Source organism: Arthrobacter sp. AFG20 (assembly GCF_002892795.1).
Taxonomy (GTDB): Bacteria; Actinomycetota; Actinomycetes; order Actinomycetales; family Micrococcaceae; genus Arthrobacter.
This window is the reverse complement of record NZ_PJMC01000001.1, coordinates 1-113,384: the sequence shown is the minus strand read 5'-3', so window position 1 is coordinate 113,384 and position 113,384 is coordinate 1. Positions and strand designations below refer to the sequence as shown.

At 66.6% G+C, this 113,384-nt stretch carries 107 protein-coding genes, 1 tRNA gene and 2 pseudogenes (1 of these 110 running past the window's edge); 53 read left to right on the top strand and 57 right to left on the bottom strand.

The genetic code is table 11. The annotated features are described in order from the left end of the window. From purE to CXZ05_RS00525, 5 genes are all read left to right on the top strand, one after another. A protein-coding gene (gene purE / locus CXZ05_RS00545) for a 5-(carboxyamino)imidazole ribonucleotide mutase (RefSeq protein ID WP_102970679.1) crosses the window boundary here: on the top strand, positions 1-268 show its final stretch. Its footprint begins 320 nt before the window's first position; the window shows 268 of its 588 coding nt (coding positions 321-588); its start codon lies beyond the left edge, outside the window; it ends in the stop codon at positions 266-268. Between the two features lie 9 nt (positions 269-277). After that, positions 278-1,936: an LCP family protein gene (locus CXZ05_RS00540; protein WP_102970678.1), complete on the top strand. Its 1,659-nt coding sequence runs from the start codon at positions 278-280 to the stop codon at positions 1,934-1,936. Between the two features lie 42 nt (positions 1,937-1,978). Continuing rightward, a complete protein-coding gene (gene manA / locus CXZ05_RS00535; RefSeq protein ID WP_102970677.1) occupies positions 1,979-3,229 on the top strand; it encodes a mannose-6-phosphate isomerase, class I in 1,251 nt (416 codons plus the stop codon). Positions 3,230-3,234: 5 nt separating this feature from the next. Further along, positions 3,235-4,194 (top strand): peptidoglycan bridge formation glycyltransferase FemA/FemB family protein, encoded by a 960-nt coding sequence (locus CXZ05_RS00530; protein WP_102970676.1) that lies wholly within the window; start codon positions 3,235-3,237, stop codon positions 4,192-4,194. A gap of 128 nt (positions 4,195-4,322) precedes the next feature. Beyond that, positions 4,323-5,351: a hypothetical protein gene (locus CXZ05_RS00525; protein WP_180987207.1), complete on the top strand. Its 1,029-nt coding sequence runs from the start codon at positions 4,323-4,325 to the stop codon at positions 5,349-5,351. A gap of 25 nt (positions 5,352-5,376) precedes the next feature. Here the strand turns inward: CXZ05_RS00525 and glpX are convergent, their stop codons facing one another. Beyond that, on the bottom strand, positions 5,377-6,414 hold the full coding sequence (gene glpX / locus CXZ05_RS00520; protein ID WP_102970675.1) for a class II fructose-bisphosphatase: 1,038 nt from the start codon (positions 6,412-6,414) through the stop codon (positions 5,377-5,379). A 205-nt stretch (positions 6,415-6,619) separates the two neighbouring features. Here glpX and CXZ05_RS00515 point away from each other — a divergent pair, with 205 nt between their 5' ends. The 5 genes from CXZ05_RS00515 (at position 6,620) to CXZ05_RS00495 (ending at position 11,919) form a co-directional block, all read left to right on the top strand. Continuing rightward, positions 6,620-7,288: a DUF4245 domain-containing protein gene (locus tag CXZ05_RS00515; protein ID WP_258006400.1), complete on the top strand. Its 669-nt coding sequence runs from the start codon at positions 6,620-6,622 to the stop codon at positions 7,286-7,288. 9 nt (positions 7,289-7,297) lie between these two features. After that, complete coding sequence (locus tag CXZ05_RS00510; RefSeq protein ID WP_102970673.1) at positions 7,298-7,912, top strand: carbonic anhydrase; 615 nt, start codon at positions 7,298-7,300, stop codon at positions 7,910-7,912. Between the two features lie 87 nt (positions 7,913-7,999). Next, positions 8,000-9,427: a class II fumarate hydratase gene (locus CXZ05_RS00505; protein WP_102970672.1), complete on the top strand. Its 1,428-nt coding sequence runs from the start codon at positions 8,000-8,002 to the stop codon at positions 9,425-9,427. A 207-nt stretch (positions 9,428-9,634) separates the two neighbouring features. Next, positions 9,635-10,306: a TetR/AcrR family transcriptional regulator gene (locus tag CXZ05_RS00500; protein ID WP_102970671.1), complete on the top strand. Its 672-nt coding sequence runs from the start codon at positions 9,635-9,637 to the stop codon at positions 10,304-10,306. Continuing rightward, positions 10,303-11,919 (top strand): MDR family MFS transporter, encoded by a 1,617-nt coding sequence (locus CXZ05_RS00495; RefSeq protein WP_102970670.1) that lies wholly within the window; start codon positions 10,303-10,305, stop codon positions 11,917-11,919. Before CXZ05_RS00500 ends, CXZ05_RS00495 begins: the two co-directional genes overlap by 4 nt. Before the next feature lie 16 nt (positions 11,920-11,935). Here CXZ05_RS00495 and CXZ05_RS00490 read toward each other — a convergent pair whose 3' ends face one another. Both CXZ05_RS00490 and CXZ05_RS00485 read right to left on the bottom strand, forming a co-directional pair. Further along, a complete protein-coding gene (locus tag CXZ05_RS00490; RefSeq protein WP_102970669.1) occupies positions 11,936-12,406 on the bottom strand; it encodes an NUDIX domain-containing protein in 471 nt (156 codons plus the stop codon). A gap of 60 nt (positions 12,407-12,466) precedes the next feature. Continuing rightward, positions 12,467-13,021 (bottom strand): A24 family peptidase, encoded by a 555-nt coding sequence (locus CXZ05_RS00485; RefSeq protein WP_102970668.1) that lies wholly within the window; start codon positions 13,019-13,021, stop codon positions 12,467-12,469. A gap of 58 nt (positions 13,022-13,079) precedes the next feature. On the opposite strand from CXZ05_RS00485, the gene CXZ05_RS00480 reads away from it, so the two are divergent. After that, the gene (locus CXZ05_RS00480; protein ID WP_102970667.1) at positions 13,080-13,862 is read left to right on the top strand and encodes a hypothetical protein; all 783 of its coding nucleotides are present in this window, start codon (positions 13,080-13,082) and stop codon (positions 13,860-13,862) included. A 117-nt stretch (positions 13,863-13,979) separates the two neighbouring features. Beyond that, on the top strand, positions 13,980-14,534 hold the full coding sequence (locus tag CXZ05_RS00475) for a hypothetical protein (protein ID WP_258006388.1): 555 nt from the start codon (positions 13,980-13,982) through the stop codon (positions 14,532-14,534). A 278-nt stretch (positions 14,535-14,812) separates the two neighbouring features. On the opposite strand, the gene CXZ05_RS00470 is transcribed toward CXZ05_RS00475, so the two are convergent. Beyond that, positions 14,813-16,249, bottom strand: a complete 1,437-nt coding sequence (locus CXZ05_RS00470; protein ID WP_102970666.1) for a PhoH family protein — start codon at positions 16,247-16,249, stop codon at positions 14,813-14,815. 304 nt (positions 16,250-16,553) lie between these two features. Continuing rightward, entirely contained in the window at positions 16,554-17,315 is a 762-nt protein-coding gene (locus tag CXZ05_RS00465) for an isoprenyl transferase (RefSeq protein ID WP_102970665.1), read from the bottom strand. 253 nt (positions 17,316-17,568) lie between these two features. On the opposite strand from CXZ05_RS00465, the gene CXZ05_RS00460 reads away from it, so the two are divergent. Then, positions 17,569-18,210 carry a hemolysin III family protein gene (locus tag CXZ05_RS00460; protein WP_102970932.1) on the top strand — a complete coding sequence of 214 codons (642 nt, stop codon included), beginning with the start codon at positions 17,569-17,571 and terminating at the stop codon, positions 18,208-18,210. Here the strand turns inward: CXZ05_RS00460 and CXZ05_RS00455 are convergent. From CXZ05_RS00455 to mca, 3 genes are all read right to left on the bottom strand, one after another. Continuing rightward, on the bottom strand, positions 18,191-20,374 hold the full coding sequence (locus CXZ05_RS00455) for a thioredoxin domain-containing protein (RefSeq protein WP_102970664.1): 2,184 nt from the start codon (positions 20,372-20,374) through the stop codon (positions 18,191-18,193). The genes CXZ05_RS00460 and CXZ05_RS00455 overlap by 20 nt on opposite strands. Continuing rightward, positions 20,352-20,630, bottom strand: coding sequence for a hypothetical protein (locus CXZ05_RS00450; RefSeq protein WP_102970663.1), 279 nt, complete (start codon positions 20,628-20,630; stop codon positions 20,352-20,354). Before CXZ05_RS00450 ends, CXZ05_RS00455 begins: the two co-directional genes overlap by 23 nt. A gap of 147 nt (positions 20,631-20,777) precedes the next feature. Next, complete coding sequence (mca, locus tag CXZ05_RS00445; RefSeq protein ID WP_102970662.1) at positions 20,778-21,683, bottom strand: mycothiol conjugate amidase Mca; 906 nt, start codon at positions 21,681-21,683, stop codon at positions 20,778-20,780. 84 nt (positions 21,684-21,767) lie between these two features. On the opposite strand from mca, the gene CXZ05_RS00440 reads away from it, so the two are divergent. Together CXZ05_RS00440 and greA are read left to right on the top strand one after the other, a co-directional pair. Then, positions 21,768-22,235, top strand: a complete 468-nt coding sequence (locus tag CXZ05_RS00440) for a DUF4307 domain-containing protein (protein ID WP_102970661.1) — start codon at positions 21,768-21,770, stop codon at positions 22,233-22,235. Between the two features lie 203 nt (positions 22,236-22,438). Further along, positions 22,439-22,933, top strand: coding sequence for a transcription elongation factor GreA (greA, locus tag CXZ05_RS00435; RefSeq protein WP_102970660.1), 495 nt, complete (start codon positions 22,439-22,441; stop codon positions 22,931-22,933). 95 nt (positions 22,934-23,028) lie between these two features. Here greA and CXZ05_RS00430 read toward each other — a convergent pair whose 3' ends face one another. The 4 genes from CXZ05_RS00430 to CXZ05_RS00415 form a co-directional block, all read right to left on the bottom strand. Next, the gene (locus CXZ05_RS00430; protein ID WP_102970659.1) at positions 23,029-23,631 is read right to left on the bottom strand and encodes a rhomboid family intramembrane serine protease; all 603 of its coding nucleotides are present in this window, start codon (positions 23,629-23,631) and stop codon (positions 23,029-23,031) included. Positions 23,632-23,639: 8 nt separating this feature from the next. Further along, entirely contained in the window at positions 23,640-24,878 is a 1,239-nt protein-coding gene (ilvA, locus tag CXZ05_RS00425; protein WP_102970658.1) for a threonine ammonia-lyase, read from the bottom strand. Positions 24,879-24,881: 3 nt separating this feature from the next. After that, the gene (locus CXZ05_RS00420; RefSeq protein WP_258006386.1) at positions 24,882-26,264 is read right to left on the bottom strand and encodes an AI-2E family transporter; all 1,383 of its coding nucleotides are present in this window, start codon (positions 26,262-26,264) and stop codon (positions 24,882-24,884) included. Positions 26,265-26,379: 115 nt separating this feature from the next. Beyond that, on the bottom strand, positions 26,380-27,357 hold the full coding sequence (locus CXZ05_RS00415; protein WP_102970657.1) for an aldose 1-epimerase family protein: 978 nt from the start codon (positions 27,355-27,357) through the stop codon (positions 26,380-26,382). 172 nt (positions 27,358-27,529) lie between these two features. Between CXZ05_RS00415 and CXZ05_RS00410 the strand changes: the two genes are divergently transcribed. Genes CXZ05_RS00410 through CXZ05_RS00395 form a run of 4 tightly spaced genes read left to right on the top strand, consistent with a single transcriptional unit; the run spans position 27,530 to position 32,065 of the window. Beyond that, positions 27,530-28,444: a DeoR/GlpR family DNA-binding transcription regulator gene (locus CXZ05_RS00410; protein WP_102970656.1), complete on the top strand. Its 915-nt coding sequence runs from the start codon at positions 27,530-27,532 to the stop codon at positions 28,442-28,444. Beyond that, positions 28,441-29,634, top strand: a complete 1,194-nt coding sequence (gene galT / locus CXZ05_RS00405) for a galactose-1-phosphate uridylyltransferase (protein WP_102970655.1) — start codon at positions 28,441-28,443, stop codon at positions 29,632-29,634. Before CXZ05_RS00410 ends, galT begins: the two co-directional genes overlap by 4 nt. Then, positions 29,631-30,791 carry a galactokinase gene (gene galK / locus CXZ05_RS00400; protein ID WP_102970654.1) on the top strand — a complete coding sequence of 387 codons (1,161 nt, stop codon included), beginning with the start codon at positions 29,631-29,633 and terminating at the stop codon, positions 30,789-30,791. Before galT ends, galK begins: the two co-directional genes overlap by 4 nt. Before the next feature lie 35 nt (positions 30,792-30,826). Then, positions 30,827-32,065, top strand: a complete 1,239-nt coding sequence (locus CXZ05_RS00395; protein ID WP_102970653.1) for an acetyl-CoA C-acetyltransferase — start codon at positions 30,827-30,829, stop codon at positions 32,063-32,065. 132 nt (positions 32,066-32,197) lie between these two features. Here the strand turns inward: CXZ05_RS00395 and CXZ05_RS00390 are convergent, their stop codons facing one another. Continuing rightward, entirely contained in the window at positions 32,198-33,076 is an 879-nt protein-coding gene (locus tag CXZ05_RS00390; protein ID WP_102970652.1) for a Bax inhibitor-1/YccA family protein, read from the bottom strand. A gap of 347 nt (positions 33,077-33,423) precedes the next feature. On the opposite strand from CXZ05_RS00390, the gene CXZ05_RS00385 reads away from it, so the two are divergent. Genes CXZ05_RS00385 through CXZ05_RS00370 form a run of 4 tightly spaced genes read left to right on the top strand, consistent with a single transcriptional unit; the run spans position 33,424 to position 37,522 of the window. Continuing rightward, positions 33,424-34,719, top strand: a complete 1,296-nt coding sequence (locus tag CXZ05_RS00385; RefSeq protein ID WP_180987220.1) for a branched-chain amino acid ABC transporter permease — start codon at positions 33,424-33,426, stop codon at positions 34,717-34,719. A gap of 9 nt (positions 34,720-34,728) precedes the next feature. Further along, the gene (locus tag CXZ05_RS00380) at positions 34,729-35,697 is read left to right on the top strand and encodes a branched-chain amino acid ABC transporter permease (protein WP_102970650.1); all 969 of its coding nucleotides are present in this window, start codon (positions 34,729-34,731) and stop codon (positions 35,695-35,697) included. Further along, positions 35,694-36,755 carry an ABC transporter ATP-binding protein gene (locus CXZ05_RS00375; protein WP_102970649.1) on the top strand — a complete coding sequence of 354 codons (1,062 nt, stop codon included), beginning with the start codon at positions 35,694-35,696 and terminating at the stop codon, positions 36,753-36,755. Before CXZ05_RS00380 ends, CXZ05_RS00375 begins: the two co-directional genes overlap by 4 nt. Further along, complete coding sequence (locus tag CXZ05_RS00370; protein WP_102970648.1) at positions 36,752-37,522, top strand: ABC transporter ATP-binding protein; 771 nt, start codon at positions 36,752-36,754, stop codon at positions 37,520-37,522. Before CXZ05_RS00375 ends, CXZ05_RS00370 begins: the two co-directional genes overlap by 4 nt. Before the next feature lie 71 nt (positions 37,523-37,593). Here CXZ05_RS00370 and CXZ05_RS00365 read toward each other — a convergent pair whose 3' ends face one another. The 20 genes from CXZ05_RS00365 to CXZ05_RS00270 all read right to left on the bottom strand — a co-directional run bounded on the left by CXZ05_RS00365 (position 37,594) and on the right by CXZ05_RS00270 (position 57,039). Next, positions 37,594-38,940 carry an ABC transporter substrate-binding protein gene (locus tag CXZ05_RS00365; protein ID WP_102970647.1) on the bottom strand — a complete coding sequence of 449 codons (1,347 nt, stop codon included), beginning with the start codon at positions 38,938-38,940 and terminating at the stop codon, positions 37,594-37,596. Positions 38,941-39,112: 172 nt separating this feature from the next. Then, a tRNA-Leu gene (locus tag CXZ05_RS00360) sits at positions 39,113-39,186 on the bottom strand. A 20-nt stretch (positions 39,187-39,206) separates the two neighbouring features. After that, positions 39,207-40,157, bottom strand: coding sequence for an N-acetyltransferase (locus CXZ05_RS00355; RefSeq protein WP_102970646.1), 951 nt, complete (start codon positions 40,155-40,157; stop codon positions 39,207-39,209). A 127-nt stretch (positions 40,158-40,284) separates the two neighbouring features. Then, on the bottom strand, positions 40,285-41,751 hold the full coding sequence (locus CXZ05_RS00350) for an NAD(P)/FAD-dependent oxidoreductase (protein WP_102970645.1): 1,467 nt from the start codon (positions 41,749-41,751) through the stop codon (positions 40,285-40,287). Positions 41,752-41,785: 34 nt separating this feature from the next. After that, complete coding sequence (locus tag CXZ05_RS00345; protein ID WP_102970644.1) at positions 41,786-43,183, bottom strand: S8 family serine peptidase; 1,398 nt, start codon at positions 43,181-43,183, stop codon at positions 41,786-41,788. A gap of 18 nt (positions 43,184-43,201) precedes the next feature. Further along, entirely contained in the window at positions 43,202-44,158 is a 957-nt protein-coding gene (locus CXZ05_RS00340) for a Ppx/GppA phosphatase family protein (protein ID WP_102970643.1), read from the bottom strand. Continuing rightward, entirely contained in the window at positions 44,155-44,856 is a 702-nt protein-coding gene (locus CXZ05_RS00335) for a DUF501 domain-containing protein (RefSeq protein ID WP_180987206.1), read from the bottom strand. The genes CXZ05_RS00340 and CXZ05_RS00335 overlap by 4 nt, the downstream gene beginning before the upstream one ends. Before the next feature lie 75 nt (positions 44,857-44,931). Further along, the gene (locus CXZ05_RS00330; RefSeq protein ID WP_102970641.1) at positions 44,932-45,759 is read right to left on the bottom strand and encodes a septum formation initiator family protein; all 828 of its coding nucleotides are present in this window, start codon (positions 45,757-45,759) and stop codon (positions 44,932-44,934) included. A gap of 88 nt (positions 45,760-45,847) precedes the next feature. Next, complete coding sequence (eno, locus tag CXZ05_RS00325) at positions 45,848-47,128, bottom strand: phosphopyruvate hydratase (RefSeq protein ID WP_102970640.1); 1,281 nt, start codon at positions 47,126-47,128, stop codon at positions 45,848-45,850. 120 nt (positions 47,129-47,248) lie between these two features. Further along, complete coding sequence (locus CXZ05_RS00320) at positions 47,249-47,860, bottom strand: MazG nucleotide pyrophosphohydrolase domain-containing protein (RefSeq protein WP_102970930.1); 612 nt, start codon at positions 47,858-47,860, stop codon at positions 47,249-47,251. A gap of 82 nt (positions 47,861-47,942) precedes the next feature. Beyond that, entirely contained in the window at positions 47,943-49,088 is a 1,146-nt protein-coding gene (locus CXZ05_RS00315) for an adenosine deaminase (RefSeq protein ID WP_102970639.1), read from the bottom strand. 89 nt (positions 49,089-49,177) lie between these two features. Next, positions 49,178-49,864 carry a DedA family protein gene (locus CXZ05_RS00310; protein ID WP_102970638.1) on the bottom strand — a complete coding sequence of 229 codons (687 nt, stop codon included), beginning with the start codon at positions 49,862-49,864 and terminating at the stop codon, positions 49,178-49,180. A gap of 102 nt (positions 49,865-49,966) precedes the next feature. Next, complete coding sequence (locus tag CXZ05_RS00305) at positions 49,967-50,584, bottom strand: DedA family protein (protein WP_102970637.1); 618 nt, start codon at positions 50,582-50,584, stop codon at positions 49,967-49,969. 2 nt (positions 50,585-50,586) lie between these two features. Beyond that, a complete protein-coding gene (locus CXZ05_RS00300; RefSeq protein WP_102970636.1) occupies positions 50,587-51,900 on the bottom strand; it encodes a thymidine phosphorylase in 1,314 nt (437 codons plus the stop codon). Further along, positions 51,897-52,328, bottom strand: a complete 432-nt coding sequence (locus CXZ05_RS00295; protein WP_102970635.1) for a cytidine deaminase — start codon at positions 52,326-52,328, stop codon at positions 51,897-51,899. Before CXZ05_RS00295 ends, CXZ05_RS00300 begins: the two co-directional genes overlap by 4 nt. Positions 52,329-52,505: 177 nt before the next feature. Next, the gene (locus CXZ05_RS00290) at positions 52,506-53,534 is read right to left on the bottom strand and encodes an NADP-dependent oxidoreductase (RefSeq protein ID WP_102970634.1); all 1,029 of its coding nucleotides are present in this window, start codon (positions 53,532-53,534) and stop codon (positions 52,506-52,508) included. After that, on the bottom strand, positions 53,531-53,962 hold the full coding sequence (locus tag CXZ05_RS00285; protein ID WP_102970633.1) for an organic hydroperoxide resistance protein: 432 nt from the start codon (positions 53,960-53,962) through the stop codon (positions 53,531-53,533). Before CXZ05_RS00285 ends, CXZ05_RS00290 begins: the two co-directional genes overlap by 4 nt. A 48-nt stretch (positions 53,963-54,010) precedes the next feature. Next, positions 54,011-54,445, bottom strand: a complete 435-nt coding sequence (locus CXZ05_RS00280; protein ID WP_102970632.1) for a MarR family winged helix-turn-helix transcriptional regulator — start codon at positions 54,443-54,445, stop codon at positions 54,011-54,013. Between the two features lie 125 nt (positions 54,446-54,570). After that, the gene (locus CXZ05_RS00275; RefSeq protein ID WP_102970631.1) at positions 54,571-55,770 is read right to left on the bottom strand and encodes an amidohydrolase; all 1,200 of its coding nucleotides are present in this window, start codon (positions 55,768-55,770) and stop codon (positions 54,571-54,573) included. 135 nt (positions 55,771-55,905) lie between these two features. Continuing rightward, a complete protein-coding gene (locus CXZ05_RS00270) occupies positions 55,906-57,039 on the bottom strand; it encodes a mannose-1-phosphate guanylyltransferase (protein ID WP_102970630.1) in 1,134 nt (377 codons plus the stop codon). A gap of 257 nt (positions 57,040-57,296) precedes the next feature. On the opposite strand from CXZ05_RS00270, the gene sdhC reads away from it, so the two are divergent. The 5 genes from sdhC (at position 57,297) to CXZ05_RS00245 (ending at position 61,767) form a co-directional block, all read left to right on the top strand. After that, positions 57,297-57,677: a succinate dehydrogenase, cytochrome b556 subunit gene (gene sdhC, locus CXZ05_RS00265; protein ID WP_076798412.1), complete on the top strand. Its 381-nt coding sequence runs from the start codon at positions 57,297-57,299 to the stop codon at positions 57,675-57,677. 3 nt (positions 57,678-57,680) lie between these two features. Beyond that, the gene (locus CXZ05_RS00260) at positions 57,681-58,172 is read left to right on the top strand and encodes a succinate dehydrogenase hydrophobic membrane anchor subunit (protein ID WP_102970629.1); all 492 of its coding nucleotides are present in this window, start codon (positions 57,681-57,683) and stop codon (positions 58,170-58,172) included. Between the two features lie 105 nt (positions 58,173-58,277). Beyond that, positions 58,278-60,080: a succinate dehydrogenase flavoprotein subunit gene (gene sdhA, locus CXZ05_RS00255; RefSeq protein ID WP_102970628.1), complete on the top strand. Its 1,803-nt coding sequence runs from the start codon at positions 58,278-58,280 to the stop codon at positions 60,078-60,080. A gap of 1 nt (position 60,081) precedes the next feature. Beyond that, on the top strand, positions 60,082-60,864 hold the full coding sequence (locus tag CXZ05_RS00250; protein ID WP_102970627.1) for a succinate dehydrogenase iron-sulfur subunit: 783 nt from the start codon (positions 60,082-60,084) through the stop codon (positions 60,862-60,864). A gap of 132 nt (positions 60,865-60,996) precedes the next feature. Then, positions 60,997-61,767, top strand: coding sequence for a S9 family peptidase (locus CXZ05_RS00245; protein WP_102970626.1), 771 nt, complete (start codon positions 60,997-60,999; stop codon positions 61,765-61,767). On the opposite strand, the gene CXZ05_RS00240 is transcribed toward CXZ05_RS00245, so the two are convergent. The 13 genes from CXZ05_RS00240 to glyA all read right to left on the bottom strand — a co-directional run bounded on the left by CXZ05_RS00240 (position 61,724) and on the right by glyA (position 73,475). Beyond that, entirely contained in the window at positions 61,724-62,788 is a 1,065-nt protein-coding gene (locus CXZ05_RS00240) for a YihY/virulence factor BrkB family protein (RefSeq protein ID WP_180987219.1), read from the bottom strand. The genes CXZ05_RS00245 and CXZ05_RS00240 overlap by 44 nt on opposite strands. A gap of 37 nt (positions 62,789-62,825) precedes the next feature. After that, the gene (locus tag CXZ05_RS00235) at positions 62,826-63,422 is read right to left on the bottom strand and encodes a 2'-5' RNA ligase family protein (RefSeq protein WP_258006385.1); all 597 of its coding nucleotides are present in this window, start codon (positions 63,420-63,422) and stop codon (positions 62,826-62,828) included. Between the two features lie 16 nt (positions 63,423-63,438). After that, a complete protein-coding gene (trpS, locus tag CXZ05_RS00230) occupies positions 63,439-64,527 on the bottom strand; it encodes a tryptophan--tRNA ligase (RefSeq protein WP_102970623.1) in 1,089 nt (362 codons plus the stop codon). An 18-nt stretch (positions 64,528-64,545) separates the two neighbouring features. Continuing rightward, a complete protein-coding gene (locus tag CXZ05_RS00225; RefSeq protein ID WP_102970929.1) occupies positions 64,546-65,379 on the bottom strand; it encodes an exodeoxyribonuclease III in 834 nt (277 codons plus the stop codon). A gap of 10 nt (positions 65,380-65,389) precedes the next feature. Next, positions 65,390-65,953, bottom strand: a complete 564-nt coding sequence (locus CXZ05_RS00220) for a hypothetical protein (RefSeq protein ID WP_102970622.1) — start codon at positions 65,951-65,953, stop codon at positions 65,390-65,392. Between the two features lie 62 nt (positions 65,954-66,015). Continuing rightward, positions 66,016-66,849, bottom strand: coding sequence for an ABC transporter permease (locus CXZ05_RS00215; RefSeq protein WP_102970621.1), 834 nt, complete (start codon positions 66,847-66,849; stop codon positions 66,016-66,018). Next, the gene (locus CXZ05_RS00210; protein ID WP_102970620.1) at positions 66,846-67,712 is read right to left on the bottom strand and encodes an ABC transporter permease; all 867 of its coding nucleotides are present in this window, start codon (positions 67,710-67,712) and stop codon (positions 66,846-66,848) included. The genes CXZ05_RS00215 and CXZ05_RS00210 overlap by 4 nt, the downstream gene beginning before the upstream one ends. 13 nt (positions 67,713-67,725) lie before the next feature. Beyond that, positions 67,726-68,679: an ABC transporter ATP-binding protein gene (locus CXZ05_RS00205; protein WP_102970619.1), complete on the bottom strand. Its 954-nt coding sequence runs from the start codon at positions 68,677-68,679 to the stop codon at positions 67,726-67,728. A gap of 176 nt (positions 68,680-68,855) precedes the next feature. Next, on the bottom strand, positions 68,856-69,164 hold the full coding sequence (locus CXZ05_RS00200; protein WP_180987205.1) for an SHOCT domain-containing protein: 309 nt from the start codon (positions 69,162-69,164) through the stop codon (positions 68,856-68,858). 139 nt (positions 69,165-69,303) lie between these two features. Continuing rightward, positions 69,304-69,969 carry a response regulator transcription factor gene (locus tag CXZ05_RS00195; protein WP_102970618.1) on the bottom strand — a complete coding sequence of 222 codons (666 nt, stop codon included), beginning with the start codon at positions 69,967-69,969 and terminating at the stop codon, positions 69,304-69,306. Beyond that, positions 69,966-71,162, bottom strand: a complete 1,197-nt coding sequence (locus tag CXZ05_RS00190) for a sensor histidine kinase (protein WP_102970617.1) — start codon at positions 71,160-71,162, stop codon at positions 69,966-69,968. The genes CXZ05_RS00195 and CXZ05_RS00190 overlap by 4 nt, the downstream gene beginning before the upstream one ends. A gap of 105 nt (positions 71,163-71,267) precedes the next feature. Next, positions 71,268-72,167 carry a bifunctional methylenetetrahydrofolate dehydrogenase/methenyltetrahydrofolate cyclohydrolase gene (locus CXZ05_RS00185; RefSeq protein WP_102970616.1) on the bottom strand — a complete coding sequence of 300 codons (900 nt, stop codon included), beginning with the start codon at positions 72,165-72,167 and terminating at the stop codon, positions 71,268-71,270. Positions 72,168-72,170: 3 nt separating this feature from the next. Then, a complete protein-coding gene (gene glyA, locus CXZ05_RS00180; RefSeq protein ID WP_102970615.1) occupies positions 72,171-73,475 on the bottom strand; it encodes a serine hydroxymethyltransferase in 1,305 nt (434 codons plus the stop codon). Between the two features lie 303 nt (positions 73,476-73,778). On the opposite strand from glyA, the gene purU reads away from it, so the two are divergent. The 4 genes from purU (at position 73,779) to CXZ05_RS00160 (ending at position 76,321) form a co-directional block, all read left to right on the top strand. Continuing rightward, the gene (purU, locus tag CXZ05_RS00175; protein ID WP_102970614.1) at positions 73,779-74,639 is read left to right on the top strand and encodes a formyltetrahydrofolate deformylase; all 861 of its coding nucleotides are present in this window, start codon (positions 73,779-73,781) and stop codon (positions 74,637-74,639) included. A 111-nt stretch (positions 74,640-74,750) separates the two neighbouring features. Then, complete coding sequence (locus CXZ05_RS00170) at positions 74,751-75,110, top strand: class I SAM-dependent methyltransferase (RefSeq protein WP_102970613.1); 360 nt, start codon at positions 74,751-74,753, stop codon at positions 75,108-75,110. 184 nt (positions 75,111-75,294) lie between these two features. Next, the gene (locus CXZ05_RS00165) at positions 75,295-75,615 is read left to right on the top strand and encodes a multidrug efflux SMR transporter (protein WP_102970612.1); all 321 of its coding nucleotides are present in this window, start codon (positions 75,295-75,297) and stop codon (positions 75,613-75,615) included. 181 nt (positions 75,616-75,796) lie between these two features. Then, a complete protein-coding gene (locus CXZ05_RS00160; RefSeq protein WP_102970611.1) occupies positions 75,797-76,321 on the top strand; it encodes a gamma carbonic anhydrase family protein in 525 nt (174 codons plus the stop codon). Positions 76,322-76,388: 67 nt separating this feature from the next. Here the strand turns inward: CXZ05_RS00160 and CXZ05_RS00155 are convergent, their stop codons facing one another. Then, positions 76,389-78,122, bottom strand: a complete 1,734-nt coding sequence (locus tag CXZ05_RS00155; protein ID WP_180987204.1) for an NAD(P)/FAD-dependent oxidoreductase — start codon at positions 78,120-78,122, stop codon at positions 76,389-76,391. Positions 78,123-78,155: 33 nt separating this feature from the next. Continuing rightward, positions 78,156-79,694 carry an APC family permease gene (locus CXZ05_RS00150; protein WP_102970926.1) on the bottom strand — a complete coding sequence of 513 codons (1,539 nt, stop codon included), beginning with the start codon at positions 79,692-79,694 and terminating at the stop codon, positions 78,156-78,158. Between the two features lie 100 nt (positions 79,695-79,794). On the opposite strand from CXZ05_RS00150, the gene CXZ05_RS00145 reads away from it, so the two are divergent. Next, complete coding sequence (locus CXZ05_RS00145; protein WP_258006384.1) at positions 79,795-81,483, top strand: PucR family transcriptional regulator; 1,689 nt, start codon at positions 79,795-79,797, stop codon at positions 81,481-81,483. Positions 81,484-81,492: 9 nt separating this feature from the next. Here the strand turns inward: CXZ05_RS00145 and CXZ05_RS00140 are convergent, their stop codons facing one another. Beyond that, positions 81,493-82,308, bottom strand: coding sequence for a nitrilase-related carbon-nitrogen hydrolase (locus CXZ05_RS00140; protein WP_180987217.1), 816 nt, complete (start codon positions 82,306-82,308; stop codon positions 81,493-81,495). 219 nt (positions 82,309-82,527) lie between these two features. Between CXZ05_RS00140 and CXZ05_RS00135 the strand changes: the two genes are divergently transcribed. The 10 genes and pseudogenes from CXZ05_RS00135 to CXZ05_RS00090 all read left to right on the top strand — a co-directional run bounded on the left by CXZ05_RS00135 (position 82,528) and on the right by CXZ05_RS00090 (position 94,312). Further along, positions 82,528-83,718 carry an ROK family transcriptional regulator gene (locus tag CXZ05_RS00135; protein WP_102970608.1) on the top strand — a complete coding sequence of 397 codons (1,191 nt, stop codon included), beginning with the start codon at positions 82,528-82,530 and terminating at the stop codon, positions 83,716-83,718. Positions 83,719-83,846: 128 nt separating this feature from the next. Continuing rightward, positions 83,847-85,403: a multiple monosaccharide ABC transporter ATP-binding protein gene (mmsA, locus tag CXZ05_RS00130; RefSeq protein WP_102970607.1), complete on the top strand. Its 1,557-nt coding sequence runs from the start codon at positions 83,847-83,849 to the stop codon at positions 85,401-85,403. 44 nt (positions 85,404-85,447) lie between these two features. Continuing rightward, positions 85,448-86,725, top strand: a complete 1,278-nt coding sequence (gene mmsB, locus CXZ05_RS00125; RefSeq protein WP_102970606.1) for a multiple monosaccharide ABC transporter permease — start codon at positions 85,448-85,450, stop codon at positions 86,723-86,725. 54 nt (positions 86,726-86,779) lie between these two features. Continuing rightward, positions 86,780-87,880, top strand: coding sequence for a sugar-binding protein (locus CXZ05_RS00120; protein WP_102970605.1), 1,101 nt, complete (start codon positions 86,780-86,782; stop codon positions 87,878-87,880). A gap of 67 nt (positions 87,881-87,947) precedes the next feature. Next, positions 87,948-88,103, top strand: a pseudogene (locus CXZ05_RS00115) (ABC transporter ATP-binding protein); the annotation flags it as partial. A 193-nt stretch (positions 88,104-88,296) separates the two neighbouring features. Then, complete coding sequence (locus CXZ05_RS00110; protein WP_102970604.1) at positions 88,297-89,367, top strand: Gfo/Idh/MocA family protein; 1,071 nt, start codon at positions 88,297-88,299, stop codon at positions 89,365-89,367. 118 nt (positions 89,368-89,485) lie between these two features. Beyond that, positions 89,486-90,688 carry a hypothetical protein gene (locus CXZ05_RS00105; protein ID WP_146033022.1) on the top strand — a complete coding sequence of 401 codons (1,203 nt, stop codon included), beginning with the start codon at positions 89,486-89,488 and terminating at the stop codon, positions 90,686-90,688. An 87-nt stretch (positions 90,689-90,775) separates the two neighbouring features. Further along, the gene (locus CXZ05_RS22700; RefSeq protein ID WP_146033021.1) at positions 90,776-92,329 is read left to right on the top strand and encodes a hypothetical protein; all 1,554 of its coding nucleotides are present in this window, start codon (positions 90,776-90,778) and stop codon (positions 92,327-92,329) included. 229 nt (positions 92,330-92,558) lie between these two features. Further along, complete coding sequence (locus CXZ05_RS00095; protein ID WP_102970601.1) at positions 92,559-93,785, top strand: serine/threonine-protein kinase; 1,227 nt, start codon at positions 92,559-92,561, stop codon at positions 93,783-93,785. Beyond that, positions 93,782-94,312 carry a mucin-associated surface protein gene (locus CXZ05_RS00090; RefSeq protein ID WP_258006382.1) on the top strand — a complete coding sequence of 177 codons (531 nt, stop codon included), beginning with the start codon at positions 93,782-93,784 and terminating at the stop codon, positions 94,310-94,312. Before CXZ05_RS00095 ends, CXZ05_RS00090 begins: the two co-directional genes overlap by 4 nt. A gap of 74 nt (positions 94,313-94,386) precedes the next feature. On the opposite strand, the gene CXZ05_RS00085 is transcribed toward CXZ05_RS00090, so the two are convergent. Further along, positions 94,387-96,603: a catalase gene (locus CXZ05_RS00085; protein WP_102970600.1), complete on the bottom strand. Its 2,217-nt coding sequence runs from the start codon at positions 96,601-96,603 to the stop codon at positions 94,387-94,389. 276 nt (positions 96,604-96,879) lie between these two features. Between CXZ05_RS00085 and CXZ05_RS00080 the strand changes: the two genes are divergently transcribed. Next, entirely contained in the window at positions 96,880-97,740 is an 861-nt protein-coding gene (locus CXZ05_RS00080; protein WP_102970599.1) for an SRPBCC family protein, read from the top strand. A 110-nt stretch (positions 97,741-97,850) separates the two neighbouring features. On the opposite strand, the gene CXZ05_RS00075 is transcribed toward CXZ05_RS00080, so the two are convergent. Next, positions 97,851-100,070: an NADP-dependent isocitrate dehydrogenase gene (locus CXZ05_RS00075; RefSeq protein WP_102970598.1), complete on the bottom strand. Its 2,220-nt coding sequence runs from the start codon at positions 100,068-100,070 to the stop codon at positions 97,851-97,853. A 367-nt stretch (positions 100,071-100,437) separates the two neighbouring features. Here CXZ05_RS00075 and CXZ05_RS00070 point away from each other — a divergent pair, with 367 nt between their 5' ends. Both CXZ05_RS00070 and CXZ05_RS22920 read left to right on the top strand, forming a co-directional pair. After that, positions 100,438-101,439, top strand: a complete 1,002-nt coding sequence (locus CXZ05_RS00070) for a serine protease (protein WP_102970597.1) — start codon at positions 100,438-100,440, stop codon at positions 101,437-101,439. Further along, the gene (locus CXZ05_RS22920) at positions 101,423-101,593 is read left to right on the top strand and encodes a hypothetical protein (protein ID WP_180987203.1); all 171 of its coding nucleotides are present in this window, start codon (positions 101,423-101,425) and stop codon (positions 101,591-101,593) included. The genes CXZ05_RS00070 and CXZ05_RS22920 overlap by 17 nt, the downstream gene beginning before the upstream one ends. Before the next feature lie 65 nt (positions 101,594-101,658). Here CXZ05_RS22920 and purH read toward each other — a convergent pair whose 3' ends face one another. After that, on the bottom strand, positions 101,659-103,329 hold the full coding sequence (purH, locus tag CXZ05_RS00065) for a bifunctional phosphoribosylaminoimidazolecarboxamide formyltransferase/IMP cyclohydrolase (RefSeq protein ID WP_102970596.1): 1,671 nt from the start codon (positions 103,327-103,329) through the stop codon (positions 101,659-101,661). A gap of 203 nt (positions 103,330-103,532) precedes the next feature. Here purH and CXZ05_RS00060 point away from each other — a divergent pair, with 203 nt between their 5' ends. Then, positions 103,533-104,885, top strand: coding sequence for an MFS transporter (locus CXZ05_RS00060; RefSeq protein WP_102970595.1), 1,353 nt, complete (start codon positions 103,533-103,535; stop codon positions 104,883-104,885). 79 nt (positions 104,886-104,964) lie between these two features. Here the strand turns inward: CXZ05_RS00060 and purN are convergent, their stop codons facing one another. Then, positions 104,965-105,552 carry a phosphoribosylglycinamide formyltransferase gene (purN, locus tag CXZ05_RS00055; RefSeq protein WP_102970594.1) on the bottom strand — a complete coding sequence of 196 codons (588 nt, stop codon included), beginning with the start codon at positions 105,550-105,552 and terminating at the stop codon, positions 104,965-104,967. Positions 105,553-105,591: 39 nt separating this feature from the next. On the opposite strand from purN, the gene CXZ05_RS00050 reads away from it, so the two are divergent. Beyond that, a complete protein-coding gene (locus CXZ05_RS00050; protein WP_102970593.1) occupies positions 105,592-106,035 on the top strand; it encodes a hypothetical protein in 444 nt (147 codons plus the stop codon). Between the two features lie 56 nt (positions 106,036-106,091). Here the strand turns inward: CXZ05_RS00050 and CXZ05_RS00045 are convergent, their stop codons facing one another. Then, on the bottom strand, positions 106,092-107,411 hold the full coding sequence (locus CXZ05_RS00045; protein WP_102970592.1) for a DUF6350 family protein: 1,320 nt from the start codon (positions 107,409-107,411) through the stop codon (positions 106,092-106,094). Between the two features lie 174 nt (positions 107,412-107,585). On the opposite strand from CXZ05_RS00045, the gene CXZ05_RS00040 reads away from it, so the two are divergent. Then, positions 107,586-108,050: a DUF4383 domain-containing protein gene (locus tag CXZ05_RS00040; RefSeq protein ID WP_102970591.1), complete on the top strand. Its 465-nt coding sequence runs from the start codon at positions 107,586-107,588 to the stop codon at positions 108,048-108,050. Positions 108,051-108,205: 155 nt separating this feature from the next. Here CXZ05_RS00040 and CXZ05_RS00035 read toward each other — a convergent pair whose 3' ends face one another. Further along, a complete protein-coding gene (locus CXZ05_RS00035) occupies positions 108,206-108,388 on the bottom strand; it encodes a hypothetical protein (RefSeq protein WP_102970590.1) in 183 nt (60 codons plus the stop codon). Positions 108,389-109,362: 974 nt separating this feature from the next. On the opposite strand from CXZ05_RS00035, the gene CXZ05_RS00025 reads away from it, so the two are divergent. Next, positions 109,363-109,704, top strand: coding sequence for a hypothetical protein (locus CXZ05_RS00025; protein ID WP_180987202.1), 342 nt, complete (start codon positions 109,363-109,365; stop codon positions 109,702-109,704). Positions 109,705-109,792: 88 nt separating this feature from the next. Further along, entirely contained in the window at positions 109,793-110,002 is a 210-nt protein-coding gene (locus CXZ05_RS00020) for a hypothetical protein (protein WP_102970587.1), read from the top strand. A gap of 110 nt (positions 110,003-110,112) precedes the next feature. Here the strand turns inward: CXZ05_RS00020 and CXZ05_RS00015 are convergent, their stop codons facing one another. Continuing rightward, a complete protein-coding gene (locus CXZ05_RS00015; protein WP_102970586.1) occupies positions 110,113-110,868 on the bottom strand; it encodes a MarR family winged helix-turn-helix transcriptional regulator in 756 nt (251 codons plus the stop codon). Positions 110,869-110,969: 101 nt separating this feature from the next. Beyond that, positions 110,970-111,842 carry a PRC and DUF2382 domain-containing protein gene (locus tag CXZ05_RS00010; RefSeq protein ID WP_102970585.1) on the bottom strand — a complete coding sequence of 291 codons (873 nt, stop codon included), beginning with the start codon at positions 111,840-111,842 and terminating at the stop codon, positions 110,970-110,972. Between the two features lie 1,214 nt (positions 111,843-113,056). On the opposite strand from CXZ05_RS00010, the pseudogene CXZ05_RS23625 reads away from it, so the two are divergent. Beyond that, positions 113,057-113,173 (top strand): annotated as a pseudogene (locus tag CXZ05_RS23625) (hypothetical protein); the annotation flags it as partial. Between the two features lie 78 nt (positions 113,174-113,251). Next, on the top strand, positions 113,252-113,384 hold a 133-nt coding region (locus CXZ05_RS23305), incomplete at its 3' end, for a phage holin family protein (protein WP_146033020.1).

Genomic DNA, 113,384 nt, shown 5'->3' with positions numbered 1-113,384 from the left:
CGGCATGGATTCCCTGCTCTCCATCGTGCAGATGCCCGCCGGGGTTCCGGTGGCCACGGTCTCCATTGCCGGAGCTCGGAACGCGGGCCTGCTCGCCGTCCGTATGCTGGCTTCCGGCACCGACGACCTTTCCGCCCGCCTCCGCAAGGAGCTCCTGGACTTCGCCCAGGAACTCAACGACGTTGCCAGCCGAAAAGGCGCCAACCTCCGCCAGAAAGTCAACGAAGTCTTCTCCGAAGCAAATGTGGCTCTCCGGAGCAGCCGATAGGGATCTGCCATGTCCAATAACGAACTGCCGTCCCAGGGCCTCCTGACGGATCCCGTCCGAAACCCGTCGAGTGCCGCCGAACCTGTGCGGACCAAGCGCGCGTTCCTGCTGATCCTGCTCACGCTGCTGGTGCCCGGCAGCGCGCAGATCGTGGCCGGGGACCGCAAGATCGGCCGGATCGCCCTGCGCGTGACGCTGGGCGCCTGGCTGCTCGCGATCATTGCCCTGGTACTGCTGTTCACCAACCGGACCCTGCTGATCAACATCATCACGAATCCGGTGGCCTCGCTGCTCATCGTCCTGGTCCTTGCCGCGCTGGCGGTGGGCTGGCTGGTGCTGTTCGTGAACACCCTGCGGCTCATCCGGCCGGTGCTGCTGCCCGCCCGGATGAGGCCCGCCGTCGTGATTGCGCTTGTCCTCGCCATGGTGGTGAGCAGCGGATCGCTGGGCTACGCCGCCTACCTGCTCAATGTCAGCCGGAATGCGATCGGCAGCATCTTCAACGCCGGACCGGCCATTGACCCCGTCGACGGCCGCTACAACTTCCTCATGATGGGCGGCGACGCGGGTGCCGACCGCACCGGACGCCGCCCGGACAGCCTGTCCGTGCTCAGCGTCGATGCCAAGTCCGGCCAGACCGCCATCATCTCGGTGCCGCGTAACCTGCAGAACGCCCAGTTCAGCGAGGGTTCGCCCATGCGGCAGATCTATCCCGAGGGCTACAACTGCGGCGACGAATGCCTGATCAACGCCATCAACACCGAGGTCACGAACGAGCACAAGGACCTCTACCCCGGCGTCGCCGACCCGGGAGCGCAGGCAACCCTGGAAGCGGTGTCCGGCACTCTCGGGATCACGGTGCAGGCCTACGTGCTGGTGGACATGGACGGCTTCGCGAAGCTGATTGACGCGATGGGCGGCATCCGGATCAAGGCCGGCGGCTGGGTCCCCATCAGCGGTGACATGGTCGACGAGGCGAACGGCATCCACGGCATGCCGCTGGGCTGGATTCCGGCCGGGGACCAGAAGCTGGACGGATATCACGCCCTCTGGTACGGCCGCTCCCGCGAATTCGTGGACGATTACGCCCGGATCGCGCGGCAGCAGTGCGTCCAGCAGGCCATGCTGAAACAGCTGGACCCCGCAACCCTGCTGGCAAAGTTCGAGGACATCGCCAACGCCGGCACCAAGGTGGTTGATTCCAACATCTCCTCCAGCCAGCTCGGCAGCTTCGTGGACCTGGCCATGAAGGCCAAGGGCACGGACGTCAAGAGGCTCACCATCGGGCCGCCGGACTTCGACGCGTCCTTCTCCACGGTGCCCGACTTCAACCAGATCCATGACCGCGTCAAGAAGCTGCTCGCTTCCGCCAGCTCCGAATCGTCGCCGGCTGCTGCGGCGGACTCCGGGCTCCAGGACGCTGTGCTGCAGCCCAGTGCCGTGCCGGGCACCGGGCTCTCCGCGGCCGGTCGGTCAGCAGGTCCCCTGGCGGGCCTTCCGGCCACCGCCCCCTCGCCGTCCCCGTCGTCGTCGGACTTCACCCCAGTGACCACCACCCCCGGGGGGGAACCGATCACAGAAGCGATGCTGAACCAGTTCAAGCGCGAGGGCAACGAGCAGGCCATCCGCGACCTCGTGGCCACCAACGGCCAGTGCGCTGCCCTCTAAACCTTTAGCCACACCTGTTGCAAGAGAGAAGGACACCTGGCTTTGTACGAAATCGACAACGTCCTCCGGCCGTACGCCTGGGGGTCGACGACGGCGATCGCCGGCCTGCTCGGCCGGCCGGCGTCGGGCGGACCGGAAGCTGAGCTGTGGATCGGCGCGCACCCTGACTCGCCGTCGGTGGCCAGCCGGCCGGACGGCACGACAGCACCGCTGAATGAGCTCATCGGCGAGGACCCGGAACATTTTCTGGGATCTGAGTCGGTGGCCGAATTCGGACCGCGCCTGCCGTTCCTGGCCAAGATCCTCGCCGCGGCCAAGCCGCTGTCGCTTCAGGTGCACCCGAGCCTTGACCAGGCCAAAGCCGGCTTCGCGCGTGAGAATGCCGACGGCGTGCCGACCGGAGCTGCCCACCGCAATTACCGGGACGACAACCACAAACCGGAGATGATCTTCGCGCTGACCCCGTTCGATGCGCTGTGCGGTTTCCGTGCACCGGAGAAGTCCCGCGACATCTTCCTCCACCTGGCCGGCTGCCTGGAGCTCCCGGGCAACGGTGTGCCGCAGCTCTTGAAGGACGTCATCGAAGACCTCTCGCAACCCGAGGAGGCCACGGCGCTAAGATCTGCGTTCGAACGGCTGATCGCCGGGGGCAAGGAAATCCAGGAAGCTACGTCCCGGGTGGTTGACGTGCTGGCCTCGGGTGCGCCCATGGCGCCCTACCAGCAGGAGCTTTCCACGGTGCTCAGCCTTCACGGCGAGTACCCCGGCGACCCCGGCGTCCTGATCTCCCTGCTGCTGAACCGGCTGTCGCTGGAGCCGGGCCAGGCGGTGTACCTGCCCGCCGGAAACGTGCACGCCTACCTGCACGGACTCGGCGTCGAGGTGATGGCCTCCTCGGACAACGTGCTCCGCGGCGGACTGACGCCCAAGTTCATCGACATTCCCGAGCTGCTGAGCACCATCGCCTTCGAGTCGGTGGGCGTCCCCATGCTGCGGCCGGAGACCTCCGAGCTCGGTCAGGAACTGTACTGCCCGCCGTTCCGTGAGTTCCAGCTCCAGCGGATCGAACTGCTGCCGGACGGCGAGCCCGTTCCGCTGGCACAGTCGGGCGCCGCTGTGGTTATTGTCGTGGCCGGGTCCGTGATCCTTGACTCGCCGAAGGGTGACCTTCAGCTGGGCCATGGCGCAAGTGCCTTCCTGCCGGCCGCCGACGCCCCCGTCAACGTCCATCCCGTGTCCGGGGCAGCGGAGAACGCCGTGGCCTTCGCCGTGACCACCTCGATGAAGGCCTGACCGCGGTGGAGTACTTTCTGCAAACGAAGGCCTGGGAGGATTTCCAGAAGTCGCTGGGCCGCCGCGTGCACCGGCAATCCGGTCCCGGCTGGAGCTTCCTGGCCATCGAGGAAAAGAATCCCGCGGGCAAGGTCCTGTATGCGCCCTACGGCCCGGTGGCCGGGTCAGTCGAGGCGTTCGACGCCGCGCTGGCGGCGCTACGGGGGCTGGCGACGTCCTGCGGCGCCGTCTTTATCCGGGTCGAGCCGGTAGCTGCCGGACTGGACCCTGATTCGGCGCCCGAGGCACTGCGGAGCCGGGGCCTGCAGCCTGCCCCGGTCAACCAGCAGCCCGAACTCAGCTGGATCGTGGACCTGGACCGGGACTTCAAGGAGGTCCTGGCGGAGATGAAGCCGGTCAACCGGAACCTGTACCGGAACATCCACAAGAAGGGCGTGACCTTCCGCTCCACCCAGGACCCCGAAGACATCCGCGTGCTCCTGAACTTCCTCCACATGACCGCTCGGCGGAACGGCTTCAAACCGCAAAGCGACGAGTACCTGACGCAGGTGGCCGAGTCCCTCATGCCCGCGGGCGCGGCGACGCTGTTCATCGCCGACCTGCACGGCGGTCCGGTGGCGGCAGCGCTGGCCTACGACTCGGCAGACACCCGGACGTACGCCCACGCGGCCATGGATGACACCCACCGCAAGCTCAGCGCGGGCATCCCCCTCCTCGTGACGCTCATGGCCGATGCCCAGGAGAAGGGGCTGAAGCACGTGGACCTGTGGGGCGTGGCCCCGGCCGGGGAGCCCGACCACAAGTGGGCGGGGTTCACAGCGTTCAAGAAGTCGTTCGGCGGCCGCGAGATCGCCTACCCCGGCACCTGGGACCTGCCCGTCAACCGGCCCCGCTACGCGGCCTACCAGGTGGCACGCAAACTCCGCGACGGCATCAAAACCCTCATCAAGCGCCCCACCCGCTGAGCGCGAACGTACACTTGTGGCCCTAAAACCGAGCGGTTTTGGGGCCACAAGTGTACGTTCGCGCTCTCCCCGAGGTTTGCGCTTGTGGATAACCTCCCGAGGGCCCTTTGCCCGGTACAGACTGGAGCATGCGTCTCTCGCCACTGCCCCAGGAACTACTTACGGGATCATTCACCTCGAGCGACGCTGCCGCGTGCGGCGTGTCCCGAAAGCGCCAGCGGCAACCGGATCTCGCCATTCCCTCGCGCGGTATTCGCGTTCCGCTGGGAGGAGATGCCACCACGGGCACGTACCTTCGTGCGTACACCGCGCTGGATGACGCTTCAACCCTTACTCATCATTCCGGGGCACGGCTCTGGGGTTACGGCCTTCCCCGGTGGATGCAGGAGGACTGGAAAATCCACGTCGCGCGCGAGAGAGACGGCAGCAAGCCGCGCCGGGGAAACGTCGTTGGTCACCGCCTGACGTTCAAACCCGGCGAGGTGGTGATCCACGACGGCGTCCGGGTCACCTCGCCTGCAAGGACCTGGCTCGATCTTGCCAGCCTTCTCAGCGTGGACGAACTGATCGCCGCAGGAGATTCCGCGGTGGTTGCGCATGGACCCGATTTTCCGGTGCCGCGGGCTCCACTGGCAACGATTGACGACCTGCGGCGCATAGTTGCGTCACACCCTGGCATGCGGGGCGTGAAGACGGCGCGGCTCGCACTCCCCGAGGTCCGCGTCGGGGCTGATTCCCCGCAAGAGACCAGAATGCGGCTGGTGCTTGCCCGCACCAAGCTCGGCGAACCAGTTCTGAATCATGTCCTCCGCAATAGCTGGGGCCAACCGGCGGTGTGGCCGGACGCCGCCTATCCGGAACACCGCCTCGCGCTGCAATATGACGGCGGGCACCATTCGGATCCGGTCCAGGCCACGAGTGACAGGAAGCGCAGGGAAATGACGGAGCGCCTCGGTTGGACGGAGCTCAGAATATTCAAGGACGATCTTGAGGGCGAGAAGCCCTTCGTTCTCGAGAAGGTCAGGGCTACGTTGGAGGGGCGGCTGCGACGCCAGGCATCGGGAGACCGGACCCAACCCGTTGAAAAAGTGCGCGAACGTACAGTTGTGGCCCCGGATCCGGTCGGATTCGGGGCCACAACTGTACGTTCGCGCTAAGAACGCGCTGGGAAAGCCGGGGGGGCTAGCTCTTGCGGGCGTAGCCTTCCCACTTGCTGGCCTGGTGCTCGCCGTCCACAAAGCGGATGGTGCCGGACTTGGAGCGCATGACGATCGACTGCGTCAGGACCTTGTCCTTGGAGTAGCGCACGCCCTTGAGGAGGTCGCCGTCGGTGATGCCGGTGGCGGCGAAGTAGCAGTTGTCGCTGGTGACGAGATCATTCGTGGACAGGACCCGCTCGAGGTCGTGGCCGGCGTCGATCGCCTTCTGCTTCTCGTCGTCGCTGGTCGGCCACAGCCGGCCCTGGATCACGCCGCCCAGGGACTTGATGGCGCAGGCCGCCACGATGCCTTCCGGGGTTCCACCGATGCCCATGAGGGCGTCGACGCCGGTGCCGGAGCGGGCAGCCGCGATGGCGCCTGCAACGTCGCCGTCCATGATGAACTTGGTGCGCGCGCCGGCATCGCGGATCTCCTCAACCAGCGGGCGGTGGCGGTCACGGTCCAGGATCATGACGTTGAGCTGGTTGACCTTCACGCCCTTGGCCTTGGCGATCAGGTGCAGGTTCTGCTTGACGGGCAAACGCAGGTCGACCATGTCGGCGGCTTCAGGACCGGTGACCAGCTTCTCCATGTAGAACACGGCGGAGGGGTCGAACATGGAGCCGCGCTCGGCGACGGCCAGGACGGCCAGGGCGTTGTTGATGCCCAGGGCGGTCAGCCGGGTTCCGTCGATGGGGTCGACGGCGACGTCGCACTCGGGGCCGGTGCCGTCACCAACCTGTTCGCCGTTGAACAGCATCGGGGCTTCGTCTTTTTCGCCTTCACCGATGACCACGACGCCGTTGAAGTGGACGGTCTGAAGGAAGGAACGCATCGCGTCGACGGCGGCGCCGTCCGCCTTGTTCTTGTCGCCGAATCCCACCCAGTGGCCGCCGGCGATCGCCGCGGCTTCAGTGACGCGGACAAGTTCAAGGGCGAGGTTGCGGTCCGGCTCGTCGATTCCGACGGCGAGCGACGGGGAAAGCGTTGAGTACTTCTGGGTAATGGACGCTGGTGACACGTGAACCTCTTCTTCGAGTGGCGATCATTGGGCCCGCTAGGCCTGGGTCGACCATCGCGGTGATTCCTCTGTAACTGATCATAGTCGCCGCCGCAGGCCCTGCGCGGGTGATGACCACACCTCGTAACGGACGGCGGGCCTCACCGCCGTCGGCTTCGAATGTGAGTTCGGAGCCCGCATGGGCGACTATAGAAGGGTGAGTGATATGCAGGACCAGTCCGCCCCCTCGAGCCGCGTGCAGGCTCCCGCCCCCTCCTCCTCGTCGGCCGGCCAGCCCGTCAAGCCCGTAATTCCCGCGGCCGCCGCGAAACGGGCCAATGCCTCGGTGATCGGAATGATCATCGCCCTGCTGGTGAGCGTCGCCGCGTTCCTGCCGATCGTCCTGATGAATCCGTCCCCGAAGTCGGATGGCTTCCGCCCCAACATCAACGTCAGCGCCGTAGCCGGGAACGCCGCGGGTGTGGCGGGATTCACACCGGTGGCCCCCGCGGCGGGCGACACATTCCACCCGAATTACGCCCGCTGGGCGGCGGCCAGCGGCACCGGCGTCGCGGCCTGGGAGGTCGGATACGTGACTCCGAAGGAAAAATTCATCGGCCTGACGCAGACCAGCAAGGCCAACCCCAGCTGGCTCGTGCAGCAGACCAAGAGCGCCCCGGTCACCGGCACCCGCAACGCCGGCGGCAAGGAGTGGGAACTCCATGACACGGGCAAGGGCGAGAAAAGCATGGTGCTCGCCTACCGCGGCTCCACCGTGGTCCTGGCGGGAGACGCCAACCTGGAGGAGTTTGCGGTCCTGGCTACCGCCGTCGTCAAGTCCTTGGAAAGTAACCCCGCTGTCACCGTTTCCCCCTCGGCGAGCCCCGCACCGTAAGGTGGGGCTGTGACCACTTACCTGACTCCTGCCCTGGCCTGGCGCCGTCTGCGCGAAGGCAATGAACGCTTCGTTAAGAGTGAATCCTCGCACCCGAACCAGGACGCCTCCCGGCGCTCATCCCTGGTGGAAACCCAGCATCCCTTCGCGGTGATCTTCGGCTGCTCCGACTCGCGGCTCGCGGCCGAGATCATTTTCGACGTCGGACTCGGCGACGTCTTCGTCGTCCGGACCGCGGGCCAGGTCATTGACGACGCCGTCCTCGGCTCCCTTGAATACAGCATCGGCGTGCTGGGCGTGCCGCTGATCGTGGTGCTCGGGCACGACAGCTGCGGAGCGGTCACCGCCACGAAGTCCGCCGTCGAAACCGGACAGATGCCGGCCGGCTTCATCCGGGACCTCGTCGAGCGCATCACGCCGTCGGTCCTGACCTCGCTCCGCAACGACCAGACGGAGGTCAACGACATGGTGGTGGAGCACGTCAAGCAGACCTCACACCGCCTCGTGGACAGCTCGCGTGTGATTTCGGACGCAATCGAGACGGGCCGGGCCGCCGTGATCGGGCTCTCCTACAGCCTCGCAGACGGCCACGCGGAGCTTGTTTCCGGAATCGGCGAGCTCTAGAAGCAGCCTGGAGACGCCCGGGCGGGCCGCCTGTAGCAAGCCGTTCACGGTTTTCGATGCGGCGCCCGGGCGTCCTAAGCTAGCCCCATGACTTCCACTGAAGAGTTCCGCATTGAACATGACACGATGGGCGAAGTCCGCGTCCCCGTGAACGCCCTGTACCGCGCGCAGACGCAACGTGCAGTCGAGAACTTCCCGATCTCCGGAAAAACCCTGGAACGCGCCCACATTGAGGCGCTGGCCCGGGTCAAGAAGGCCGCTGCCCAGGCCAACGCTGAACTGGGTGTGCTCGACGGCGAGCTGGCCAAGGCGATCGCGGAAGCTGCCGACGAGGTGGCTACGGGCAAGTACGACGGCGACTTCCCCATCGACGTTTTCCAGACCGGCTCCGGCACGTCCTCGAACATGAACACCAACGAGGTCCTCGCTGAACTGGCAACGCGCGCCCTGAAGGCTGCCGGCAGTGACAAGGTGGTCCACCCCAACGACCACGTCAACGCCTCGCAGTCCTCCAACGACGTGTTCCCCACCTCCGTCCACGTTGCAGCCACTTCGGCCCTGATCAACGACCTCATTCCGGCCCTCGGCTACCTGGCCGAATCGCTGGAGCGCAAGGCCGTTGAGTTCAAGGACGTCGTCAAGTCCGGCCGCACCCACCTCATGGACGCCACCCCGGTCACCCTGGGCCAGGAATTCGGCGGCTACGCCGCGCAGGTGCGCTACGGCATCGAGCGCATCAACGCCGCACTCCCCCGCGTGGCCGAAGTTCCCCTCGGCGGCACCGCCGTGGGCACCGGCATCAACACCCCGGCCGGGTTCCCGGAGCGCGTCATCGAGCTGCTCGCCACCGACACCGGCCTGCCGCTGACCGAGGCCCGCGACCACTTCGAGGCCCAGGCCAACCGCGACGGCCTCATCGAAGCCTCCAGCCAGCTGCGCAACATTGCCATCTCCTTCATGAAGATCAACAATGACCTGCGCTGGATGGGCTCCGGCCCCAACACCGGCCTCGGCGAAATCGCCATCCCGGACCTGCAGCCGGGCTCCTCGATCATGCCGGGCAAGGTCAACCCCGTCATCTGCGAAGCCTCCATCATGGTCTGCGCCCAGGTCATCGGCAACGACACCGCCATCGCCTGGTCCGGCACCAACGGCGCCTTCGAACTGAACGTCGGCATCCCGGTCATGGCCGCGAACCTGCTCGAGTCCGTCCGCCTGCTGGCCAACACCAGCCGCGTCATGGCCGACAAGATGATCGACGGCATCACCGCCAACGTCGAGCGTGCCCGCTTCCTCGCCGAGGCGTCGCCGTCCATCGTTACCCCGCTGAACAAGTTCATCGGCTACGAAAACGCCGCGAAAATCGCCAAGACCGCCGTCAAGGAGGGCCTGACCGTCCGCCAGGCCACCGAGAAACTCGGCTTCGTCGGTGAAGGCGAAGGCAAGGTTTCCGAAGCCGACCTGGACAAGGCACTGGACGTCACCACCATGACGGCTCCGGCCCACAAGGCTTAGTTTTTCAAGAAGTACGACGGCGGCCGCCCACCTTCCCAGCGAAGGCGGGCGGCCGCTGGCGTTCTCTTGGAGTTTTTGTCCACATATCGCGACTTCGACGGCTTTGAAGTCGCGGTATATGGACAAAAACTCAATGGGCTATGACCGGCACTTTGGCCACGCCCTGATAAGTTGCACTATATTTGTCTTAGTGCAAAACTTTACTTTGTGACTGAAAGTGCAGCTATTGGCGGTGGACTCCGCGAGCGTAAGCGGGCAGCAACGCGGGCGGCGATTACCGCCGTCGCGCGTTCCCTGACGTCCGAGCGCGGATTGAACGGCTACACCGTGGAGGACGTCTGCGACCAGGCCGGCATTTCCCGCCGGACGTTCTTCAACTACTTCCCCACCAAGGAAGACGCCATTCTGGGGCACGTGGACGACGAACTGCCCGCCGAGGTCTTCGCCGGGTTCATCCGCGGCGGCGTCGGTTCCCCGTCCGGCGAGATCTCCCCCAGCCTCCTCCAAGACCTGGTGGAACTTGCCCTGAAGATGTCGGAACGCATGAGTTCCTCTGAAGAGGAAACCCGCCAACTGATCGGCGTCATCAAAAAAGAGCCCCAGCTGATGCTCAAGATCATCGGTGCCACGGAGGAACGGGAAGCCCACTTTGCCCGTGTCCTCGCCGCCCGTGAAGGTGTGGCCCCGGACCATCCCGTGGTCCGGATGGCGGTGGTTGCCATGGGCAGCATTGCCCGGCACGCCAGCATGGCCTATTTCTCCGAAGGCAACACCCGGTCCTACCAGGACCTGCTGATTGAAAACATCTCCTCCGCGCGACTGCTTTTCTCACAGCCCCTCAATCTCCCCGAACACCACCCCGCAGAAGGACAGCCATGAGCACCGCCGTCAGTTCCAAAGCCGCAGCCGGACCGCTGCTGCTGACCCAGAAACGCATCTGGATCATCTTCTCCGCGCTGATCGCCGGCATGCTGCTCTCCAGCCTGGACCAGACCATCGTCTCCACGGCCATGCCCACCATCGTCGGCAAGCTCGGCGGCGTGGAGCACCAAGCGTGGATCACCACCGCATACCTGCTCGCCACTACCATCGTCATGCCGGTCTACGGCAAGTTCGGCGACATCCTCGGCCGCAGGAACCTCTTCCTCGTCGCCATCGCGCTGTTCACGCTTGCGTCCGTAGGCTGTGCCTTCGCCACGGATTTCTGGGGCTTCGTGATCTTCCGGGCCATCCAGGGCCTGGGCGGCGGCGGCCTGATGATCCTCTCGCAGGCCATCATCGCGGACATCGTCCCCGCCAAGGAGCGCGGCAAGTACATGGGACCGCTGGGCGCCATCTTTGGTCTCTCGGCCGTGGCCGGACCGCTGCTGGGCGGCTTCTTCGTTGACCACCTCACCTGGGAGTGGGCCTTCTACATCAACATTCCCATCGGCATCGCCGCCTTCACCATCGCCTGGTTCACCCTGACGCTTCCCAACAAGAAAGCCGAAAAGCGGATCGACTTCCTGGGCGTCCTGTTCCTCTCCGTTGCCACCACCTGCCTGATCTTCTTCACGGACTTCGGGGGCAAGAAGGACGAGGGCTGGGACTCGCCCCTGACTTGGGCCTTCGGCGCCGGCCTGGTCCTCGCCGCAGCTGCCTTCGTCGCCGTCGAACGCCGCGCGGAAGATCCGATCATCCCGCTGAGCCTGTTTCGGAACCGGATCTTCGTGAACTCCACGGCCATCGGCTTCACCCTGGGCCTGGGCATGTTCGCCGCCATTGCCTTCGTGCCCACGTTCCTGCAGATGTCGTCTGGCACCTCCGCCGCCGAGTCCGGGCTCCTCATGCTCCCCATGATGGCCGGCCTGATGGGAACGTCCATCTACTCCGGTATCCGCATTTCCAAGACCGGCAAGTACAAGATGTTCCCGATTCTCGGCGCCAGCCTGACCATCGCCGCCATGCTGTGGTTCACCACGCTGTCTGCCGAGACGCCCATCTGGATCATCTGCGTCCAGCTGTTCCTGTTCGGGTCCGGCCTCGGCCTGATCATGCAGGTCATCGTCCTCGTGGTGCAGAACTCCGTTCCGGCGGACCAGATCGGCACGGCCACCAGCACCAACAACTACTTCCGCGAAGTGGGCGCTGCCCTGGGCGTGGCCGTGTTCGGCTCGATCTTCACCAACCGGCTGGCGGAGTCCCTGACGAACGCCTTCACCGGTGCCGGAGCGTCGGCCGACCAGGCCTCCCAGTCAACCAGGACCCTGGATCCGCAGACCCTGGGCCAGCTTCCCGGGCAGCTCCGCGACGCCATCGTCAACGCTTACGCCGATTCCCTGGCACCGGTGTTCTGGTACCTCGTCCCATTCATCGCCGTTGCACTGCTCCTGGCCATCACGCTGAAGCAGATCCCGCTCTCAGACACGGCCGGCATGGTGGCCCGCGGCGAGGCGGTGGGCGGTGAGGAGGCCGAGCTTCTCGAGGCAGAGCGGCAATCCGCCACGGTCTAAGGAGCTGCCGGGGAACTCAGGGCTCGTAATGGACTGAGTCCCCCGGCAGCAGTGCACGGCGGATGCATTCCCGGTCTCCGGGCTGCAGATCCGGTAACCCGTCCAACGCAAACCAGCCCACGGCCACGGACTCGTCGTCATTCACCCGTGCCTCACCGGAAACGTGGCGGCAGCGGAACACGATGTCCAGGAAATCGCATACGTCGCCGTTGGGGAACGTCACCGGCCCTACTACGCCGACCGACACCATCCGCTCCGTTTCGGCGACGACGGCGGTCTCTTCGAAGATCTCCCGCAGCAGTCCGGGCGCGGGATGCTCACCGGGCTCCAGCATCCCCGTTATCAATGTCCATCTGCCATTGTCGGACCGCTGGCCCAGCAGGACGTGGCCGTCTTCGTTGAACACCACACCCCGCACAGCAGGAACCCACAGCGGGTCGTGGCCGATTTTTTCGCGGAGCTTCAGGACAAATTCAGGTGCCGGCATGGGTTCAGCCTAGCCGGACCCGTGCGCGGGCCGCACCGGGACAACGCCCCTGTCCGAAGACTAACCCGCGGGCAGCAGGACCATCGCCACGGCGGCCCCCGCCAGCATGAACGGCCCGAACGGAATGGCCGATTTGAGCGTCCCGCGCCGCAGTGCCAGCAGGCCGATGCTCCAGAAGCCGCCGAGCAGGAACGCTGCAAACGTCCCGGCGAATACATGCGGCCAGCCGAGGTAGCCCAGGTACAGCCCCAGAACGCCGGCGAGTTTCACGTCCCCAAAGCCCATGCCGGGCGGATACACCAGCCGCAGCACAAAGTAGAAGAGCCACAGCACCGCTCCCCCGGCCGCAATCCTCAGCGCGGGCACCCCGAAAAGGCGTGCATCGCCGTCGGGCAGTCCGGACGGGTCCACCGCCGCGAGGGGGAGCACCGCCCCCAGCAGCAGCACACCGGCAATGCCATAGGAGGGAAAGACAATCCGGTTCGGCAGGAGGTGGTGCCGGACGTCGATGACCGTGAGCCGCACCGCCATCACGGCGAAGTAGGCGCACGCGGCCAGCAGCAGCCAGAACGCGAGCGGTGCCGCTTCCCACAGTCCGCCAAGTCGTTGGATCACTCTCGGATGCTACTGGATTGGCCCGCCTGCCGCTCGGGGCCGCGCGTAAACTGTGGATATGGGGACCTGGGACGCCAAACACCGGCAGGAACACGGCGGCGGTGCCACGCCCACGTCGGCCGTTTCCTTTCGCAACCTTTGCCGCTCGTCTCCGTGGAAATGGCAGTCCCTGCGCTTCGAGTACGCCGAAACCCCCGGCACCGGCACCGTCCACGCTTGGCTGCGCCGCCCCGGCGCGCTGCGCCTGGAGTCCGACGACGGCACGCTGCTGGGCAGCACCACCGGCATCAATGATTCGCGCGACGGACTATACATCAGCGCCACGCGGAAGTCGTGGCTTCTTCCCGCGCATCTGGTGACGCCGGTGTACGACGACGGCGGGCTGGTGCGGCGCCGCCCGGAGGCCGCGTATGGCGAACCCTCGTTCGGAAACGGCCGGTTCGCTGCTGCACTGGATCCGGTGGAGCTGGCGGGAAATGCCCCGGTGCCGCTGGAGTTCCCCAACGCCAACGCCGTCGAACTGGTGGAGCCGGTTCGACAGTTGACGCACGAAGGCCGCGCGGCGCTGGAAACCGTGGCCTCACCGAATGCCGGGTACCGTCCGCTGGATCCGGATGCACCCCTGTGCGGACCGGGCCGGACCAGAATCCGCATCGATGCCGGGACCGGAGTGTGTGTCGCCGCCGAACCGCTCGACGACGGGGGGCAGCTTCCCGGGCACCGCATCCGGATCCTGGCCGTGGATGAGTACATGCTGGACGATCTTTTCGTGGCGGAACCAATGAACCTCACTGATGTGCGCGAGCACATCCCGTGGCCGCTGCGTCCCAACCCGGCCTGACGAGCCCGGCCTGACGGCCCCCCGAGGAACCCGGCCTGAGGAACCCAACCCGCGGGCCACCCGGAATGCGGGGTGCCGCGCAGGTTTTTTCCAACCTGCCGGCCGCAAACTGCTGCCATGTCAACCATGGCTCCAGACGTCTCGAAACCTGCCACGGCCGCCACTAGCAGGACCGGTACGCGGCGCCGTCGGAAGCTGCTGCTGATCCCGCTTTCCCTGCTTTGCGCCTTGGCGCTCGTACTGGGATATCTCTTCCTTACGGCCAAGCCGGAGGCCAGCACCGCGCTGGGCGCCAGCGCGGTGATCCCCGGCGGAACGGCGCGGATCAACGGCGTCATCCCGCTGGAAAAGGACGGCTGGCTTCCGCCGGAACGCGTCCAGGTTTTGGACGAGGGCCCGTCCGCGGGGACCCACCGGGTCAGGATTCTGGTGCAGTTCACCGCTCTCGAAGGTGAGGGCACGACGCTGGACACATCGCAGTTCTCTGTGACGGGACTTGGCGCCAACAGCATCCATCCGCTGTGGACGGCACCGGCGAAAGCGGAGCTCCAGCAGGGAGATACAGCGGACGCCACCATGGTCTTCGAGCTTCCCAACCAGGCGATCGCCCTCGTGCTGGAGGGGCCCGGCAACACCCGGCTGTCCCTCGGACTATCGCACCACACCAGCTGACGGCGGCGCCCGCAGCAGCATAGGGCGGGGCCCCTCCTGGAGATTCCCGCCGGTTGAGCTTGGCTTGGCACCCACCCACGCGTTACCAAAAAGGGCCGCGGAATCCCGCACTAAGCGGCCACATTGGGCAAAACGACGTCGCCCGGCGGTCTCACTCGTTTCGGCAGGCTCAACCAACGGCAAGCGCGCCCTTCGGGTTTGGTTTCGACAAGCTCAACCAACGACGGCGGGGCGCCGTTGCCGCGGAACTCAGCCGCGGCAACGGCGCCCCGATGGAGTTACGCCCCCTCGAGGAGGTCCGTAACGAGCGCAGCGATGGGCGAGCGTTCGGAACGGGTAAGGGTGATGTGGCCGAAGAGCGGGTGGCCCTTCAGGGTTTCGACGACGGCTGCGATGCCGTCGTGCCGGCCGACCCGGAGGTTGTCGCGCTGGGCAACGTCATGGGTGAGGACGATCTTCGAGTTCTGCCCGATCCGGCTCATGACGGTCAGCAGGACGTTCTTTTCGAGCGACTGGGCCTCGTCCACGATCACGAAGGCGTCGTGCAGGGAGCGTCCGCGGATGTGGGTCAGCGGCATGACCTCCAGCATGCCGCGGTCCATGACCTCCTCCACTACCTCCTGGCTCACGAGCGCGCCCAGGGTGTCGAAAACCGCCTGCGCCCAGGGGTTCATCTTTTCCTGCTCCGAGCCCGGCAGGTAGCCGAGCTCTTGGCCGCCTACCGCGAAGAGCGGACGGAAGACGATCACCTTGCGGTGCTCGCGGCGTTCCAGCACCGCCTCCAGGCCGGCACACAGGGCAAGGGCCGACTTACCGGTGCCCGCGCGCCCGCCCAGGGACACGATGCCCACCGCGGGGTCCATCAGCAGGTCGATGGCGAGCCGCTGCTCCGCGGAGCGCCCGTGGAGGCCGAAAATGTCGCGGTCCCCCTTGACCAGGCGGACCTGCTTGTCGGCTCCGACACGGCCGAGCGCCGAGCCGCGGCTGGAGAGCACCACAAGGCCGGTGTTGACCGGCATCTCTGCAGCCGCCGGGATGAAGACCGGTTCGTGCCCGTAGAGCGTGGAGATCTCCTCGTCGCTGGCATCGATCTCGGCGACGCCGGTCCAGCCGGAGTCCTTGACGAGCTCGTTGCGGTATTCGTCGGCCAGCAGACCCATGGCCGAGGCCTTGACCCGCATGGGGAGATCCTTGGACACCACGGTGACGTTGCGCCCCTCGTTGGAGAGGTTCTTTGCGACGGCGAGGATGCGGCTGTCGTTGTCCCCGCCGCGGAACCCGGCCGGCAGGACGTCGGCCGAGATGTGGTTCATCTCGATCATGAGCGTACCGCCGGCGTCGCCCAGCGGGATGGGCCGGTTCAGCCCGCCGTGCTGGATGCGGAGGTCATCAAGGAGCCGGAGCGCCTTCCGTGCGAAGTAGCCGAGTTCGGGGTCATGCCGCTTCCCTTCAAGTTCGGTGATCACCACGATCGGCACAATGACTTCGTGCTCTGCGAATCGCAGCAGGGCGCGGGGGTCGGAGAGCAGCACCGAGGTGTCGATGACGAAAGTGGAGACTGCTGGCTGGGATTCAGTCTGTGGGCCGGAAACAGCAAGACCGGCTGCGGCGTCTTGCGTGTCCGCACCGGTCTTTGAATTGGCTCGCTTGGCGCGAGAGGTAGCCTTCTCACCCTTGTCCGTGATGACGTCGGGCAGTTGTTCAGAAATAGCCACATCGACTCCAGCCCCGGGGCGCTGCCCGGAATTGTTAGTGGTGAGGCGGCTCGGCCACGAGGCCGGATCCGGCCTCCCATACAACCGGTGCGAAGAATCGCTCCATGTACTGGCCTCCCCGATCAGCCGGCGGTTTGCCTGCTGATGGATTCAACGTAATTCGCCCCGAACTAATTTCCAACGTCTTCTTCCGGCGATTCCTGTTGCCGGCATGTGAATTTGGCGTGAACGGCGGCGGCCAAAGCGTGCACGACGGCGGCCCAAAGGTGCGGCCCGTAGGGCCGCCAACGCACGCCGACAACGGTTAGGAACCGAAGCGCCGTTGCCTGCCGGCGTAGTCGCGCAGGGCGCGAAGGAAATCCACCTTCCGGAAGGCCGGCCACAGGGCCTCGCAGAAGTAGAATTCGCTGTAGGCGCTCTGCCACATCAGAAAACCTGAGAGCCGCTGCTCGCCGGAAGTCCGGATGACCAGGTCCGGATCAGGCTGGCCGCGGGTATAGAGGAAGCGCGAGATGTCCTCCACGCTCAGGGAGTCGGCCAGTTCACTGATGTCCGCCTTGTGCGCCACGGCATCGTGCAGCAGCTCGCGCACCGCGTCCACGATCTCGCGCCGGCCGCCGTAGCCGACCGCCACATTCACGTGCAGCTTCTCCCGCACCGGCGTCCGGGCCGTGAGCGTGGTCAGGCGCTCCGCCAGGTAGTCGGGGAGCAGCTCCGGGGCACCCATGGCGTGGACCGAAATGTCGGCGTCTTCGTCGAGGCGGTCCAAGGTGTTGGCGATGATGCCCATGAGCAGGTCAAGCTCTTCGCCGGATCGGTTCATGTTGTCGGTGGAGAGCATATACAGGGTGACCACCCTGACGCCCAGCTCCTGGCACCAGCCAAGGAACTCATGGATCTTGTCCGCGCCGGCCTGGTGGCCCTGGCTCGTGGGGGCATTGAACTGCCGGGCCCAGCGCCGGTTGCCGTCCACCATCACGCCGATGTGCCGGGGGATCCGCTCCGGCTCCAGGGAGCGGAGAAGCTTGCGCTCGTAGAAGCCATAGAGGAACCCGGGCCATTCCATCCGGACACTCACCTGACTTCCTCTGTACGACTTTTGTGCAAGTCCTAGGCTACCGCCCGGAGGCTGCGGCCGCGTGCAGGTGGCGGTCCGACGCCCCACCGAAGGAGCGGCAGGTACCCAGCAGGAAGACGTTACCGAAGAGTAACTTACTGTACCGTAGGTTATTCTGGATGACATGAAAAGCAACGCCCAGGACGGCGGACCGGAGCCGTCGAAGGCAGAGCCCACCGCCGTGGATGACGTCGCGGCACACATCGCGGAACTGCTGACGATCAAGCCCAAGTGGCGGGGATGGATCCACACGATCACCGCGCCGTTCGCCCTGGCTGCCGGGATCGTCCTGGTTGCGGTGGCGCCAACCGCGGACCGCAAGATCACGTCCGCCATCTACGCCCTCACGGGTGTCCTGCTGTTCGGCATCAGCGCTGTGTATCACCGCGGCAACTGGTCCCCGGGGGTCAAACGCGTCCTCAAACGGCTGGATCACACCAACATCATGCTGGTGATCGCCGGCAGCTACACGCCGCTTGCGTGGAGCCTTCTGGCCAGGCCGACAGCGGAGTTCCTGCTCTGGCTGATCTGGTCCGCCGCCATCCTGGGCGTGCTGTTCCGGCTGCTGTGGACGGACGCACCCAGGTGGCTGTACGTGCCCATCTACATCGGCCTCGGCTGCGGGTCCCTCTTCTACCTGCCCGCCTTTTTCGCGGCGAGCGTCCCGGCGGCGCTGCTCATCTGCGTCGGCGGAGCCCTCTACATCGCCGGGGCCGTGTTCTACGCGCTCAAAAAGCCCAACTTCAGCTACCGGCACTTCGGCTTCCACGAACTGTTCCACGCCTTCACGGTGCTGGCATTTGCCGCGCACTTCGCGGCCATCCTCATCGCCGTGCTGAGCTAACGCGTTCCAACGCCGCCGCAACGGTCGCCACGGGCCGGTCGCAGACCATCCCGCGGCAGACGTAGACGAGCGGCGCACCGCCGGGCCCGGCCGGCCTCTGCCGCAGCAGCGGCACCTCGGCCGGCTTCCCGCCGTCGGCCGCCTCAGCCTCCCCTGCCGCCACCACCAGCCCCGGACTCGGGGACAGCAGCAGCGCGCGGTGAAGGGCGTCCCGTTCGGGACCAACAGGTCCGACGACGGCGGCCTCAAGCGGCCCTGACAGCGCGGCCTGCGCTGTGGCCAGGAGCCAGCCCGCCACCCGCGGCGCCCGCGTGGCGAGCGGGGGCAGGAGCAAGAGGATATTCCCGGCCATGGTCCGGTGTTCCCCGGAACCGGACAGGGCAGCGTAGCTAAGCAGGGCCCCGGAAAAGGCCGCGGCCCCGCTGGGTGTGGCGTCGTCAAAGAAGTCCAGGCCGGGCTTCCCGCCCTGGGCGTTGACCACCTGCGCCGATTCCCCGGCCGAGTCGGCGAGGTGCCCGCCGTCCACGAACCGGGTGCACGCCGCCTGGATCACCGCCTCGGCCAGCATGTACCAGCGCGGCGAGCCCGTGGCCGAGTACAAGGCAAGGAAGCCCTCCGCGCAGAACGCGTAGTCCTCGAGCAGGCCGCCGATGCCACGGGCCGCGCCGGCATGCGAGACACGGACCAGCTCCCCCGACGCCGGCTTCACTGCGTCCGGCCGCCAGTGGACCCGTTCCAGATATCCGGCGATCCCGCCGGCTGCCGCCATGAGGTCGGGCCGGTCCAGGACTGCCCCGGCCTCCGCGAGCGCAGCCACCGCCAGGCCGTTCCAGCCGGCCACCACTTTCTCGTCCCGCGCGGGCTGGGGCCGGCGCGACCGGGCCTCCCGGAGCCTGGGCATCACGTCCAGCCAGAGCCGTGCCTCGTCACCGTCCAGCGCCCGGCCCGGGTGCAGCGGCGAGCCGAGCTCCGATACGGTACCGCGGGCGCCGACGTTCATCATCCACGCGACGGCCGCGGCATCGTCCGCACCAAGCACCCGCTCCAGCTCACCTGGGGTCCAGAGGTAGCTGGCCCCTTCGTGGTGCTCGCCGTCCACCACAGTGTCGGCATCCAGCGAGGACGCGAGTCCGCCATCGGGCAGCCCCAGGGCCCTGAGCATCCAGTCGGCGGTGCGCGCCGCGACGTCGGCGGCCTCGGTGGCCGGGAACCCGGCCGTTCCGCCGAGCCTGATCCAGTGCACGTAGACGCGCAGCAGCTGGGCGTTGTCGTACAGCATCTTCTCGAAGTGCGGAACGGACCAGTCCCGTGTCACCGAATAGCGCGCGAAGCCGCCGTCGAGCTGGTCGAAGAGCGCCGAGCGGGCCATGGCCGCGAGGGTGCGCCCGGCCATCTCCCTGGCCTCTTCGGCGGTGTCCGAGGGCACCGCCGCGTGCCGGACCAGGAACTCCAGAACGGCCGACGGCGGGAACTTGGGGGCGGTGCCGAACCCGCCGCCGTCGGGGTCTTCGGACCTGGCCAGGGAGCGCACGGCGGCGGGCAGCAGTCCGGCGTCGAGCGGTTCCGGTGGCCGGGAGACGTCCACGACCGCCGCGAGCTGCACTTGGCCCATGTTCTGTGCGAGTGAGCGGGCGTTCTCCTCCACGGCGCCGCGGCGCTCCGCCCACGCCTCGTGCACCGCCTCGAGGACCTGGCGGAAGGAGGGCCGGCCGGGCATGGGCCGCGGCGGGAAATAGGTGCCGGCATGGAAGGCCCGGCCCTCCGGGGTCAGGAAGACGGACATCGGCCAGCCGCCCTCGCCGCTGATGGCCTGCGTGGCGGCCATATAGACGGCGTCGACGTCCGGACGCTCCTCACGGTCCACCTTCACCGCCACGAAATGGCCATTCAGATAGTCAGCGGTGGCCTGGTCCTCGAAGGATTCCCGGGCCATGACGTGGCACCAGTGGCAGGCGGCGTAGCCGATGGACAGGAACACGGGGACGTCCCGGGACGCTGCACTCGCAAAGGCGGCGTCCCCGAAGGGCTGCCAGTGCACCGGGTTGCCGGCGTGCTGGCGCAGGTAGGCAGAGGGTTCCGCGCCGAGGGCGTTGCGCTCCCCCGGCTTGGGCTCCCGTGATCCGGGCTGCCCTGATCGTGGATCAGGTGTCCGCGCGGCCTGCATTGCCGTTGGCGGCATCGTCGCGGGAGATGTCCGCGGCCTCGGCGGCAGCCATCCGTTCCTCCTCCACCTGGGCGCGGTACCGCACCCGGCGGATGCGGCGCACCATGTCCACGATCAGCAGCGCGGAGAGCACCACAATGAAGGCGGTCAGCAGGAATCCCAGCAGGCCGGGCGTGACCTGGTCCTGGGACAGGCCGGGGCGCAGCGACGGCGAGGGTGCCGGGGACGATGACAGGACGATGAGCAAATGGTGCACTGTTCAAACCTTCTCAAGGCTGGGGCCGCCGTCCGCCGCGTAGGCTAACGCCTGGCCCGTTGGTACGCGCGCAGCCGTGGCCGGTTTAGCCGCCACACGGTGCTCTACGCGGTTTCTTCTACGCGGGATAGAAAATGTCTCTTGTCTCTATCTTAGCCCCGCGAAGAGATCCTTCTCCGGCAGCTCCGGGGCCACCTTCGATTGGATCAGCGTGTAGTCCTCCCAGGGCCAGGCGCGCGCCTGCATCTCCGCTGACACGGCGAAGAAGAAGCCCAGCGGGTCCACTTGCGTCCGGTGGGCCCGGAGGGCGTCGTCGCGGGTTGCAAAGAAGTCGCCGCAGTCCACCTGGGTGGTGGTTTCGTGAGCGGGCGGAGGCGGAGTGTGCCCTTCAGCGTCGGCCTCAAGCCAGGCGGCAAGGCGCTGGGCGTAGGGCGACTGGAGCCCGGCCTCCTCCAGGGCAAAGTGCAGGGCACGGAAGCGTTCCGGGCTGAAGGCGCGGTCGTAGTAGAGCTTGCTCGGCTCCCATGCATCACCGGTGCCGGGATACCTGGCGGGGTCCCCTGCGGCCTCGAAGGCCTCCACCGCAACCCGGTGCGCCATGATGTGGTCCGGATGCGGGTAACCGCCGTTTTCGTCATAGCTGACAATGACGTGCGGCTTGAAGTCCCGGACCAGCCTGACGAGGGGGCCCGCGGCCCGTTCCAGGGGCTGCAGCGCGAAGCAACCGGCCGGCAGGGGCGGGAGCGGATCGCCTTCAGGCAGCCCCGAGTCCACGAAGCCCAGCCAGCGCTGCCGGACGCCCAGGATCCTTGCGGCCTCATTCATTTCGAGGCGGCGGGCGCCGGCCATGTCGCGCTTCGGATGGGGCGCGCCCTCCATGGCCGGGTTCTGGATGTCACCGCGTGAGCCGTCCGTGCAGGTGGCGACCATGACATCCACACCAGCCGCGGCGTACATGGCCATGGTGGCTGCGCCCTTGCTGGATTCATCATCCGGGTGGGCGTGGACTGCCAGCAGGCGAAGCTCGGACGACTGGCTGGTGGACGCTGTCATCTGGGACTGCTCCTCTTTCTCCTGGGACTGACTACAATGCTGACGCCGGATTTTTCCCCGGGTGATCGCCACTAAACTGGAAGGGTGACTACCGAGGACAAGTCGGGCACTGCCCAGCCTGCAGACATTAGCCTAGCCAATCGCTATGGCCGTCCCAAGCGCAGGATGTCCGCAACGGGCAAGCGCTGGGCAGGTATTGCGGCGCTGGCAGTCGGGATGGGCTTTCTGGCCTGGGTGTCCACGTCCAATGCCACGGCGTCGGTAACGTTCAAGGACATCGGCTACCGGACCACGGATGCCACCCAGGCCGAGGTGGACTTCCAGGTGACGAGGGAACCCGGCACGGCAGTCAAGTGCGCCATTAAGGCGCTCGATTCTAAGTTCGCCGTGGTCGGCTGGAAAGTGGTCGACATTCCGCGGGTGGAGCAGGACGCGCAGGGCCAGAGCGCTGACGGCGGGCGCACCCTCGCCCAGCGGGTTGTCCTGCGCACCGAATCGCAGGCCGTCTCGGGCGTCGTGGACAGCTGCTGGATCCCGAAGCCCGCGGCCTAGGAACCAGCCGGGGCCCACGGCAAACCGGCAGCAGAAGAAGGCATGTGACCCACACCGCTTGGTTATTGGGTTTACTCCACGGGATTGACTACAATGGATCAATACCTTTACCCCGCTGAGATGGTTACTGAGTTCCACAGGTGGCCACCGTGGCGGGGTGTTTGTTTGTATGACCGCTTGTACACCCACTAGAGGAGAAGTCCGTGTCTACCACTAACAGCGCGCCTGCAGCTTGGCTTACCCAGGAAGCTTTTGACCGCCTGAAGGCAGAGCTGGACCACCTTTCCGGCCCCGGCCGTGCGGAAATCGTCCAGAAGATCGACGCGGCGCGTCAGGAAGGCGACCTCAAGGAGAACGGCGGCTACCACGCTGCGAAGGAAGAGCAGGGCAAGATCGAGGCCCGCATCCGCCAGCTGACCGTCCTGCTCCGCGACGCCCACGTCGGCGAGTCACCGGCCGACGACGGAATCGTTGAGCCCGGCATGATCGTCGTCGCCCGCATCGCCGGCGACGAGGAGACTTTCCTGCTCGGTTCCCGCGAGATCGCCGGCGACTCCGACCTGGACGTCTTCAGCGACAAGTCCCCGCTCGGTGCCGCGATCATGGGTCACAAGGAGGGCGACAAGCTTAGCTACACCGCCCCCAGCGGCAAGGACATCTCGGTGGAGATCATTTCCGCCAAGCCCTACTCGGGCTAACACCGCGTCCGCCCGCGGTCGCAGCAAACGCACGACGCCGGCCTCCCCACTATCGGGGACGGCCGGCGTCGTGCTTTAAGACGCGTTGGCGGATGTCAGCGCCGGGATGCCCGCGCCCGGAGAACGACGGCGGCCAGGACGCCGCCCGCGGCCCCGCCAAGGTGGGCCTGCCAGGAAACGTAACCGGCGATGTTCGGAATGATCCCGAAAAGGATGCTGCCGTAGGCCAGGAACAGCACCACCGAGAGAAGGATCTGCCACCAGCTGCGGTTGAAGAATCCCCGCACCAGGAGAAAGGCGAACAGGCCGAAGACCAGGCCGGACGAGCCCACGGTGACCCCGCCGGCGCCGATCAGCCAGACGGCCAGCCCGGAGCCCAGCCAGCTGCAGGCAACGGCCGTGAGGAAGACCCGGAGCCCGGACAGAAACACCAGGAACCCGAAGATGACCAGCGGCAGCGCATTGGACAGCACGTGGTTGAGGTTGGCGTGCAGCAGCGGGAAGGTGAACACGTCAAGGATTCCGTCGGCGCTTCTGGGCCTGAGCCCGAAGACGCCGTTCAGCGAGTGCAGCAGCACCGTGTTGAGCAGCTCGATAGCGAACAGGAGCGCCACGAACGATCCCACCACCAGCAGCCCGCCCTTGGCGCGGGCGGCAGCCGTTTGCCTGGTGGGTGCCTCTCCCGGGCTGTCCAGCATGGCGTCTCCTAGTGCACGACGATCGGCTGGAAGCCCTCGGCGCGGAGAGCGCCGAGGACCTGTTCGCCGTGCTCGTGGCCCTTGGTCTCGAGGTTCACGGTGATGGAGACGTCGCCCATGCTGATGGAGCCGCCCACGCGGGTGTGGTCGAGGCCCGTCACGTTGGCGTCGTTCTCGGCGATGATGCGGGCGATGGTGGCGAGCGAGCCCGGGCGGTCATCGAGCATCATCCGCACGGTCATGTACCGGCCGGCGGCGGAGAGGCCGCGCTGGATCACCTTGAGCATCAGCATGGGGTCGATGTTGCCGCCGGACAGGACGACGGCGGTTGTTCCGGGGTTCTCGATCTTGCCGTCCATGAGGGCCGCCACGCCCACCGCGCCGGCAGGCTCGACGACCATTTTGGCGCGTTCCAGCAGGAAGATCAGGGCCCGGGCCAGGGAGTCTTCGCTGACGGTGACCACATCGTCCACCAGTTCGCGGATGATGCTGAACGGCAGCTGCCCGGGCCGGCCCACGGCGATGCCGTCGGCCATGGTGGAAACCTTCTTGAGCGGCACCAGGGCGTCCGCTGCCAGCGACGGCGGGTATGCGGCCGCGTTCTCTGCCTGCACGCCGATGATGCGGATCTCGCGGCCGAGCTCCTTGGCGCGGGCCTTGACGGCCACCGCGACGCCGGCCAGCAGGCCACCGCCGCCGACGCCCATCAGGATGGTGTCGACGTTGGGCACCTGCTCCAGGATCTCCAGCCCCAGGGTGCCCTGGCCGGCCACGACGTCCACGTTGTCGAAGGGGTGGACGAAGACCGCGCCGGTGTCGTCGGCATAACGCTGGGCCTCTGCAAGGGCTTCATCCACGTTGTGTCCGTGCAGGACAACTTCGGCGCCGTGGCTGCGTGTCGCGGCGAGTTTGGGCAGTGCCACGCCGAGCGGCATGTAGATGCGGGCCTTGATGCCCAGGCTCTTGGCGGCGACGGCCACGCCCTGCGCGTGGTTGCCGGCGGAAGCCGCCACCACGCCGCGCTTCTTGTCCGATTCGGAAAGGCGCGCCATCCGCACGTAGGCGCCGCGCACTTTGAAGGAGCCGGCGCGCTGCAGGTTCTCGCACTTGAAGTAGACTTCGCCGCCCACCATGCGCCCCAAGGCCCGGGAGGACTCCACCGGGGTCCGCGCAATAATCCCGTCCAGCAGCTTCTGCGCCTCAAGGACATCGTCCAGCGTGACGGGAAGGCTTTCGGGGGTGTTCACGAACTATTCTCCTTTGGGTGAATCGACGTCGGCACCGGGAGCGGCCTTGCCGCCCGGGGTGCCGTGTGCAGTGCCGGCCGCGTTGCCGTGGCCGGAATGCGAGCCCGGCAGCCGGGCTTCTTTGAAGGTGTTGTCCTCTTCGGCTGAGGCCAGGTCTGCGGTACCCGCGGCAGCCGGCACAAGTTCATGTTCCCACGTTCTGGCAGCAATATACCGAATCGCCGAATTTGCTACGGCCAGGATAGGTACCGAGAACAGCGCCCCGGGGATGCCGGCGAGGTAGGAACCGGCGGCAACGGACAGGATCACGGCCACCGGATGCAGGGCGACGGCTTTGCCCATGACCAGTGGCTGCAGGATGTGGCTTTCCAGCTGCTGCACCAGCAGCACGATGCCCAGCATGATCAGTGCGTTGACCGGGCCGTTGGCCACCAGGGCCAGCAGCACCGCGATGGCGCCCGTCACGAGCGCACCGACCACGGGGATGAACGAGCCGATGAAGACCAGCACGCCCAGCGGCAGGGCCAGCGGGACACTGATGATCGCAGCGCCGACGCCGATGCCCACGGCATCCACGAAGGCCACGAACATCTGGATCCGCGCATAGCTGACCATTGACGCCCAGCCGCGCCGGCCGGCGCCGTCGGCGGGGATCCGCGCCTGCCGAGGGAGGAGCCGGACCAGGAACGCCCAGATGCGGCCGCCTTCGAGGAGGAAGAAGATGAGGATGAACAGGGCCAGGACCATTCCGGCCGCAAAATGCCCGGCCGTGCTGCCGAAGGAGAGCGCGCCGCTGAGGATGCTGCTGCTGTTGTTCTGCAGGGCGGCCGTGGCCTCCTGGATGTACTGGTCGATCTGCGCCGCACTCAGGTGCAGCGGCCCCTGCGACAGCCAGTCCTGAATCTGCTGGACCCCGGTCAGCGCCTGGCTCCACAGCTCCTGGAAACCGAGGGCCAGCTGCCGGCCCACCAGGGCAAGGGAACCGGCGATGAGCCCGATGAAGCCCAGGATCGTAATGGCGACGGCGGCCCCGTTGGGGACGCGCGATTCGCGCAGCCTCCGCACCACGGGGTTCAACAGGCCGGCAAGCAGAGCGGCAACCATGACGGGAATAATGAGGAAGCTGACCTTGGCCAGCAGCCAGACCAGGGCACCGGTGATCAGCAGGATCAGCCCCAGCCGCCAGGCCCATGCCGCCGCAATGCGCACGCCGTAGGGAATGTCCTGCTCAAGGTCACGGTCGGTCCTGATGCGCCGCGGTTCCAGGCGCCCGAAGGGCCGGGCAGACACCGGTCTGCTCGCCCCGCCCGTGGCACTGCCACTGCCCGTCGTGCCGGCACTCGTGTTGGCTGCGTCGTCTGGTGTGGCGTCCTGTGCTGGCGTCATAGCCCAATACTTCCCTAGCCGCCCGGCTATGGGAAACGCGCCACGGCCCGACTGGCACTGCTCCAACTGTCCGCTGCGCGGGTCGATCCACTGGGCAGGTCAGCCACTCCTCGGCTTAGGCACCAGCCAGGTCAGCGCGGATACCCCAGGTGATGGTGAACGAGTCACCGGGCGTCAGCCAGCGGAGGCTGTCACCGGAGTTGAAGGCGTTGGCCGGACCCGTCATCGGTTCCACCGCCACGGCCGCGGGCCGGCCCGGGTAGATACGGCTGACAAACACGTGGACGAACGGGCAGGTCTCGTCCTGCCACAGGCTGACGCTGCGGCCGTCCGGTGCGGTCAGCGTGTGGCGGGCGATCCCGCCGTCGAACGCCAGGCCCGTCAGTGCGGCGTCGAGATCCAGGTCCCCCACCGTTCTCCCCTGGCGCAGGTCGCTGTCCGCGGACACGGGTTCGGAGCTGCGCGGGATGAGCCGCTCATCCGCCACCAGCCGCGTCGCGGCATCCACCGTCAGAGTGAGGGTCTCGGAGGGGACGTCGCCGATCCGGAGATACGGGTGGGCGCCCAGCACGAACGGCGCCTCGGCCTCGGAATCGTTGACCAGCGTTTGCCGCACCTCCAGGCCCAGGTCCTCGGCCAGGGAGTACTCCACGCGGTGCCGCAGCAGGAAGGGGTAGCCGTGCTGGGGGAAGACGGTGGCCTCGAGGGTCACGGCAAACTCCGATTCGGCGACCAGGGCGTACGACGCGTTGCGCAGGAGCCCGTGGCTGGCGTTGTTTTTGGAAACCTCGGTGATGTCCAGTTGCTGCTTCTTGCCGTTCAGGTGCCAGACGCCGTCCTCTACCCGGTTGGCCCACGGCGCCAGGGTGATGCCCGTGGCGCCGGGCGGAATGTCGGCGTCCCCGTAGGACTCCGTCAGCTGGACATCCCCGCGGCTGTACCACCGCAGCCCGGCGGCCAGCTCGGTGACCACGGCGAGCGCATCGCCCCGCCTGAGCTCGTACTGCCTGCCCGTGGCGTAGCGCTGCTGGGCAGTGTGGGTATCGCTGGCCGTGGGAAAATCGCTGGTTTCGGAAGTCGCACCGGAAGTCATGGACCTACCGTACAACGCACGCCCCGCAACGCATGTACCGCCCGCCGGGAGCACTTCCTGTTATTTTTTGTTAGAAAGTATTTGTTTTTGATCGCTTTGTGCCACAATGGGAACAGCCACCAGCAGTGACCGCGCACACAGGCTTCCGAGCCCACGAGGAAGGAGGAGCACCATGCTCGCGACGCAGCGGCAACACCGCATCCTCCAGGAGCTCGACGCCGAAGGCACTGTTCGCGTGGCGGCACTGGCCGACCTGCTCCGCGTGTCCGAAATGACCGTCCGGCGCGACATCGACGCGCTCGATGCCGAAGGCCAGTTGCTGCGGGTTCATGGGGGTGCCACACGTGCTGCGGCGTTCGGTGCGCTCGAACCGGGGTTCGGCGCCAAGTCGGCCCGGGAAACGGAGGCGAAGCGGGCCATCGCCGCGGAGGCCCTCACGCTGCTCCGCCCCGGCATGACCCTGCTGGTTTCCGGCGGCACCACCACCCATGAGCTCGCGCGGCTGCTCCCCCGGGACCTCGGGCTCACGGTGGCCACCAACTCCCTCATGGTGGCTAGCGCCCTGGAGCCGGCAGGCGACGGCGGCATCCGGACCGTGGTCCTGGGCGGCCAGCGCACTCCCTCCGAGGCCCTGGTAGGCCCGGTGGCGGTACACGCCCTGGACACCCTGCATGCCGACCTGTGCTTCATGGGCGTGCACGGCTTCGACCCGAAGGCCGGCATCACCTCACCGAACCTCCTCGAGTCCGAGGTCAACGCCGCCATGATCGCGGCGTCGGACAGGTTGGCAGTGCTCGCAGACGCCACGAAGTACGGGATGGTGGGGCTCGCCGGGATCGCCCCGCTGTCAACCGTCGGCACCCTCATCACCGACGACCGGATCAGCACAGGCTCCGCCGGCCCTGGCGCCGAGGGCTTGCTTCGGCAGTCCGTCGGGGAGCTGCGGCTGGCGCCCATGAAACCGGTACCCGCCCCGGGGATCCCCGCTCCCGCAACACCAGACCCCTTAACACCAGCCCCCTCCATTCCCCGCCTCGCGGACGGCCAGACGCCGTCGGCTACCGCGTTCAAAGGACACGACGCATGACCCACATCACCAGCACCCAGCTCGCCGACGGCCGCGAATTGCTTTATTTCGACGACGCCGGCTCAACCCGCCGGCGCTCCGTCGAGGCGAGCCAGGACCGAAGGGACCTCCCGCCCCGCGGGGAGCCCGGCGAAGTCCGGTACGACGCACTGACCGGCGAATGGGTGGCCGTGGCCGCGCACCGGCAGACGCGCACGCACCTGCCGCCCGCTGACCAGTGCCCGATCTGCCCCACCACGGACGCCAACCCGTCGGAGATCCCTGCCCTGGACTACGACGTCGTGGTGTTCGAGAACCGCTTCCCCTCCCTCGGCCCGGCCCTGGGCCCGGTTCCCGCCAACCCTGGCTGGGGTACCACGGGTCCCGCTTTCGGACGGTGCGAGGTTGTCACCTTCACGCCGGAACACACCGGGTCCTTCAGCGGCCTGAGCGAAACCCGGGCCCGCACCGTGGTGGAGGCGTGGGCGCACCGGACGGCAGCCCTCAGCGCACTGCCCGGGATCAAGCAGGTTTTTCCGTTCGAGAACCGTGGCGCCGACATCGGCGTCACCCTGCACCACCCGCATGGCCAGATCTACGCCTACCCCTATGTCACGCCGCGCGCCGCCGTCATGGGCGCCGCCGCGCGCAGGTTTTATGACGACGCCGGCGGGCGGCAGACGCTGACGGGCTCGCTGCTGCGCTCCGAACGGGAGGACGGCAGCCGGATGGTGCTGGAAAGCGACAGCTTCAGCGCGTACGTTCCGTTCGCGGCCCGGTGGCCGCTGGAGGTCCATCTCGTTCCGCACCGCCAAGTCCCCGACCTGGCCGGGCTGACCGGGGAGGAGAAGGACGAGCTGGCCCACGTCTACCTGGACCTGCTCAAGCGCCTCGACGCCCTCTACCCCACCCCGACGCCCTACATTTCGGCCTGGCACCAGGCCCCTGTGGATGACCTGCTGCGCCCCGCCAGCTACCTGCACCTGCAGCTGACCTCACCGCGCCGCGCGGCAGACAAGCTCAAGTTCCTGGCCGGCTCCGAGGCGGCCATGGGTGCCTTCATCAACGACACCACCCCCGAACAGGTGGCCGAGCGGCTCCGCTCGGTGACCGTTCCGGCATCCCCGGCCGAGGCGCTCGCTCCGGCCGCACCGGGCCTCGTCGAAGCCGGCCTCACTGAACCAGACCTCATCGAAGGAGCCCACGCATGACCGCCCCCGCCGCCGCCACCGACCTTGAGGCCCGGTTCTCCGCCGCGTTCGGCCGCCAGCCCGACGGCGTGTGGCGGGCCCCCGGCAGGGTCAACCTGATCGGCGAACACACGGACTACAACGAGGGCTTCGTGCTGCCGTTCGCCATCGACAGGACCGCCCGCGTCGCGGTGGGGGTCCGCCCGGACTCCACCCTCCGGCTGCTCTCGACCTACGGCGACCAGGGAATCACGACGGCGGACACGGCTTCGCTGGCAGGCCCGGCGGCCAAGGGCTGGACCAAGTACCCGCTGGGCGTCATCTGGTCCCTGCAGCAGCGCGGCATCGACGTGCCGGGCCTGGACCTGCTGCTGGACTCCGACGTACCCCTCGGCGCCGGGCTGTCCTCCTCGCACGCCATCGAATGCGCGGTGATTTCGGCACTCAATGACCTCACCGGCGCAGGCCTGGGACCGGAGGACATGGTGCTGGCCACCCAGCGCGCGGAGAACGACTTCGTCGGTGCGCCCACGGGCATCATGGACCAGTCCGCCTCGCTGCGCGGCTCGAAGGGCCACGCTGTGTTCCTGGACTGCCGCGACCAGAGCGTCCAGCTGGTCCCCTTCGAGGCCGAGGCTGCCGGCCTCGTCCTGCTGGTCATCGACACCAAGGTTTCGCATTCCCACGCCGACGGCGGCTACGCGTCCCGCCGTGCCTCGTGCGAACTGGGCGCCGAGGTGCTGGGCGTCAAGGCTCTGCGCGATGTCACACCGGGTGACCTGGAGGAAGCCAGCGGGCTGCTGGACGAGGTCACTTTCCGCCGTGTCCGGCACGTCGTCACCGAGAACGACCGCGTGCTGCAGACCGTGGAACTCCTAGGACAGCAGGGCCCGTCGGCAATCGGTGCCCTGCTCGACGCCAGCCATGCATCCATGCGCGACGACTTCGAAATCTCCTGCGCCGAACTCGATCTCGCCGTCGAGGCCTCCCGGGCAAACGGCGCCATCGGCGCCCGGATGACCGGCGGAGGTTTCGGCGGCGCCGCCATCGCCCTGACTCCGGTAAGTGAGGAGCAGCAGGTGCGCACCGCCGTCGTACGGGCCTTTGCGGATGCGGGGTACACCGCTCCGGACATCTTCACGGTCACCCCGTCGGCCGGGGCCATGCGGCTGGCGTAGCTGATCATGCGGGGGTACGGGCGTAGGCTGGTCGCATGCCCGAAGCAGTCATTGTTTCAACCGCCAGGAGCCCGATCGGCCGTGCCTTCAAGGGCTCACTGAAGGACGAGCGGCCGGACGATCTGGCCGCGGCCATGGTCCGGGCGGCGCTGGCCAAGCTGCCGGCATTCGACCCCACCGGGGACAGCGGGCCCGGCCTGGACGACCTGTACCTCGGCTGCGCCGAACCGAGTGGTGAGGCGGGTTCCAACATGGCCCGCGTCGTCACCATCCTCGCCGGCCTGGACAACGTCCCCGCCGCCACGGTCAACAGGTTCTGCGCCTCCAGCCTGCAGACGCTCCGGATGGCTTTCCACGCCATCCGGGCGGGCGAGGGCCAGGCGTTCGTGGCGGCCGGCGTCGAGGCCGTGTCGCGCTACCAGGAATGGGCCGGGGCGGGCGAAACCGGCGCCGGGAACCACAACCCGCTGTTCGAACCGGCCCGCCAGCGGACGGCCGCACGTGCCGAGTCGAACACGCCCTGGACGGATCCCCGGCTGGGCGGCCGCATGCCGGACATCTATATCGCCATGGGCCAGACGGCCGAGAACGTGGCCACCTCCTACGGGATCAGCCGCGCGGACCAGGACGAGTGGGCCGTGCTGAGCCAGAACCGGGCCGAAGCCGCGATCGCCGCCGGATTCTACGCCCGCGAAATCACACCGTATGAGCGGCGGGACGGAGCGGTGGTGGACCGGGACGATTCGCCGCGGCCCGGCGTGAGCCTGGAAGCCGTCAGTGCCCTGCAGCCGGTGTTCCGGCGGGAGGGCACGGTCACGGCAGGCAATGCGTGCCCGCTCAATGACGGCGCCGCCGCCCTGGTCATCATGAGCTACGACCTGGCCAGGGACCTGGGGCTGGAGCCGCTGGCCAAGATCGTCTCCACCGGAGCCACCGCGCTGTCCCCCGAACTGATGGGGATGGGGCCGGTGGAAGCCTCCCGGCAGGCGCTCGCCCGCGCCCGCCTGGACATGAACGACATCGACCTCGTGGAGCTCAATGAGGCCTTCGCCGTCCAGGTGGTGGCCAGCGCCCGCGAACTCAAGATCGACCCGGCCAAACTCAACGTGCACGGCGGCGCCATCGCGCTGGGGCATCCGTTCGGCATGACCGGTGCCCGGATGACCACCACGCTGCTCAACGGCCTGCGCGAGACGGACGGAACGCTAGGCCTGGCCACGCTCTGCGTCGGCGGCGGGCAGGGCATGGCCGTGGTGCTGGAGCGCCTCACCTAGCCTGGAGTTTTTGTCCACTTGTCGCGACTTTAGGGCCCCGAAGTCCTAATAAGTGGACAAAAACTCCAGCCTTAACCCGAGAGTGGGCCCCGCCGGTTGGCTGGGCCCACTCCCTGTTGGTGCTTTGAACTCTTAATCGTCGCCGCGGAGGATGGCCAGCAGGCGGATGATTTCCACGTACAGCCACACGAGCGTGACGGTCAGGCCGAAGGCGGCGGTCCAGGAGAAGCGCTCCGGGGCGCCGTTGCGGACGCCTTCTTCGATGTTGGTGAAGTCCATGACCAGTGAGAACGCGGCCAGCCCGATGGCCAGAATGCCGATAACGACGCCGATGATTCCGCTGCGCAGGCCGAACGGTTCATTTGTCAGCCCTGTCATCATCATGACCATGTTCACCAAGGAGAACAGCGCGTACCCGACGATGGCGATCATAAAGAACTTCATGGCCTTGGGCGTGGCCCGGACCTTGCCGCTCTTGAACAGCAGCAGCGTCACGGCAAACACGGACAGCGTGCCGACCACGGCCTGCAGGCCGACTCCGGGGTACATGGTGTCGAGGACACGGGTCAGGCCGCCGAGGAACAGGCCCTCCAACGCGGCGTAGGCCAGGATGAGGGCCGGCGACGGCTGCTTCTTGAACGTGTTGACAAGGGCAAGGACAAATCCGCCGAGTGCGCCGACGATCATGAGCATGGATGCCAGGCCCAGGGCCACCGACAGGGTGACCGCGGCACCGACGACCACGGCGCCCAGGCAGACCGCCGTCTTGACGATGACGTCGTCAAAGGTCATCCGCCCGGTTTCAGCCGGGCCGGCAGCAGGCCGGTTGTACATCTGCTGCAGCTGGTCGTCGGACATGCTCTGCTGGCCGTAGCCGGGCTGGCCATAGCCCTGCTGGCCGAACTGGTTCTGGCCGTAGTTGTTGTGGCCGTACGCCTGCGGGACAGGCGGTGCCTGGGTGGCTCCACGGAAATTTTTTCCGTTGAAGATCGGGTTTCCGCCAAGTGCCATTGCGGGTGTCCTCCATGTATGGGGTTGAGTGATGAATCTACTGCTCACGCTATCAATTCCCACGGATCAGCGGCACGGAAAGTTCCGGTTCGGGACGAGCATTTGAGTTGTTACCGGATCGCTATCTGATGGTCAGCTCCGCCCACGCGGTTTGTACTGCTTGCGCTGTACGATAAGCGGGTCAGGGTGACGGATATCACAGCTAGTCAAGACCCGCTCCACCAGCACGGATATCCGCCGCCCTCCGTTCGCAGCGGCTGCAATGACGCGGCCGCAACCACCCCCACGTGGAGGTTTTCAATTTGAGACGCACACCGAGAGGCCTGCCTATCCGGCGGCCGGCCGGGCTGCTGAAGGTATGGGGGGCCATTGCCTCCGCCGTCGTGGCACTTCTGCTGGTCGCAGCGCCGGCATCGCAGGCCGGCACTCCAGCTCCGACGCCACCCCCGTCGAACCAGCAGTTCCAGAACAGCATCAGCGGCTTCCTCCGCGACGATTCACGGCGCCCCCTCGAGGGCGTCAAGATCACCGCGAAGAGCGGTGACTTCACCGGCGAGGCAACCTCGGGCGCCAACGGTTCCTGGCGGATAGGCGTTCCCACCCAGGGCGCCTGGGAAATCGAACTGGACGAATCGACGCTCCCGGAAGGCATCAAGCTCGCCGACGGCCAGGCCAATCCCCGCAATGTCACGTTCGGCCAGACGTCAAACCTCTCGGTTATCTTCGCCTTCGGCAAGGGCATCGTGGTGCAGCAGCAGGACTTTGGCCAAAACCTGCTCAACAGGCTCGTGGCCGGCCTCAGTTTCGGGCTTCTGCTGGCCCTCGCCTCGGTGGGGCTGTCCCTGATCTTCGGCACCACAGGGCTCACCAACTTCGCACACGGCGAGATGGTGACCCTCGGCGCCGTCCTGGTCTTCGGATTCAGTGCCATGAACCTGCCATTCTGGCTGGCCGTCATCCTGGCGCTCGTCGGGGGCGGACTCCTGGGCTACGTGCAGGACGCGGGGCTGTGGCGTCCCCTGCGCCGCCGCAGCACCGGTCTGGTGCCCATGATGATCGTCAGCATCGGACTGGCCCTGGCGGTCCGCTACATCATCCAGTTCTTCTTTGGCGGAGCCACCCAGCAGCTGCCGTTCGCGCAGAGTGCGGAAATCCAGATCGGCCCGGTCTCCATCTCCCCCAACAACCTGTGGTCACTGATCATCAGCGCCGTCGTGATTGCCCTCATCGGCGTTGTGCTGCTGAAGACGAGGCTGGGCAAGGCAACCCGGGCGGTGGCCGACAACCCCGCCCTTGCCGCCGCCTCGGGCATCGACGTCGACTCCGTGATCCGGATCGTCTGGATCACGGGCGGCGTACTGGCCTCGCTCGGAGGCATCCTCTGGGCCTATTACCGCCCCGGGGTGACCTTCGACATGGGCTCGCAGATCCTCCTGCTCATCTTTGCCGGTGTAACCCTCGGCGGTCTCGGTACCGTATTTGGCGCCCTCATCGGATCCGTAATCGTCGGTATCTTCGTCGAACTGACCACCGTCTTCGGCCTGGCAGCCGACCTCAAATACGTGGGAGCACTCTTCATCATGATTGTTGTCCTCTTGTTCAGGCCCCAGGGCATTCTGGGCCGTCGCGAGCGCGTGGGTTAGGAGACAGCCATGGACTTCGGATTCATCCTTTCCAGCGCCGCGGCGGAACTGTTCAGCCCAACGACGGCGGCCTACGCCCTCGCGGCGCTCGGCCTCGCCGTGCACTTCGGCTACTCGGGCCTGCTGAATTTCGGCCAGGCCGGCTTCATGGCCGTGGGGGCCTACGGCTTCGCCATCTCCACACTCAGCTTCCGCGTGCCCTTCTTTGTGGGCCTCCTTATCGCCGTCGTCTGCTCCGTACTCTTTGCGCTGGTGCTGGGCATTCCCACCCTCCGCCTGCGGGCGGACTATCTGGCCATCGTCACCATCGCGGCGGCGGAAATTGTCCGCTACGTCGTGACCACCAACCAGCTCACCTCCGTGACCGGTTCCGCCAACGGGCTCGCCGCTTTCGAGGGCGGGTTCTATACGATGAACCCCTTCCCTGAGGGCACCTACTTCGGCATGAATAACAGGGACTTCTTCATCCGGATCGTTGGCTGGGGCCTCGTGGCGGTCGGCTGCGTCCTTGTCTGGCTCCTGATGCGCAGCCCCTGGGGACGCGTGCTGAAGGGCATCCGCGAGGACGAGAACGCGGTGCGCTCACTCGGCAAGAACGTTTACGCCCACAAGATGCAGTCGCTGGTGATCGGCGGCATCTTCGGCGCCCTGGCCGGAATGATCTTCACGCTCCCACGCGGTGCCGTGCAGCCTGCCAACTATGGCACCGAGCTGACGTTCTTCCTGTGGACCTGCCTGCTGCTGGGCGGCATGGCCACGGTCCTGGGGCCGGTGATCGGCGCCATGATCTTCTGGGTGGTCCTGTCCCTCACACAGGGCGTCCTGTACGGTCTCATCGAATCCGGCGCGGTGACCTGGCTGACCACGGTCCAGGCCGGCCAGCTGCGCTACATCCTGGTGGGCGTCGCCCTGATGCTGCTGATGATCTTCCGGCCGCAGGGTGTCTTTGGCAACAAGAAGGAGCTCGCGTTCGCATGAGCAAGCACAGCGAAGAATCCATGGAAGAGGGCGTCGACTACATGACGGACACCCGGCCGATCGCCGTTGGGGACAACGCCCCCGGCTGCAAGAAGCGGGACCCGATCGTCGTCGCCGAAAACGTGACCCGCAGCTTCGGCGGCATCAACGCCGTCGATGTCGAATACCTCGAGATCCCGCGGCACAAGATCACAGCGCTGATCGGCCCCAACGGGGCCGGCAAGACCACCCTGTTCAACTTGCTCACCGGCTTTGACACACCGAACTCCGGCAAGTGGCAGTTTGAGGGCCACAGCATCGCCGGTGTTTCCTCTTACAAGGTGGCCCGGATGGGCATGGTGCGCACGTTCCAGCTCACCAAGGTGATGGGCAAGCTGACGGTCATGGAAAATATGCGCCTCGGCGCCGCGAACCAGCCGGGCGAGCGGCTGTCCAAGGCCCTGTTCAAGAACATCTGGGGTGGCCGCGAGAAGGAAATCACGGAGCACGCAAACGTCCTGCTGGAGAAGTTCAAGCTCGACACAAAGAAGGATGACTACGCGGCGTCGCTGTCCGGCGGCCAGCGCAAACTCCTGGAAATGGCCCGTTCCCTGATGGTCCGCCCCAAGCTGGTGATGCTGGATGAACCCATGGCCGGCGTCAACCCGGCGCTGACGCAATCACTCCTGGACCACGTCAAGAACCTCAAGTCCGAGGGCATGACCGTCCTCTTCGTGGAGCATGACATGCACATGGTCCGCCACATCGCGGACTGGGTGGTGGTCATGGCGGAAGGAAAGATCGTGGCTGAGGGACCACCGGGCGAGGTCATGAAGGACCCCGCCGTCATCGACGCCTACCTTGGCGCGCACCACGACGTCGACCTCGGCGGCACCGAGGGGATCAAGGCTCTGGAGCGGGAACTCGCGGCGGACGAGGAATCCATCGTCGGCACGGAAAACGCGGGCATCATCGCCGTGGACGCCGTCCTGCCAGAGTTGAGCGGCCCGGGTCCCGATGACGGACGAACAGGTGCCGGTTCCACAGTTGTCGGCCAGCCAGAAAAGGACAAGGAATGAGTGCCACGAGCGCGGCCCCGGCCGCAAGCAGCGCTGCCGAGGACGGCGTCGTCGTCAAAGTCACCGATCTGGTGGCCGGCTACCTCCCCGGCGTCAACATCCTCAACGGGTGCAGCATCGAGGCACGGAAGGGCGAACTGATCGGGATCATCGGCCCGAACGGGGCCGGCAAGTCAACACTGCTGAAGGCCATGTTCGGCCTGGTGAAGGTTCACTCGGGTTCTGTGATGGTCAGGGGGCATGACCTCACAGGGCTGAAGGCCAACAAGCTCGTGACCCAGGGCGTCGGTTTCGTGCCGCAGACCAACAACGTCTTCGCCACCCTCACCATCGAGGAAAACATGCAGATGGGCATGTTCCAGCGGCCGAAGGACTTCGCCGAGCGCTTCGACTTCGTCACGAGCCTTTTCCCGGAGCTGGGAAAGCGCCGCGCACAGCGTGCAGGCTCCCTTTCTGGCGGTGAGCGGCAGATGGTGGCGATGGGACGGGCCCTCATGATGGAGCCTGCCGTGCTGCTGCTGGATGAGCCTTCTGCGGGCCTCTCCCCCGTCAAGCAGGATGAGACCTTCCTTCGGGTGCACGAGATCAACCGGGCCGGCGTGTCCGTGATCATGGTGGAGCAGAACGCGCGCCGCTGCCTTCAAATCTGCGATCGGGGCTACGTCCTGGACCAGGGCAGGGATGCGTACACCGGCACGGGCCGCGAGCTGATGAAGGACCCCAAGGTCATCCAGCTGTATCTGGGAACGCTCGCCGACGAGGACTGAAATCCTCGATCACACAGAAGCCCCCCGTCCGGCTGGACGGGGGGCTTCTGTGTGAAGTTTGGGAAGCAGGCTTACAGCTTGCCGAATTCCTCCTTCGCGGGCTGGGGCTTGTTGCTGTCGTCATACTGGTAGATGCCGATGTAGGCTTCCGTGGGGTCACCGGCATCAGAGAACGTGACCGGACCGGACTGGCCGTCGTAATCGATGTCCTTGCCATTGCGGAGCAGCGTGATGCAGGACGGGAAGGTGTTGCACTTCTCGCCGCCTTCGGAGACTGCCTTGAGCTGCTTGGCGATGTCCGTTCCCTTTGTGCTCTTTGCCGCCTCCGCTGCAAGGGCGGTCATGTTGACGGCGTCGTACGCCTCGCCTGCATAGTTGAACGTTCGGAGAGCGGGGTCAATTGCAAGGAGTGACTTCTTGAAATCTTCCTTGGCAAAGGTCCCGGGCTGCGTACCGCGGGCACCCTTGAGCGTGCCGGCCTTAAAGTCCTTGCTGTAGTCGAAAAGGTTGCCGTCTACGAGGAACAGCTGTTCCGCCTTAATGCCCTTGCCCGTGAGCAGCGGAATGATGCTCTTGGCTTCGTCGAAGGTGATGAGTGCGATGGCGTCCGGCTTAGCCGCAACTAGCGCATCAACCTGGCTGCTGAACTGCGAATCGCCGGTGTTGTAGAGCTGCTCAGCCACGACCTGGCCGCCGGCAGCGGTGAAGGCCGCCTTCACGTTCTTCTGGAGGCCGGTGCCGTAGGCGTCGTTCAGGACCATCATGCCCAGCGTCTGGGCGCCGCAGGTAGCCATGTAGTTACCCAGGACTTGACCCTGCAGGACGTCAGAAGGAGCCGTACGCCAGTACAAGCCCTTATCATCCCAAGTGGTGAAGTCCGGAGAAGTGTTGGCCGGCGAAAACTGCAGAACACCGGCTCCGGTGATCTGGTTGATGACCGTCTTTGACACGCCCGAGGAGGCCGCCCCGATGACGGCGCTGACGCCCTGGCCCAGCAGAGCCGTGGTCGACTGGGTGGCGATGTCGGTCTTGGTGTCGCCCGAATCGCGGTGGACCACCTGGACGGGCTTGCCGAGCACACCACCGACGGCGTTGATTTCCTTGATGCCGAGGTTAACGCCTGCGATCTCGGGCGGGCCAAGGAACGCCAGCGACCCCGTCGTCGGCAGAAGCGATCCGATTTTCAGCGGAGTGGGGGTGGTTGTTGTTGCTGCCGGCACGGCGCCGGTCTCGGTGGCGGTGCTGGACGCCCCGGCCGTGTCACTGGGTGCAGGGCACGCGATGCCGCCGGCCGCTGCGGAGGATTCTGTCGCGCTCGGGGTGGAACCGCCACCACAAGCCGTGGCCAGAAGGGCGACGCCGATGCTAAGCACTGTGAGCTTAGCGACCCGTGGCGCCGTCTGGGGGAGTGAAATCATTTAGAGTCTCCTCGATCGAAAGGTGCGAACGGCCTTTGATGCGATTTTGGTCAGGGGTTCCTGAGTTAAGTTCAAGCTAATGCAATTTGGGCGTGAAAATAAGTGACTAAGGTCACATCCTCATAACACTCGTTGCATATTGGAACACCGGCGGCGCGGAGGAGAAAAGTTGTACCCCAGGTGGGACTCGAACCCACAACACGCGGATTTTAAGTCCGCTGCCTCTGCCAATTGGGCTACTGGGGCGCCCGGTCAATCGTATCGCCTCAGAGGGAGGCCAAAGGCCCCGCGTAACGGAATGTGCCGTGGACCCCGCCGGGCCACACGGCGAGGGGCAGCAGCTGGAAATGGTCGCGCCAGTTCCTGTCCGGTGCCTCGACGCCCAGGGACGACGCCGGAACGAAGCCGAACCGCGGGTAGTACTCGGGGCTTCCGAGCAGCGCGATGCCCTTCTCCCCCGCGGCGTTCGCACGGACGACGGTTTCGCGCATCAGCGCCGAACCGATGCCGTGGCGCTGCAGCCGGGGCGTCACGCCGATGGGCCCGAGGCCCAGCAGCTCAAGGTCCTCCACCCAGGCACGGGTGCTGATCACGTGGCCGACGATTTCGCCGTCGAGTTCTGCGACGATGCTGAACTCCGGCAGGTACTCCTCGGCGACGAACAGCTCGCGGAGCACCCTGACCTCAACGGGCTCCCCCGCCACCGGCAGCCCGGTGACCGGGGAAACGGCGAACGCGTCGGCGGTCAGGGCAAGGATGGCGTCGCGGTCCCCGGGCCGCTCGCTGCGCAGCAGCACTTCGCGCACCGGCTCGGGCTCTGGGGCGTTGGCGGCCGAGAGCTCGGCCAGGACCTCCAGCGCCCGCGCCGAGTCAGCCATCGGCACCAGCAGATGATCGTGGTGGAAGCCGGCCAGCACGTTGCAGCTGATCCGGGCCTGGGACAGCGCCCTGCTGACCGACGCCGTCAGGCCCACCGCTTCCAGCGCCGAGTGGACCTCCAAACTGATCCAGGCAGCCACGAAATCGTAAGGCAGCTCCAGCCCATCCGCTTCGGCCCGGGGCAGGACCACCGTGAGCCCCTCGGCCTCCCGGACGGCAGCCTCAATGTGCCCCGCCAGCGGCTTGCCGTGCGGCCAGAGAACGTAGACGTACTCCCCTTCCCGGAGCACCGGACGCATCGAGGCAAGGAGAGTTTGAAGGTTCTTTTCACCCGTCATGGAGCCAGTCTATGTGTGCACCGTGTCGTGCCCGGGAGGGTGCACCGGGGAAGACCACGCGGGAAAAGCGAAAGCGGCCGCTCCCCGGAAGGGAACGGCCGCCGTCGTTATTCTTGCCTAAACGCTGCTACTTGGCTTCAGCCTTGACAGGATCCTTGACGCCGCCCTGGGCAGGGGCCGGAGCCGGCGCGGCAGGTGCGGCGGGAGCCGCAGCAGCGGGCTTCGGAGCCGGGGTGGCGGCGGCCACGAAGGCGCCGCGCGGGTTGTCCAGGTCCGGCAGCTGCGTGGTGTCGCGGCCCGCGAAGAAGCTCAGGATCCAGTTGACGATCACGCGGAACTTGCGCTCGAACGTCGGCATGGCCATGCCGTGGTAGCCGCGGTGCGCCAGCCAGGCGAGGGGGCCCTTGAGCCCGATGCGGCCGAGCAGATTGATGTTGGCGACACCCTTCCACTCGCCGAAGCCGGCCACAGCGCCGAGGTTCTTGTGCTTGTAGTCCACCAGCGGCTTGTCCCAGCGGGAAGCCCACAGGTTCTTGGCGAGGCGCTTGGCCTGGCGCAGCGCGTGCTGGGCGTTGGGAACGCAGGTGCCGTCCGGCAGGCCGCCGCCCGTCAGGTCGGGAACCGCGGCGATGTCACCGGCGGCCCAGGCGTTGTCGATGATGCCTTCGTCGCCCGAGATGCGCAGGTCCGGCAGAACGCGGACGCGGCCGCGGGGCTCCAGCGGGAAGTCGGTGGAGCGGACCATCGGGTTGGCCTGGACACCGGCAGTCCACACGAGGGTGTCGGTTTCGAATTCCTGGGCGGGCGTCTTGTCCGGCAGGTTGATGAGCTTGAGGGAACCCTCGGCGTTGTCCAGCGAGGTGTTCAGCAGGACCTCGATGCCGCGGCTGCGCAGGTGCTCTACAACCCACTCGGCCTGCTTCGCGGTGACCTCGGGCATGATGCGGCCCATGGCCTCGACCAGGACGAAGCGGACTTCCTCCTGCTTGACGCGCGGGTTGTTCTTGACCGCCGCGCGGGCAAGGTCTTCCATTTCGGTGATGCACTCGATGCCGGCGAAGCCGCCACCCACCACCACGAAGGTCAGGGCGCGGGCGCGTTCGGCGGGGTCGGTCATGGTGGAGCCGACCTCGATGCGGTCAAGGACCTTGTTGCGCAGTGCAACGGCTTCCTCGATGGTCTTCAGGCCGATGCCTTTGTCCGCCAGGCCCTTGATGGGGAACGTGCGGGTGATGGCGCCGGCGGAAAGCACGACGTCGAAGTACGGCACCTCGAAGTTGTCGCCACCGTCAGCCGGGGCAACCACGGCCGTGCGGTTGGCGTGGTCGATGGATACGACGCGGCCCTGAATGAGCTCGGTCTGCTTGAGGTGCTGGCGGTGGGAGACCACTGCGTGGCGGGCCTCGATGTTTCCGCCGGCAACTTCCGGCAGGAAGGGCTGGTAGGTCATGTAGGGCAGCGGATCGACGACGGTGACGATGCCGCCTGCGTTCGCGATCTTCTTCTGCAGTTTGAGGGCTACGTAGAGGCCGACGTACCCGCCGCCGACGACGAGCACACGCGGACGATCCTGGAGCTGTGGGGTGGTTGCCATAACTCCAGAATACAGTACTTTGTGAAAATCTTCACTAACTCGGGCGGTCTGCCGGATCCACCCTCGTCACCGCACCGGTTTCCGGCTCCTCCGCTCCCCCGCCCGAGGCCCGGTAGGCCCGCCGCAGCTGGACGGCGCCAGCCGCAATAATGGCTATGAAGAGCGCGCCGAATCCGATGACCACTGCCGCCGGCAGCGCACTGTCCAGCTGTGACGGCGGCACGGCGACCGGCACCGTCGCCTTGGGCAGCGTGGCCTGCGGGGCGGGGGCTGCGGTCGTCGGCTCGGGAGCGGGAGTAGCAAAGTTCCCGCGCCGGTGGACGCGGATCCACTCGGCGATGGAACCCAGCGGGTTGGCCTTCGTTTCGGCCACATCGCCCTTGAGCGCCGCCTCCGCATTGAGGACCCCGAAGCCGTACAGCGGGTCCTTGCCCGGTGTCCCCTCGTCCTTGGCGGTGGAGACGATCCTGTTGATGACCTGCTTGGCGCTCATCTCCGGCCACTTGGAGCGGATCAGGGCCGCAACGCCGGAGACGATGGGAGTGGCACCGGACGTGCCGGCCCATTCCGCGTAGCTGCCGCCGGGCAGTCCGCCGGCAAGCTTCTCCGCCGGTGCGGCCACGCCGATGCTGATGCCCTGGGAGGAGGAATCGGTGCTCGCCTGTCCGGTCCGGTCCAGGCCCGCGACGGTCAGTACGCCGGGGATGGTAGCAGGAGCCCCCACCTGAACGTTGCCGCCGACGCGGTTACCGGCCGCGGCGACAATGACCACGTCCTTCTGCTCGGCGTACAGAAAGGCGGCGTCCCAGCTTTGCGGCCACTCCGGCGACGTGCTGCCCAGCGATATGTTAATGACCTTTGCGCCATTGTCCACAGCCCAGCGCACAGCCTCCGGGATCTGGTCCTGGTCGCTCTTGCCGCCGGGATTCTCCGATCCCAGCCAGGTGGATACGGAGAGGATCTGGGCCTCGGGCGCCACACCCATGATGCCGTCGGGCAAGGGTTTGGATGCCGTTGCAGTGGCGTTCTGGGAGGGCTTGGCGCTGGCCGATGTCTTCTTCGGCGCCTGGTGCCCACGGCCCGCAAGCATGGTGGCCACGAGGGTGCCGTGCTCGGGCTTGGCACCGATGCTCTTCTCGCCGTCGGGGGCGCCGGCACCGGAGACGTCATGGCCGCCGGCCAGCACGCCCTTGAGGTCAGGATGGCTTCCGTCCACGCCGCTATCGATCACAGCGACCTTCACGTTGGCGCCTTTGGAGACTTCCCATGCCTTGGTGATGCCGGCTTCCTTGAGCCAGTACTCCTTGTCCCGCCAGGAATCGGCCTGCGCGGCGGGTGCGGTGGCGACGGCGGACGCGGCGATGCCACCGGCAAGCACCCCGGACAGAAGGGCCGAGACCGTCCGGCGGAGCCGGGCTCTTGCTCTGGTCATTCAGGATCCAATACTCGGTTAACTCGGTGCCTCGGCACTCAGGGCAATTCCGTCAAGAATATCGTGCTCACTGGCGGTGGCCGTAATTATGCGGCCGCCGCTCAGCTCACCCATGCGGGTGAGGATGCGCCGCCAGACCAGCGCGCCGGCGCCGATGACGTCCACCCGGCCGGGGTGCATGTACGGCAGAGCCGCCCGCTGAGCCCGGGTCATCTGCAGCAGATCGGTGGCCGCGGCTTGGACCGCGGAGATGGACAGTTCTGCGCCGTGGATGGCCCCCGGCAGGTATTCCGGAAGCCTGAGCGCGTGCGCCGTGATGGTGGTGATGGAGCCGGCAACCCCGACGACGGCGGTGCTGCGTTCCAGCGGAACGGCCAGTCGCGCTTCGGCGATGGCGGCGTCGACGTCGGCCTCCGCGGCGGCGATCTGCTCAGCCGTGGGCGGGTCCGATGTGAGGTGGCGTTCGGTGAGCCTGACGCAGCCGATGTCCACGGACCTAGCGGCGATCACGCCGCTGGCGTCGCCGAGCACAAACTCCGTGCTGCCGCCGCCCAGGTCCACCACCAGCACCTTGTCCTCTGCCGCAATGGGCAGCACGCTGCTGGCACCGGCGAAGGAAAGCGCGGCTTCCTCGCGGCCGGTGATCACCTCGGGCTCCACCCCGATGAGGTTCTGGATGCCGTCCACGAAGACCTGGCGGTTCCGGGCGTCCCGGCTGGCCGAAGTGGCCACAAACCGGACTTTCTGGGCCTGGTACTCCCGGATGAGCGCCGCATAGTCGGCCGTCGCCGCAAAGGTGCGCTCCAGCGCTTCGGGCGCCAGCTCGCCGGTGGCGTCAACGCCCTGGCCGAGCCGCACCACACGCATTTCACGCACGACGTCGGTGAGCTTCGTCGTTCCGTTGCTGCGGTCAATATCGGCGATGAGCAGGCGGATGGAGTTGGTTCCGCAGTCGATGGCGGCCACGCGGGTCATGCGCCGGCCTCCGTTGTTGCGTCCGTCTTGGAATCAGCTGCTTTGTCAGTCGTGGATTTGCGGACGGGCGCCGGCCGGCCGACGATGTCCGGCAGGCCCTGTGGGCCGTGGCGGCTGAGATCCCTGGACGGCGCTTCGCCGGCTGTATCCCATGCCCCCTCGCAGTAGCAGCGCTCGGCGGTCCACCATTCGCTGATGGCTGCGATGGCTTCGTCGCCCAGCGGATTCACCCCCGGCCCGGCGGCCAGCGAATGTCCTACCAGGACGTGCAGGCACTTGACGCGGGTGGGCATGCCGCCGGCCGAGACGCCGTCGATCTCCGGGACGGCGCCGATCCCCGACCGTGCCCCGATTTCCGCGCGGGCGGCCAGGTAGGCCTCGTGGGCGGCCCGGTAGAAGGCTGCCAGGGACTCGTCGGCGGCAAGCCTGTCGTTCATGTCGTTCATGAGACCGGCCGCCTCAAGGCGGGAGACCGCCGATGTGATGACGGGGTGGGTCAGGTAGAAGGTGGTGGGGAAGGGAGTTCCGTTGCTGAGCCGCGGGGATGTAGCGGCCACAAGCGGGTTCCCGCAGACGCAGCGCGCCGGGATTTCCACAACGTCACGCACCGGCCTCCCCAGCTGGCGGCTGAGCACATCGAGGTCCTGTGCCGATGGCTGCCTGGAGTCACCGGGGGCGGTTGCCGTGTTGTCGTCCACTGGCGTGGCCGTCCTTCCTGCCCGGATCTGGCTGCACCGAAATTCCGGTAGGCAGTCCCGCGGCGGGCGCCGCTCCTAGTCTGTTGCCGAGCGCCTGATGGACTCCCAGAGGGAATCCACCCAGGGCACGTCGGCTGGGTCTTGTGTTTCTGATGCACTGGGCTGGCTGCCTGATGCGCCGGCCGGCAGGTCGCTGCCGAAAACCCAGTAGCCGGTCTCACCCGGCATAACCATGTTAATGCGGTCCCGTGCCTGCTGCTTGACGTAGTTGGGATCCTGCCAGCGCGAGACCTGCCGTTTGAGGTTGTCCTGGTTCGCCTTGCTGTCCGAGATGTCCGACTCCAGGGCCGCGATTTCCGCCCGCTTTTCGATAAAGATCTTCACGGTGGGGGCCAGCATGATGGTGATGGCAACCATCACCACGGCCAGCGCCAGCATGCGGCCAGAGAACGCTTTGGCAGGAACGGGGTCGAGGTTGTCTTCCCCGGCGGTGAGGGCAGACGATCCGGACTTCCCGCGGCTGCTGCCTGTCTTCCCGGCGCTGGCTTTGGTGCCCGCGCCAGCTTTAGGGGCAGCGCCAGCTGCTGCACCGGGGCCCTTCGTACCTGGGCCCTTCACACCGGCGCCCGTGGCACCCGTGCCTGTGGTCCTCGAACCCGTGGAACCGGTGGAACCGGTGGAGCCCGTGACAGTCCTGCTACCAGCGCCGGGTTTGGCACCTGCACCGTTGGCCCTGCCCGCCGCTTTGGCCTCGTGTCCCGTTCCCGTCCCGGACTCGTGGGTGGCGTGCGCCGAGCGCGGGCCACCAAAGTCCGCCTGGATGACGTCTCCCCCGGCCGATCCGGCGGAGGACTGCTGTGCTGGTGGGGTCACCCTGGGAACTTTGGGACGGCGGGTAGCCATGACACTCCTGTAACGTGTGGGCGCCTAAAACAAAACCGGTGGCTATGGTCTTTCCACCATAGCCACCGGTCAGCTGTTTCTTTGGCTACTAGGCCTTGAAACGCGGGAACGCGCTGCGGCCGGCGTAGCGTGCGGCGTCGTCAAGTTCCTCTTCGATGCGCAGCAGCTGGTTGTACTTGGCAACGCGCTCGGAGCGGGCCGGGGCACCGGTCTTGATCTGCCCGGCGTTGGTGGCAACGGCGATGTCGGCGATCGTGGTGTCCTCGGTTTCACCGGAGCGGTGCGAGGTGATGGTGGTGTAACCGGAGCGCTGGGCCAGGGAAACGGCGTCCAGGGTTTCGGTCAGCGAGCCGATCTGGTTGACCTTGACCAGCAGGGAGTTGGCCGTGGCGGCGTCGATGCCCTGCTGCAGGCGCTCGGGGTTGGTGACGAACAGGTCGTCGCCCACCAGCTGGACCTTGTCACCGATGGCGTCGGTGAGGATCTTCCAGCCTTCCCAGTCATTCTCGTCCAGCGGGTCCTCGATGGACACCAGCGGGTAGTCGGCAACGAGTTCGGCGTAGTAAGCGCTCATCTCGGCGGCGCTCAGGGCCTTGCCTTCGAACTGGTAGGCACCGTCCTTGAAGAACTCGGAGGAGGCGACGTCCAGGGCCAGGGCGATGTCGGTGCCCGGGGTGTAGCCGGCGTTCTGGATGGCTTCCTGGATCAGGTCCAGGGCAGCGCGGTTGGACGGCAGGTTCGGGGCGAAGCCGCCCTCGTCGCCGAGGCCGGTGGAGAGGCCCTTCTGCTGCAGCACGGACTTGAGGTTGTGGTAAACCTCGACGCCCCAGCGCAGGCCCTCGGAGAAGGTCTCGGCGCCGATCGGGGCGATCATGAATTCCTGGATGTCGACGTCGGAATCCGCGTGCGAGCCGCCGTTGAGGATGTTCATCAGCGGAACGGGCAGGACGTGGGCGTTCGGGCCACCCAGGTACTTGTACAGCGGCAGGTCGGCGGAGGCTGCTGCGGCGTTGGCAACTGCCAGGGAGACACCGAGGATGGCGTTGGCGCCCAGCTTGCCCTTGTTGGCCGTGCCGTCCAGGTCGATCATGGCCTGGTCGATGCTGCGCTGGTCGGTGGCGTCAAAGCCGGTCAGGGCCGGTGCGATCTGGTCGATGACGGCGTCAACGGCCTTCTGGACGCCCTTGCCGAGGTAGCGGCCCTTGTCGCCGTCGCGCAGTTCAACGGCTTCGTGCTCGCCGGTGGACGCACCGGACGGAACGGCAGCGCGGCCGATCTGGCCGTCGGAGAGGAGAACTTCAACTTCGACGGTGGGGTTGCCACGGGAATCGAGGATCTCGCGGGCGTGGATGGCATCGATAAGCGCCATGGATGTGCTCCTTGTGGGCGATTTACTGGGGACTTTAGGGGAAAAATCTCGACGTCCTCGTCAGTGACTAGCGTAGTCGAGAGTGGTGCACGTTACGGAAACCTATCCAGAACCCGGACGTCATGATCCGGGCGCGGACGTCTCCGGGTGGCGGTTCTGGTACCGCCGGACGGCCCCGCGGAGGGCGCGTTCGGCGTCGAACCCCCTGTTCCGGGCAGAACGGACGACGGCGAGCAGCAGCTCGCCGAGTTCGGCTTCGGTGTCTATCGATTCGGTCAGCTCAACCAATGGGGTTCGTTCAATCACTGGGGCTTGCAGCCCGGCCCGCTGGGCCCGGTCAAGGGTTTTCTGGGCCTGGGCCAACGCGGGCAGGGCCACCGGGATGCCTTCGAAGGGCGTGCTGCGCTGCGGGCTTTCCGCCTTTTTCACGGCGTCCCATTTGAGCACGATTTCCTCCACCGTGGCAGGAAAGGTGTCCTGCAGGGATCCGTCCGGTCGGAACACGTGGGGGTTGCGGCGGATCATCTTCTCGGTGAGGCCGCGCGCCACGTCGCCGAAGCCGAACAGGCCTCGTTCCTCGGCGAGCCGGGCGTGCAGCACCACCTGGAGCAGCACATCGCCCAGCTCGCCTTTCAGTTCAGCCTCGTCCGCACCGGTCTCGATGGTCTCGGCAACTTCGAAGGCCTCCTCCAGCAGGTATTCCACGAGCGACTCGTGGGTGAGGGCGCCCATCCAGGGGCAGTGCTCACGGAGGGCAGCGATCACCGCCAGCAGTTCCTCCGTTTCACTGGCGGGTTCGGGCTGTCGGACGGCTTCAGCCAAGGTCGCCGTACGCCTCGTTGATGTACTCCACGAGGGCTTCCTTTTCCTCCAGTGGCAGGAAGGATGCCTCGGCCGCGTTGAGCGTGAGTTCCAGCAGGTCATCGAGGTCGTAGTCGAAAGTCTCCACCAGGAGCTCGAACTCATCGGTAAGCGTCACGCCGCTCATGAGGCGGTTGTCCGTGTTGATGGTGACGTTGAATCCCAGCTGGTACAGCATGTCCAGCGGGTGGCTTTCGATGCCCTCACCGAAGGCTGCAATGGCACCGGTCTGCAGGTTGGAGGACGGGCAGATTTCCAGGGCGATGCCGCGGTCGCGGATCCAGCTGGACAGGTTGCCGAGGGTGACCAGGCCGATGTTGTCGCTGTCCTCGTCGTCGGCGTCGTCCTCGTCGAACTCCACCATGATGTCCTCGGCGATGCGTACGCCGTGGCCCAGGCGCAGCGCGCGGCCGTCAACGAGGGCGGACTGGATGCTGTCCAGTCCGGCGGCTTCACCGGCGTGCACTGTGGCCGGGAAGTTGTTCTCGGCCAGGTAGGTGAAGGCGTCGCGGAAGCGCGAGGGCAGGAAGCCGTCCTCGGCGCCGGCGATGTCGAACCCGACGGCGCCCTTGTCGCGGTGCCGAACGGCGAGTTCAGCGATTTCCTGGCCGCGGTCAGCATGCCGCATGGCCGTGATGAGCTGGCCCACCTGGATCTCGCGGCCGGTCTCGGCCACGGCCGCCACGCCGGCTTCGAGTCCTTCCTGGACCGCCTCGACAACCTCGTCCAGAGTCAGTCCATTCTGGAGGTGCTGCTCAGGTGCCCAGCGCACTTCGCCGTACACCACGCCGTCGTCCGCCAGATCCTCCACGAACTCCTTGGCGACGCGGAACAGACCTTCCTTGGTCTGCATGACGGCGACCGTGTGGTCGAACGTCTCAAGGTAGCGGACCAGCGAGCCGGAGTCGGCGGATTCGCGGAACCATTCACCCAGCGCCGTCGGGTCTGTGGACGGGAGGGCGTGCCCCACGGCCTCCGCCAGCTCGATGATGGTGGCAGGGCGCAGGCCGCCGTCCAGGTGGTCGTGAAGGGATACCTTGGGGAGGCTCTTCAGGTCGAAGTCAAGGGCAGGGGCGGCGTCAACGATTGGCTCAGTCACGTACCAACTCTAGGGTTGCACCGGCGGCAAAGCCAACGGGCGCGCGGCATGGCGACGGGCGGCCTGAAAGGCGGCCCATCCGCGCGCTGCTAAGCCACGCGGCTGCTCTGTTCCGGGACGTTGCCCTGTTCCGGTGCCGGGCTCTCGTCCGGGGCAGCGTGGGCATCGTTGCGGCCGAGCCGCTTGTGCCACCAGCGGAGGGCGTGGTCGATGATGATGCCCAGAATGATGGCGAACACGACGGCGATGCCGGCGCCCAGCAGGGGGTTGCTGTGCAGCCACGGGAAGGAACTTGCGACGAGGCCGATGCCTATCGAGTAACCCACCCATGTGAAGCACGCAAGGGCATCCAGCAGGAAGAACCTGCGGTGCGGGAACCCGGTGGTGCCGGCCACGTAGTTCACCGCCACGCGCCCCCACGGGATGTACCGCGCCGTGAAGATCAGCACGGCGCCGCGCTTCTCCAGTTCGTAGCGCGCCCACCCGAAAACTTTCTGCACTCTGGGCCGGCGCATCCATTTCCAGCGCTCCAGGCCGATCTTCCGGCCCAGCATGTACGCCATGTTGTCACCGGCCATGGCGCCGGTCAGGGCAGTCAGGCCGAGGATCCACAGGTTGGGCTCCCCGCTGTGCCGGGAAAAGGCCGCCAGCGCCACGATCAGCGTCTCGCTGGGGACCACCATCGCGAACCCGTCAACGAAGAAGAACATCAGCAGAACGGGATAAATCCACCACTGACCCGCTGCATGGAGCACGGCCTCATTAATAAACTCCACGCGGGTGTTGCTCCTCGGCAATATGACAAGACAGGAAGTGACGCAAATCGCTCTTTAGTGTCGCACGGCCGGAGGATAGTCCGCTACGCCCTGATTGGAAAGTCAACTTTCCTGGAGCGGATCCTGAATGCGGCCCCGCAGCCGGTTGATGACGAGGTCCACCAGGATGCCCAGCACAATGGCGCAAACAATGGCGATTACGGCTCCCAGCAGGTGGTTTTCCTCGAACCACTGGCCGAAGAACAGCCCGATGGCCACGGAATACGAGGCCCAGAGGGTGGCGGAAACCACAGTCAGACCGATAAAGCGCGGATGCGAATAGTGGGTGGCACCTGCGGTCAGGTTGACTGCCACCCGGCCGATGGGAACGAACCGCGCCACGAGGATCAGCGACGCCGGTCGCTTGCGCAGCTCCCGCCCGGCCCACCGGAACGCGCGCTGCATCCGCGGGCCGCGCATCCACCGCCAGCGCTGCGTGCCCACGCCGCGGCCGATGAGGTAGGCGGCGTTGTCGCCCGTGAAGGCGCCGAGTCCCGCCACGGCAGCGAGCAGCCATGGGTTGGGAACGTCCGCCGTCGCGGCGACGGCGGCCAGCCCCACCACCACGGATTCGCTGGGAATGGGCGGGAAGAAGCCGTCGATGACACAACAGGCGAGGACTACGAACAGGACCCAGGGCTGGCCGGCAGCGGCGAGGATGAAGTCATTGATGGCCTGCACGGTCAGGCGATGCGGTCGATGATGAGCTGCTGGGCAGGCCTGGAGCCAATGGGGGCGATGGTGACGGCATGGTCGAGCGCCTCCTTGGCCCGGGCAAACTTCTCCGGTGTGTCCGTCAGCAGGGTCATCAGCGGTTCGCCGGCACGCACAGTTGCGCCTGGCTTGGCGTGCATGCGGACGCCCGCACCCGCCTGCACTGCGTCTTCTTTCCGGGCCCTCCCGGCGCCGAGCCGCCAGGCCGCCACACCCACGGCAAACGCGTCGAGCTCCACGAGGACTCCGTCGGCGGGCGCGTGGATGGTTTCAGATTCCCGGGCCACCGGCAGCTTCGCCCGCGGGTCCCCGCCCTGGGCCTCGATCATCCGGTTCCAGACGTCCATGGCCCTGCCGTCCTTGAGCGCGGCGGCGGGATCGGCGTCGGAAACACCGGCGCAGCGCAGCATCTCCTCCGCGAGTCTCACTGTCAGTTCGACCACGTCGGCCGGGCCGCCGCCGGCGAGGACCTCAACGGATTCCTCCACCTCGATGGCGTTGCCCGCGGTGAGCCCGAGCGGGGTGCCCATGTTGGTCAGCAGTGCCACGGTTTCCACGCCGGCGTCCTTGCCGAGGGCCACCATGGTCTCGGCCAGTTCGCGTGCCCCGGCCTCGTCCTTCATGAACGCCCCGCTGCCCACCTTGACGTCCAGCACCAGCGAGCCCGTGCCCTCGGCGATCTTCTTACTCATGATGGAGGACGCAAGCAGCGGGATGGACTCGACGGTGCCCGTGACGTCACGGAGCGCGTAGAGCTTCTTGTCCGCGGGGGCGAGCCCTGGTCCGGCGGCACAGATCACCGCGCCCACCTCCTGGAGCTGGGCAAGCATTTCGTCGTTGCTCAGGGCCGCGCGCCAGCCAGGAATGGACTCGAGTTTGTCCAGCGTGCCGCCGGTGTGGCCCAGCCCGCGGCCGGACAGCTGCGGCACCGCCACCCCAAAGACGGCGACGAGGGGCGCCAGCGGCAGGGTGATCTTGTCCCCCACTCCGCCCGTGGAGTGTTTGTCGGTGGTTACCTTCACGCCGCCATCGGGCCGCCGGAGGCCGGAGAAGCCCATCCGTTCCCCCGAGGCGATCATGGCCGCGGTCCACTGCGAGATCTCGGCGCGGTCCATGCCGTTGAGCAGGATGGCCATGTTCAGGGCGGCCATCTGCTCCTCGGCGATGACACCGCGGGTGTAAGCGTCGATGGTCCACTCGATCTGCTCGGGGCTGAGTGCGCCCTTGTCCCGTTTGGTCCGGATGATGTCGACGGCGTCGAACGCCTCGTTCTTCTGGGTCACCGGGTTCCCTCCAGGTGTTCGGGGCCAAAGGCGTCGGGCAGCACCTGGTCCATGGTCTTGATCCCGTGGGTGGTCATCAACTCCATACCGGGTGCCCGGAACTCATACAGCAGCTGCCGGCAGCGTCCGCAGGGCATCAGCACGTTGCCGCCGCCGTCGACGCAGCAGAAGGCGCGGAGCAGGCCGCCGCCGGTCATCTGCAGGTTTCCCACGAGGACGCACTCGGCGCACAGCGTCAGGCCGTAGCTGGCATTTTCCACGTTGCAGCCGCTCACGATCCGGCCATCCGTCGTGAAGGCCGCGGCCCCCACCGGAAAGTTCGAGTAGGGCGAGTAGGCGGCCTTCATGGCGTCGAGCGCGGCGGCCTTCAGGGCCGTCCAGTCAATACTGGCGCCCTCGTCGTTGGCGTCGTTCTGCACGGCCGTCACCCCTTGGCGTACGGGATGCCGCTGGCCGGCACCCGGGTGCGCCGCAGCGCACTCATGAGCCCACTTTAGTGTCCTGCCCCGTGTCCCGGTAACACGCCGAGCGCGAACGGACACTTGCGGCCCCTCGGGCAGGGGCTTAGGGATCCCTGCGCTCGGGGATGACGGCAGCTGCACGGGCTAAAGCCGGACGAGCATCTTCCCCGTGTTTCCGCCGTCGAGCATGTCCATGAAGGCCTGTGGCGCGTTCTCCAGGCCGTCAACCACGGTCTCGTCGTAGCGGACGGTGCCGTCGGCCAGCCAGCCGGCCATCCGCCCGGCGAACTCGGCGGCGTGCTGCCGCTGGCCGCCCACCAGGAACCCGCGTAGCGTGAGCTGTTTCCCGATCGCCACGGCGAGGTTGCGCGGCGCGGCCGGCGGCTCCGTCGAGTTGTACTGGGCGATGGCGCCGCACATGGCCACGCGGCCGCCCACGTTCAGGACGGACAGTGCGGCTTCGAGGTGGTCGCCGCCGACGTTGTCGAAGTACACGTCTATGCCACCACTGCCGGCGGCGGCCTTCAGCTGGTCCAGGACCGGGGCATCGCGGTAATTGAACGCCGCGTCGAAGCCCAGGTCCAGCAGCCGCGCAACTTTCTCCGGCGTGCCCGCGCTGCCGATCACCTTCGAGGCCCCCATCGCCTTGGCGATCTGCCCCACGAGCGAGCCCACCGCACCAGCGGCGCCCGAGACGAACACGGCATCTCCGGGCTTGAACTCCGCAACCTTCAGGAGGCCTGCGTACGCCGTGAGTCCGGTCATGCCCAACGCGCCCAGGAAGGCTGAGGCCGGGGCGAGGTTCGTGTCCGCGGGAGTTATCCGTTCCGCGTCCACCACCGCATGCTCCCGCCAGCCGAGCTGATGGACGACGACGTCCCCCACCTTGCGCGCATCGGACCGGGACGCGATCACCTCACCCACCGCACCGCCGTCGAGCGCTTTGTCCAGCGCAAACGGCGCTGAATAGGATTTGGCGTCGTTCATGCGGCCGCGCATGTAGGGGTCCACCGAGATGAATAGGTTCCGGACCAGGACCTCGCCTTCCTTGAGGGCCGGAACTGCCGTCTCGGCGAGCCTGAAGTTCTCCGGAACCGGCCGCCCTTCCGGCCGGGAGGCCAGCTGGATCTCCCGAGTGGTCACCGGCAGTTCCGTTGCTGCGCCGGCGCTCACGCTGCGAACTCCACGAGCGTGAGTGCGACGTCCATGTTGCCGCGCGTCACGTTGGAGTACGGGCAAATGCTGTGCGCCTTGGTCATGAGGCTCTCGGCAGTGCCTCGGTCCAGTGCGGGGAGGGCAATTTCCAGTTCGGCGGCCAGCCCGTAGCCGTCGCGGTCCTCAAGGGCGCCGAAGTGGATCTTGGCGGCGACGGCGGAGTCCGTGAGGTCTGCCCGGGCCTGCCGGCCGACCACGCGGAGGGCGGAGTGGAAGCATGCCGCATAGCCGGCGGCGAACAGCTGCTCCGGGTTGGTGCCCTGGCCGCTGCCGCCCAGCTCCACCGGGCTGGCGAGGGTGACGTCGAGTTTGCCGTCCTTGGTACGCGCGGAACCGTCGCGGCCTTCGCCGGACGCCAGCGCCTCTGCTGTGTAGAGAGTCTTCAAGATGATTCCTTCTGGTGGGGAGGTCTGTTTTGGTGTCTTGGGGGTTGCCTAGAGCGAATTGTGCAGGGCGGCTGTGAGCTTGCCGAGGGTTTCGCGCAGCTGGTCAAGCTCGCCGGGGCTCAGGCCAGCCGCGGCAGCGAGGTGCTGGGGCACTCCGGAGGCCTTGCTGCTCAGGGCCTTGCCGGCGTCGGTCAGGTGCACGGCGACGCGGCGTTCATCCTCGGCCGAGCGCCGCCGCTCCACAAGGGCCAGCGCTTCGAGCCGCTTGAGGAGGGGCGAGAGGGTTCCGGAGTCGAGCCCAAGCTCCTCCCCCAGTTCCCGCACGCCGCGCGGCTCGTTTTCCCAGAGCACCAGCATGACGAGGTACTGCGGGTACGTCAGGCCGAGCTCGTCCAGGAGCGGGCGGTAGACGGCCGTAGCAGCCCTCGAGGCGGAGTAGAGGGCAAAGCACACTTGGCGGTCGAGACGGGGAGCATCGGGCATGCCTACAACGGTAGCGGACAATTCAATTGTGCACAACTTACCTGAGCAAAGGAAGCGCGAACGGACACTTGCGGCCCTCGGATCGGGGCTTAAATGTCCGTTCGCGCTGGAAGGTGCTGCGGGGTCTAGAGGTCGCGGATGGTGCGGAGCGCTGCGGCGGTGAGGACCTGGATACCGAAGCCGAGGGCACGCTCGTCCAGGATGTAGTCGCCGCGGTGCAGGTCGTACTCCTCGCCGCCGGGAGTCTTGGTGCCGAGGCGCATCATGGCCCCCGGCAGCTCGGCGAGGAACCAGGCGAAGTCCTCCCCGCCCATGGACTGCGGCGTCAGCACCACTGCGCCCTCGCCGATCTCGGCGCGCGCGGAGGCCTCGATCAGAGCAGTCTCGTGCTCTGAATTGACCACCGGCGGAACGCCCCGGGTGTGCTCCAGCCGCACGTCGACGCCGTAGGGCGCGGCCACCTGGTGCACCACTTCATCCAGCAGTTCACCGGCACTGTGCCAGGCGTCCCGGTCCAGGCACCGCATAGTCCCTGCCATGTATCCGGTGCCGGGGATCGCGTTGGGTGCCGAGCCCGCGGAGATGTGTCCCCACACCACCGAGACGCCGCTGCGGACATCCACCCGGCGGGACAGGACGGCCGGCACGTTCACGGCAATCTGCGCCAGCGCGAAAACAAGGTCCTCGGTCAGGTGCGGGCGGGAGGTGTGCCCGCCGCGGCCCGACAGTTCAATCCTGATGGTGTCCGACGCCGAGGTGATGGCGCCGATGCGCGTGCCGATCTTGCCGACTTCGATGCGCGGGTCGCAGTGCAGTGCCAGGATGCGGGGCACGCCTTCCAGGACGCCCTGCTCGATGCAGGAGTGCGCCCCGCCCGGCATGGTTTCCTCGGCCGGCTGGAAGATGATGCGCACCGTGCCGCCCAGCGGGGACTCCTGGTGCATGCGGTGCAGCACCAGCGCGATGCCCAGCATGGTGGTGGTGTGCACGTCGTGGCCGCAGGCGTGCGTGACGCCGTGGTTCTTCGAGGCGAACGGGAGTCCTGTTTCCTCGATGATTGGGAGCGCGTCGATGTCGCCGCGCAGCGCCGTGGCGATCGGACCTTCACCGATGTCCACGGTCAGGCCGGTGCCCTCCAGCCGGCGGGGCTGGAGGCCGGCAGCCTCCAGCCGCTCGGCCAGCTTGTCGGTGGTCCGAAATTCCCTGAAGGACAGTTCGGGGTGCGCATGCAGGTCACGGCGAAAATCGATCAGTTCCGGCAGCAGGGGCTCGAGCCACGGCCCCACCAGGGCGGTGGGCTCAGCTTCAGTAGTGTAATTGCGCACACCTCAACTGTAGCGAGGCCGGAATAATTAGCGGCATCGCCTTCTCCGCGTTACGTGTCCGTCATCCCCGCTTAACGCAATATTGGAGGGCGCCGCCGGACTATCGGCGGCGCCCTCCAATAAGAGGTCGGTTTGCTAGAGAACGTCGGTGTCGCCGCTGGCCTTCAGCGCGTCCACCGCCTGCTTCACCCGCTGGGAGTGCTGCTTGGTGGTGACCAGCAGCGCATCCGGGGTGTCCACAATGACGACGTCCTTGATGCCGATCAGCGCGATGACACGCTTGGTGTCCGAGACCACCACGCCGCTGGCGTTTTCGGTGAAGACGCGGGCGCCCTCGCCGAGGACCGTCACCTCGTCCACTTCTTTGGCGCTGTTGAGCCGGCCCACGGAGGCGAAGTCACCGACGTCGTCCCAGCGGAAGGAGCCGGGTACGACGGCGACGTCCCCGGCGGCCGCTGCGGGCTCGGCCACGGCATAGTCAATGGCGATCTTGGGCAGCGTTGGCCAGATCCGGGCGGTGACCTCGTCCCGCTGGGGGGTATCCCAGGCCTGGGCGATTTCCTGGAGGCCAGTGAACAACTCGGGCTGGTTCGCTTCCAGGTGCTTGAGCATGAGGGAAACGGGCGCCACGAACATGCCGGCGTTCCAGACGTACTCGCCGCTGTCCACGTACTGCTCGGCGACGTCCTCGTCCGGCTTCTCCACGAACTCCACTACCGCCTGGGCGCTGGGCGCGCCGGGGATGTGCAGCGAGCTTCCGGACCGGATGTAGCCGAAGCCCGTGGACGGGTGCGTCGGCTTGATGCCGATGGTCACGATCTTGCCGGCTGCTGCGGTGTGGATGGCTTCGCGGACGGCGTCCTGGAAGAGACTGTCGGGGCTGATCACGTGGTCCGCGGCAAAGGAACCCATGATGACGTCCGGATCCCGCTGGTGCAGGATGGCTGCGGCCAGGCCGATGGCGGCCCCGGAGTCCTTGGGTTCGCTCTCGAGCACGAGGTCGCCGTCCTGAACCTCGGGCAGCTGGCTGCACACGGCGGTCCGGTGCGCCACGCCGGTGACCACGAGGACGCGGTTGCCTGCCAGCGGTTCAAGGCGGTCGTAGGTGGCACGCAGGAGCGTGCTGCCGGAACCGGTGAGGTCATGAAGGAACTTGGGAGCTGCTGCACGTGACAGAGGCCAGAGGCGGGTCCCCACACCGCCTGCAGGAATCACAGCGATAAAACGGCTGAGAGGTGAATCCTGGCTTGTCACTTTGTCGTTACTCATCAAGGCCTACTTTAGCCGACGCACCTCATGACGGTCTTTCGCGGCCGGCCAGCATGTGGATACAGTGGCAACAGATGTGGTCTTCGTCTCAAAATAGCCGAAAATCCGTACAGTACGTGGCGGGCAAGGAACGCCTGAATTGAATAAGCTGTGAGCGAAGCCTAGATTTAGGCCTGAGCTACGAGTGCTCTCGCAGTAGGCGTTCCCCCCGCGTGGATCCCACGCCAGCGCCACTGTTTTGCAGGGAGGTTTATTCAGTGCCGACGAAACCAGCTGGCACCTTGTACCGCGGCCGTGAAGGCATGTGGTCTTGGGTTGGACACCGCATTACTGGTGTAGTGATCTTTTTCTTCTTGTTGGTCCATGTGCTGGACACCTCCCTGGTGAGGGTGTCGCCTGAGGCTTACACCGCCGTAATCGGCGCCTACAAGAACCCGCTGATGGCCCTGGGTGAAACGGGCCTCGTCGCAGCGATCGTGTTCCACGCCTTCAACGGCCTGCGGATCATCGCCGTCGACTTCTGGAAGAAGGGCGCCAAGTACCAGCGCCAGATGCTTTGGGTGGTGCTGGGCCTGTGGGTCGTCACCATGGTCGCCTTCGCCATCCGCCACCTGTCCCTCGCGCTCGGAGGTCACTAAGCCATGTCTGCAACTGAGATCCAGTCCCCGCGCAGCGGACAGATCGCCGGCAAGCCCGAGTCCGGCAAGATCGCCCCGAAGTACCGCCGCAACGGCAACTCGCGCGGCAACTTCGAAATGCTGGCCTGGCTGTTCATGCGCCTCTCCGGAGTGGTCCTGGTGGTGCTGATCTTCGGCCACCTGATCGTGAACCTCCTGGTGGGCGAAGGCATCCACGCCATCGACTTCGGCTTCGTCGCCGGCAAGTGGGCAGATCCGTTCTGGCAGTTCTGGGACCTGGCCATGCTGTGGCTCGCCATGCTGCACGGCACCAACGGCGTGCGCACCATCATCAACGACTACGCCGAGAAGGACTCCACCCGCTTCTGGCTCAAGATGGTCCTCTACGCAGCGTCCGCCGTCATCATCATCCTCGGCACCCTGGTGATCTTCACCTTCAACCCGTGCCCGGTAGTGGACGGCGTCCAGCTGCCCGGCGGCTTCTGCCCCGCGTAGCATCCCGTGGCGGCCCGCCATCCGTTGGCGGGCCGCAATTTTGTGCGGAGACGGCTCAGACCGCCCGCTGTTTTATTGCGAATTTTGAGAGAAAGAGCGTCTGGTATGCAGGTCCATAAGTACGACGTCGTCATCGTCGGTGCCGGTGGCGCCGGGATGCGCGCCGCGATCGAATCCGGTCAGCGTGCGCGAACAGCAGTACTGACCAAGCTGTACCCCACCCGCTCCCACACGGGTGCGGCGCAGGGCGGCATGTGTGCAGCCCTGGCCAATGTCGAGGAAGACAACTGGGAATGGCACACCTTCGACACCATCAAGGGCGGCGACTACCTGGTTGACCAGGACGCCGCCGAGGTCATGGCCAAAGAGGCCATCGACGCAGTGCTGGACCTCGAGAAGATGGGCCTGCCGTTCAACCGCACGCCCGAGGGCCGCATCGACCAGCGCCGCTTCGGCGGCCACACCCGTGACCACGGCAAGGCTCCGGTGCGCCGCGCGTGCTACGCCGCCGACCGCACGGGCCACATGATCCTCCAGACCCTGTACCAAAACTGCGTCAAGCACAACGTTGAGTTCTACAACGAGTACTACGTCCTGGACCTCCTGACCGTCGAGGAAGACGCCGTACGCGAGGACGGCACGCCGTTCAAGCAGAAGCGCGTGGCCGGCGTCGTGTCCTACGACCTCGCCTCCGGCGAGCTGCACGTGTTCCAGGCCAAGTCCGTGGTGTTCGCCTCCGGCGGCGCCGGCAAGGTCTTCAAGACCACCTCCAACGCCCACACCCTGACCGGTGATGGCATGGGCATCGCGTTCCGCCGCGGCATCCCCCTGGAGGACATGGAGTTCTTCCAGTTCCACCCGACCGGCCTCGCAGGCCTGGGCATCCTCCTGTCCGAAGCCGCCCGCGGTGAAGGTGCCATCCTGCGCAACTCCGAGGGTGAACGCTTCATGGAGCGCTACGCCCCCACCATCAAGGACCTCGCCCCGCGTGACATCGTGGCACGCTCCATGGCCAACGAGGTCCGCGAAGGCCGCGGCTGCGGTCCGAACAAGGACTACGTGCTCCTTGACCTGACGCACCTTGAGCCCGCCCACATCGACGCGAAGCTGCCGGACATCACCGAGTTCGCCCGCACCTACCTCGGCGTGGAGCCCTACACGGAGCCGGTTCCCGTGTTCCCGACGGCCCACTACGCCATGGGCGGCATCCCGACGAACATCACCACCGAGGTCCTGCAGGACAACGACACCGTGGTTCCGGGCCTCTACGCCGCCGGCGAGGTGGCCTGCGTTTCCGTGCACGGCTCTAACCGCCTCGGCACCAACTCCCTGCTGGACATCAACGTGTTCGGCAAGCGCGCCGGCATTGCCGCCGCCGAATACGCCAAGACGGCCGACTTCGTGGAGCTGCCGGAGAACCCGGAGGCCTACACGATTGAGCTGCTCAACATCGCCCGCAACGGCACCGGCGACGAGAAGGTGGCCCAGATCCGCAAGGAACTGCAGGACACCATGGACGCCAACATGCAGGTGTTCCGCACGGCTGACACGCTCAACCAGGTCCTCCGGGACATCGAGTCCTTCGAGGAGCGATACACCCGCATCAACGTCCAGGACAAGGGCAAGCGCTTCAACCTTGACCTGCTGGAGGCCGTTGAGCTCGGGTTCCTGCTGGAACTGGCCAGGGTCATGACGGTTGCTGCCCTGCACCGTGAGGAATCCCGCGGCGGCCACTTCCGCGAGGACTTCCCGGACCGCGACGACGAAAAATTCATGAAGCACTCCATGGCGTACAAAGAAGACCACGCACCGGCCGACGGTTCCGCGGAGGAGGCAATCGCCGGTGTCCGGCTTGCCACCAAGCCGGTTGTCTTTACGCGCTACGAGCCGATGGTGAGGAAGTACTAATATGTCCGCTGAACTTGCTGAGCCAGCCTCCAAGATCGAACTTCCCGCCGGTGTTGGCGGCGGCGGGGAAATCCCGACGTTCGACATCACCCTGCGCGTCCGGCGCTACGACCCCGAGGTTTCCGCGGAAGCCCGCTGGGACGACTACAAGCTGACCATGTACGGCACGGACCGCGTGCTGGACGCCCTGCACAAGATCAAGTGGGAAATTGACGGTAGCGTCTCCTTCCGCCGTTCCTGCGCCCACGGCGTCTGCGGTTCCGATGCCATGCGCATCAACGGCCGCAACCGTCTCGCCTGCAAAACCCTCCTGAAGGACCTGGACACGTCCAAGCCCATCACCGTTGAGCCCATCAAGGGCCTGCCGGTGGAGAAGGACCTGATTGTGGACATGGAGCCGTTCTTCCAGTCCTTCCGCGAGGTCATGCCGTTCCTCATCAACAAGGGCCACGAGCCCACGAAGGAACGCCTGCAGTCCGCCGAGGACCGTGAGCGCTTCGACGACACCACCAAGTGCATCCTGTGCGCCGCGTGCACGTCCTCCTGCCCGGTGTTCTGGACCGACGGCCAGTACTTCGGGCCGGCAGCGATCGTGAACGCCCACCGGTTCATCTTCGACTCCCGTGACGACGCCGGCGACATGCGCCTGGAGATCCTCAACGACAAGGAAGGCGTGTGGCGCTGCCGCACCACCTTCAACTGCTCGGAGGCTTGCCCCCGCGGCATCCAGGTCACGCAGGCCATCGCGGAGGTCAAGCAGGCCATCCTGGCCCGCAAGATCTAAGGATTAAGCGCGGACGACGGCGTCGCTCACCACGTGCGGTAAACGTACGGTGAGCGGCGCCGTCGTCGTTTTCCTCATAAAGCCGCTCGTATTTCCCACTAGAGCCATTCGCATCACACGAAAGGGGACACCGTGTCCCGCTCCGAAAAAGTCTCGTTCGAAGGCACCACCGGCGAACTGCTCTCCGGCATCCTCGATGTGCCGGACGGCCCGGTGAAGGGCTGGGGCGTCTTTTCGCACGGCTTCACCCTGGGCAAGGACAGCCCCGCGGCATCCCGGATGTGCAAGGCGCTGGCGGACAACGGGATCGGCATGCTCCGGTTCGACAACGTGGGCCTCGGCGGCTCTGCGGGCCAGTGGTCCGCAGGGTCGTTCAGCCACAAGGTGGCGGACACCGTCCGGGCTGCGGAGTACATGCGGGCCGAGGGCCGGGCCATTTCCCTGCTGGTGGGGCATTCCTTCGGCGGTGCAGCCGTCCTCGCTGCCGCGTCCGAGATCCCGGAACTGGATGCGGTCGCCACGGTCGGGGCGCCCTTCTCCCCCAAGCATGTAGCCCACGTCTTCGATGCGGCGCTGGACAAGATCCTCAGCGAGGGCAGTGCCGAGGTGGACCTGGGTGGCAAGCGGGTGGAGATCCGCCGGCACTTCGTGGAGGACCTCGAGAACGCCGACCTCACGGACTGCATCAAGCGGCTGCACAAGCCCCTGATGGTCCTGCACTCCCCCACGGACAACACCGTGGGCATCGAGAACGCCAGCACGATCTTCCAGACCGCCCGCCACCCGCGGAACTTCGTCTCGCTGGAGGGCAGCGACCACCTGCTGACCGGCAAGGGGCAGGCGGCGCGGGCCGCGAAGATTATCGCGGCGTGGGCCGACCAGTACCTCGACGCCGGACACTGACGCCCACGGGGCGCGGGTGCTCGGCCGGATGGAGCCCTTCTACGGGCGTCTTTCCGGGCTGCACCTGCCGTGACCCCCAGCCGACGGTCTTGGCCGCGGGGGAGGCCTTCAGGTCCCCCTCGCGGATGGCTGACCAGGACGCGGCCACAAGGTAGACCTGGCTGACCAGGTTGAACCAGATCAGCAGCCCGATGATGATCGCGAACGGCGCCAGGATGGGGTTGCGGCCGGCACCGGCCAGCAGTTCTGTGCTGAAGACCTGCAGGACAGTGGTGCCCAGTCCGGCGAGGATGGTTCCCTCCAGCAGCGCCTGCCGGGACAGCTTGAGGCCTCCTGCCAGGCGGAACATGATCAGCGCCGTGATCCAGTTCAGGACCAGCGGCACGGCGATCTTGATCAGGGCCGCCAGCGGCCCCGCCACGGCCGGGTCCAGGCGGAGCTGCTCCATCGCCCAGCCCGCCGCGGTGCCGAACACGAGCGACGCACCCGAACTGATGACCAGGGCGACGCCGAGCAGCAGCAGGGTGCCGGCGTCGTGCAGTTTGACGACGACCGGATTGAGTTTTAGCGGGCCCAGCATCATCACGCCGCGGAGCCCCTCCCGGAGGCCGGCGATCCAGCCCAGGGACGTAATGACGGTGACGACGGCGGCGATCACTGCCGTCCAGCCGAGACCGTCAGGGTTCAGGAGGTCCTTCGGATCGACAAGCCCATCGCCGCCGTCGACCTTCAGCAGCCCGGGGGCGCTTTCGGCGACGCTGGCGGTGATCCGGTCCAGGAGTGCCGGCTGGCCGCGGAGGGCAAGCCCTGCGATGGAGAATCCCGTGGCCAGCAGGCCGGTGATGGAGAAGAACATGTTGAAGCCGGTGCCCGCGCTCATCAGCGGGCCGTGCTGGCGCGTGTAGTGCTGCCAGGCCCGCATCGGCCGGAAGGCGTTCAGCCGCGCCTGCAGCCACTGCACCAGGGCCATGAGCTGGGGAAACGCTCCCTGGCCGGACCTGCGGGCCTTGCCCCACTGCACCTGCTTGCGGATGACCTCCAGCTGCAGCTGCGCACGCTCAGTGGGGAGCGGTGGCTCCGTCGGCGTTTGGTGCCCGGAGGGCGTCCCGTTCGTCGTCTGGTTCGGTACCAAAGTCAAGCTCTTCCCGTAGCTGCCAAATACCGTCGGTGTCGTGCTCGTAAAGTCCCATGCTAACCACGGGGAAGGTGGCCCTGTAGTCTTTCAGCACCGTTTCGGCCTCATCGAGGCTCTCGGGTGCGACGTCGTGGGCAATGGTCACATGGGGATGGTAGGCAAAAGGCAGCTCACGTGCGAGTGGTCCGGTCTGGAGCTTTTCGTGCAGGTCGACGCATTCCTGGAACCCGTCCTCCACGTTGATGAAGACCACCGGGGAGACGGGCCGGAAGGACCCCGTGCCGCAGATGGTCACCATGAACGGCGCCTGCGTCCGGGCCACCGCCCGCACGTGATCCCGGGCAGCTTCCCAGTCCTGCGTGGGCGTGGTGGTGACCAGCGTGATGTGCGCCGGGATGACGGTGGCCATGGGGTCCCCGAAGGACGCCCGCCACCGCTGCAGCTCCTCGGCGATTTCAGGCGGGAAGCCCAGAATGACCCCGAGGCTCATTCCGTTGCTGACTCCGCTGTTGGCGGGCATGGGGGCCGGCATCTCGCTAGCGGGCTCCGGCATATGGCAGGAAGCCGGTCTTGGCATAAACGTCCGCGAGGGTGGCGGAGGCGATGGCGCGGGCCTTGTCGGCGCCGTGGGCCAGCAGCCGGTCCAGCTCGGCCGGGTCGGCCAGCAGTTCGTTCGCGCGGTCGCGGATCGGGGTCAGGCGCTCCGTCACCACCTCGGCAAGGTCCACCTTGAGGTGGCCGTACATCTTGCCCTGGTAGTCGCCAACGAGCGCATCCACCGACCGGCCCGTGATGGCCGAGTAAATGGTCAGCAGATTCGAGACCCCGGGCTTGGTTTCCCGCTCGAACCGGATTTCCGTTTCCGTGTCCGTGACCGCCGACTTGATCCGCTTGGCGATGACCTTCGGATCATCCAGCAGATTGATCAGGCCGGCCGGGGATTCTGCCGACTTGGACATCTTGGCGGTGGGGTTCTGCAGATCGTAGATCTTCGCGGATTCCAGCTGGATAAAGGGCTTGGGCACGGTGAAGGTCTCGCCGAAGCGGGAGTTGAACCGGGTGGCGAGGTCGCGGCTGAGCTCGACGTGCTGGCGCTGGTCCTCGCCCACCGGAACGCCGTGGGGCTGGTAGAGCAGGATATCCGCGGCCTGCAGGATGGGGTAGGTGAACAAGCCCACGCTCGCCTGGTCCGAGCCCTGCTTCTGCGCCTTGTCCTTGAACTGTGTCATGCGGGACGCTTCGCCAAAGCCCGTGATGCAGTTCAGGACCCAGGCCAGCTGGGCGTGTTCGGGCACCTGGGACTGGACGAACAGGGTGCACTTGTCTACATCCACGCCGCCGGCGATGTACTGCGCCGCCGTGACCCGCGTCCGGCGGGCCAGCTCGGCGGGGTCCTGGGGAACGGTGATCGCGTGCAGGTCCGGGATGAAGAAGATGGCGTCGTACTCATCCTGCATCCGAACCCAGTTGACGAGGGCGCCGAGGTAGTTGCCAAGGTGCAGCGAGTCGGCGGAGGGCTGCATGCCGGACAGGATCCGGTGCCGGATCCCGGCGGCCGGCTGGGTTCCGTTTGCTGATTCGGGCTGCGCAGCTGCGGCGTCGGTCACGGTGGAAGTGGAGATCATTCGTCGGAACCTTTGAAACTAGAGCCGGTAGTCCACTACCAGCGGGGCATGGTCAGAGAAGCGGGTGTCCCACGAGGGCGCCCGGTCCACGACGGCCGAAACTGCTGCGGCCGCGAGGGCGGGGGTGGCCAGGTGGTAGTCGATGCGCCAGCCGGTGTCGTTGTCGAAGGCCTGGCCGCGCTGCGACCACCAGGTGTAGGGGCCGTTGACGTTGCCCGCCAGGCCCCTGTGAACATCCTTCCAGCCGATCTCCTCACCGAAGAAGCGGTCAAAGTAGGCGCGCTCCTCAGGTAGGAAGCCGGCACGCTTGACGTTGCCCTTCCAGTTCTTGATGTCCAACTCGGTGTGGCCGACGTTCAGGTCACCGGTGACCAGGGCGTGGTCGCTGTGCTTGGTGAGCTCGGGCAGACGCGTGCTCATGAGATCCAGGAAGCGGTATTTGTCCTCCTGCTTGGGGGTGCCGGCCTCGCCGGAGTGCACGTAGGCGCTCACTACGGTCAGCTGGGACGCGTTGCCCTCGGCGTCGCGGACCCGGAAGTCCGCCTCCACCCAGCGGCCGGCCGTGGCGAAGTAGTCATCGCCGATGTGGTCGCGGGTAACGAGAGGCTCGTCACGGGAGGCGATGGCGACGCCGGCGCGGCCCTTGGCCTCGGCTTCGGCGTGCAGGATGTGCCACCCTTCGCCGATGAGCTGGCGGACGATTGCGTCAGGGGCCCGGACTTCCTGCAGCGTCAGGATGTCCACTTCGCGGGTCGCGAGCCATTCGGACATGCCCTTTTTGTAGGCAGCACGGAGGCCGTTGACGTTGACTGTTGCGATGCGAAGGTGGTCCTTCTTCAATGCCGAGCTCACCCGTTCCACTCTAGTCGATGATGGTTCCGGTCACGGGCTCGCCGGAGCCGCCGGACGACTTGATCATGTCACGCGCGTTGGTGGCGGTGATCTCGATGGTCTCCAGGGCGCGGCGGATGGTGTCCTGGTCCGCGGCCGTGCCCTTGGCATGCTCCTGCTCCACCACGCGCACCTGCACCTGCACGATCTTGAAGGAGTGGTCCAGCTTCATGTCCCGGATCTCCTCCGCCTCGCCGCGTTCGCGGACCAGGCGGGTTCCGCCGTGGTCGGCCGAAACGGTGGAGGGCGCGCGGCCCGCGGCGGCGTTGAAAGCGTTGTGCGCCTCGTTGATCTTCGCCCCGGCCTTCTTGGCCGCCCGCTGGATGCTGAAGACCACGAAGGAAGCCAGCGCCAGCCAGAACAGCGCGATGACCGCAACAACCCAGCCCACGACGTCGTTCTGGTTGGCCGCGAAGATCACTGCCACCAGGAAGGCAGTGATCAGGACCAGCAGGCCCGGACCGCTGATGCGGAACATGGAGAATCCGCCCCGGCCGGTGGTGGATGAAGACTTGGAGCTGCCCAGAGATTGCATGAAGCTATTCTCTCAAATCCCCAGGCCGCCCCAGGACGCTTCCACCGGCGGCGAACACCTGTCTACTTCAGGAACAGGCTCCGCAGCCTGCCGGTGGTGAGCATGAGGCCCAGCACGATCATCACCAGGTAGTAGCCCGCGTGGATGGCCGTCGCCGGGGTGAAGGAAGCCGCGCTGATCTGCCGCAGCAGCTCCACGCCGTGCCACAGCGGCATGGCCTGGATCAGCCACTGGATGTACTCGGGGTAGACGCTCAGCGGATAGAAGGTGGCACTGAACAGGAACATCGGCAGCATGATGAAGTTCACCCAGTCCATCTGCTGGAAGGTCTTCATGAAGCTCGTGATGCCCATGCCGAAGCTGGCGAACCCGAACGCGATCAGCACCGAGGCTGGAATCATCAGCAGCGCCCACGGGGTGGTGATCAGGCCCATCAGCCCCATGACTGCCGTGAACCCGGTGGCGTACAGCAGGCCGCGCAGCAGGGCCAGGACGATCTCGCCGATGGCCACGTCCAGGGGCCCGAGCGAGGTGTACAGCATCCCCTGGTAAAGCTTGGCGAAGTTCATCTTGAAGAAGACATTCCAGGTGGAGTCGTACACCGCCCCGTTCATGGCCGAGACCGCAAGGAGCGCCGGTGCGATGTACGCTGCGTAGCTGATCTCCTGGCCGCCCGGCCCGGCGACGGACCCCACCACGGCACCCATCCCGACGCCCATGGAAATCAGGAACAGCACCGGCTCGAAGAACCCGGACAGCATGACCATCCAGTTGCTGCTCTTGGTGGCCATCAGCCCGCGCCCGATCACCGCGCGGGCGTTGCGCGAGTACAGCGGACCGAAGCGCCGGTTCCGGGCTTCCTCGGTGACGGCGTGGCCCTGGGTCAGGAGTGTCACTGTCCCATCCTCCTGACGAATTGGCGCTTGGTGAGCACCCAGCCGATCCAGGCCAGGGCCAGCAGGAACACCATATGGATGATGGTCAGCACCGGGGATTCCTCGTAGCCGAAGGTCATCACCCGGCCCAGCTCCGTGCCGTGCCAGATGGGCGAAATCCAGCCGATCCAGCGGACCAGCACGGGCAGGGTGTCCAGCGGGAAGAACGTGCCGGAGAACAGAAACAGCGGCATGACGATGAACCGCATCACCATGGCGAACTGGCCCTTGTCCTCCTTGATCGATGCGGCGTAGGCCATGAGCGGCAGACCGAACGAGAGCCCTGCCAGGGTTGCCACCAGCACGGAGCCCCAGCCCCAGCCGCTGGGTGATGCGCCAAACAGTGCCACGATGGCGAAGTAGATGACGGACTGCAGCAGGAACCGCAGGGTTACCGCGATGATCTGCCCGGCCGCGATCTGCTCCGGGGTGAGCGGGGAGGCGTGCGGCCCGTAGTAGACCCGGCGCCATTTGAAGCCGTCCATCACAGGGAAGGTGAATTCGGTGGCGGCGGTCATTACCGCAGCAGAGACGAGCAGTGCCGGCGCGATGAAGGCGATGTAGCTGACGCCACCGAACGCGGAGACAGCGTTGGTGTCCACCAGCGTGGCCAGGCCGACGCCCATGGCGAACAGGTATGCGGCGGGCTGGCCCACGCTGTACAGGAAGATCGACCAGCCGTACCCCTTCATGACGCGGAGGACCTGCTCGGCGTAGTAGAAGGCGCCCCAGCGCCGCGCCTTGGCGGCCGACACCTCGGGAGGGTGCGCACGCAAGGCGCGTCCCGCCGTCGTACTTTCCGCTGAAACGGCGGTGGCTGGCACAGTAGCCGACGGCTCAGTCAACGAGGCTCCTGCCGGTGAGCCGGAGGAACACGTCCTCCAGCGAGGATCTGCGCACCAGCGACGTCAGCGGGCGCAGCCCGCGCGCTGAGACTTCCTCCAGCGCGGACTCGCCGTCGTGCGTGTAGATGAGCACCCGGTCCGGGAGCGTTTCCAGGCGTTCGCCGATGCCCTCGAGCTCGGCCCCGATGCTGGCGTTGCGCTCCGACCCGAACCGCAGCTCCAGGACCTCGCGGGTGGAGTAGTCCCGGATGAGCGCGGCCGGCGATCCCTCCGCCATGATCCGGCCCTTGTCCACCACGATCAGCCGGTCGCAAAGCTGCTCGGCCTCATCCATATAATGCGTGGTGAGGATCAGCGTGACGCCCTGCTCCTTCAGCCGGAACAGCCGGTCCCAGAGGATGTGCCGCGCCTGCGGATCCAGGCCGGTGGTGGGCTCGTCGAGCAGCAGGATGCGGGGCTCGTTGATGAGCGAGCGCGCGATGGTGAGGCGGCGCTTCATGCCGCCGGACAGGGCGTCCACCTTGGACTTGGCCTTGTCCGTCAGCTGCGCGAATTCGAGCAGCTCGTCGGCCTTGGGCCTGAGGTAGCTCATGGGCAGGCCGAAGTAGCGGCCGTAGACCAGCAGGTTGTCCCTGACCTTGAGTTCCTCGTCGAGGTTGTCCTGCTGCGGAACCACGCCAAGGTGCGCCCGCACCTCGGGACCGTTCTGCTCGGGATCCAGCCCCATGATGGTCAGGTTCCCGGACGTCCGCTGGGACACTCCGCCGATCATTTTCATGGTGGTGGACTTCCCCGCGCCGTTCGGCCCGAGCAGCCCGAAGGACTCCCCCGCGGGAACGCGGAAGGAAATGCCGTCGACAGCGGTGACGTCGCCGTAGGTCTTTGTCAGGTTCTCTGCGGTGATGACGTAGTGCGGCGGCTCGGGACCTTCTTCGTGAGCGGGCACAGGCTTGTTGGACGTTCCTTCGGCGGAATGGAGTTCGGGCACCCCATCACGCTAGTACGCGGCGCGGGCCAAAGGAATAGCTAAATCTCAAAAACCCGAACAAGCAACGCGGGGTCAGGTATCGCCCAATTCCGAGGCGCCATTGGGCGGTATCTGACCTCGCGTTGCGGTAGGCGTTACCGGCGGTTCCCCCGCGAGTCGCCGCGCAGGACCTCCAGCCGCTGGTGGTATTCGGTCTCGTCTATTTCGCCGCGTGCGTAGCGCTCGCGCAGGACGCTTTCGCCGCCGCGGGCTGTAGCCCACTCGTGGTTCCTGCGCCAGGTGCGCCGGGCGAAGAAGATGAACAGTCCGATCACCAGGATCCAGAACAGCGGGAACAGCAGGAACCACGGCGAGAATCCGGTGCCCCACGGGCCGTGGGCGGCGGGATCGGCCAGCAGTTGCGCGGACTGTACCGCGAACGCTGTGGCTAGGGATGAAGTCATGTCGTGCTCCCAAAATCTCGGTAAGGGCCGTCTTTCGGCTCTGCTTCGAGTCTGGCCGTCCGACGGCGGCGGGTCGTCCGACGCCGGGAGTCACCTTGGGTGCCGCGCATACTCCGCCGGGAGTCAGGTGCCTGCTGCCTCAGCCGGCCCAGCCGGGCCGGACGAGCCCCGATTCGTAGGCCAGCACCACCAGCTGTGCCCGGTCGCGGACCAGCAGTTTTGTCATGATGCGTGAGACGTGCGTCTTGGCTGTGAGCGGCGTGATCACCAGCCGCTCGGCGATCTCGGCGTTGTTCAGGCCCTCGCCCACGAGCCGCAGCACTTCGCGCTCACGCTCGGTGATGTTCGCCAGCGACACTGGAGCCGCCGTCGCCCGGGACTGCAGCGCCAGCTGGGCCATGATGCGCCGGGTGACCGACGGCGAGAGCAGCGCGTCGCCGTCGTGGACCACGCGCACGGCGCGGAGCAATTCCTCGGGTTCGGTGTCCTTCACCAGGAACCCTGCTGCCCCGGCCCGCACCGCCTCCGCGATGTATTCGTCCAGTTCGAAGGTGGTGAGGATGATGATGCGGGTGCCCGCGAGGCCCTGGTCCGCCATGATTTTCCGGGTGGCCTCCAGCCCGTCCGTCTCGGGCATCCGGATGTCCATCAGCACCACGTCGGGACGCTCCCGGGCCGCGAGGCGGACGGCGTCGCGGCCGGTCCCGCACTCGGCCACCACCTCCATGTCCGGTTCGGCGTTCAGGAGGGCCCGGAAACCCGCGCGGATGAGATTCTGGTCATCAGCCAGCAGGATGCGGATCACTGTGCCTCCCGTTCGGATCCCGGCAAGGGGCCGGCCAGCGGCCCGGTGACCGGTATCACCGCGCGGACCCGCCAGCCAGGATGCAGCGGCGCGAGGTTTAGGGGCTCAACCTGAAGCGAGCCGCCCACGGCGGCCGCCCTCTCCCGCATCCCCGTCACCCCGTTGCCTTCGGGCACTCCGGTGGCCCCGGCGCCGTCGTCGTCAACGGTCACGGTGAGCTGCTTTCCGGGGTTCCCCACCGGCGCCGTGCCCTGCAGGGCAAGGACGACGGCGGCCTTCCGAGCTCCGGAATGCCGCACCACGTTGGTCAGGGCCTCCTGGACGATCCGGTATGCGGCTCCCTGGACGGCGTCCGGCAGCTGCTGCACAGCGGCCGCCTCCGGCTGGGTCAGGCTGACTTCGAGCCCCGCGCGTCGGGCGTCGTCGGCGAGCCCGGGAATCCTGTCCAGCCGCGGCGGCGGAGCAGGGCTCAGCGGGGCGTCCTCGCGGAGCACGCCCAGGAGCTGGCGGACCTCAGCGAGCGAATCCTTGCTCGCGGCCTTGATGGCTTCCAGCGCGGGGCGGAACTGGGCGGGGTCCTTCTCCCCCAGGTGGAGCGCCACCGAGGCGCGGACGTTGATGAGTGAGAGGGAATGGGCGACGACGTCGTGGATGTCCCGGGCGAGCGTCAGCCGGTACTCGTCCCGGGCGGCCTGTTCGCGGGCCTCATGCTGGCGGCGCCGTTCCGCCACCCGTTCGGTGCGCAGCCGCACGCCCTCCCCCAGCAGCACAAGAATAGCCAGCCACGAGGTGCCGGCAAACGCCCGGATCAGGGCGAACTCGTCGCCACCGGCTGCTGCGCCTGCCACCAGGACGGCTGCGCATGCGCCGGCCACGGTCCAGGTCTGCCAGCGCTTCCCGGCCGCCGCGGAAAGCACGATCGCCAGCGCCAGGGACAGGAACACCGGACCCCACGCGTAGCCGAGCGCCAGATACGCCGCGACGGACGCCGCCGCGGCAGGAAGCATCACCAGCGGGGCGCGGCGCCGCAGCGACAGGGAGACCGGACCGGCCAGCAGCAAGACGAACGCGAGGGCATCCAGCGGCCGGTGGTCCGGCTGGCGGGCGGAGGCGAAGACGGTGCCCACCACCTCGAAGACGGCCACGGCAACCACGATGGCTGCTGTGGGCGGTCCCCGGAAACGGCGCTGCATACGTCCGAGCCTAGCCGGGAAGCCCCGGGCCGTCGTCGGCTTAAGGGCGTAGGGCGCCTACTCCCGGAGGAGTAGACGCCCTACAGCGGGGCGGGTGGGGAGCGCTTAAGCGATGCCCGCCTGGCGTTCCGCGGTTTCCACCACGTTGGCCAGGAGCATGGCGCGCGTCATCGGACCCACGCCACCCGGGTTCGGGGACAGCCAGGCGGCGACGTCGGCAGCGTCGGGGTGCACGTCTCCGGTGACCACGGCTTTGCCGGTGCCGTCGTCCACACGGCTGACGCCGACGTCGAGCACGATGGCGCCCGGCTTCAGGTCCTCCGCCCTGACCAGGTGCGGCACGCCGGCCGCGGCGATCACGACGTCGGCCTGCCGGAGTTCGGCAGGCAGGTCGGCGGTGCCGGTGTGTGCCAGCACCACGGTGGCGTTGACATCCTTGCGGGTCAGCAGCAGGCCAACCGGGCGGCCGATGGTCACACCGCGGCCCACCACGAGGACCCGCTTGCCCTTCAGGTCAATACCGTGCCGGGTGAGCAGTTCCACGCAGCCTTTGGGCGTGCAGGGCAGCGGGGACTTCATGGGGCCGCTGATGTTGGCCACGAGCCGGCCCAGGTTCATCGGGTGCAGGCCGTCGGCGTCCTTCTCCGGATCCATGGCCTCCAGGATGACGTCCTGGTCGATGTGCTTGGGCAGCGGCAGCTGGACGATGTAGCCGGTGCACTCCGGGTTGTCGTTCAGCTCGCGGACCACGGCCAGGAGCTCGTCCTGCGTGGTTTCCTCGGGCAGGTCACGGCGGATGGAGTTGATGCCCACCTCGGCGCAGTCCTTGTGCTTGCCGCCCACGTACCAGGTGCTGCCGGGGTCAGACCCCACCAGGATGGTGCCCAGTCCCGGAGTGACGCCCTTGGCCTTGAGTGCGGCCACGCGTTCGGTCAGCTCGGCCTTGATAGCAGCGGCGGTAGCCTTGCCGTCAAGGATCTGCGCGGTTTTTGCGGTTTCAGTCATGGATCACCACTGCTCGTGCTGCGGGTACAGCGGGAAGTCGGCGGCGAGCTTGTCCACGCGGGCCTGCAGGGCCTCAACGTCCGTGGCGGAGCCGGCCTTCAGTGCGGTGGCGATGATCTCGGCGACCTCGGTGAATTCGGTGGCGCCGAAGCCGCGGGTGGCCAGGGCCGGGGTGCCGATGCGCAGGCCGGACGTGACCATCGGCGGGCGCGGGTCGAACGGCACGGCGTTGCGGTTGACGGTGATGCCCACGGAGTGCAGGAGGTCCTCGGCCTGCTGGCCGTCCAGCTGCGAGTTGCGCAGGTCGACCAGCACCAGGTGAACGTCGGTGCCGCCGGTGAGGACGGAGACGCCCGCCTCGGCAACATCGGACTGGTTGAGGCGGTCGGCGATGATCTTGGCGCCTTCCAGGACGCGCTCCTGGCGCTCCTTGAATTCGGCGGTGCCGGCGATCTTGAAGGCCACGGCCTTGGCGGCGATGACGTGCATGAGGGGTCCGCCCTGCTGGCCCGGGAAGACGTTGGAGTTGAGTTTCTTGGCCCACTCCTGCTTGGCCAGGATCACACCCGAGCGGGGGCCGGCCAGGGTCTTGTGCACGGTGGAGGTGACGACGTCGGAGTACGGGACCGGGCTCGGGTGCAGGCCTGCTGCCACGAGGCCGGCGAAGTGCGCCATGTCTGTCCAGAGCAGGGCGCCCACTTCATCGGCGATCGAACGGAACGCGGCGAAGTCGAGGTGGCGCGGGTAGGCGGACCAGCCGGCGATGATCACCTGCGGCTTTTCGGCGATGGCCTGCTCGCGGAGCTTGTCCATGTCGACGCGGAAGTTGTCCTGCTCCACCTGGTAGGCGGCCACGTTGTAGAGCTTGCCGGAGAAGTTCAGCTTCATGCCGTGCGTGAGGTGTCCGCCGTGGGCCAGGGACAGGCCCAGGATCTTGTCACCGGGGGTGATCATGGCGGAGAGCGCGGCGGCGTTGGCCTGCGCGCCGGAGTGCGGCTGGACGTTGGCGTATTCGGCGCCGAACAGGTCCTTGACCCGGTCAATGGCCAGCTGCTCGGCCACGTCCACGTACTCGCAGCCGCCGTAGTAGCGGCGGCCCGGGTAGCCCTCGGCGTACTTGTTGGTCAGAACGGAGCCCTGGGCTTCCATGACCGCGCGGGGCGCGAAGTTTTCGGAGGCGATCATTTCCAGGGTGCCGCGCTGGCGGCCGAGTTCCTGGTCCAGTACTGCGGCGATCTCGGGATCGAGCTCAGCCAGCGGCTGATTGCTGACGAAGGAGGTGCTAACGGAAGTCGGTGAAGTAGTCACGAAGAACTCCTGGCTAGGGATGGGCACTGCTAAAGGTCAGGCTACCGGCTTGAACGTTGCTCCGCCCTTCGATGACCACCATCCGGAAACGCTTCCGGGCGCACGTCTGTTAAGGGCGCCGCAGCGCACTGGGTGGCTGCTCTTCGAGAAGCGCAGCGCTACCGGCAAAACATGACCCTCGGCCCAGGCGTACGATCCGTGGTCTTCGTGAATGCCGCTCCCTGGTGGTTAGCCACCCAAACGCCAGTTGCGACGCCACCACACTATCAAAAGCGGCGCCGACGCGCGGGTAGGCTGTTCTTCGTGAATGAAGACCAGCTCGCCAAATCGTACGTAGTAACCCTTTCCTGCCCCGACCGCCCTGGAATTGTGCACGCCGTTGCCGGCGCTCTGCTCGTGGCCGGCTGCAATATTACGGACTCCCAGCAGTACGGCAGCGAGTCCACCGGCACTTTCTTCATGCGCGTGGAAGCCACCACCACCGCCCCTCAGACCGAGGTGGTGGCTGCCCTGGAGCCAGTGGCCGATGCCTTCGGCATGCAGTGGAACCTGAACCCTGTGGGCCGGAAGGTCCGTACCCTGCTGATGGCAAGCAAGTCCGCCCACTGCCTGAACGACCTCCTGTTCCTGCAGCGCTCGGGCACGCTGCCCATCGAGGTTCCCGCTATTGTCTCCAACCACCGGGACCTGGCCGGCCTGGCCGAGTTCTACGGCATCCCGTTCCACTACATCCCGGTGACGTCCGACACGAAGGCGCAGGCCGAGGACCAGCTGCGCAAGATCATCGCTGAAGAGGGCGTCGAACTGACCGTCCTGGCCCGTTACATGCAGATCATCTCGGACGAGCTGTGCACGGAGCTGACCGGCAAGGCCATCAACATCCACCATTCCTTCCTGCCGTCCTTCAAGGGCGCCAAGCCCTACCACCAGGCCCATGCCCGCGGCGTGAAGCTGATCGGTGCCACCGCGCATTACGTCACCGCCGCATTGGACGAGGGCCCGATCATCGAGCAGGAAGTCATCCGGGTGGACCACGCGCGCACGCCGGAGCAGTTCGTGCAGATGGGCCGGGACGTGGAAGGCCGCACTCTCGCCCAGGCCGTGCAGTGGCACGCCGAACACCGCGTGCTCCTGGACGGCAACCGGACGGTCGTCTTTAACTGATCACTCTTAAACCACCCGCCGCCGGCATTGTGCCAGCGGCGGCGGTTCTGGGTTCCCTGGGCGGCGTAGCGGTTCACACTCAGCGGGTTTTAACCAAGACTGGTTAACAGGATGACTCTGCTGACCGAAACTTCGCTGGAACCCTTCATCGCCCTGCTCAAGGCACAGGGCAGGCACGCCGTGCTGGACGTGTGCTGCGGCCCGGGCGACGACGGCCTCCGGTTCGTCCAGGCCGGCATCCACTACACGGGCGTGGATCCCTTCGACGGCAACGTCCGCTACGCCATGGCCCGCCGCCTGAGCGTGTCAGTGGCGGAGCCCACGTGCCTGCCGTTCGCCGCGAATACGTTCCCCGCAGTCTGGGCGGTCCAGTCGCTGGAGGGCCTTACGGCAGACCAGGCGGACGACGTCGTGCGGGAGCTGGAGCGGGTGGCAGAACCGGGTGCGCCAATCGCCGTCGTCCTCCCCTGAGCGCGGCCAGCACGGCGCACCAACCCGGGAGTACTCCCCGAAGGCACCCGGGTTATCGGCCAGGAGCTCTCGCGGACCCTTGGGTGAGTCCGCCGTTCCGCGCGCACCTAGGATGGGAGTGGTTGGGTGCGAAGCGCCGGCGGCACGCCGGTTACGCCCCAGCAATGAGAGAGGACAACACTTCTTGGGCTACGTGTATCTGGCACTGGCGATCGCCGCGGAGGTTCTAGGCACCAGCCTGCTGAAGTCGACAGAGGGATTTAGCCGGCTCTGGCCCAGCGTCTGGTGCCTGGGGGCCTACGGCGTTGCCTTCGCGCTGCTGTCGCAGGTGGTCAAAAGTGTGCCTGTCGGCGTCGCCTATGCCCTCTGGTCGGGCCTTGGAACGGTTGCCATCGTGGCCATCGGCGCCGTTTTCCTCGGCGAGGAACTGAACCTCATGAAGGTCCTCGGGATCGCATTGGTGGTCGCCGGCGTCGTCGTCCTGAACGTCGGCGGAACCCACTGACGGCCGCCGGACTCAGACCGGGACGCCGTGGCAGCGGACTTCATTCTGCCGGGACGCGCGCTCACCTTCATCGCATGAGTTTTTGTCGAGATATCGTGCCCTAATTGCCCCCTAACCCGCGGCAACTGGACAAAAACTCCAAAGGAGGGGTCATCAGGTCACCGTGTCCTAGGCTTGGGGCATGGCTCCCATTTACCCCTTTGCCGGTGACACACCGGACATCCACCCCTCCGTTTTCGTTGCGCCGACGGCGTCGGTCATCGGCCGTGCCACGCTCGCCGAGGACGCCAGCGCGTTCTACGGCGTTTCGGTGCGCGCGGACACCGCCGCCATCACCGTGGGCACCGGCAGCAACCTGCAGGACAACGTGGTGCTGCATGCCGACCCCGGCTTCCCCTGCAGTGTCGGGGCGCGGGTCAGCGTCGGGCACAGCGCCGTCGTCCATGGCTGCACCGTGGAGGACGACTGCCTTATCGGCATGAGCGCCACCATCCTCAACGGAGCGGTGATCGGCGCCGGATCGCTCGTGGCGGCCGGTGCCGTCGTGCTGGAAGGCACGGTAGTCCCGCCCCGCTCGCTGGTGGCCGGGGTCCCGGCCAAGGTCCGCCGCGAACTCACCGATGAGGAGTTCGACGGCGTGAAGCGCAACGCGGCGCGCTACCGCGAGCTCGCCCAGGCGCACCGCGAACTCCACGCACCCAAGTAGGTCGCAGCACAGGGCCTTCCCAGCGCTGGGAACGCCCTGGCGTGCTACCTAGTTGGGGCCCGCCGGCTCAGTCCAGGCTGATCGGTCCCAGCTCGTCCAGCAGGTCGCCGGGTCCGGGGTTGCCCGGGGCCGAGGAGCCACCGAGGTGGTTCACCACACCCCACACCGCGTTCAGTCCGGTGGTCACCGCGCCCTCGGCCCAGCCGGCGGTGAAGGAAACGTCGTCGCCGGCGAGGAAGATGCCGCGCTGGCTTTCCGGCAGTTTGTCCTGCTTGAAGTGGGTGAAGAGCCGCTGCTGGTAACGGTAGTGGCCGGGCAGGTTGGCCTTGAACGCGCCCATGAAGTTGGGGTCGGCCTCCCAGGAGACGGTGATGGGCTGGCCCACGATGTGGCTGGCGATGTCCACTCCCGGGTAGATCTGCTCAAGCGAGTGCAGCATCAGCTCCACGCGTTCGTCGGCGTCGAGCGCCAGCCACTTCAGCGCGTCGTCGTTCCACGTGTAGGACAGCAGGATCACTGCAGGCTGGTCCGGGCCGTTGTCCAGCAGGTAGGTGGCGCGGTTGAGCCGGTCCGTGAGCGTCATGGACAGAACGTCCCTGCCCGTTTCCGGATCGATGTCCTTCCAGAACGGCCGGTCCACCATCACGAACGTCTTGGACGACTGCATATAGTGCGAGCGCTCGATCGCCGTCCACAGCTCAGCCGGGAACAGCGCCTCCTGGGTGTGGATCCGGGTGGACAGCAGCCACGACTGGCAGGTGGTGACCACGGCCGGGTAGGAGGCTTCCCTCCCCCAGCGCTCACGGATGCGGAGGTTGCCGTCGGCATCGCGGCTGATCCGCTCCACTGCTCCGCGCGGGGAGCCTGAGTGCAGGGACGCCAGGGACGTCCCCTCCGGCCAGTGAACCATGCCCGACGGCGCGTGGCGCCAGAGTGCCTCGGGGAGCCTTTGCGCTCCGCCGGCAATAAGCCGGTGCTGATCGTCGGCGTCGGTGTACACGACGCGCAGGATTTCCAGGATGGAGTTGGGGAAGTCGGTGTCCCAGCCGCCGGTGCCGAAGCCGACCTGGCCGAATGCCTCACGGTGCGCGAAGCCTGCCTTCCTGAAGGCCTGGCTGCCGGCGATGAAACCATAGAAGGTCTCCTCGTCCAGTTCGGGCAGTAACTCGTTCCACAGTTCCTTGATCCGGGCCGTGTCCCGCGCCCGGATGGCCTCCTGCATTTGAGTGAACTGCGCGCCGTCGTTCACGGCGGCCTTCCAGGCGTCGGCCACTTCGCGGAAGAACGGCGGAAGGTCCGCGGAGGTGGTGGCGTAATGCTTCTGCCCCGCCAGCTCAATCACGGTGCTGGAGGTCGCCGGGGCCAGCGGGTTGGGGAAGTCCTGCGTCTCCAGCCCCAGCAGGTCGATGTAGTGGTAGAACGCCTTGCCGGAGACCGGGAACCGCATCCCGCCCAGGTCCGCCACCACATCCGGGGCCGCCGGGAAGCTTGCGGTGCGGAGGCGTCCGCCGAGCTGGTCCGCCTCATAGAGCACCGGACGCAGCCCGAGCTTCATCAGCTCGTAGGCAGTCACCAGCCCGGACAGGCCGGCACCCACCACGGCGACTTCGGTGCCGTGCAGTTCCGGCGGGACCGAACCCAGTCCGTCCGGGTGGGACAGGTAGTGGTCGTAGCTGAACGGGAAGTCCGGGTTCAGCATGGTCACCGGGGCCTGGCCCGGCGCGCCGGCACCCGGCAGGCCAGGGGCGGTGGTGGTCGTGCTGGACGGGTCGGAGGCCGGCAGTTCGGTAGCGGTTGTCATGGAAGGTCTGTCTCCGTGGTCTCGTGTGTTGTCTTACTGGTGAAGAGTTGTTGCTTCAGCGGATGCGGGAGCTGGGGAAAAGTCACGGCCGGATAGTTCACGGTATTCCTCCTGCCCCAGCGCGGCCACACGAGAGTGCCGCCTGCCGTAGCCGAAGTAGGCGGCCAGTCCCACGAGCATCCAGATCCCGAAGGTCACCCACGTTTCTGCACCCAGGTTGGCCATCAGGTAGACGCACATGAGCGCGCCCAGGATCGGTGTCAGCGGGAACAGCGGCACCCGGAAGGTCCGCGTGAGCTCAGGGCGGGTCCTGCGCAGGTAGATGACGGCGACGTTGACCAGGGCAAAGGCGAACAGGGTCCCGATGCTGGTGGCGTCCGCCAAGGCGCCGAGCGGGACCAGCCCGGCGGTGAGGGCGACTGCGGTGCCCACGATCAGGGTCCCGGCAACCGGCGTGCCGGTGCGGTGCGAGACGCGGCCAAAGACGCGGGGAACGAGGCCGTCACGGGACATGGACAGGAGGATGCGGGTCTGCCCGTAGAGGACGGTCAGCACAATGCTGGCAATTGCAAGGACCGCACCGACGGCGAACACCAGCGCGATCCACGGCTGTCCGGTGATTTCCTCCAGAATCTTCACCAGCGCAGCCTCGGTGCCGTCGAACCAGCCCCACGGGCGGGCGCCGATGGCGGCAACGGCAACCAGCACATAGATGGTGGTGACGATCAGCATGGAGAGCATGATGGCCCGGGGCAGGTCTCGCTTGGGGTTGCGGGCTTCCTCGCCGGCGGTGGAGGCGGCATCGAAGCCGATGTAGGAGAAGAACACCCGGGACGCAGCAGCGGAAACACCGGCGGCCCCCATCGGCAGGAGCGGTTCGAAGTGGCCGCCGTTGAAGGCGGTGAAGGCCACGGCGCAGAAGAAGACGAGGATGCCCACCTTGACCAGCACGATGGCGGTATTGATCCACGCGCTTTCCTTGGCGCCGCGGACCAGTAGGACCATGGCCAGCACCACGATGATCATGGCCGGGACGTTGACCACACCGCCGCCTCCCGGCGGCTGTGAGACAGCATCGGGCAGGGCCTGCCCGAAAACCGCCAGCGCTTCGTTGACGTACTGGCCGGCACCCACGGCAACGGCGGCTACGGAAACGGCGTATTCGAGCACAAGACACCAGCCGCAGACCCAGGCCATGCCCTCACCCATGGTGGCGTACGTGTACGAGTAGCTCGAGCCCGCCGCCGGCACCAGGCCGGCCATTTCCGCGTAGGAGACGGCGGACAGCAGCGCGGCAAGCCCGGCGATGGCGAATGAGATCCAGATGGCCGGCCCCGCCAGCGGCACGGACTCGCCCAGGATCACCAGGATGCCGGTGCCGAGGGTGGCGCCCACGCTGATCATCGTCAGCTGCAGGACCCCGAAGCTGCGCACCAGACGGGTTCCGCCATGGCCCGTCTCGGCTTCCTGGACCATCTGCCCGATCGGCTTGCGACGGAGCAGCTGGGCTGCCAGTCCGGGGCGGCCGGCCTGCACGGGAGGCCGCTGTCCTGTTTGGGTGGGCACAGTCATCATTGACGTCCGTTCGTGAGTAGTGGGGCTTTCCGTTGCTCCAGCCTAGGCGTGTGAGTCACCTCTCAATGCTGTGCAAAATGACCTAGAGTGTTCTGGCATGGGACGTAATGCACAACAGGTCGGTGTATCTGAGCCGGCTGGCGGAACCCCTCCGGCGGGCGGTTCGGCGGTGGAACATCAGAGCGGGGTCACCCTAGACCAGCTCCTCGCGAAGCTGCCTTCCGAGCTTGAGATGCTGCACGACGGCGGCTACGGTTCCGGCCTGCTGCGGTGGGTCGAGCCGAGTGAGCTGGAGGACCCCACGCCCTACCTGCTCGACGGCGAATTTCTCCTCACGGCGGGGTTGCCCTTCGTTGGCGGCGCGGGCGGCGGCGCCGGGGTCGACGCCTATGTGCGGCGCCTGGTGCAGGCCGGGGTGGTGGCACTCGGCTTCGGCCTGGAGCCCTACTTCAGTGCTGTTCCGGAGACCGTGGTGGACGCCTGCGTGCGGCACAACCTGACTCTGGTCCAGGTGCCGAGCACGGTCCCGTTCGCTGCCATTGGCCTCGAGTTCTCCCGGCTCCTCGAATCGGACAACGCCAAACTGTTCCGGCACCTCGCCGACACCAACCGGCAGCTGATGCGGGCCGTCCTTTCCGCACGGCCGGAACACGAACTGCTCGCCGCCCTGGCCCAGCGGGTTCCGGTGTGGGCCATGCTGCTGGGCGCCGACGGGCGGGTGCGCGCCCGGGCGGGCTCCGGCGTCGAGGTTGCGGCCCTGCAGCCCCTGCTCGGCCGGCTCCTGGGCGGCAGCGGTCCCCGCGTGGAGATGGATTCCCTGGACCGCCCCGGCTCCCGGCTCGTGTTCGGGCATCCGCTGCGGAGCACCCGCGACGCCAACCTCGGCGCGCTGGTCCTGGGCTCTGACGTCCCCCTGACCCCGGCGCAGAACAGCGTGGTCTCCTCCGCCGTCGGACTCCTGGAGCTCTTGGTCCGGCAACGGACCAGCGGGTCGCTGGCGCCGAGCCAGCTGGCGACGTCGCTGCTGCTGCATCCGGACAGCCTGTCCGCCGGCGGGGCGCGGCACATCAACGGGCTCCGCGACCTGCTGGCCCAGAGCACTTCCTCCACGCGGTCCGGTCCGCTGCGCATCGTGCAGGGAAGCAGGGCAGCGCAGGGAATCGGGGCGGAGCAAGGCAACCGGCCGGAGCAGGCGGCGGGGCGGGCCGCCGGGCGCGCCGGCGAGAGCCCCGTACGGGAGCTGCTGCAGTGGCGCCGCCTGTTCGACACGAAGCTCGTGGAGCTCACGGACTACGGCTTCGCCGCCATCACCCGGCTCAGGGTGGACGACGCACTACTGGGCGAAATCGAGAAGCTCGGGTGGCGGCTGGTCATCGGGGATGCCACCGAGCTCACGGATCTGAGCAGCGCCTACCAGCGGGTGACGGCGCTGCGGCAGCGCGTCCAGACCACAGGCAAGAGCGCCAGGGTGGGTGAAGTGACGTGGACGGTTGCCGGGCTGCTGGGTGAGGAAGCCGGAACCATGCTGGCCGGCCGGCTGCTGGAGCCGGTGCTCAGCCAGGACAGCGACCGCCGGACCGCGCACCTGTCCGTGCTAAGGGCCTGGCTCGGCGAGAACGGGAACTGGGATGCCACTGCAAAAGCGCTGGGCCTGCACCGCAACAGCGTCCGGCGGCAGATCAACGCAGTGGCGGAACTGCTGGACACGGACCTAAACCAGGCGCAGGTGCGGGCCGAGCTGTGGATAGCGCTGCAGTACGTCGACGAGTTGCCGCCCGGCGCCTAGGCGTGCACCCTAGGAGGGCTTGGCGCCGCCGTTCTTTTCCCTGCCGCTCTCTTCCCAGGCGCGGTAAACATCGGGCCGCCGTTCGCGCAGATAGGGCACGGCATCCCGTGCCTCGCGGGCCGCCTCGGCGCTGACCTCCGCATACAGCAGTTCCGGGTGGGGACCGGCAGCAGCGAGCAGTTCGCCGTCGGGGCCGGCAATGACGCTTCCACCCAGGAAGGTGCAGCCGTCCTCCTCCCCGGAGTGGTTGGCGTAGGCCACTGTCAGCTGGCTCTCCAGTGCGCGGGCCCGCAGCAGCACCTGCGGCACTGCTTCGAAGCCGTGGGCCAGCGCCGTGGGTACCAGGAGCAGGTCGGCGCCGGCCGTGGCGGCCGCGCGGACCGTCTCGGGGAACTCCACGTCGTAGCAGATGGCCAGCGAGGTTTTGATTCCGGCCAGATCGACGACGGCGGGGGCTGCTTCCGCGGGGCTGAACGCCTTGCGCTCCTCCGGGCCAAAAAGGTGGACCTTGGCGTAGCTCAGGAGTTCGTCCCCGCGGCCGTCCAGGACTGTCGCGGTGATCTGCCACTGCCCGCCGGCCATGACCGCGGGCAGGCTGTAGACGAGGGCGATCCGGTGCCTCGCAGCGATGCCGGCAAGGGTGCGCCGGATGCCCGGCAGGGTTTCGGGGTCCAGCTCAGCCCTGACGCGCAGCGGCGCGTAACCCACCGGGAAAAGTTCGGGGGTCAGGAGCACGGCAGCACCCGCTTCCGCAGCCCTCTGAGCCGCCCGGTCGATGGCTGCGCAGTTCCGTTCAATGTCCAACACACTGGAGTTCGCCTGCATCAGCGCCAGCTTCACCGTGATCACCTCAAGTCTTCGTGGACGCCCAACACTGGACGCCGTTTCCTTCAGCGTATCCGCGGCAGCGGCCGCCGATTCGGCCCATTTGCACCGTATGGTGCTGCCGGTGGGACAGATTGCCCGGCGCCCGCGCCCTTCCATATGCGGCGCGTTGCGTTAACTTCTTGACTACAAGGCTGCTGATGGTGCAATGTTCATTTCATGCCCTCACCATCGAGCTCAACGAGGAGCCGAACCAAAAACCCAGGGTCGCAATCCGCGCTCAGGCACCTGAACCAACAGCGGATCATCGAATGCCTGCTCAACGGCCCCTCGACCCAGGCGGAGCTCGCGCGGCAGACGGGTCTGTCCACCGCGACAGTGTCCAACATCGTCAAAATCATGCAAGACTCTGGCCTCGCCTCCACCGAGCCGACCACCAGTTCAGGGCGGCGCGCACTGAACGTCCGGCTCAACAGCAACGGTGCCGTGGCGGTGGGCATCGACTTTGGCCGGCGGCACCTGCGGGTGGTTCTCGCTTCGCTCAGTTACCACATCATCGCCGAGGAATCGGTGCTCCTGCCCCTTGGCCACCAGGCGGAACAGGGCATCCAGGCCGCCGTCGTCCTGCTCGATAAACTGCTGGCGGACAGCGGAGTGGAGCGCAGCGCCGTGGTAGGTGCCGGCGTCGGAATCCCCGGCCCAATCGACCGCCGGACCAGCACCGTCGCGCAGGGGGCGATCCTGCCTGAGTGGGTGGGCATTGACATCCTGGAACGCCTCGAAGAGGCGTTCCAGTTCCCCATTTTCATAGACAATGACTCGAATCTGGGCGCCCTGTCCGAGGTCACGTGGGGACCGCACAGCGGCATCAGCAACCTGCTCTTCATGAAGATCGGTTCCGGCATTGGTGCGGGCCTGATCCTCAACGGCAATCCGTACTACGGCAACGTCGGGATCACCGGTGAAATCGGCCACGCGACCATCCACGAACACGGCCTGATCTGCCGCTGCGGCAACAGGGGGTGCCTGGAAACCATCGCCTCCACCACCACCATGATCGAGTTGCTGGGCCGGGGCGAGGAGCGCCCGCTTACCCCTGAGGACATCGTTCGGAACGCCCTGGCGAGGGATGCCGCCACCCTGCGCGTGGTGGACGACGCCGGCCTTGCGGTGGGCCGGGCTCTCGGGAACGTGGCCAACCTGATCAATCCCGAGGTGATCGTGGTGGGCGGCCCCCTGGCCGGGCTGGGCGACATCCTGCTGGACCCCATCCGACGCGGATTGGTGCGGCACGCCGTGCCGGTCATCGGTGAAACCACCACTTTGACCATGTCGTCGCTGAATGACCGCGCAGAGGCCCTGGGTGCCGCGTCCTTGGTCTTCCAGCACGCCGGAATCCGGCGTACGTAGCGTTTCGTTATCCCGCAGTTGCGTTAAAGACTTGACGACAACGGCATGCTCCATCTACTTTTTCATCAGACGGCCCTGCGAATTGCAGGGAAGACAACGAAGTCAATGCATTGGAGGCGTAAGGGCACATGACGTCCCTCAACACGCAAAGCGAGCCGGTTCTCCTGGAGATGCGCTCCATCACCAAGGAGTTCCCGGGCGTTAAAGCCTTGTCCGATGTCAGCCTCAGGGTGAAGGCCGGCGAGATCCACGCGATCTGCGGGGAAAACGGGGCCGGAAAGTCCACCCTGATGAAGGTCCTCTCCGGCGTGTACCCCTACGGCAGCTACACCGGCGACATCGTCTACCAGAGCGAGGTCCAGCAGTTCAAGGACATCCGGGCCAGCGAGCACGCGGGCATCGTGATCATCCACCAGGAGCTGGCGCTCATCCCGGAGCTCTCCATCACGGAGAACATCTTCCTGGGCAACGAGCCGGTCAAGCGCGGCGTGATCGACTGGGCCGAAGCCCGCACCCGCTCACGGGAACTGCTCGCCCGGGTCGGTCTCCGCGAGGACCCCGACACCCCGATCAAGGAAATCGGTGTCGGCAAGCAGCAGTTGGTGGAGATCGCCAAGGCGCTGAACAAGTCCGTGAAGCTCCTCATCCTGGACGAGCCCACGGCCGCCCTGAACGAATCCGACTCCCAGCACCTGCTGGACCTGATCCTGGGCCTGAAGGGCCGCGGGATCACGTCCATCATCATTTCCCACAAGCTGAACGAGATCGAACAGATCGCGGATGAGATCACGATCATCCGCGACGGCAAGTCGATCGAAACCCTGAACGTCAAGGCCGACGGCGTCGACGAGGACCGCATCATCAAGGGCATGGTGGGACGCACGCTGGAATCACGCTTCCCGGACCACGAGCCGAAAATCGGCGAGGTGCTCTTCGAGGTGAAGAACTGGAATGTCGGGCACCCGCAGATCCAGGACCGCCTGGTGTGCAAGAGCTCCAACTTCTTCGTCCGCCGCGGCGAGATCGTGGGCTTCGCGGGGCTCATGGGCGCCGGCCGCACCGAACTGGCACGGTCAGTGTTCGGCCGTTCGTACGGCCGCTTCATCAGTGGCCAGATCTACAAGAACGGCAAGGAACTCCACCTCAAGAACGTCAAGCAGGCCATCGACGCCGGGCTGGGCTACGTCACGGAGGACCGGAAGTCGCTCGGGCTGAACCTGCTGGACGACATCAAGACCACCACCGTCTCGGCTGCACTGCACAAGATCAGCAAGCACTTCGTAGTGGATGCCAACAAGGAATTCACCGTGGCCGAGCAGTACCGCAAGTCGCTGCGGACCAAGACGCCATCCGTGGAGGAAGGCGTGGCCAAGCTCTCCGGCGGCAACCAGCAAAAGGTGGTCCTGGCCAAGTGGATGTTCACTGACCCGGACCTGCTGATCCTGGACGAGCCCACCCGCGGCATCGACGTCGGGGCCAAGTACGAGATCTACGGGATCATCCAGCAGCTGGCCAACCAGGGCAAGGGCGTCATCGTCATCTCCTCCGAACTCCCTGAACTGCTGGGCCTCTCGGACCGCATCTACACCATCTTCGAAGGGTCCATCACCGGCGTCCTGGATAAAGACGACGCCAGCCAGGAAAGCCTGATGAAACTCATGACCTCCGCCCGAAAAACCGCCTGACCCTCTGGAATCCTCCAGAACCTTCCAGAACAAGGACTGACACAATGAACGCGCTCAAGAAGCTCTTTGGCGGCAACACCCGCCAATTCGGCATGATCTTCGCCTTGGTTGCACTGATCGTCTTCTTCCAATTCGCCACCGAGGGCCGCACGCTGACACCGGGCAACGTGATCAACCTCTTCAACGGCAACTCCTACATCCTGATCCTCGCTATCGGCATGGTGCTGGTGATCATCGCCGGCCACATCGACCTGTCAGTCGGATCCGTGGCGGCCTTCGTCGGCGTCACGGTGGCCCTCGCCATCCGCGACTGGGGCATCCCCTGGTACGCGGGCATTCTGCTCGGCCTCGCCCTCGGTGCCCTGATCGGAGCCTGGCAAGGGTTCTGGACGGCCTACGTGGGCATCCCCGCGTTCATCGTCACGCTGGCCGGCATGCTCCTGTTCCGCGGCTTCAACCAGTTCGTGGGCAAGTCCAACACCATCCCGGTCCCCTCGGACTTCCAGTACATCGGCTCCGGGTACCTGCCCGAGGTGGGCCCCAACACCGGCTTCAACAACCTGACACTGCTTCTGGGCCTTCTTGGCGCAGCCTTCGTGGTCTTCAGCGAACTCCGCTCCCGCCGCACTGCCAAGGCCCTCGGCGCCGAGGTTCCCGAAGGCTGGGTGGTCATCACCAAGCTGGTGCTGGTCTGCGGCGCGATCCTCTACGCCACCTACCTGTTTGCCACAGGCCGCCCGGGCACGTCCTTCCCCATCCCCGGCCTCATCCTCGCCGTCCTGGTCCTGATCTACGGTTTCATCGCCTCCAAGACCGTCGTCGGCCGCCACATCTACGCGGTGGGCGGCAACCGCCACGCCGCCGAGCTCTCCGGCGTCCAGTCCAAGAAGGTCAACTTCCTGGTCATGATGAACATGGCAATCCTGGCCGGCCTCGCGGGCATGATCTTCGTGGGCCGCTCCACGGCCTCCGGACCGTTCGACGGCGTGGGTTGGGAACTGGACGCCATTGCCGCAGTCTTCATCGGCGGCGCAGCGGTGACCGGCGGTGTGGGCACCGTGATCGGCTCGATCGTCGGTGGCCTCGTCATGGCCGTGCTGAACAACGGCCTGCAGCTCCTCGGCGTCGGCGCCGACCTGACCCAGATCATCAAGGGTCTGGTCCTGCTGATCGCCGTCGCGTTCGACGTCTACAACAAGAGCCAGGGCAAGCGGTCCATCATCGGCATGCTGACTCAGAGCTTCAACCGCCCCAGCGGCGGTACCCCGCTCCAGCCGGACGAAGTGACTTCCACCAAGGAAACTATCTCCCGGGAAGCCTGAGCACCGCCGCTCCCCGGATGCATTTCCCACCCCTATAGAAAGTGAACCGAACAAATGCGAATGATTGGTAAAGCAGGAAAGGCGGCAGCAGTCGCTGCCATTGCGGCACTGGCGCTGACAGCCTGCGGCCGTTCCGACACCGGCACAACGGGCGCTGGCACTGCGGGCGGCGAGGCATTCCCCAAGGATTCCTCGATCGGCGTCGCACTTCCCCAGAAGACCAGTGAAAACTGGGTCCTGGCGGAGAAGCTGTTCAACGACGGCCTCAAGGAGGCGGGCTTCAAAGCGGACGTCCAGTTTGCCAACGGCGGCGTTTCGGAGCAGCAGAACCAGATCAGCGCCATGATCACCAAGGGCGCCAAGGTCATCGTCGTCGGCGCGATCGACGGCGCCCAGCTGGGTACCCAGCTGAAGCAGGCCAAGGACGCCGGCGCCACCATCATCGCCTACGACCGGCTGCTGCTGAACACGGAGAACGTGGACTACTACGTGGCCTACGACAACTTCAAGGTCGGCGAACTGCAGGGCAAGGCACTGCTGGAAGGCATGCAGGCCAAGAAGCCGCAGGGCCCCTACAACATCGAGCTCTTCGCCGGTTCCCCTGACGATGCCAACGCCAAGGTCTTCTTCGACGGCGCCATGAGCGTCCTGCAGCCGAAGATCGACGACGGCACGCTCAAGGTGGTCTCCGGACAGAAGTCCTTCGGACAGGCTGTGACCCAAGGCTGGAAGGCAGAAAACGCCCAGCGCCGTGCAGACACGCTCCTGACCGGCAGCTACGGCAGCGCTTCGCTGGACGGCGTCCTGTCCCCGAACGACACCCTGGCCCGTGCTGTCCTGACCGCGGTCAAGGGTGCCGGCAAGCCGACGCCAGTCATCACCGGCCAGGACTCCGAGGTTGAATCGGTCAAGTCCATCATGGCCGGCGAGCAGTACTCCACCATCAACAAGGACACCCGCAAGCTCGTTGAGCACGCGATCGTCATGGTCAAGGACATCCAGGCCGGCAAGAAGCCTGAGATCAACGACGACAAGTCCTACAACAACAAGGTCAAGACCGTTCCGGCCTACCTGCTGGAGCCGGTCATCGTAACCAAGGAAAACGTCAAGACGGCCTACGTGGACGATCCCGTACTCGGCCCGATCACCAAGTAACACCGAGACAGACGCCACAGAGCCCCGGCTCCCCCGCAAGTGACCAGTTCACTAGGGAGGGCCGGGGCTCTTGCGTTCACTTTCGCACCACAACACCACCATCATCGTGGTCACGCACGACCGCACGCTCGCCAACAAGACGGACCGCCGGTTCCGGCTGCAGCAGGGCAGGCTGACGGAGGAACCCGTCCGCGGCCGCGCTGCGGAGCCGGCGGCAGTCTAGGCAGGCTGTGGCAGCGGCGTAGCCAGAGCGTCGCAGATGGGACGGAAAGGTGGGGGCGGGCCGAAACCCTCCCTCACCTTTCGCAGGTATCGACCCGACCCTTCCTCACCTTTCGCCGGTTTTGACGCGACCCTTCCTCACTTCCCGCCGGTTTTGACCCAACGCTCCCGCACCCGGGTGAGAGGATGGCGTCATGACGTCGCCGATCGCCAAGCCGTGGCTCTTCAGCCAGTCCAACCAGGATCCCCTTGCCGCCACAGGCCGGCGTCTGCGCTGGGGTGTCATTGCCACCGGCCGTATCGCTTCCCTCGTGTCGCAGGACCTAGCGCTTCTGGAGGACGCGGAACTGTACGCCGTCAGCTCCCGTGCCCAGCACACAGCGGACGCTTTTGCAGCCGAGTTCGGCTTTGCCGTGGGGTACGGCGACGACGGCGGACGGCACGGCTATGAACGGCTCCTCGCCGACGACTCCGTGGATGTGGTCTACGTGGCCACGCCGCACGCGCAGCACCACCGCGTGGTGCTGGCTGCGCTGCGGGCGGGCAAGCATGTGCTCTGCGAAAAGGCGTTCACCATCAACGCCCGCGAAGCGTCCGAACTGATCGACGTAGCCGGCGAAAAGAAGCTGTTCCTGATGGAGGCCGTGTGGAGCCGCTTCCTGCCCAGCATGCAGAGGGTCTTCGAGATCGCACATTCCGGCGAGCTCGGAACCATCCAGTGGGTTACTGCGGACCTTGGCTTCCCAGCGCCCTACTCTCCCACCGCCCGGCTCTGGGCCATCCAGGACGGCGGCGGCGCTCTTCTGGACATCACCGTCTATCCGCTGCTGTGGGCCCTCGGCACCCTGGGTTTCCCGCAGACGGTCAGTGCGATGGGCACTTTGAACGACGACGGCGTGGACGCCCAGAATGCTCTCACGCTGGGTTACCACCACGGCGCCCAGGCACAGCTCACCTCGTCCCTGCTCGCCCATGGCCCCCGCGCGGCAACGGTTGCCGGCAGCCTGGGGTACCTGCAGACACTCGGCTCGATCAACAATCCCAAGAAACTGGTGGTGGGGATCGGGCAGGAGACACCGCGGACGGAACACTTCGAGGTGACGGGGCGGGGTTATACATACGAGCTTCGTGAGGTGACCCGGTGCGTCCAGCAGGGCCTCACCGAGAGCCCGGTCATGCCGCTGGAGGACTCGCTGAATACGATGCGGCTGTTCGACGGCGTGCGCGCCCAGCTCGGTGTCGCGTATCCGAACGATGCCCACTGAGGAGCCTTCCGGCCCTCCACTGAATCGAAAAAATTACCTTCCCGGGTCTGGACTCTCACTTCGGGGCAGGCTTAGTCTGTAGTCGATCGTCGATTCATTCGGTGAGGGGGTGGTAGGCATGACCATTGCAGCTTTGTCGTGGTCTGCACTGCACCCCTTGCGCCCGGTTCTTTTGGCTGGCGCCGCTGCTGCGGCCTGGCTGGCGGTATCCGCCCCGGCCGCCGACGCCGACAATTCAGACCTGACTGATTCGCTGGGCGGTAGCATTTCCTCGGCTGTCTCGTCCGTCGAAGGCAGTACGGACAGCGTGGCGGGAACCGTTGGCGCGCTGGTCTCGGCGAAAGCACATGAAACCGGCGCCGCTGCCCAGCCCACGCCGACTGTAGCTCCCCTCCCGCTTTCGGCCGTCGATCCGGCAGCCCTCCCGGCATCATTGCCGGCTTCGGTTGCGCCAGCGCCGGCCGAACAGCCTCCGGTTGTTGCGCCTCCACCCATGACTCCCGTTCCTTCCGCGCCAGCGGCACCCGTCGCCGTCGTTGCGCCGGTTGTGGCGTCCATTGTGGAGCCCGTTGACGCCGCTCTCGGTGGACTGCCTCCGGGCGAGGCGCTTCCTGATGACACCCTGGCCGGCGTTACCGGCCCCGTAGTCTCCGTTGCTGATGGGGCGCTGACAGACACGGCCCAAACTATCGTGAAGCCGGTGGCCGAGGCCGCTAAGCCAGTAGCCGAGCTCGTGGAACCAGTAACCGATGCCGTGAGCCCGGTGACTGATGCCCTCCCTGTCGAGCTTCCCGTCGAGACGGTCACCGACGTGCTCACCCAGGCACCCCCGCTGACGGCACCTGTCACTGCACCCGTCACGGACGTCGTGGCGGGCCTTGTCGCGGTTCCAGAACGGCTCCCCGTAGTTGACCTCGCCGGAACGAGGCAAATTGCCGCAAGTCCAGAGGCCCCGTTTGGCGCCGTCGCCGGCCCCCCTGTGGAGTCCGCGCTGCCTGTTCACCCGGCCGTCGGATCACCGGATCATTTCAGCCACCCTGTTGCGCCGAAAGCTGCCAACCCCACGGGCTCCACCCCAGAGGTCCCTGCCGGCGGAGACTCGCCATCCGGCGAAGACCGCACGCCATCACCGGAGGCGCTGCTTCCGGCCCCGGCCTCAGGCTCGGGAAACGGCACGTCATCCGGTGGCCCTTCCGCCTCGGCCGCCTGGCTGAACAGCCCCTTTGAATACCTGCCGCTCATGGGCTTTGTCCCTGTCAGCGGCCCCCTTCAGCATGTTCCTTCGCCGGTGGCCATCGACCCCGGCTCCTCTCCTGACTAGTTGGGCCCCTTCTGCCTCCCTGCGGCAGACACACGGCCAATCAGGTTGCCATGAGCACCTGACAACAACTTTTCAGGAGACATCACAATGCACCAGACACTTCGCAGGGGCCTATTAGGCACCCTCTTTGCCGGCGGGCTACTCGCCCTCGGCGCTACCGCGGCGAGCGCGGATACCACTGCCACGGCCGCGGTCAATATCGCGTCTGAAACCGCTTCAGCGGACCTAAATGCTTCGACGTCGCTGGGTCTGCTGGGTGGCCCAGCGCCGTCGAATTCTTCCGCGGTCAGCGTTAATGCCGACCTCAACCTCGGCACCTCGAACGGCAGCACTGCCGCCGTGGCACAGGCCGCCACCGCCCTGGTGGACGTCAATCTCGGTGGCACGACGACGGGTACCACCCCGGCTGCTCCTGCCGCTGACTCCACCGCACAGGTCGACGTCAACCTCGGTGGCACGACGACGGGTACCACCCCGGCTGCTCCCGCCGCTGACGCCACCGCACTGGTCGACGTCAATCTCGGTGGCACGATGACGGGTACCACCCCGGCTGCTCCCGCCGCTGACGCCACCGCCCTGGTGGACGTCAACCTCGGCAACACCACCGGCACCGGAACCGACACCGTGGTTCCCGCGGCCGACGCCACCGCCCTGGTCGACGTCAATCTCGGTGGCACGACGACAGGTACCACCCCGGCTGCTCCCGCCGCTGACGCCACCGCCCTGGTCGACGTCAACCTCGGCAACACCACCGGCACCGGAACCGACACCGTGGTTCCCGCGGCCGACGCCACCGCCCTGGTCGACGTCAACCTCGGCAACACCCAGGTGACAGGAACCGACACCACCGTTCCTGCCGCCGACGCCACCGCCCTTGTGGACGTCAATCTCGGCAACACCCAGGTGACAGGAACCGACACCACCGTTCCCGCCGCCGACGCCACCGCCCTGGTCGACGTCAACCTCGGCAACACCACCGGCACCGGAACGGGCACCACTGTTCCCACCGCCGATGTAGCAGCCGCACTCGACGTCAACCTCGGCAACACAGGTTCCTTGGGAAGTGGTGCTGAAGGCACCGTTGACCTCGGGCTCGGCACGGGAACTGATGCTGCATCCGTAGACCTGGGTGTTGACTTGGGCATCGGCCTTGGCGCAGGGACTGTGACGACGCCGCCCGCTGTTGATCCGGGTGATGGAACCGGCAATGGCTCCGATCCGGGCGACGGAACGGATGGAGCCGGAACCGGAACCGACGGCACGGCCACTGATGGAACCGCCACAGACGGAACCGAAACCGACAGTAATGGAACCGACAGTAATGGAACTGACAGTAATGCAACCGGCACCGACACGACCGGAACCGACGGTAGTGCAACCGGCACGGACACGGCCGGTGGAGCCGCAAATGGCACCGACAATGGCGCTGTGACCACGACAACTGGTGCTGCCATCCTGCCCGCCGGCTCGCTGACCACAGGCGCCTCGGCATCGGCAAGCCCCGCAAACGCAGCCACGGCCACCATGACCACCGCAAGGCAGACGCTCGCTAACACCGGAGCCGATGCTGGGTTGCTGCCACTCGCCCTGGTCCTGCTCGCGATCGGCGCGCTGCTGGTGATCCGCAGGAAGAAGGCCTAACAGTCCGGAACCTGTCCGGACAGGAATAAACCGCACTTCGTCGGCGGCCCGCATCACGGCAGTCCTCCGGACTACCGGATGCCGGGTCGCCGGCGAAGCCGCGCCCGCCCGCCGGGCACCCCGGCGCCCGGGAACCCGGGGCCGCTTCCCGGGCAATCAGCCAGCGGCATCAATTAGTAAGTAGACGTATTACTCTTAACACCGAGCCAGAACTGAGAAGGACGGCAACGTGTTGAAAGAAACGCACAGCGGGGTGGCAACGGATGTACTGGGCGGGCGCTACCTGCTGGGTGGGGTGATCGGACGCGGCGGCATGTCGTCGGTCTACACGGCCAAGGACCAGAACCTGGGCAGGGACGTGGCCCTGAAGCTCTTCGCCCCCCAGGCCGCAGATGCTGATGAACTCAAACGCCAGGAAGCCGAAATCCGGCTCCTGGCAACGCTGAACCATCCCAGCCTTGTCACGCTTTTCGACGCCGGCGTGGACACCCGCGTCCCGGACCAGCCCAGGCCCTTCCTCACCATGGAACTCGTGGACGGGCAGGACCTGCGCAGCCGCCTCCGGCATAGCCGCGTTCCGCTCGAGGAACTGTCCGTCATCGGCGCCGGGATCGCGGATGCCCTAGCCTACGTTCACGGGCTGGGCATCATCCACCGCGACATCAAACCCGCCAACATTCTCCTCATCCAGGTTCGCCCCGGCGAGCCGGTGCGCCCCAAACTGACGGACTTCGGCATCGCTCGGATCGTGGACGGGACCCGCCTCACGGCCACCGGCACCATGGTGGGCACGGCAGCCTATCTGAGCCCTGAGCAGGCGATGGGCTCCCCGCTCTCCCCCGCGTCAGACATCTATTCGCTCGGCCTCGTGCTGCTGGAATGCATCAAGGGCACTGTTGAGTATCCTGGCAGCGCGGTGGAATCGGCGGTGGCCCGGCTGCATCGGGCCCCGGAAATCCCTGCCGACCTGCCCACACAATGGCAGCACCTGCTGGCGTCCATGACCGCGCTGGAGCCGCTCGAGCGACCCTCCGCCGCGGATCTTGAAGTGGCTCTCCGGCACGCCCTCGTTTCGCCGGACTCCGCTCCCGGAAACCTGGCCGAGGAGCACACCCGCGTTCTCCCCACACTCCCGTCGCGGCCGCCGTCGGTTACTCCGCCGGGGTCGTTTGAGGCGTCCGGGCCTTCTGGGACGCAGTCCACCGCCAAGACAACGGCCACGACACCGGCCAAGTCAGCTACTCCCGGCCGCAGCAGCCGCGCGGCCGGGACGAAGCGCCGGAGCCGCCGGTTTCGCATTGGTGCCGCCCTTGCGGCGGCGGCCCTGCTTGGCGGAGCAGCCGCCGTGACAGTGGCTGCCAACTCAGCTGTAACGCCCGACGTCGTTCCTTACCCCAGCGTGAGCGGCACCTTGGGTGACCATCTCGTGGAGCTGCAAAGGAGCGTTGAACCATGAGCCCTAGCAGGGCACCGGCCGTGTGGCGCCGGGCGATGACCGTCCTCACCGGGTGCACGTTGGCGGCCGGACTGGCAGGCTGCGCCGGCGCCGCCCCGGAGCTTGAGTCAACCGCTTCGGCACAGCTTCAGCAGCGCGTCCTCGAAGTCACCAAGTCCGCGGCAGGTAGCAACCCCGCCGCCGCGCTGAAGTCCCTGGACCGGCTGACCTCTGAGCTGGACGCTGCGGCGGCTGCCGGACAGGTTTCCTTCAAACGCCACCGGAGCATCACGGCGGCCATCCACTCCGTGCGGGCCGACCTTACGGCCGCGCAGGCAGCCAAAAAGGCAGCGGCGGACGCGGCCGCCCGGGCGGCCGCGGCGAAGGCCGCGGCATCCGCGGAACTCTCGCCGACGACTGAGCCCGCAGTGGTGGTCCCGGCTCCCGCCCCCGCCCCGGCTCCTGCGAACAGCGGACGGCAGGAAAAATCCGGCAAGGGCAGCTCGGAGGGGAACAAGGACAAGGGGTCGGGCAAGAACAAGGACTAGTCCCCGCCGGGAACCAGCCCTTGTTCTTACTCGATCAGAAAGCTTCTCCACCCATCAGGAAGATCCTTACCCCGTCAGGAAGAAGCTGCGGGGAACCGCTCCCACGCCCGGTGTGCGGCCAGCAGCTCCTGGATCCGCGGAACCACCTGCCCGGCGCTGTCGCCCAGCACCACGCCCGCCGCATCGTCCGGGATGCTGGCCGCATCCACACCCGCGGAGCCGGATCCCCACGCCCCGATGGCCTTGGCGTGGCGGAAGGCCTCTGACAGCAGCAGCACGATGCGCGGATCAAGCGACGCACCGGGATCGCCGGCCTTCGCGTCCAGCCCCTGTTCGGCGTCATCCGCCGGCGCGCCGGATCCTGCCACGATGACCGCGTCGAACTCGGTGGAGCGGGCCGTGAGATAAGTCCGCTGAACCGGGATCCCGCCGTCGGCCTCTCCCCCGAGCGTCCCCCCGGACGGTGCGATCACCAGCGGCACGATACCGGCGTCGTCGAGCGCCTTTCGGGCATCCCGGACAGCCTCCAGATCACTGGACTCGTCCGCCACGATTCCGACGACGCGGCCGGCCACCGGCCAGGTTTTTCCCAGCTGAGACACGGCCGGGCTGGGCTGGGCGTCCGGCACGTCCTCGGTGGCCTCAGGGGCGGGCATGCCCAGCCCGCGGGCTACTGCGGCGCACAGCGAGGCATCGATGTTGGCCAGCGCGAGCAGCTGGCGCTCACGGACCGGCTTTTCGTAGCACTTGCCCAGTTCGAAAGTGTAGGCCTGGATCACGTGGTCCTGCTCCACGGGCGTGAGGCTCCGGAAAAACAGCCGCGGCTGGCTGTAGTGGTCGTCAAAGGAAGCGGGGTTCTTCCGCTGCTTGATCGCTTCGGCCACCGCTTCCGGGACATCCACGAACGCCCCAAGGTCTGCCCCGGCCTTGAACGGGCAGCCACCGTCTAGGGAATTGGGCCGGTAGGGCGCCACCCCGGCGTGGACGGCGGTCTGGTGCATGCCGTCGCGCAGCATGTCGTTCACCGGAGCCTGGGGACGGTTAATGGGGATCTGCGCGAAGTTCGGCCCGCCCAGCCGCGAAATCTGCGTGTCCAGGTAGGAGAACAGCCTGACCTGCAGCAGCGGGTCGTTGGTGACGTCGATGCCCGGGACGAGGTGCCCCGGGTGGAAGGCCACCTGCTCCGTTTCGGCGAAGTAGTTGACCGGGTTGGCGTTGAGCGTCATCAGGCCGATCGGCTGCACCGGGGCGAGCTCCTCAGGCACAAACTTTGTGGGGTCAAGCAGGTCGATGCCCTCGAACATCTGGTCTTCGGTGTCGGGGAAGGTCTGGATGCCCAGCTCCCACTCCGGGTAGGCACCGGCCTCGATCGCATCGGCCAGGTCCCGCCGGTGGAAGTCCGGATCCATGCCGTTGATGATCTGGGCCTCCTCCCAGACCAGGGAGTGCACGCCCTGCTTGGGCTTCCAGTGGAACTTGACGAGCGTCGTGGCGCCCGCGGCGTCAACCAGGCGGAAGGTGTGGACGCCGAAGCCTTCCATGGTCCGGTAGGAACGCGGAATACCACGGTCAGACATGTTCCACATGGTGTGCGCCTGCGCCTCGGTGTGCAGGGACACGAAGTCCCAGAACGTGTCGTGGGCACTCTGGGCCTGGGGGATCTCGCGGTCCGGATGCGGCTTTGCGGCGTGCACGATGTCCGGGAACTTAATTCCGTCCTGGATGAAGAACACGGGAATGTTGTTGCCCACCAGGTCGTAGGTTCCCTCGTCCGTGTAGAACTTGGTGGAGAAACCCCGAGTGTCGCGGACGGTGTCTGCGGAGCCGCGCGAGCCCAGGACGGTGGAGAACCTGACGAACACGGGCGTCTCCACGTCCTTGGCGAGGAAGCCCGCGCGGGTGATGTTGGCGGCGGTGCCGTACGAACGGAAGACGCCGTGGGCACCCGCGCCCCGGGCGTGCACCACGCGCTCCGGAATCCTCTCGTGGTCGAAGTGGGTGATCTTCTCCCGGAGGTGGTGGTCCTGAAGCAGAATCGGACCCCGAGGCCCCGCTTTCAGCGAATGGTCTGTGTCCGCCAGTCGGAGCCCCTGTGCGGTGGTCAGGTACTGCCCGGATTGCGACCGGGAGTGCTCCGGCGCCCCCGTGGGGCTGCCGGTCGGAGACACCGCTTCCGGCCCCTGCTGGTCGGGCTTGGGCGGCAGCGGTTCCCGCGGGGTGGTGGGTTCGACGACGGCGGGTTGCTCGCTTGCCGGGGCTCCCGGGATGTTGATAGCTGGTTCTTCAGGCACAGAGACGATCCTTTCCGAAGCGGCGGCCTAGCCGGGCTCGGCCTCGGCGCTGGGCACCTGGCCGAAAGATAAGCCTGCTTAGTACCCTACGAAAACGCGTGGCCTTCCACAAACGCGGGCCGTCATTTGGGCCTGCCTGAGCTTCATAGTCAGCAGCCTTAGTTTCTCTCTTCAAATGCCGACTGCTTCCCGCTACGTTGGAGGTGTTCCATCCGAACAAGGGCAATCAGAACCACGGGCGGCCATCCGCCCGTACGCCGAAGGAGTGAACCAAGCATGGCAACTGTCCAGGAATCGATCACTGTCGATGTCCCCGTACGCCAGGCCTACAACCAATGGACCCAGTTTGAGGATTTCCCCAATTTCATGAGCGGCGTCGACGCCGTCCGTCAGCTCGACGACACCACTGTTCATTTCGAAACCAGCATCGCCGGTGTGAAGCGCGAGTACGACGCCCAGATCACCGTTCAGGAGCCGGACCAACGGGTCACCTGGGAGAGCCTGAACGAGCCCCGCAATGCCGGCACTGTCTGGTTCGAGTCCCTGGGTGCCAACGAAACCAAGGTGAACGTCGAGCTGACGTGGGAGCCCGAATCCGCGATGGAGAAGCTCGGTGCGGCCACCGGACTGGATTCCCGGCAGGTCGCCTCGGACCTGAGGAAGTTCAAGAAATTCATCGAGGAGCGCGACACGGAAACGGGCGCCTGGCGTGAAAGCGTCAGCGGTGGCGAGGTGGAAGGTGATGCGGGTTCGACGGCGGCAGGCACGGGAGGCGGCATGGGTGCCGGCCTGGGGGCTGGAACCGGAGCCGGAGGGTCCAGCACGGCAACGGGTGCCGGGACGACGGGTGCCGGCGTAGGAGCCGGAGCGGCCGGCGTCGGCATGGGGACTACAGCGGCCGGAGGCAACGGCGACCCGGGCGCGAGCACCGGCTACTCCGAGGGGGCCGGTATGGACGCGGTCCCGGGCCGCAGCTACGAATCAGGCGACGCCTACGACGCCTCGGCAACCGAGCGGCCAGTCAGTACCGACCCTGACATGGCGGTCGACGCCCCGTACGGCGACGACGACACAGGCGAGCCGCGGAACGAAACCCGGCACACGGACACGCGCCGCGACGACATTCCCGACCGGTAGGACGCACTCCCCTGCCGGCAGTCCCGGCAAGCAAAGAAGCGCCCCGCCACTCACATGAGTGGCGGGGCGCTTCACTGCTCAGCTCTGCGACTCAGCCGAGAGCCAGAGAATCAGCTCAGGCTGGCAACGATCTTGTTGAGCGTCGCGGACGGCCGCATCACGGCGGCAGCCTTCTCGGCGTCCGGGTGGTAGTAGCCGCCGATGTCCGCCGGCTGGCCCTGGACGCCCAGGAGTTCGGAAACGATGGCCTCCTCGTTGGAGGTCAGCGCGTCGGCGACCGATGCGAAGGAGGCTGCCAGCTCGGCGTCCTCGGTCTGCTTGGCGAGTTCCTGCGCCCAGTACTGCGCCAGGTAGTAGTGGCTGCCCCGGTTGTCGAGTTCGCCGGCCTTGCGGCTCGGGGACTTGTTCTCGAGCAGGAAGGTGCCGGTGGCGCGGTCCAGGGTGTCGGCCAGGACCTGCGCGCGGGCGTTGTCCGTGGTGTTGGCCAGGTGTTCGAAGCTGACGGCCAGTGCCAGGAATTCACCCAGGCTGTCCCAGCGCAGGTGGTTTTCCTTCAGCAGCTGCTGGACGTGCTTCGGAGCGGAGCCCCCGGCCCCGGTCTCGAAGAGGCCGCCGCCGTTGATCAGCGGAACGATGGACAGCATCTTGGCACTGGTGCCCAGTTCCAGGATCGGGAAGAGGTCCGTGAGGTAGTCACGGAGCACGTTGCCGGTGACGGAGATGGTGTCCTCGCCCTTACGGATGCGCTCCAGGGTGAAGGCGGTGGCCTTCACCGGGGACAGGATCTCGATCTGCAGGCCCTCGGTGTCGTGCTCCTGCAGGTATTCGCGGACCTTCTCGATGAGCTTGGCGTCGTGCGCCCGGGTCTCGTCCAGCCAGAACACAGCGGGGGTCTGGGACGCGCGGGCGCGGTTCACTGCCAGCTTCACCCAGTCGCGGATGGGCAGGTCCTTGGTCTGGCAGGCGCGCCAGATGTCGCCCGGGGCAACGTCGTGTTCGATCAGGACCGTGCCGGAGCCGTCGACAACCTGGATTTTGCCGGGGACCTGGGCCTCGAAGGTCTTGTCGTGGCTGCCGTATTCCTCGGCGGCCTGGGCCATGAGGCCGACGTTCGGGACGGTGCCCATGGTGGTGGGGTCGAAGGCGCCGTTGGCGCGGCAGTCGTCGAGGACAACCTGGTAGATGCCGGCGTAGGAGCTGTCCGGGAGGACTGCCAGGGTGTCGGCTTCCTGGCCGTCCGGGCCCCACATGTGGCCGGAGCTGCGGATCATGGCGGGCATGGAGGCGTCCACGATGACGTCGCTGGGGACGTGCAGGTTGGTGATGCCCTTGTCGGAGTCGACCATGGCGATCGCGGGGCCTTCTTCGAGGCCCTTCTTGATGGCGGCTTGGACGCCTTCGCGGACGTCCTCGGGCAGCTCGTCCAGTCCGTTGAGGATGGAGGCAAGGCCGTTGTTGGGGCTGAGTCCGGCCGCGGTGAGCTGCTTGCCGTAGGTGTCGAACAGCTCGGCGAAGTAAGCCTTGACCACGTGGCCGAAGATGATGGGGTCGGAGACCTTCATCATGGTGGCCTTCAGGTGTGCGGAGAAAAGCACGCCTTCTTCCTTGGCACGGGCTACCTGTGCTGCCAGGAATTCGTCCAGGGCGGCGGCGCGCATCACGGTGCCGTCGATGACTTCGCCGGCGAGGACCGGGAAGGCCTTCTTCAGGACCTTGACCGTGCCGTCCTCGCGGACCAGCTGGATTTCGATGGTGCCGTCGGCGGGGACCACCACGGACTTCTCGTTGGAGCGGAAGTCGTTGGCGTCCATGTGGGCCACGTTGGTCTTGGACTCGGGGGTCCAGGCACCCATGGAGTGCGGGTTCTGGCGGGCGTAGTTCTTGACCGACAGCGGTGCGCGGCGGTCTGAGTTGCCTTCACGCAGGACCGGGTTCACGGCGGAGCCCTTGATCTTGTCGTAACGGGACCGGATGGCGGTCTCTTCGTCGGACGTCGGGTTGTCCGGGTAGTCCGGCAGCTTGTAGCCCTGGGACTGAAGCTCGGCGACGGCGGCCTTCAGCTGCGGCACGGATGCGCTGATGTTGGGCAGCTTGATGATGTTGGCTTCCGGCTTCTTCGCCAGTTCGCCGAGTTCAGCCAGGGCGTCGCCGATCTGCTGCTCTGCAGTGAGGTAATCGCCGAAGACGGCGATGATGCGGCCGGCCAGCGAAATGTCGCGGGTCTCCACCTGCACACCTGCCGTGGACGCGAACGCCTCAATGATCGGCAGGAACGAATATGTGGCCAGCATCGGCGCTTCGTCGGTGTGGGTATAGATAATTTTGGCCATGCTCGGGCGTCTCCCTGAAGGTCGGCTTGTATCTGGTATTCCGGTCTATTTCACCAACCTTTAACTTACCCGAGGTGAACCGGTTGAACCTTACCCAGGCTGCCGGATGCCCTTGGATTACCCCGCTCCTGTGTCATTCGCCACACTATCCATTGTGCCCGGCGCGGTGGGGCTCTAATCTTTCTCTCATAAAGGAACACCGCTTCGGCGGCTGAACTGAGTTGGAACCCCCTTGCGGCGGGGGCAGATCACCCTATCTGGCAAGAAGACTGGAATCGTTAGTAAGCGAGCTTGTCATCCCCGGGTAGGTCAATCAGTCACCCGGCGTGCCTCCCGGGCCCGCCCCACCTGATAGGTAGGACCGCAAATGACGAGCAAAAAGACTCTGGCTGGCAGCCTTTTGAGCCTCTCCACGGGCCTGCTGCTGGTAGTTAGCGCCATCGGCGGCGCTACAGCATCTTCTGCAACGTCGCAGGATTCAACCCAGCTGCAGGTTGCAAGCACCCCCGTGTCCAGCCAGCAGGGCTACTGGACGCCCGAGCGCATGCGCGCCGCCCTTCCCGGCGATGTGCTGGCCGTCAAGGCCGTGGCAAGGCACGAAAACCAAGGCTCCTCGCCTTCGGCTGCCGTGGCGACGGGAGCGCCAACGAGAATCGCCGGCACCGCCGCGCAGACCACGCTAACCACAGCCCTGCACGCAGATGAAAAACCGGTGCCGCACATCGGCAAAGTCTTCTTCACCCTCGCCGGAATCAACTACGTCTGCTCCGGCAACTCAGTCGCCGCCCAGAACAAGAGCCTCGTGGCCACCGCCGGCCACTGTGTTAATCAGGGGCCGGGCGCCTTCGCCACCAACTGGGTGTTTGTTCCCGGCTACGACAATGGCCTGTCCCCGTATGGTCAATGGCCGGCCCGGTCGCTGCACGCGGCACGGAACTGGACCTCCGGCGGCGATATCCGGTACGACACCGGCTTCGCCGTGGTGGCCCGGGTGGGTGGCAAGACGCTGGCCGACAGGGTGGGTGCCTCCGGTGTGGAGTTCAGCCAGCCCCGGGGGCTGACATACAAGTCTTATGGGTACCCGGCCGCGGCCCCGTTCACCGGCAAGGCCCTGGTCAGCTGCACAGGCACGGCAAAGAACGACACGATCAACCCCCAGTTCAACTCCCAGGGCATTTCCTGTGACATGACGGGCGGTTCCTCGGGCGGCCCATGGTTTGCCCGGGGCGGCACGGACGCTGCAAACTCAGCCAACGGCTTCCAGAACTCGGTCAACAGCTACGGGTACGGAACGAGTTCCACCATGATGTTCGGGCCGTTCTGGGGCTCGACCATCATGAAGGTCTACGACAGTGCGCAGCGGAAGTAAGGATGACGCGGGCAGCGCTGACGACGCTGCGGTAAGCCACAGCGTCAGCCAGGCGCCCGAGGAGATCCTGGCCTACTGGACGCCGGAAAGGATGGCCGAAGCGGTCCCCCGGGACATCCGGTTGCCGGCTCAGGAGGAAACGGAAGAAAGCTAAAGCAAGTTAAAGCCCGACGGCGGCCGTCCCCTTAAGGGGGCAGCCGCCGTCGGGCTTTAACTCTTTTAGTGGAAGAAGTGGCGGGCGCCGGTGAAGTACATGGTGATGCCCGCAGCATTGGCGGCGGCGACGACTTCCTCGTCACGGACCGAGCCGCCCGGCTGCACCACAGCCCGCACGCCGGCGTCGATCAGGATCTGCAGCCCGTCGGCGAACGGGAAGAACGCGTCGGAGGCAGCCACCGCGCCGCGGGCACGGGCGGGAGCGCCGCTCGCGTCGGCGTTGGAAGCCCCGCCGGCACCCTCGACGTCGGACGCAACCTGAACGCCCAGCGTGTTGGCCCGCTCAACGGCGAGCTTGCAGGAGTCCAGGCGGTTGACCTGGCCCATGCCGATGCCCACCGCGGCGCCGTTGGAGGCGAGCAGGATCGCGTTGGACTTGGCCGCGCGGCAGGCGGTCCAGGCGAAGGCGAGGTCGGCCAGTGTAGCGTCGTCGGCTGCTTCGCCGGCGGCAAGCGTCCAGTTGGCGGGGTTGTCGCCGTCGGCGTCCACCTTGTCGGTGACCTGCACCAGGACACCGCCGGACACCTGCCGGATTTCCGCCGGGTAGCGGCCGTAGCCCTCCGGGAGGGACAGCAGACGGATGTTCTTCTTCTTGGAGAGGATCTCCACAGCCTCGGGCTCGAAGCCGGGGGCGATGACCACCTCGGTGAAGATGCCGGCCACGGTCTGGGCCATGCCGGCGGTGACCGTGCGGTTGGCCGCGATGACGCCGCCGAACGCGGAGACGGGGTCGCAGGCGTGGGCCTTGGCGTGGGCATCGGCGATGGGATCGGCCGCGTCGGCAGAGGCCACGGCCACACCGCAGGGGTTGGCGTGCTTGATGATGGCCACGGCGGGCTCGGCGAAGTCGTAGGCGGCGCGGAGTGCTGCGTCGGCGTCGACGAAGTTGTTGTAGCTCATGGCCTTGCCGTGGATCTGGTCGGCCTGGGCGATGCCTGCCGGGGCTGCCTTGTCCACATAGAGTGCGGCCTGCTGGTGCGGGTTCTCGCCGTAGCGAAGCACCTCGGAGCGTTCCAGGGCGAGGCCGGCGTAGGCGGGCCAGTCGATGACGCCGTCGCCGTCCTCGTCGAGGAACTGGCTGGCGGTCCAGGTGGCCACAGCGGTGTCGTAGGTGGCGGTGTGCGCGAACGCCTTTGCGGCGAGCCGGCGGCGGGTCTTGAGGTCGAAACCGCCCTCGGTGGCGGCGCGGACCACGTCGCCGTAGAACGCCGGGTCCACCACAATGGCGACGGCGGCGTGGTTCTTAGCGGCGGAGCGCACCATGGCGGGTCCTCCGATGTCGATCTGCTCCACGACGTCGTCCTGCGCGGCACCGGACTTGACCGTCTCCACGAACGGGTAGAGGTTCACCACGACGAGGTCGAAGGCCTCGATCTCCATCTTTGCGAGGGTTTCCATGTGGGCGGGGACGCGGCGGTCGGCGAGGATGCCGCCGTGGACGCGCGGGTGCAGGGTCTTGACCCGGCCGTCGAGCATCTCGGGGGAACCGGTGACCTCTTCGACTTCCTGGACCGGGATGCCGGCCGCGGCGATCTTCTTGGCGGTCGAGCCGGTGGAAACAATCTTGACGCCTGCTGCGTGCAGGCCCTTGGCGAGCTCCTCCAGACCGGTCTTGTCGTATACCGAGATCAGGGCCCGGCGGATGGGAACACGGTCAAGCTGCGTGAAGCTCACAAAAGTCTCCGTCTTTATCTCGCGGTTGATGTGCCGCGGTTGGTGGGGATACGGCCCAGTTTATCGTGTCGGCGGGCCCCCGGCTGCTGGCGGCCCCCGTGTGAAGGCCTGGCTGTTCCCGGCGCGAGGGCTCGCCCTTCCGGGCGTTCCCGGTCAGGCGTCCCGGGGCGTTCCGCAACGTAAGGTTTAAGCAGGAGGCCGAGATGAATATTTACACCGCTGTGCCCAGCGGCGAGCAGGTAGTCCAGGAATTGCCGTGGCGCTGGAAAGTGCAGGGCCGCATCTTCGTGATCGGCGGCCTGGGGTTCATGTTCGACGCCTGGGACGTCACCCTCAACGGCATTCTCATTCCGCTGCTGTCCACCCACTGGAGCCTCACGCCGGGCGAGGCAGGCTGGATCGGCACGGCCAACCTCATCGGCATGGCCCTGGGTGCCTTCATCTGGGGCACCATCGCTGACACCATCGGGCGCAGGAAGGCCTTCACGGCCACGCTGCTGATCTTCTCGCTCTTCACGGTGCTCGGCGCCTTCTCCCCCGACTTCCTCTGGTTCTGTGTGTTCCGCTTCATGGCCGGGTTCGGCCTGGGCGGCTGCATTCCCGTGGACTATGCGCTGGTGGGCGAGTTCACGCCCCGAAGGCAGCGCGGCAGGGTGCTCACCGCGATGGACGGCTGGTGGCCCGTGGGTGCTGCGCTCTGCGGCTTCGTCTCTGCCTGGCTCGTCGCCGCTTTTGCCGACTGGCGCCTGACGATGCTCGTCATGGTGCTGCCGGCCCTGCTGGTGTTCTGGGTGCGGCGCAGCGTTCCCGAGTCGCCGCTGTTCCTGATCCGCACGGGACGCCGTGAAGAAGCCGCCCGGGTGATCGACGGCCTGGTCGAGGCCACCGGGGCCGAGCCCCGGGCCTACAGCCTGCCCGAGCCGCAGGCTGTCCCGCGGTTTTCCGCCGGCAGCGCGTGGCAGCAGCTGCGCGGGGTCTGGCAGTTCAACTGGAAGATCACCACCGCCGCATGGGCGCTGTTCATGAGCATCCTGCTGGTCTACTACCTGTCCCTGACCTGGATGCCGCGGATCCTGATCGGCGCGGGGTTCGCCGAGTACAAGGCGTTCCTGACGACGGCGGGGATGGCCGCCGTCGGACTTCTGGGCGTGATCGCGGCAGCGCTGCTCGTGGAGCGCGTGGGCCGCAAGTGGCTGCTGGCTATTACCGGGCCGCTGTCCGCGCTGACCCTGGTGGTGGTGGCCTTCGTGGTGGATGTGCCCACGGCTGCCGTGTTCTGGCTGCTGGTGTTCGGGTTCGTGGTGCAGGTGGCCATCCCGGTGCTCTACGCCTACGTTTCCGAGCTGTACCCCACGGAGCTGCGGGGCAGCGGCTTCGGCTGGGCGTCGACGTTCTCGCGGCTGGGCGCAGGCTTCGGCCCACTCATTTTTGCGAATTACTTCTGGCCGCAGCTGGGGCTGGCCACCTCGTTCGCCCTCGCCGGCGGGCTGGTGGTCCTGTCGGTGCTGTGGATGGCGTTCTTCTCCCCCGAAACCCGCCAGCGCCGCCTCGAATAGCCCTCTCCCCGGTTCCCCCGCACCCAACTAACTCGCAGTTAGTGTCGTTTTGACGGCTCAAAACGACACTAAATGCGAGCTATTTGGGTGTGCGCGCGGCGGCGTACTCGGCCGCGAGGGAAGCCAGGGTGGAGACCAGGAGCCGCCGCTCCACCACCTTGATCCGTTCGTGCAGGGTTTCCTCGGTGTCGGCGTCCTCGATGGCCACAGCCTCCTGGGCGATGATGGGTCCGGTGTCCACGCCGGCGTCGGCCCAGTGCACGGTGCAGCCGGTGACCTTCACACCGTAGGCCATCGCGTCGCGGACGCCGTGGGCGCCCGGGAAGGATGGCAGCAGGGCGGGGTGCGTGTTGAGGTATTTACCCTCGAACGCGTCGATGAACTGGGGGCTCACGATCCGCATGAAGCCGGACGACACCACCACGTCCGGCTGGTACGCGGCCACGGCTTCCGTCAGCGCGGCGTTCCACTCCTTGCGGTCCGGGTAGGCCTTGAAGTCCACCACGAACGTGTCGATCCCGGCCGCAGCAGAGCGCTCCACGCCGTAGGTTCCAAGGCGGTCCGCGCCCACCGCGGCGATCTCAACATCCAGGTCCCCGGCCTGAACGGCGTCGATGACGGCCTGGAGGTTGGAACCGGTTCCGGAGACGAGGACTACTATGCGCATTGCTCAAGCTTAGGCGGCTGCTCGCGTAGGCTGGAAAACATGAACCCCACTCCGGGCCCCCAGGGGCCGCAGCGGACCGCGCGTCCGCTCAGCGAGGAGGCCAAAGCCTCGCTCCAGAAGACGCACACGCTGTTCCGCATGTTCATTGTGGCCGTGCTGGGCGCCTTCTTCGTGTTCCAGCTGGACATCGCCTACCTCTGGCTCACGGCCCTTCTGACGGCGGCGGGCATCGCGCTGGGGATCATCGTGCTCATCCGGGCCATCCGGTTCAAGGAATCCAAACTGGTGCTGTTCGGCACCATCTCCGGCCTGGTGGTTTCGGCCGTGCTGGTTCTCCTGGTCCTGACCTCGGCACTGTTCTTCAACCAGGTCCGCGACTTCCAGCAGTGCTCCCGCCAGGCGCTGACCAGCAAGGCAAGCACGGAGTGCCGGGTCCAGCTGGAGAAGTCGCTGCCCGGACCGCTTCAGCAGCCCGTCCGCTAGCGCCGCCCCTGCATCAGCCCCGCGAGCAACCGGCCCCGGCCGGGCTGCCCGGCCGGCTATTTGCTGTTGGGTGCAGTCCCCAGCTCGGCGTCCCGCAGTTGCTGGCGTTCCAGCCACGGTCCCGCCGCATACCCAATTACGACGCCGATGCCGACTTCCGCCGTCAGCCAGACTGCCGTCCACAGCGGGTCCGGGCCGATGTCCGTCAGGCGGCCGATGCCGGCCGAGCCCCGCGCAAGCCAGGCGAGGGCCGCGGCCAGAACGCCGGCAACAGCCCCGACGATGAGGGCCAGGAACAGCGTGGACGCCGCGGCGGTCAGCCAGCGGACGGGGAGCTTGATGGACAGCCACTCGTCGAAGTGATTTTCCCCCTCGCGCAGGAACCACCAGCCGGCCAGGACCCCGGCGAGCACGGGAACCACCAGCGCCACCGGTCCGAAGTCGAGGGGTCCGGAAGGGATCGCAGCAAAAACCGGAATGGTGGGCAGCGGTCCGACGGCGGTCCCCAGCGGACCCACCTGCGAGCCGGCTCCCAGCGCGAAACCGGAGCCGCTCAGCCACGCGAGTGCGAATACTGCCAGGTTGGGCAGGAAGCCGAGCTGCGCGATGGTGAGGGCCGCGCCTCCGACGGGTCCGGCGTCGAGCGCTTCGTAAACCGCCACCACAAGGTTCCAGTGGATGAGAAGATCCACGGCCAGGAGCGCCGAGGAAATGGCGAGCGCCGCGACAACAGCCACGAAGCCTGCCTTGGCGGCGGAAGCCAGATACGACCCCGCCCACCGCGAATGCTGGCTGGTGCGGGCGATCCAGTCCACGGCGTCGACGCCGATCAGGCGGCTCCATGAACCGGCCTCCCGCCGGGCGCCGATCACCATGCCGAGGCCGAACGGAACCAGCGGCAGGAGCCCGGCCCACCACAGAAAAACCTCCACATCCTCGGTCCGGCAGATGAACCCCGTGGCGATGCCAAAACCCGCATAGGCCAGCCACGAGCCGAGCAGCGCCTGCCACAACTGGTCCGTATACGACGCCCGGGCCAGGCGCCTGCCCGCCCGCCAGGCCAGCAGGAACGGGATGAGGGTCAGGCCCAGCGGAAGCAGCGACAGTGTGCCGGTCTCGGGCCTGGCGGCAGCACCCTCCCCCACCGCGGTGAGGTAGAGGGGCACCCCGTGGATGACCAGCCAGGCCTGGCCGGCGAGCCGCGCCAGGGCATCGGGGCCGCTGTTTCCGAAACCCGAGGTGGCCCAAACCGCAACGATGGGTGCGATGACCAGCAGTGCGGAAATCATCGCCGCCTGCGCGGACTCGAGCCCGCCCTGCAGCCACAGGGGCATGGGGAGGCCACGGTCTCCGGTCTGGTCAGCGCGCAGTTTCATCGCCTCCCATCGTGCCATGCGAGGCCGGGCACGCCTGTTTTCGACAGGCTCAAGAGCGCGAGAAGTCGGACGAGACTCGGCTGGGACCAGTACGGGCAAGTCTCACCGCGAGCGCTTTTTCAGAGGGCCGGACGTAAAATTAGCTTGTCCGCATTCAGTGGTTGGAGGCAGAAAATGACTACCGCATCCCCACATGCACACGGCGTTCACTTTGGCAGGACTGACGTCCAGAACGCTGGCATGGGTGTAGGTATTGTCTTGATGGTGGTCGGTGTACTTGGGTTCATTCCGGGCATCACCGCACGGTATGGCGAACTGATGTTCCTTGGGCCTGATTCGCACGCCATGTTCCTCGGCCTGTTCCAGGTATCCATGCTGCTCAACATCGTGCAGCTGGTTATTGGCGCAACCGGCTGGGCCATGTCCCGCGGTGAGATGGGCGCGCGGAGGTTCCTCATGGGCGCCGGTGCGCTGTACATCGTCCTCAGCATCTACGGGCTCAGTGTCGGAGTAGATTCGGCGGCCAACTTCCTGTCGCTGAATATGCTGGATAACTGGACGCACATGGTGCTTGGCGTGCTGATGATTGCCTGTGGCTGGATGTTTGCACGGCAGCATTCGGTCGAGGACAGGAGATAGCCCGGACCGCGAACGCCGGGAACTAGGAGCCGCGAATGAGTAGATATCTAATCTGAGTATTCGTACTACCGGTTGGTGCAGGCGGCCACGCAGAGTCGTGGGCGACTGCACCAACTTTGTGTCCGGCAGGGGCAGCGAGATGGTTTCCGGGGTCGCTACTTAAACCGCATCACGGCGTAGGGCTCACTGGGCAGATGTCCCGCAGTCCACGGCTCCTCAGTCGGTTCGCTCCGGACTTCGCCGCGCCCGTCGCGCAGGACGGCCAGCACTGTTCCCGCAATGGCCAGGACGGCAATTGCGGCCAGCAGCACAAGGACGACGACTATGGATCCAGACATCCTATTAGCACCTTCTGCCTCCATTTTATTGCGGTTCAGCGGGCCCGATCATGCGCAGGTGCTTTTTTCCTCTGGACGGAACCGGGCGCCGGGCATATTCTGGTCTTCCATTGCGCTGGGGGGTGATTCGAATGGGCAACAGCTTGCGCCTTCACAAGGCTGCGGTCGTGCGTGCCCTCCTGTTGCCCGTTCTCCTCGCCTTGGCCTGGATTGTCTGGAGCGCGGCATCCGCCGGGGCGGCCTCCGGGGACAACGACTCGTTTGGCTCTGGTTCCCTGAATTCCGGTTCCCTTAGCGCCGGTTCCCTCGCCGCAGCTCCAGTCGCTACCATCGCGCAGTCGGCAGTGTCTGCTCCGCTGGCTTCCCCCGTCTCCCAGATTGTCCCGGCCCGCAAGCTGTTGCCGGTGGTTCCTGCACTGCCGGCGGCACCCGGCCTCCCGGCTGCAGTCACCAAGCCTGTGTCGGGTGTCGTCGGCACAGTGGCGGGCACGGTGGGCGCCGTGGTCAACGGGGCATCGACGGCGGTTTCCACAGTGACCACCGCGACGGCACCCGTGCTCGACAAGGCGGACAGCCTGATAACAACCGCAAGAGACATCGTTTCGTCGGTGCCGCATCTGCCTGCAGCGCCTGCTGTGCCCGGCATTCCTTCGCTACCGCGTCCTTCAGTGCCTGTCCCGTCAGTGCCGGTCCCTTCGCTGCCGATTCCTTCAGTGCCCGTTCCTTCGCTGCCGGTTCCCTCAGTGCCGGTTCCCTCAGTGCCAGTTCCCTCACTGCCGGCGCCGGAACTGCCCGCAGTTCCCGTACCCGGGGTAACGCCGACGACGCCGGTTCCCCACGCCGGGGGGAAGTCACAAGATCTTGCTGCGCCGCCACAGGCCGCTTCGCCTTCGGCAGTTGGGCCGAGGACCACCGCTCCGAGGGCACGAGGCAGTGCGGGGTCGGCAATATCGGTGGAAATTGCAGTCCAGGCCATGCGGGCCCCAGCCGCCGGGCTGCCGCTCGCCGGCACAGGCCTCTCGCTGGCCGAGCTTCACATGACTACGCCCCAGGTACGTGAACTGGCCGGCGCCAGGCCCGCTGCCCACAAACCGCACCTCGATGCACGGCCCGGCGACGGCTATCTTCAATCCTTTGCCGTGAGCGAGGGAACGTCAGGGAACTCCTCCACGGGTTCCGAAGGCTCTGGCGCCCAGGCCGCCGAAGTGGCGGGAGATTGGGACCGGACGCCCCTGTTTGCCGGCGTCCGTGTGTTCGATGCTGCCCAGCACCTTCCCTCCAGTCCAGCCTTCGATCCGGGGTGTTCCCCCGACTGAATAGGTCAGCTCTGCCCGTATTCCGGGCAGAAAAGACCACCTGCGCAACCCTGCGCAAGGACCATCAGTTCAGTCAGGAGAACATGTCATGTCTACGCACGCCCCGCTGTCTGCTGCCCCCCGCCCGTCCCGTCCGCAGTCCGGACCCGCTAGCGGCCGGATCGGCAACTGGCCCGACCCCATGTCCGGCCGGATCGGAAACTGGCCCGACCCCATGCGCGGCCGGATCGGCAACTGGCCCGACCCCATGTCCGGCCTCATCGGCAACTGGCCGGACCCGATGCAGCAGGGACGCTAAAGCCGTCCCAGCGAAGCTGGAGCACGGTCCGGCATTGGGCCCGGACCGGAGTATGCCAACCAGGAAAGTGTCGCCGTGCGCGGCGCGGCGACACTTTCCTTCGTCACTGATCAGTCCGCCGACTCAGGGGCGGAGCGGCCGCCGTCTGGATTCTGCCTTGTTCCGGCGTCGTCCTGCGGCGCTGGCTCAGCGTCCTGGGCGGCAACCTCATCTCCGGAAGCGGGCTTCTGTAAAGCAGGTTCGGCAGCAGTATTCGCGCTCGTGGCCTGCTGCCCACTTGCGGGCACACGTTCTGTAAGCGCACTGGCTGTAGGCAGCACGCCTTCTTTCGCAGCACCCTCTGTGGGTGCACCGGCTACGGGAGAGCCCGTTTCCGCGGTGCCGTCCGCGGCTGGGTCGCCGACGGCTGCGGCCGGGTTCTGGTTCTTGACCGAGCCGGGCTTGGCACGGCCGGGAAAGTAGCTGATGACCCGCGCCAGCTCCCGGCCCAAGACAGTGCCCTCGACGACGTCGGGGGGCAGTGCCTCCTGCTCAGCCTTCCTGGCCGCCTCCAATGCCTGGCGGCCTGCTTCCGTGATGGAAACCTCGTTGTGGCGCCTGTCCAGAGAACTGGACGCACGAGCCACCAGACCTGCCTCCTCAAGCCGCGACAGGACCCGGCCAATGGACTGACTGCGGACCTTGATGTCGGCGGCCAACTGTTCCTGGTTCAGCGGCCCGGCAAGGAGGCCCTGCAGCGCTATGACTGCGGCGTGGGTGAGGCCGAGTTCGGCCAGCGCCTGGTCCTGCCTGCGCTGGACGAGCCTGGCGGCCATGGACAGCAGCTGGTGAGGCCCCCACTGCTCCGCGTCAGGATTCGGGACCATCGGTTTAAACCTTCTTTCCCCTTTGAGCCCGTGCTGGCGACGTGGCCAGCCCACAATGCCTGCAACGCCGGGGCCGGTGCCCGGCCCCGGCGGGAGGCAAGTTAGCGGCGGGTGTCCTCTACGCCGTCGGCCTCAATGCGCTCCTTGCGGACTTGTTCATCCACGGTCACCGAGTCCGTGACAGTTTCGGTGTCCAGCCTGACCCGCTCAACGGGCACAGTTTCCTTGTCCACCACCGGACGCTCCTCGTGAAGCACCACTTCGTGTTCTGCCTCGCTGATGTCCGGGCCGCCCAGCGCCTCACCCCTGTTTACTTCGGTGATCGGTTCTCGCTCCAGCCGCACTTCCTCGCGCTGGACGGGAACGGTCTGGGTCACGTTTTCGGTCACCACGTACTTGCGCAAACGCGCCCGGCCGGCAGCCTGCCTTTCCGTGCCGACATTCACGCGTTCCTCCGAGCGAGTCATGGCGTCACCGTCGGCCAGTCCGGACGTGTCACTGCCCGCCCTCTCATCCGCCGCGCTGTACGTGCCGCCACCGCTACCGGCAGCGAATCCCGCATCCCGCTCTGTGGCGGCAAGGCCGGCCGCGGACCGGTCAGCCGTCCGGCCGGAGTCGGCGGTATGCCCGTTCGCAGCCTCGGCGTAAGTTACCGTTCCGTTCAGCTGGTAGTGCTCGTAGAGCCGGTCCTCTTCGGCCGGGTCCAGGTGTCCCTCCGCCTCCACGCGCGGGGCGTCCTTCACCTGCTCCTTGGTGTACGGGACGACGATGTCAGCTCCATCAACCCGTGCGCCTTCGAGGGGAATGAAGGATTCGGAGGTACCGAATAGGCCTGTCCGTGCCGTTACCCAGGTAGGCTGCCCATTGTCATCGTCCGCATACACCTGTCCGACGGAACCGATCTTGCCTCCGTCGGTCGAGAGGATGTTTCCGTTCTTGTTCAGCAGGTCGTCGATGTGTTCCTTGGCGAGCATTCTGTCTCCTTGAATGTTGACTTCTTGTCCACTTTTGGCTGTTCACGTTTAACCGGCAACGGCAGAGCGACGCTACACGGCGCGCTATCGCCGCGAAAGAGCAGCGACTGGCGCGCGTGGCGGCATCCGCCGTCGCGCCGAGGCAGATAATTCGACCTCGCACCTATACCCTAAGCATGCTTACTATCCGATTGGCAAGCCTACTTAGCTTTTTTCTCGACGCCGGAGTCGGGGGCGCGTCGCAATTCCGCGCCATTCCGCTGCACTCCCCCGCTTAACGCCAGGGCGGCAGAAGTAAAGGTGGGAAAAAATGCCAAGCGTGCTTACTATTTATTAGTAAACATGCTTACCATTGCATGCCAGCAACGCTGGTTCCTGTACAGCAACTGACCCTTTCGGAAAGAGAGAGCGAAGATGACTGAGAACCAATGGCCGCAGGATGAAGACCTCACCAATCTCCCGGCCACACAGAATTCGGGTTACGGCGCCGGCACCACCGGATACGACGCAACTGGCGCGGGCACCACTGGCTACACCGGCAGCCCGGTCTACCAGGATGATGCGTCCTCGAAGAAGGACGTGGCGAAGGATGAGGCCGCTAACGTCGCCGGCGAGACTAAAGTCGCCGCCAAGAACGTTGCCGGGACGGCCAAGACCGAGGCGAAGAACGTCGCGTACGAGGCGAAGAACAGCGCCAAGGACCTGCTGCACCAGGCAAAATCCGACCTCACCAGCCAGGCCGGCACGCAGCAGACCAAGGCCGCCGAAGGCATCCGCAGCATCTCCTCGCAGCTCCGCTCCATGGCCGACGCACCGGACCAGCAGGGCGTGGCCTCGGACCTGATCCGGCAGGCCGCAGACCGCTCCGAATCGGTCGCATCCTGGCTGGACAACCGCGATCCGGGCTCACTGCTGGACGAAGTGAAGTCCTTCGCCCGCCAGCGTCCCGGCACCTTCCTGCTCCTCGCCGCAGGCGCGGGCATGCTCGCCGGCCGCCTGGGCCGCAGCCTGCAGGCCGGAGCCCCCGACACAGGAACCGGCGCAGGATACGCGGGCACCGTTCCGCCCTACCCCGTCCAGCCGCCGGTCACTGAAAGCAGCCTTGACGCCGGCGTCGGCACACCGCTCTATGACCAGGCCGGACTGGGAGAGCCCGCCTACACCCAGCCGGCCTACGGCGAGCCGACTTACGGGGAACCCGCCACCGGTCAGCCCGCCTACGGCGAACCAGCCTACGGCGAACCAGGCGTCGGAGAGCCTGCCGCCGGCCAGCCCGTCTACGGCGAACCCGCCTACGGCGAACCGGGCGTCGCAGAACCTGCCATCGGTGAGCCGGGTTACGGCGAGCCAGGGTACGGGGAGCCGAGGCGCCGGGATACTGACGATACCGAGGGTGGAGGTCGTCCCCTGTGAGCAGCCAGATACCTGATACCCCTCCCACGGAGGCGCACGCCAAGGCCGACACCACCTCCCTCGGTGACCTCCTCGGCGAGGTCACCCGGGACCTATCCACCCTGATCCGGCAGGAAATCGAACTCGCCA

What these genes read in the sequence shown, in the direction of transcription:
- CXZ05_RS00340 (WP_102970643.1), bottom strand. Translation starts at nt 44,158, where the DNA reads ATGACCCGCGTGGCCGCCATCGACTGCGGAACCAACTCCATCCGCCTG.
- CXZ05_RS00270 (WP_102970630.1), bottom strand. Translation starts at nt 57,039, where the DNA reads ATGAGTAACGACAAAGTGACAAGCCAGGATTCACCTCTCAGCCGTTTT.
- CXZ05_RS00120 (WP_102970605.1), top strand. Translation starts at nt 86,780, where the DNA reads ATGCGAATGATTGGTAAAGCAGGAAAGGCGGCAGCAGTCGCTGCCATT.
- CXZ05_RS00495 (WP_102970670.1), top strand. Translation starts at nt 10,303, where the DNA reads ATGAGCACCGCCGTCAGTTCCAAAGCCGCAGCCGGACCGCTGCTGCTG.
- CXZ05_RS00150 (WP_102970926.1), bottom strand. Translation starts at nt 79,694, where the DNA reads ATGACTGTGCCCACCCAAACAGGACAGCGGCCTCCCGTGCAGGCCGGC.
- CXZ05_RS00020 (WP_102970587.1), top strand. Translation starts at nt 109,793, where the DNA reads ATGTCTACGCACGCCCCGCTGTCTGCTGCCCCCCGCCCGTCCCGTCCG.
- CXZ05_RS00010 (WP_102970585.1), bottom strand. Translation starts at nt 111,842, where the DNA reads ATGCTCGCCAAGGAACACATCGACGACCTGCTGAACAAGAACGGAAAC.
- CXZ05_RS00040 (WP_102970591.1), top strand. Translation starts at nt 107,586, where the DNA reads ATGACTACCGCATCCCCACATGCACACGGCGTTCACTTTGGCAGGACT.
- CXZ05_RS00370 (WP_102970648.1), top strand. Translation starts at nt 36,752, where the DNA reads ATGAGTGCCACGAGCGCGGCCCCGGCCGCAAGCAGCGCTGCCGAGGAC.
- CXZ05_RS00515 (WP_258006400.1), top strand. Translation starts at nt 6,620, where the DNA reads ATGCAGGACCAGTCCGCCCCCTCGAGCCGCGTGCAGGCTCCCGCCCCC.
- purN (WP_102970594.1), bottom strand. Translation starts at nt 105,552, where the DNA reads ATGCGCATAGTAGTCCTCGTCTCCGGAACCGGTTCCAACCTCCAGGCC.
- CXZ05_RS00080 (WP_102970599.1), top strand. Translation starts at nt 96,880, where the DNA reads ATGGCAACTGTCCAGGAATCGATCACTGTCGATGTCCCCGTACGCCAG.
- CXZ05_RS00140 (WP_180987217.1), bottom strand. Translation starts at nt 82,308, where the DNA reads ATGCAGGCGAACTCCAGTGTGTTGGACATTGAACGGAACTGCGCAGCC.
- eno (WP_102970640.1), bottom strand. Translation starts at nt 47,128, where the DNA reads ATGGCGCTTATCGATGCCATCCACGCCCGCGAGATCCTCGATTCCCGT.
- CXZ05_RS00390 (WP_102970652.1), bottom strand. Translation starts at nt 33,076, where the DNA reads ATGGCACTTGGCGGAAACCCGATCTTCAACGGAAAAAATTTCCGTGGA.
- CXZ05_RS00430 (WP_102970659.1), bottom strand. Translation starts at nt 23,631, where the DNA reads ATGCTGGACAGCCCGGGAGAGGCACCCACCAGGCAAACGGCTGCCGCC.
- CXZ05_RS00185 (WP_102970616.1), bottom strand. Translation starts at nt 72,167, where the DNA reads ATGACTGAAACCGCAAAAACCGCGCAGATCCTTGACGGCAAGGCTACC.
- CXZ05_RS00250 (WP_102970627.1), top strand. Translation starts at nt 60,082, where the DNA reads ATGTCCGCTGAACTTGCTGAGCCAGCCTCCAAGATCGAACTTCCCGCC.
- CXZ05_RS00375 (WP_102970649.1), top strand. Translation starts at nt 35,694, where the DNA reads ATGAGCAAGCACAGCGAAGAATCCATGGAAGAGGGCGTCGACTACATG.
- CXZ05_RS00110 (WP_102970604.1), top strand. Translation starts at nt 88,297, where the DNA reads ATGACGTCGCCGATCGCCAAGCCGTGGCTCTTCAGCCAGTCCAACCAG.
- CXZ05_RS00105 (WP_146033022.1), top strand. Translation starts at nt 89,486, where the DNA reads ATGACCATTGCAGCTTTGTCGTGGTCTGCACTGCACCCCTTGCGCCCG.
- CXZ05_RS00330 (WP_102970641.1), bottom strand. Translation starts at nt 45,759, where the DNA reads ATGGCTACCCGCCGTCCCAAAGTTCCCAGGGTGACCCCACCAGCACAG.
- CXZ05_RS00135 (WP_102970608.1), top strand. Translation starts at nt 82,528, where the DNA reads ATGCCCTCACCATCGAGCTCAACGAGGAGCCGAACCAAAAACCCAGGG.
- CXZ05_RS00155 (WP_180987204.1), bottom strand. Translation starts at nt 78,122, where the DNA reads ATGACAACCGCTACCGAACTGCCGGCCTCCGACCCGTCCAGCACGACC.
- CXZ05_RS00320 (WP_102970930.1), bottom strand. Translation starts at nt 47,860, where the DNA reads ATGGGCGCCCTCACCCACGAGTCGCTCGTGGAATACCTGCTGGAGGAG.
- CXZ05_RS00415 (WP_102970657.1), bottom strand. Translation starts at nt 27,357, where the DNA reads ATGACTTCCGGTGCGACTTCCGAAACCAGCGATTTTCCCACGGCCAGC.
- CXZ05_RS00045 (WP_102970592.1), bottom strand. Translation starts at nt 107,411, where the DNA reads ATGAAACTGCGCGCTGACCAGACCGGAGACCGTGGCCTCCCCATGCCC.
- CXZ05_RS00220 (WP_102970622.1), bottom strand. Translation starts at nt 65,953, where the DNA reads ATGCAATCTCTGGGCAGCTCCAAGTCTTCATCCACCACCGGCCGGGGC.
- CXZ05_RS00365 (WP_102970647.1), bottom strand. Translation starts at nt 38,940, where the DNA reads ATGATTTCACTCCCCCAGACGGCGCCACGGGTCGCTAAGCTCACAGTG.
- CXZ05_RS00345 (WP_102970644.1), bottom strand. Translation starts at nt 43,183, where the DNA reads ATGACCAGAGCAAGAGCCCGGCTCCGCCGGACGGTCTCGGCCCTTCTG.
- CXZ05_RS00355 (WP_102970646.1), bottom strand. Translation starts at nt 40,157, where the DNA reads ATGACGGGTGAAAAGAACCTTCAAACTCTCCTTGCCTCGATGCGTCCG.
- CXZ05_RS00280 (WP_102970632.1), bottom strand. Translation starts at nt 54,445, where the DNA reads ATGCCCGATGCTCCCCGTCTCGACCGCCAAGTGTGCTTTGCCCTCTAC.
- CXZ05_RS00540 (WP_102970678.1), top strand. Translation starts at nt 278, where the DNA reads ATGTCCAATAACGAACTGCCGTCCCAGGGCCTCCTGACGGATCCCGTC.
- CXZ05_RS00070 (WP_102970597.1), top strand. Translation starts at nt 100,438, where the DNA reads ATGACGAGCAAAAAGACTCTGGCTGGCAGCCTTTTGAGCCTCTCCACG.
- mca (WP_102970662.1), bottom strand. Translation starts at nt 21,683, where the DNA reads ATGACAGCGTCCACCAGCCAGTCGTCCGAGCTTCGCCTGCTGGCAGTC.
- CXZ05_RS00380 (WP_102970650.1), top strand. Translation starts at nt 34,729, where the DNA reads ATGGACTTCGGATTCATCCTTTCCAGCGCCGCGGCGGAACTGTTCAGC.
- CXZ05_RS00395 (WP_102970653.1), top strand. Translation starts at nt 30,827, where the DNA reads ATGCCCGAAGCAGTCATTGTTTCAACCGCCAGGAGCCCGATCGGCCGT.
- CXZ05_RS00025 (WP_180987202.1), top strand. Translation starts at nt 109,363, where the DNA reads ATGCGGGCCCCAGCCGCCGGGCTGCCGCTCGCCGGCACAGGCCTCTCG.
- galK (WP_102970654.1), top strand. Translation starts at nt 29,631, where the DNA reads ATGACCGCCCCCGCCGCCGCCACCGACCTTGAGGCCCGGTTCTCCGCC.
- CXZ05_RS00490 (WP_102970669.1), bottom strand. Translation starts at nt 12,406, where the DNA reads ATGCCGGCACCTGAATTTGTCCTGAAGCTCCGCGAAAAAATCGGCCAC.
- CXZ05_RS00190 (WP_102970617.1), bottom strand. Translation starts at nt 71,162, where the DNA reads ATGCAGCGCCGTTTCCGGGGACCGCCCACAGCAGCCATCGTGGTTGCC.
- CXZ05_RS00035 (WP_102970590.1), bottom strand. Translation starts at nt 108,388, where the DNA reads ATGTCTGGATCCATAGTCGTCGTCCTTGTGCTGCTGGCCGCAATTGCC.
- sdhA (WP_102970628.1), top strand. Translation starts at nt 58,278, where the DNA reads ATGCAGGTCCATAAGTACGACGTCGTCATCGTCGGTGCCGGTGGCGCC.
- CXZ05_RS22700 (WP_146033021.1), top strand. Translation starts at nt 90,776, where the DNA reads ATGCACCAGACACTTCGCAGGGGCCTATTAGGCACCCTCTTTGCCGGC.
- CXZ05_RS00410 (WP_102970656.1), top strand. Translation starts at nt 27,530, where the DNA reads ATGCTCGCGACGCAGCGGCAACACCGCATCCTCCAGGAGCTCGACGCC.
- CXZ05_RS00050 (WP_102970593.1), top strand. Translation starts at nt 105,592, where the DNA reads ATGAACCCCACTCCGGGCCCCCAGGGGCCGCAGCGGACCGCGCGTCCG.
- CXZ05_RS00160 (WP_102970611.1), top strand. Translation starts at nt 75,797, where the DNA reads ATGGCTCCCATTTACCCCTTTGCCGGTGACACACCGGACATCCACCCC.
- CXZ05_RS00420 (WP_258006386.1), bottom strand. Translation starts at nt 26,264, where the DNA reads ATGACGCCAGCACAGGACGCCACACCAGACGACGCAGCCAACACGAGT.
- CXZ05_RS00145 (WP_258006384.1), top strand. Translation starts at nt 79,795, where the DNA reads ATGGGACGTAATGCACAACAGGTCGGTGTATCTGAGCCGGCTGGCGGA.
- galT (WP_102970655.1), top strand. Translation starts at nt 28,441, where the DNA reads ATGACCCACATCACCAGCACCCAGCTCGCCGACGGCCGCGAATTGCTT.
- CXZ05_RS00235 (WP_258006385.1), bottom strand. Translation starts at nt 63,422, where the DNA reads ATGCCCGCCAACAGCGGAGTCAGCAACGGAATGAGCCTCGGGGTCATT.
- CXZ05_RS00060 (WP_102970595.1), top strand. Translation starts at nt 103,533, where the DNA reads ATGAATATTTACACCGCTGTGCCCAGCGGCGAGCAGGTAGTCCAGGAA.
- CXZ05_RS00465 (WP_102970665.1), bottom strand. Translation starts at nt 17,315, where the DNA reads ATGGAATGGCCCGGGTTCCTCTATGGCTTCTACGAGCGCAAGCTTCTC.
- CXZ05_RS00015 (WP_102970586.1), bottom strand. Translation starts at nt 110,868, where the DNA reads ATGGTCCCGAATCCTGACGCGGAGCAGTGGGGGCCTCACCAGCTGCTG.
- CXZ05_RS00455 (WP_102970664.1), bottom strand. Translation starts at nt 20,374, where the DNA reads ATGCAGGCCGCGCGGACACCTGATCCACGATCAGGGCAGCCCGGATCA.
- CXZ05_RS00480 (WP_102970667.1), top strand. Translation starts at nt 13,080, where the DNA reads ATGGGGACCTGGGACGCCAAACACCGGCAGGAACACGGCGGCGGTGCC.
- CXZ05_RS00350 (WP_102970645.1), bottom strand. Translation starts at nt 41,751, where the DNA reads ATGGCAACCACCCCACAGCTCCAGGATCGTCCGCGTGTGCTCGTCGTC.
- CXZ05_RS00505 (WP_102970672.1), top strand. Translation starts at nt 8,000, where the DNA reads ATGACTTCCACTGAAGAGTTCCGCATTGAACATGACACGATGGGCGAA.
- CXZ05_RS00260 (WP_102970629.1), top strand. Translation starts at nt 57,681, where the DNA reads ATGTCTGCAACTGAGATCCAGTCCCCGCGCAGCGGACAGATCGCCGGC.
- CXZ05_RS00075 (WP_102970598.1), bottom strand. Translation starts at nt 100,070, where the DNA reads ATGGCCAAAATTATCTATACCCACACCGACGAAGCGCCGATGCTGGCC.
- mmsA (WP_102970607.1), top strand. Translation starts at nt 83,847, where the DNA reads ATGACGTCCCTCAACACGCAAAGCGAGCCGGTTCTCCTGGAGATGCGC.
- CXZ05_RS00525 (WP_180987207.1), top strand. Translation starts at nt 4,323, where the DNA reads ATGCGTCTCTCGCCACTGCCCCAGGAACTACTTACGGGATCATTCACC.
- CXZ05_RS00475 (WP_258006388.1), top strand. Translation starts at nt 13,980, where the DNA reads ATGTCAACCATGGCTCCAGACGTCTCGAAACCTGCCACGGCCGCCACT.
- mmsB (WP_102970606.1), top strand. Translation starts at nt 85,448, where the DNA reads ATGAACGCGCTCAAGAAGCTCTTTGGCGGCAACACCCGCCAATTCGGC.
- CXZ05_RS00090 (WP_258006382.1), top strand. Translation starts at nt 93,782, where the DNA reads ATGAGCCCTAGCAGGGCACCGGCCGTGTGGCGCCGGGCGATGACCGTC.
- trpS (WP_102970623.1), bottom strand. Translation starts at nt 64,527, where the DNA reads ATGATCTCCACTTCCACCGTGACCGACGCCGCAGCTGCGCAGCCCGAA.
- CXZ05_RS00200 (WP_180987205.1), bottom strand. Translation starts at nt 69,164, where the DNA reads ATGACTTCATCCCTAGCCACAGCGTTCGCGGTACAGTCCGCGCAACTG.
- CXZ05_RS00170 (WP_102970613.1), top strand. Translation starts at nt 74,751, where the DNA reads ATGACTCTGCTGACCGAAACTTCGCTGGAACCCTTCATCGCCCTGCTC.